Here is a 114,217-nt window from a genome sequence, read left to right on the forward strand (position 1 = left end):
TGGTCGTCGATGCCGACACCGGCGAGCGCGTCCGCGTCGATGCCGTCCGTCCCGGCATGCGGCTGCTTTCGCTGGATGACACTTACCGGCTCGTTCCCGTACCCGTGGCCAAGCGGTTCGACAACGGGGTGCAACCGGTCCTGCGGGTTCGCACCCGCAGCGGCCGCTGCCTGCACCTGACCGCCGAGCACCCGCTCCTGACGGTTCGCGGCTGGCGGCACCTCGCCGATCTCGCTGTCGGAGACGCCATTGCCGTCCCCGCTCGTCTTCCGGTCTCCGGCACGCTCGCCCCGTCTCCCGAGCGCATCAAGGTGCTGGCCTATCTCATCGGAGACGGATGCACCCGCCAGTCCAACGGCCTTCCACAGGCCTACTTTTACAATTCGGACCCCGAACTCCTCAACGACTTCTCGGAGGCCGTGCATGCGCTCGGCAGTAGCACGAAGCGCTACGTGCACACCACCACCGGCGTCGTAACGATTTGTTGCAAAGGCAAGAAAGGTTACAACCCCGTGGTGGACCTTGTCCGTGCCACCGGGCTGGCCCACCGGGCCGAGCACAAGCGCATCCCGGAGGAAGTCTTCGGCTATACGAACGACGCGCTACGGCTCTTCCTGGGCTGTCTGTGGAGCACGGACGGCTCCGTCGAAAGGAAGCGGCTGTCTTACAGCTCGTCCAGCCTCGCGCTGATCGACGATCTGGCGCACCTCCTGCTCCGGCTGGGCATCGTCACGATGCGCCGCAGCCGAACGACGTCCCACCGGCCCAACCATGAGTTGCTCATCACGGATCAGCGGGATGTACGGCGGTTCGCCGAGATGCTGGGGCCGTTCCTGTGCACGTCGAAGCGCCGGCGTCTCGAAGGGCTCCTGGCACGGGTGCATACCCGCTCCCGCAACCAGTCGATCTACAACGTCCCGGCCGAGGTGGGCTTTCTCGTCAGGACCGCCAAGCAAGCCAGCGGCTTGAGCTGGCGCGAGGCGGGCGAGGCCGTCGGCGTCGAGGGCCATGACCTGTCGGGCGGCCTCAACCTCCGCACCCCTCGGCGGGCCCTGAGCCGCCACCGCGTACGAACGCTCGGGGAAGCGTTCGAATCCCCCGCCCTGCGCCATCTGGCCGACAACGACGTGCTGTGGGACCCCATCGTCGAGATCACCCCGGTGGGTGAACGACGGGTCTACGACCTGGCCGTCCCGCCCTTCGCCAACTTCGTGGCCGCCGACGTGGTGATCCACAACTCGATGGGCAAGAAGAAGAAGGAGGAGATGGACAAGCAGCGCGTCATCTTCGTCAACGGCGCAAAGGAGCGGGGGGTGGACGAGCAGACGGCGAACGAGGTCTTCGACATGATGGCCAAGTTCGCGGGTTATGGTTTCAACCGCTCACATGCGGCCGCCTATTCCATCGTCGCCTACCAGACGGCCTATCTGAAGGCGCACTACCCGGCCGAGTTCATGGCGGCGGCGATGACGAACGAGATGGGGGACACGAAGAAGCTGGCGGTGGTGCTGGAGGAGGCCCGGCACCTGGGGCTGGAGATGCTGCCCCCCTCGATCAACCACAGCGAAGCCCACTTCACGGTCGAGCAGGGCAAGATCCGCTTCGGGCTGGGGGCCATCAAAGGCGTGGGGCTGGGCGCCATCGAAGCCATCCTGAAGGTCCGCCGGAAATACGGTCCCTTCACGACGATCTTCGGCCTGGTCAAGCACCTGGACCTGCGGGCCGTGAACAAGAAGGCGCTCGAGAGCCTGGCCCGCGCCGGCGCGCTGGACGACCTCGAAGGGCACCGCGCCCAGCTCGTCGAAGCGGTGGATGCGGCCGTGCAGTATGCGCAGAAGGTGCAGGCGGACCGGGCCGCCGGGCAGAGCTCCCTCTTCGGCGCCACCACCGGGGACGGCCTGGCGCTCGAACCCAACCTGCCCGTCGTCGAGCCCTGGCCCCGGGCGCGCCTGCTGAAGGAAGAGCGCGAGCTCATCGGCTTCTACGTCTCGGGCCACCCGCTCGAAGCCTACGCCGCCGAGGCCCGTGCCTTCGCCACCGCCGAGATCGGTCGTCTGGAGACCCCCGCCGAGGGTGACGCCGAATCCGAGCCGGCCGGGACACCCGGCCGCAACGGCTATGACGCACGCCCCCGCCACAGCTTCTGCGGCATCATCACCGACGTGCAGCAGCGCACCACCAAAAACGGCAAACCCATCGTCTTCGCCCAGTTCGAGGACTTCACCGGGCAGGCCGAGCTGCTCTGCTTCGCGTCCCAGTTCGACCGCCTCCGGCACTACCTGAAGGTCGACGAGGTGGTGCTCGTGCGTGGCAGCGTCGAGACCCGCGGCGGCAGCGTCAAGATCATCCTCGACGACGTCTGGCCCATGTGGAAGGTGCGCGAGCAGCTCGTCAGGGCCATCGTCCTGCGCGTGCACCTGGACCGAACCGCCCCCGCCACCATGCAGCAACTGCAGGCGCTCTGCGAAACGTACCGTGGCGGTACCTGCAAGCTCTACTTCGAAGTCGAGGCCGACGACCTGCCCCGGCCCCAGCGCATCCACAGCCGCAAGTACGTCCTGGATCCGGCTCCCGAGCTCATGCAGGGCATCAACCGCCTCTTCGGCGCCCAGAACATCGTCCTCGAGGGCGAAACGTGACCCGCTTTCACCAGCCCCCGCCATCCCCATGGCCGTTCGCGAAATCCTACGCCTGGGCAACCCGCGCCTGTACGAGCCCTGCGCCCCTGTGACCTCCGGCGAGCGTGAAGCGCTGCGCGCCGTGGTGGCCGACCTGCACGACACCCTGATGGACTTCCGCGCCCGGTACGGCGCCGGGCGGGCCATCGCCGCTCCGCAGATCGGCGTCATGAAACGCCTCGTCTATATGCACATCGACGCACCGGTGGTCTTCGTCAACCCCGTCCTGGACCGGCTCAGCGACGAGACCTTCGAGCTGTGGGACGACTGCATGAGCTTCCCCGAGTTGCTCGTGCGGGTGCGCCGCCACCGCCGCTGCCGCGTCACCTTCCTCGACCTGGAAGGGCGCGAGCACGCCTGGGACCTCGAAGACGATCTCGCCGAACTCCTCCAGCACGAGTGTGACCACCTCGACGGCGTCCTGGCCGTGGCGCGGGCCGTCGACGCGCAGGCGTTCGCCCTGCGAACCGAGTGGCGCTTTCTCACGCTTCCCGAACGGCTCCGTCCCTGAGAGGGCCCCTCAGGCTACCCCTCGATCTCCCGCAGTTCGTCCGGGTCGCGGGTCAGCAGGCCCTGCTTTTTGAAATAGATCATGGTCGTTTCCAGGGTGCCGTGGCGCATGCGGCGGCGCACCTCTTCGAGGCTCATACCGTCGTTGAGCCAGATGAGGGCAGCCGTGTGGGTGAGGCTGTGCGGTGTGACGCCGCGCCGCTTGACGCCCGCCGTCTTCAGGTAGCCGTTGATGCGGCTGCGGACGGAGCGGGTGTTCAGGCGCTGTCCCTCGGACCGGCGCCCGTGTGAGACGAAGAGCGGGTCCTCGGGCCGGATGCGCCCCCGTGCATCCAGGTAGAGCCGGATGGCGTCCATCACCGGCGGATCGATGGGTACCTGCTGGTCCTTGATGGTGTGTCCCTTGCCCTGCACCCGGAGAAACCATCCCAGTAGCGTTTGCTCCAGGTCCTGTACGTCCGCCCGCACGATCTCGATCTCGCTCAGCCCGGCGAAGAGCATCATGTAGATGATGGCCCGGTCGCGTTTGCCGAGCCGGGTCGTCGTGTCGACGGCTTCGAGCAGGGCGTCGATCTCCGTCTTCGTCAGCACGGAGCGGGAATGGGTCGTCGGGCGCCGGTTGCCTTTGACGGAACGTGCCGGGTTCTCGGCCAGCAGGCCAATGTCCACCAGGTACTGGCAGAACCGCCGGAGAGCCGTCAGGTACGTCGAGACCGACACCTGATGCAGGCCCCGGGTCTGCATCAGATACTTCTTGTAAGCTTTCACCCCGTCGACGGTGAAGCGAAAGCCCCCGTGCCGCTTCTGCAGGGCAAACCACCGCTCGAACTCGTGCAACGAACGGCGGTAGGTGCCCACCGTCTCGGGACTCTTGTTCTTCAGGTATTCGCGCAGGAAATCCTGGATGCGGCGCTGCAACTCGGTGAGGCTCAGCTCCAGGAGCGGCTGGTCGGAGGGGGGAGGCGGCATGGGGCCGGGCGGCAGGTTCGTGCTGACGGCAAAGGGACGACGCGGTCGGGGCGCCGTGTGCCTTTAATCAAGGGCCTGGGCCGGACTTTGTCAATAACGGCCTTCAAAAGCCCGGCCGGTGCCGGCCGGTGTAGCGGAGGTCCTGTTATTGAGGTCATGACAGCCCTTAGCGAACCGGACCCACCGCGTAGCCGCGGATCTGGACGCGTTGCGCGTCCCGCCGGCCCGGACTCTCCGGTGGGCCAGGGGGCGCACCCGTGAAGGGTGCGGCTACATCGCGCTGCACAAGGACGCCTTCAATAGCATGGACCAACGCTATATGCCGTCAGAGCTCCATGTTCGGGTCGAACGATTCGAGGACCGAGACGACCTTTTGCAGGAAGGAAGCCCCCATCGCGCCGTCGATGATGCGGTGGTCGTAGGAGAGCGACAGGTACATCATGTGACGCACGGCGATGATGTCCCCCAGGTCCGGGTCTTCGATGACGACCGGGCGCTTCTTGATGGCGCCCGTCGCCAGGATGGCCACCTGCGGCTGGTTGATGATGGGCGTGCCCATGATGGAGCCGAGCGAGCCGATGTTGGTGACGGTGAACGTTCCACCCTGCAGCTCGTCCGGCTGGAGCTGCTTGTTCCGGGCGCGCTCGGCCAGGTCGGCGGCGGCGCGGGCCAGCCCGGCGATATTCAGGTGGCCGGCGTTGCGGATGACCGGCGCCAGCAACCCGGTCTTGCCGATGGCCACGGCGATGCCGATGTGGTAGTCGTACTTGACGAGGATGCGTTTCTCCTCGACCGAGGCGTTGAGCAGCGGGTGCTCGCGCAGGGCTTCCACGGCGGCCTTCACGAAGAAAGGGGTGAAGGTGAGCTTGACGCCCTCACGCCGCTCGAAAGCCTCTTTCTGCCGCTCGCGCAGCCGGACCAGGTTGGTCACGTCGGCCTCGGCGAAGGAGGTGACGTGGGCCGAGGTCGCCTTCGAGCGGACCATGTGCTCGGCGATGATCTGCCGCATGCGGTCCATCTCGATGATCTCGACCCGTCCCGATGCCTCGCCCGCGGCGACGGGAGCCGGGCGCTTCGGGGGTGCAGGCGGGCGTTCCGGGGCCTCGGCCGGGCGTTCCGGGGCCTCGGCCGGGCGCTGTTTCCGCTGCTCCAGGTAGGCCAGCACGTCTTGCTTCGTCACCCGTCCCTCGCGGCCGGAGCCGGGGATGGAGGCCAGTTCCTGCATCGTGAGGCCTTCCTTCTCGGCGATGGAGCGCACGAGCGGCGAGAAGAAGCGTCCGCCGGCCTCGCGCGGGATCGGCTTGCCGGCTTCCACGGGAGCCTGTGCGGCGCCGTCGCCCGAGGCCGCGACGTCGTGCGCCGGGGCCGGCTCGGACGGTGCGGCCTTCGAGGTTGCCTCCGGGGCCGGCGGCCGCCCGGGGGACGGTGCGGTGGCCGCCTCCGTGGCGATGACGGCCAGCTTCGTGCCCACCTCCACCGTTTCACCCTCGCCGACGAGGATTTCTTTGAGCACGCCCGAGGCGGGGCTGGGGACCTCGGTGTCCACCTTGTCGGTGCCGATCTCGAGCAGGGGTTCGTCGGCTTCCACCCGGTCTCCGGGCCGTTTGTGCCATTCGAGCACCGTTCCCTCGGTGATGCTCTCGCCCATCTTGGGCATGACCACCTCCACCTCGTCGCCGCCCGGCGGGGCGGGGGCTGCGGCCCGTTCCGGTGGGGCGGCTGCCGCCTCCGCCTCCGGCTCCGGTTCCGGTGCTGCCTCGGGCTCCGGCGCCGTGGGCGCGGCTTCCTCCTCACCGCCGGCCTCCACGTCGGTCTCGAGGAGGGCGATGACCGTGCCCACCTCCACCGTTTCGCCCTCGCCGACGAGGATTTCTTTGAGCACGCCCGAGGCGGGGCTGGGGACCTCGGTGTCCACCTTGTCGGTGCCGATCTCGAGCAGGGGTTCGTCGGCTTCCACCCGGTCTCCGGGCCGTTTGTGCCATTCGAGCACCGTTCCCTCGGTGATGCTCTCGCCCATCTTGGGCATCGTGACCTCGACCTTCGCCATGCTATGCTTCACGGTAAATCGTTTGCGCAGTTCGGGTCCCGGCCGCAGACGGTTTCGTTCGGGGAGCGCCGCCGTTTCGAGGTCTCGCCCGGCCCGGTGAGGCGCCGGTGTCCGCGAAACCGGTCAGGCACGGGGCTTCAAATATACGGAAACGGCCGGCCATCATGCAGCGGGCCCGAAGCGCTTCCGGCGGATTCTCCGGCGCCACGGCGCAATTCAACAAAAGTTGAGACGGACCGCCGGGCCGGAGGGTGAGGCCGCGCCGGGGCGCAACGTTCGGCGACCGCCCCGGACGGGCGCTCAGGCGGCCAGCACCTGGAGGATGGTTTCTTCCAGGACGCGCTTGTTGAAGGGTTTGCTCAGGTAGCCGTCGAAGCCGGAGCGGAGGAAGTGTTCGCGGTCGCCGGGGAGGGCATAGGCCGTCACGGCGATGACGGGCACGTCGGTGTAGCCCGGCACCCGGCGCAACTCCTGCAGCACCTCGACGCCCGTGCGGGCACGCCCCAGGTTGATGTCCATCAGCACGATGTCGAAGACGCGCTCGCGGGCGCGGGCCAGCGCGCGCTCCTCGTCTTCGGCGGTGACCACGTCATACTGCGGCCCCAGGAAGCGCCGGATGAGCACGTGCATGTCCGGGTTGTCTTCGATGGCGAGCACGCTCGCCTGCCGGTCCGGGGCCGGTTCGGGCGGGACGGCCTCGCCGGGCTGCGGGGCAGGGGTGGCGGTCGGGAACGAGACGACGAAGGTGCTGCCCTTGCCTTTGGTGCTTTCCACGCGGATTTCGCCCTGCAGCAGGGTCACCAGTTTCTGGGTGATGGCCAGGCCCAGGCCCGTACCCTCGAAAGGCCGGTCGATACCCATGTTTTCCTGTTTGAAGGCTTCGAAGAGATGGGGGATGAAGGAGGGATGGATGCCGATGCCGGTGTCCTGGATGCGGATCTCCAGCCGGCCCTCGCGGGCGTCGAGGCCGACGATCACTTCGCCCTGCTCGGTGAATTTGACGGCGTTGTCGATCAGGTTGTTCAGGATGCGACCGAGGCAGGCCCGGTCGAGTTCGGCGATGAGTTCGCCGGTATCGGCCTGGAGGGTGAGGCGGAGACCTTTGCGGCGGGCGGCGGGTTCGTGGGCCGTGAGGACCTCCGCCACCTCTTCGATCACGTTGAGGGGGCGCAGGTCGAGCTTGAGGGTGCCCGATTCCAGCATGGCCAGGTCGAGCACGGCGTTGAGCGTGTGGAGCAGACGCTGGCCGCTCTGTTCGATCAGGTGCACGAACTCCTGGTGGGCCTCGTCCACTTCGGCGGCCAGGATGGAGGAGAAGCCGATGATGGCGGTGAGCGGCGTCCGGATCTCATGGCTCATGTTGGTCAGGAAGGCCGTCTTGAGCCGGTTCATCTCCTCGGCTTTCTCCTTGGCGGCAATCAGTTCCGCCTCGAACCGTTTCCGGTCGCTGACGTCGCGGGCGATGCCGAAAGAGCCCACGAGGCGACCGTTCTGCAGGTCGGGCTGGGTGGTCAGTTCGGCCACCAGATAGCTGCCGGATCGCGTTCGGATGCGCAGTTCGTACGGGGCCGGTCGTTCGCCGTGCAGGATGCGTTCGAAGGCCTCACGGGCCAGGGGGAGGTCGTCGGGGTGGACGAGCTCGAAGAACAGCCGGTCGATCCAGGCTTCGACCGGGAAGCCGGTGTAGGTTTCGAAGGCCGGGTTGAGGGAGGTGATGCGGCCCTCCTTCGAGACGGTGTAGATGACGTCGCGGGCGCTTTCGACCAGGGTGCGGTAGCGCTCCTCGCTCGTGCGGAGGCGTTCCTCGGCCCGTTTCCGGTCGATGGCCGTCGTCAGCACGTTGGCGACGGCCTGGAGGAAGTGGAGGTCGTCCCGGCTGAAGGAACCCGGTTCCCGGCTGTAGACGCCCAGGATGCCATACGGCTCGGTTGCGGCCGGGATCAGCACGTTCATGCCGCTGACGACGTCGTGCTGTCGAAGCAGGGGCGGGATGCCGGAAGCGGGTAGGGAAGGCAGGTGCTCGATGAAGACCGGCTCGGTCGAAGCCAGGGGGAAGCAGGCCTCGGCCCCGGCCGAGAGGCGCACGGTCGTATGCCCGACCAGCCCGGGCGCCCAGCCCACCCCGGCCCGCAGGAACAGAGCCTTGCCGCCGTGCCGGAATTCGAGGACGTGGCACAGCTCGAGGCCGAGGGTCTGAGCCACCAGCACCGTGGTTTCCTGCAGCAGGGTATCCAGGGCGGTGCCGGCCAGGGCCCGCTGCCCGAGCTCGACGACGACGGCCTGCTGCCGGATGCGCGCTTTCAGCCGGGCTTCGGCCTGTTCGCGCTCGCGGTGCAGCCTTTGCCGCTCCATGATCGCCCGGATGGTGTACGGGAGCCGCTGCAGGTGCTGCGGTGTCTTGAGCACGTAGTCGGTCCCTCCGCGTTTCATCGCCTCGGCGGCTATGTCTTCGGAATCCGCCTCCGTCACGAGCACGACCGGCAGCTCGGGATCGCAGGACCGCACCGCGTCCAGCACCTGCAACCCCGCGCGCTTCAGGAGGTTGAGGTCCGTGAGGACCAGGTCGTAGGCCTGCTCCTTCAGGCGCTGCTCGAGTTCCGCCACGGCCGTCGCCTCGGTGACGCGGAACCCGCCGTGTTCGACTTCCAGAAGGTGGCGAATCCGCTCCCGGTCGCACTTCGAGTCGGCGACGTAGAGGACGTGCCGGAGGCCGGCTGTCGGTACGGCGGAGGGGGAGGGAACGCTATGCGATTCGACGGAGGGCATACTGCGCGTCAGGGACGGGCCGGAATATTCTGTGAAAGGTATCTCGAAACGAGAAACCCCGGACGGGGAAAACTTCCCCTTTTTCCGTGGGATTTTTTCCCATTCAGACGGGCGGCCTCCCGGGCTTTGCGGGGGCTGAAGCCAACAAAGGCGTGGGGGTGCGTGCAGGGGGGTGCACCTTCGGAGACAGCTTGCTATCTTTCGGGAACAGGCTCCACGGATGCCTTTGCTATCGTCTGTTCTCGAGTGTGTTTAAGCCACCGATGTTCGATTTCCCCGGCGGTGCTCGCCCTGTTGCCGGTTTCGTGGTGCTGCTGAGCCTGCTGCCGCCTTTCTGCCTTCCGTCGCTCATGTCCTTGATCTCGCCGGTTGCGTCGCCTGCCTTCGATGTACAGGGGCACCGGGGGGCGCGTGGGTTGATGCCGGAGAATACGATCCCGGCCTTTCTCAAGGCCCTCGAGCTGGGCGTGACGACGCTGGAGATGGATGTGGTCATCTCGGCGGATTCGCAGGTGGTCGTCTCGCACGAGCCCTGGTTTTCCGGCCTCATCTGCTCGCTGCCCTCGGGCGAGCCGGTGCCGCTGTCCGGGGAACGCTCCTACCGCATCTATGCGATGCCGTATGCGGAGGTCGCCCGCTTCGATTGCGGCAGCCGCGGCCACCCGAACTTTCCGGAGCAACGGCGGATGAAGGCGGCCAAGCCGTTGCTGCGGGAGGTGATCGCCGCGGCCGAAGCCTACACGCAGGCACATGGTCTGCCGCCGGTACAGTACAACATCGAGACGAAGTCGACGCCGGAGGGCGACGGCCACTTCCATCCGCCGCCGGACGTCTTCACCCGTTTGCTGTACGAGGTGGTGAAGGAGGCCGGCATCGCGGACCGCACCATCCTGCAATCGTTCGACGTGCGGACGCTCCAGTATGCCCGGGCGGCGGGTTTGCCGCTGCGCCTGGCTCTGCTCGTGGAAGCCCGGGGTGATCCGGGGCTGGCGGCCAACCTGGCACGCCTCGGCTTCACACCGGACATTTACAGCCCCGACTTCCGCCTGGTCGACGAGGCCCTGGTCGAGGCCGTCCATGCCCGCGGCATGCAACTCATCCCGTGGACGGTCAACGACGTCGAGGCCATGCGCCGCCTCAAAGCCCTCGGCGTCGACGGCCTCATCACCGACTACCCGGACCGCGCCCGCTTCCTGCTCGAGGCAGACCGGTAGCCGCCCGTGTTACTTTGCGCCGGGTGAAGGCGTCTGTTAAGCCGGACGGTTTTGCCGGGGCAAGGCGCCGTCCCCGTGCAACCTGGTACGCGGAGGTGCGTGTCAGGCAGGCAGGTTTCGAAGGCGGGTTATCGGGAGCACCATGTACACGAGGATCGGGGGCTTGCTCTGTTTGTTGCTCTGCGGCGTGACGGCACGGGCGCAGGAGGCTTCCCTGAACGGTTTCGTCAAGGACGCCGCGACCGAGGAGACGTTGATCCTGGCCAACGTCGTGCTGGCGGGCACGCCGTACGGGGCGGCCACCAACAACGCCGGCTACTACACGCTGCCGAACCTGCCGCCCGGCACCTATACGGTCGTGGCGTCCTACATCGGCTACGAGACGTACCGGGCCGAGATCACGCTCGCGCCGGGCGAGGTGCGCCGGCTGGACATCGCGCTGCTGCCGGACGGGGTCCGTTTCTCGGAGATCGAGGTGACGGCCGAGCGCCTCGACGAGGAGGAGGTCCGGCGTGTCGGGGCGGCCCGGCTCAAAACCGACGTCATCAAGCAACTCCCGGCCGTGCTCGAGCCGGACGTCTTCCGCTCGCTCCAGCTCCTGCCCGGGGTCAAGGCGGCCTCGGACTATTCGAGCGGCCTCTACATCCGCGGCGGCAGCCCGGACCAGACGCTCATCCTCCTCGACCGCACTACAGTCTACAACCCCACGCACTTCTTCGGCTTTTTTTCCACCTTCAACCCGGATGCCATCAAGGACGTGCGCCTCTACAAGGGCGGCTACCCGGCCGAGTACGGCGGCCGCCTCGGCTCGGTGGTGGACATCTACAACAAGGACGGCAACCGCCGTGAGACGCGCGGCAGCGCCAGCCTGGGCCTGCTGGCCTCGCGGGCGCTCGTCGAAGGGCCCTACCGGCGGGGCTCGTGGATGCTGGCCGTGCGCCGCTCCACGCTCGAACCCCTGCTGGCCGTCCTCCGCGAGCAGGAGGTCGAGGGGATTCCCGAGGCGTTCTACTTCATCGACGTCAACGGCAAGCTCAACTTCGACGCCGGCCCGAACGACCGGCTCTCGCTGGCCTTCTACGCCGGGCAGGATGCGCTCCGCCTGCCCTTCCTCGATGACGCCCGGATCCGCCTCCTCTATGGCAACCGCACCGCCAGCGCCAACTGGACGCACCTCTTCTCGCCGCGCCTCTTCTCCAACTTCACCTTCACCGCTTCCCGGTACTTCAGCGAGCCGACGTTCGACATCGCCGGCACGCCCATCGAGCGGGTGAACACGGTGCACGACGTCTCGGCCAAAGGGGACCTCGAGTACGTCCCGAACGAACGCCATGCGCTGGAGGGAGGCTTCTGGACCGGGCTGCTCACCTTCCGCCTCCGGAACGCGTTCGACGGCGAGGTGACCCTCAACGAGCGCACGCGCACGCTCTACGGAGCCTTTTACCTGCAGGAGACCTACCGTCCCTCGCCCGCGTGGACGTTGCAGGGGGGGCTGCGGGCCAGCTACTTCGGCGAAGGGGCGTATCTCCGGCTGGAGCCGCGCTTCTCCATAGAGCACCGCCCGGTCGAGACCGTGCGCCTGCAGGCCGGCTACGGGCGCTACTACCAGTTCCTCACCCTCATCACGAGCCAGCTCTTCACCGGCTTCGACACCTGGCTGACGACGGGCGAGGGCGTGCCGCCCGCCTGGGGAGACCAGTTCGTCGCCGGGGTGAAGACGCGCCTCTCCGGCGGGGTCAACCTCGACGTCGAACTCTACTACCGCAACATGGAGGCCCTCTTCGAACTGGATCCGTTCCTGCCCGACCCCTCCGGCCTCGACTATGCCGACCTGTTTCAATTCGGCGACGGCTTTGCCTATGGCGCCGAGCTCTTTCTGGAGAAGCCGGAAGGACGCCTCAACGGATTCCTCGGCTACACCTACGGCGTCACGCGCCGGCGCTTCCCCAACCTGAACGGGGCCTCGTTCTTCCCGCCGAAGTACGACCGCACGCACGAGCTCAACGTGGTGCTGAACTTCGACCTGACGCGCTCGTGGCGCCTGACGGGGGTCTTCAACTACGCCACGGGCCAGGCCTATACCGAGCCCGGGGCCTGGTATCAACTCAACTCCAACGTCTTCGGCTCGCAGGTGCGGAACGTGTTCGTGAGCGAGTTCAACCAGGCCCGCCTGCCGGCCTACCACCGGCTCGACGTCGGAGCCAGCAAGCGCGGGCGCTTCTTCGGCTTTGCGGACTACGAATTGCAACTCCAGCTCCTCAACGCCTACAACCGCCGGAACGTCTGGTTCTATTTTTTCGAGGTGGAGGACGACACCATCGAGCGGGAAGAGGTGCCCCAGATTCCGGTGCCGTTGCCCAACCTCTCGTTCACGTTGCGGTTTTGAACGATCGACTTGCCATGACGCGGAAAGCAAGCACGATGCTGATGGCCGGCCTGTTGCCGGTACTGCTCGGGGCGTGTGATACGATGGAGGCACCGGTGTACCGGCCCGAAGTGGTCGTCGAGTCATACCAGGTGGCGGGGCAGGCCCTGCAACCCGTGCTGGTGAGCCGGACGGCCCCCCTCAACACGCCGTACGACTTCGCCGCGCAGGCCGTGGCCGGGGCGACGGTGAACGTGCACCTGCTGGATGAGGCCGGAAACGTGGAACACACGTTCCCCTACCGCGACCTTCCGGGCGAGGCGGGCGTTTACGTGCCCGAGGAGACGCACTTCGTCCGGCCGCTGCGGCGGTACCGGCTGGAGGTCGTCGTCCCGGAGACGGGCGACCGGGTGACGGCCGAGACGCTGGTGCCGGGCGACTTCGAGGTGGCCGCCGCGGGCCGGGACACGGTGGTCTATCAGGGCACCGAGCGGTTCGAGGTGGCCGTGACGCCGAGTCGTTATCCGGGGCGGCAGAGCTACTACGTCCTCTCCGTCGAGGCCCTCGATCCCCGCGTCGAACAACTCACTCCGCTCTACCGGGACTTCGTCGATCCGGACAACCTGGACCCGGATGAGCTGGAAAAGGAACTCCGGGACGTTACCGTCGTCGAGTCGCCGATCATTAACGAGAGCAGCTTCGACGTCAATCCGGACGGGACCGTGATGATACGCCTGCCCTGGCTGGCGGTGGCCTTCTACGGCCCGAACCGCATCCGGGCCAGCGCCCTCGACGACAACCTGTACGACTTTCTCCGCTCGCAGGGTGTGCAGCAGGGGGGCTCGACGCTCGCCCCGGGGGAGATCCCGAACGTGATCGAACACGTGGAGGGGGGGCGTGGCATCTTCGGCAGCTTTGCCCGCGTCACGTTCGACCTGTTCATTGCCCGCCCCGGCTCGTAGGGGCCCGGGCGGGATCCGGCAGGGGGGCGAACAGGGCCAGCAGTTCGGCGAGCATCATGGCCGTGGCGCCCCACACCTCGTAGCCGTTCACCGCGAAGAAAGGTACCTCCACGGCCTGCCCGTGCAGGAGCCGGGGGGCCCGCCGGCGTGTGGCGGGGTCGAGCAGGTGGGCCAGGGGCACGGCGAGCACGTCGGCCACCTCGGCGTCGTGCGGGCGCAGGGCGGGCCGGTGGCGGGTGATACCCACGAACGGATGGACGCAGAAACGGGAGGGGGGAATGTAGAGCGGGGTAAGGGGGCCGAGCACGTCGACGGCGTCCGGGGGCAGGCCCACCTCTTCGTGGGTTTCGCGGAGGGCGGTCTCACGCAGCGTCTCGCCGGGTTCGCGGCGCCCCCCGGGGAAGGAGACCTGGCCGGCGTGGTGGTTGAGGTGGCTACGGCGCACGGTCAGCAACACGGCCGGCGTGTCACGTCCGGTGCCGGGTACCTCGAGCGGGAAAAGGAGGACCAGCACGCCGGCCTCGCGGCAGCGTTTGCCCCGGACGTCGGCCAGCCGGGGATCCTGGCGATGGCGGGGAGCCATCGTGAGCTGCGCCGCCGTGCCGGGCAGCGGGCCGGCGAGGCGGGCACGCAATCGGGCGATATGTTCGTCGAAGGCGACAGACTGCATCCAGCCGCTTAAGCGCCCGATCGCGGCTCGGGTTCCGTCACCGCCCGGCGAGGTGAAAGTCGCTGTAGCGGGCTTCGAGCATGACGACGTCGGTGAAAAGGCGGCCGCGGCGAAAGTGCTGCCGGGTGCCTTCGAAGCGGCGCCATACGGGCAGGTCGAGTCCCTGAAAGCGTTCGTAGTGGTGCACGGCTTCCAGGGTGAGCCGCAGCGGCCGGTCGTTGCGTTGCTCGTAGTGCTGCAACAGCAGCCGGGTTCTGGCCAGCCGGTTCTCGGCCCGGGTGAACCAGAAGGTGACGCGGCGGACGGGATCTGCGGAACGGGCCGGCACCGCGTCGAAACGCCAGCAGGCGAGGCCGTCGATGGTGTCCGGGGTGGCTTCGCCGGTCACATCGAGCCGGTCGAGCAGCGAGGCCGGCAGGGTGAGCAGCCCGGTCAGATGGGCGATCTCCGGGTGGCCGGGCAGGTCCCAGGCGAGGCCGGTACTGTCGGCCGGCCACGCCGGTCTGCGCGGGCTCTCAGACTGCACGGAGAGGATCTCCCGCGTCCAGGTTTCCGTATCGGGTGTCCCGTGCACCACCGCTTCGACGGTCAGTTGCTGCATGCCCGCCGGGCTGCTGCTGCGACGTATGGCATGTTCCCGGAAGATGAGGCCGGGCATGTGCAGCGCCCGTTGCTGCTGCCCGGTCCGCCAAGATCGAAGCAATTCGACGGCCAGGGGCGGGGGCTGCGCCCGGAGGGAAAGAATCCGAGAGGAAACGGCGTTTAAGGCCAGCACCAGGACCAGGGTATGAAGGAGGGACCGAACCATTCGGGCATACGACAAGGGACCGAACAAAGCATTTTAGGCGGGAGCACGGCGGGGGTTGTTACGGAAATGTAGGCAATATGTACCGTTTTGCGAGGGGGGGCGGGTTTTTGCGCAGGCCGGGTACGCCCTCGTCGTGCCCCGGAATTATATTGATATACCGATCAAGTCAAAGCCGGGCCGGCCTCCGGCCCGGGAGGGTTCAACCATCCCGGCGTGTAGGCGCCGGAAAAGAGATGATGGGAATTATGGCGACACCGCAGATTCTGTTCGTAGAGGATGACGTCGAGTTGAGGGAACTGGTAGCCGGTCGTTTGCGCGAGACGGGTTACGAGGTCGTCACGGCGGCCACGGGCCCGGCGGCGCTGGCCTGCGTGGAAGAGCAGGTACCGGATCTGGTCCTGCTGGACATCATGCTACCCGAGCTCGACGGGCTGGAGGTCTGCCGCCGTCTGCGGGCGGCGCACCCGCTGCTCTACATCATCATGCTGACGGCCCGGAGTGATGAACTGGACCGGGTGGTCGGGCTTGAGGTGGGGGCGGACGATTACGTGACGAAACCGTTCAGCCTCCAGGAGCTCGTGGCCCGGGTGCGTGCGGCCCTGCGCCGCATCCGCCTGACCGAGGAGCACACGGCCCCGATGGAGGTCCAGGACGAGGAAGCCCCCCTGACCTTCGACGAACTGCACATCGACCCGGTACGTCGTGAGGTGCGGGTCGATGGGGAGCCGGTACACCTGACCGTGCGGGAGTTTGACCTCCTATTGTTCCTGGCACGTCACCCCGATCGCCCCTTTACCCGGATGCAACTGCTCGACAAGGTCTGGGACATCCAGTACGAGGGGTACGACCGCACGGTCGACTCCCATGTGCAGCGGCTGCGGGCCAAGATCGAACGCGACCCGAGCAACCCGCGCTTCGTGCGTACGGTCTGGGGCGTCGGGTACAAGTTTCAGTCGGAGCAGGAAGAAGAATGAGCAGGCGGCGGCAACTACGGCGGCCCGGTCGCCCCCCGCCGCGCTTCGGGTTCGGGCGGTCGGTGTTCTGGAAGGTGGCCGGTGTGCTGGTGGGGGTGCAGGTGGCAACCGGCCTGATGGCGGTGGCGCTGAGTGCCTACTTTGCCTACGACCGCAGTCTCGACCTGGCCGAGAACAGCCTGCGCTTGCGGCTCGACCATCTGGCCGAGGAGGTGGAGCGCCGGGCCTATCCGCTGGACGACGGCGTGCGCAATCTGCCGTTCGTGCTCCGGCAGGATCTCCACTACCGTTTCCCCGACCCCATCTTCCTGCTCGATCAGGAGGGCCGGCCGCTGCTGGCATTCCTTCCGGGGATCGACTCGCTGGCCCGCCTCGGCGGCACCGCGCCGCCGGCCGTGTCGCTGCCGGACGGCCTGGCCGACAGCCTGCAGGCCGGCAACGTGATGGTGCAGATGGAGGCGGACGAGTCCGGCGGCACGTGGGCGCTGACCCCGGTGTTCAACGCCGACGGGTATCTGGCGGGCGGGCTGCTCGTGTACCCGCTCACCCGCTCCATCGACCGCGAGCTCGCCGACACGCGGGCGGCCTTCGAACGGGCTCTGCGGGTCGTGTCGGCCCTGGCGGGGCTGATCGCTCTCATTCTGGGGGCCTTCTTCACCTGGCGGCTCGTGCGTCCCCTGCGCCACATGACCCGCCGCGTCGAACGGATCGGGGCGGGAGACTATGCGGCCCGGCTCGAGGTCCGGAGCGAGGATGAGTTTGGCCGGCTGGCGGCGGCCATCAACCACATGGCGGCCCAGGTGCAGGCCAGCATCGAACGCCTGCGGGCTACCGACCGGCTCCGGCGCGAGCTCATCGCCAACGTCGGGCATGACCTGCGCACGCCGCTGGCCGCCATGCTCGGCTACGTCGAGGAGGCGAAGCGTCACGTGGAGACCGGGCACCGGGACGCCGCCCGGGAGACGCTCGAGACGGCCGAGCGCCAGGGCCGCTACCTTGCCCGGCTCGTGGCCGATCTGTTCGAACTGAGTCTGCTCGACAGCGCCGTGCCGCCGTTGCGACGCGAGCCCATTCCCCTGGGCGAGCTCATCCATGATGCCGCCCGCAGTCACCGCGTCGCCTTCGCCCGGGAAGGCATCGCCTTCGAGCTGGTCGTGCCCGAGGCGCTGCCCGTGCTCGAAGGCGACGGAGTGCGCCTGCTCCGCCTGCTGGACAACCTCCTCTCCAACGCCCGTCGGCATACCCCACCCGGCGGCACGGTCTGGCTCCACGTCACCCTGGAGGACGGAGCCGTCTGTATCGAGGTGCGCGATACCGGTAGCGGCATGGCGCCCGAGGTGCTCGCCAACATCTTCGAACGCTATTACCGTGGCACCGACGCCCGCACCCGTGGAGACGGCACCGGGCTGGGCCTGCCCATTGCACGGGCCATCGCGCGCGCCCATGGAGGCGACCTTTCCGCGACCAGCACGCCCGGCGTCGGCAGCGTCTTCACGCTTCGCCTCCCCCTGCAGAAAGCCCGGGAAAAGGAGCGCGGAGGGCTTCGCCGGCACGAACCGAACCCCATCTGAACGCCCCGGCGCACGGGGCCGGCGGATCGGCCGGCGGCAAAGAAAAAACCCGGCCCGCCGGAGCGAGCCGGGAAGAGACGGCTTTCCGTTCCGAGGCCTCACCGGCCCTCACTTCACCTCGATGCGGCGCGGCTTGACTTCCTCGGCCTTGGGCACGCGGATCTCCAGCACGCCGTCCTTGTACGTGGCGCCGATTTTGCCTTCGTCTACGGCCTTCGGCAGGGTGAAGGAACGGTAGAAGTGGCCGAATTGCCGTTCGACACGCACGTAGTTCCGGTCTTTCTCCTGCGTTTCGAACTTGCGTTCTCCGCTCACGGTCAGCGTGCCGTCATGGAAGTTGATGTTCAGGTCTTCCTTCGACATGCCCGGCAGGTCCATATGGATCAGGTAGGCATCGTCCGTCTCCACCAGGTCGACGCGGGGCGTCCAGAGGGCCGCTTCCCGGGCGTCGGTGTCTTCGGAGCGGGCCGGGCTCAGGAAGGAGTCGAACAGGCGATCGAACTCACGCTGCAACAGACGCAGGTCTCGTGCGGGTGAGAAACGGGTCAGGTTCGTCATGGTGTGCCACCTCCTTGGTCGTTTGCAGTATTTCACATGTGTTCGAAGTGGTGTGCTTCGACCGTTTTCACCCGAAGAAGGCATCAAGCCGTATGCCGCCGTGCCGTTTCGGACACAACGTCAAGGTTTTTCCGGGTTTCCTTAGAAATTCTGTCGAGGTCTCGGCAATAGTGGCAAGGCCTGCCGGGGCAAGCTGGCAGGCACGGGGGGCGGAAGGCAGCGGGGGCTGACGGTGCGTCAGGTGGTGCAGGGAGCCGGCCCGATGCGGGCGGCCGCTTCGCCGAAGCCGATCCGGTAGCCGTCGCCCTGGGCCCATCCGGTCAGGATGACACGGTCGCCGTCGGCCAGGAAGGTGCGTGTTTCGCCGCCGGGCAGGTGGATCGGGCGGGTTCCGCCCCGGGTCAGTTCCAGCAGGCTGCCGTAGCTGTCTTCCGCCGGGCCGCTGATGGTACCCGAGGCCAGCAGGTCGCCGGGGCGGAGGTTGCACCCGTTCACGGTGTGGTGAGCCAGTTGCTGGCAGACGTTCCAGTACAGGTAGCGGAAGTTGGTGCGGCAGACCGTGTAGGGAGACGCCATGGTTGCGGTCTGCAGGGCCACTTCGAGGTGGATGTCGTAGGCCCGGTCTTCGTCCGAGCGGAGGTAGGGCAGGGGGAGGGGATCCTGCGGCGGCCCGGCGCAGCGGAACGGCTCCAGGGCGGCGGCGGGTACCACCCAGGGCGAGATCGTCGTGGCGAAGTTTTTGCCGAGGAACGGTCCCAGCGGTACGTATTCCCACTTCTGCAGGTCGCGGGCGCTCCAGTCGTTGACGAGGACGAAGCCAAAGAGATGGTCGGCGGCCTGCCGGATGGGGATGGGTTCGCCGAGCCGGTTGCCGGGTCCGACGAAGAACCCGACTTCGAGTTCGAAGTCGAGTTGCCGGGTGGGGCCGAAGCGGGGCGGGCCGTCGTCGGGCTTGCTTTGCCCGCAAGGGCGGCGCACCTCCACCCCGCTGACGACGATGGAACTGGCCCGCCCGTGGTAGGCGACCGGCAGGTGGTGCCAGTTCGGCATCAGGGCGTTCTCCCTGCCACGAAACAGCGTGCCGACGTTGGTGGCGTGCTCCCGGGAGGCGTAGAAGTCCGTGTAGTCTCCGATCTCGGCGGGCAGGAGAAGTTCGACCTCGCGGAGCGGAAAGAGGGCCTGCTCGCACAGGGCGGCATCGTCGCGGAGGGTGGCGGTGCCGGCCTGGAGGAGGTGGCTGATGCGGCGGCGGGCGGCCTCCCACACGGCCGGCCCCAGGGCCATAAACGCGTTCAGCGAACCGCTCGAGAACGGCCGCTGCGCACGGATCGCCGGATGGTCGAAGAGCCCTTTTTCTTCGAGGACCGACAGGTCGAGCACGTAGTCGCCGATGGCCACACCGGCACGGGGCACCGCCCGGGGGCGGGGTTTGAAGATGCCGTAAGGCAGGTTCTGAATGGGAAAAGGCGCGTCCGGCGCAACGTCGATGAAGGAGCGCAGCGCGGGATCGGTGGTGGCGTCGAACATGCCGGGGGAGGGCACGAGGTGGCAGCGTCAGGGCGTTGCAGCGACAGCAACCGGGCCGGGCGAAAAGGGCCGGCTACCGGTGTGAATCCGGTTCAGATCGAAGAACCAAAGCGCTTTTCGAATTGTAAGAACTCTTGATTAACACCTTGTATGAACTCACCATTAATATTACTTTGTCGAACCCCACCGTGGCCGGCCGCGTCATGCGGCCGAAGCGCTACCACACCAGAACACCTCTTCGTCCCACATACAGGAAGGCATACCATCATGAAACGGTTTTCTGTCTTTTTGGCCCTTCTGATCGGCGGGTGGCTGCTCATGGGCGCCAACGGGTGCTCGAGCGATCCCAACGTGGAAGGGGCCAAGCTCGACCTCCGCAACAAGGACTATGACCGGGCCCTGGAGAACCTGGCGATCGCGCTGGAGAAGAACCCGCAGAACGCCGAGGCGCTCTACCTAAAGGGTCAGGTGTTGCAGGAGCAGGCTTTTGCGACGCCGGACGCCGAACAGCACGCGCAGCTGATGGCCGACGCCGTCGCCGCCTATAACCAGGCGCTCGCGATCGATCCGAAGCTGGAGAGCGACATCCGGCGCAACCTCACGATCGCCTACGTGAACGAGTTCCAGAAGGGCGTGCAGGCTTTCAACCGGGGCCGCGAGGACTCGTCGGCCTTCGACGATGCGGTCCTGTACTTCAAGACGGTCTCGCTCATTGCGCCGGACTCGACCGGTCCCTACGTGAACCAGGCCTTCGCCCTGATGAACGCCGGGCGCGATGCCGAGGCGATCGCGCCGTTCGAGATGGCCATCGAGAAAGGCGAAGACGAGCCGGATACCTACTCGTTCCTGGCAAGCCTCTACCTGTCGAACGATCGTGCCGAAGACGCGGTGAGGTTGCTCGAGAAGGCCACGCAGGAGCATCCGAACAATGTGGACCTGCAGGCCCAGTTGCTCAATGCCTATACGCTCGCCGGGCAGCTCGACCGGGCCCTGGAAAAATACCGCGAGGCCGTCGTGGCCGATCCCACTAACAAGGTGTATCATTACAACCTCGGCTCGCTTCTGCTCGAACGGGAGCAGTATGACGAGGCCATCGAGCACCTGAAGAAGGCCGTCGAACTGGATCCCGCCTATGCCAATGCGCAGTACAACCTGGGCGCCGCCTATGTGAACAAGGCCGTCGACGTCAACGAGCGAATCAGCGAACTCGACGACGAGATCCGGGCGAACCCGAACATGCCGGAGGCCGAGCGGCAGGCCAAAGAGGCCGAGATCGAGCGGCTCACCGAAGAGCGCCGAGAACTCTTCAGCATGGCCGTCGCACCGCTCGAACAGGCCAAGCAGCTGTTCGAAGAGGCCGGTGAGAACCCCATGGAGATCTGCCGCGTGCTGTTCCAGTCCTACGTCCAGACGAATCAGACGGACAAGGCCGAAGGGGTGCAGGAGTGTGCCGGCTACGGCGACCTCAACTGAGCCGCCTTGCAAGACCATCCGGAGGAACCCGGGCTTCGCCGGCGAGGCCCGGGTTCTTTTTTTTGCCTGTCCGGCGGGATCCCGGAAAACCGGGGCGGCAGGGGTTGTCTTTCATGTAACGAACCTGTATCGTAGCCATAGCCACGCTGCGGCGGTCGCCGGTACGCCAAGGGCCGTGTGCGGCTCGCCGGGTCGTTGCGGGCACGTGATGCGGATACGTCACGTTCGAGCTTAACCTGATTTCTCCATCAACGAGGCCGAGGAGGACACGATGGGCTTTAACAATGCAGGGCTCGGGCCTGCCGATCTGGCAATCGTCCGGCAGCTTCAGCCCGTGATCATCGACACGCTGCGAAAGGCGGCCCGGACGATCGAGCAGGGAGGCGGCAGGGCCGAAAGCAGAAAGTGGTTCGGAGACGACAGCCCGGCCTGGATGAACGAACTGCGCCGCCGCCTCAATATGCTCGCCAGCATGATCAATACGAAACCGATCGACGTTTCTTTCTCAAACCTCAACCGGCGCTGTTCCGGGGAATTTGCGGCGGCACCTCCCCCCACCGGTGGCTGGCGCGACTTCGTAGGCGGGCAGAACCCGATGACGACCGCACAGAACCGCAATTTCAGGATCTGGCTCAACCTGGACTGGAACACCGCGCCCCTCTACCGGCCGTTCAAGCGACCCGCCGACAGCAAGTTTCAAACGCTGGTGCACGAGTGCACCCATCTCTTTCTGGACACCGACGACGATGCCTACGGGGTGCCGCAGTGTGAGGTGACCGCGGCAACCAATCCGGCCGTCGCCAAGAAGACGGCCGACTGCTGGGGCTACTTCGTGGAAGAGTTTCGCACCGGGGGGTGACCGGAGCCGTCCGGAACGCGAGGGGCCGGCCCGGATGGGAGAACAGGTCCGCGGGTTCGTTCGTTGGACGTTGCGGCCTTGCGTCTCCGGTTGAAAGCCGGTGTGCAGCGGCCGGCCTCGGACCGTTCCTGAACCTTGTGGAAGAGTTTCGCACCGGGGGGTGACCGGAGCCGTCCAGAACGCGAGGGGCCGGCCCGGATGGGAGAACAGGTCCGCAGGTTCGTTCGTTGGACGTTGCGGCCTTGCGTCTCCGGTTGAAAGCGGTGCGCAGCGGCCGGCCTTGGACCGTTCCTGAACCCTTTTCCATGCAAGCATCCAGACCTCGATACGGATTCGGCACCCAAGCCGTCCATGCCGGCCAGACGCCGGACCCGGCCACCGGCGCCATCATGCCGCCCATCTACCAGACCTCGACCTACGTGCAGCGGGCGCCGGGGGATCACCAGGGCTACGAATATGCCCGGGTCAGCAATCCGACGCGCACCGCGCTCGAGGGCAACCTGGCCGCCCTCGAAGGCGCCCGCCACGGCATCGCCTTCGCTTCGGGGGTGGCCGCGACCGACGCTGTCGTGCGTTGCCTTCGGCCCGGAGACCACCTCGTCGCGTCCGAAGACCTCTACGGGGGCACCTACCGCCTCTTCCGGCAGGTGTTCGAGCCCTTCGGCATCCACGCCACCTTCGTCGACATGACGGACCTGGACGCCGTCGAACAGGCCCTGACGCCGGCGACGAAGCTGCTCTGGATCGAGACGCCGACGAACCCGCTGCTGCGCATCCTCGACATCCGCGCCCTGAGCGAACTGGCCCACGCGCACGGCATCGATGTGGCCGTCGACAACACGTTCGCCACCCCCTACCTGCAGCAGCCCCTCTCTCTCGGGGCCGACCTGGTCGTGCATTCCACGACCAAATACCTCGGCGGCCATTCGGACCTCATCGGCGGCGCCGTCTGTACCAGCCGGGACGACTGGGCCGAACGCCTGCGTTTTCTGGTCAAGACGGTCGGCGCGGTGCCGGGGCCGATGGATTGCTTTCTCACGCTGCGCGGGACGAAGACCCTCCACCTGCGTATGGAGCGCCATGCGGAGAATGCACGGCGGGTGGCCGAATTTCTCGCCGGGCATCCCAAGGTAGGGCGGGTGTATTATCCCGGGCTGCCCGGCGACCCGGGCCATGCGCTCGCGCGGCGCCAGATGCGTGCCTTCGGGGGGATGGTTTCCTTTGTCCTCAAAGACGAATCCCTGGAGAAGGCCGTACGGGTGCTCTCGGGTACGCACGTCTTTGCCCTGGCCGAGAGCCTCGGGGGGGTCGAGAGCCTGATCAACCACCCGGCGACGATGACGCATGCCTCCATCCCTCGCGAGGACCGGCTCCGGGCCGGTCTCAGCGATGCCCTGATCCGGTTGTCGGTCGGCATCGAGGAGGTGGACGACCTTCTGGCCGACCTCGATCAGGCCCTGGCGGCGGTGTGAGGCCGCGCTACTTGAGCAGCGCCATCGTGCGGGTCCGGGTGCGGCCGCCGGCTTCGAGCCGGTAGAGGTACAGCCCGGCAGGCCACCCGTCCGCCACGAAGTCGACCGTATGGGTTCCCGCCGCGCGGAAACCGTCGACCAGTGTGGCGATCTCATGCCCGAGCAGGTCGTAGACCCGCAGGCGTACGGGGCCGCCGGCCGGCAACGCGAACGTGATGGTCGTGGCCCGGTGGAACGGGTTCGGGAAGTTCTGCTCCAGGCGGAAATCGGCCGGGACGGTTTCCGCTTCCGTCGCCGTGGCCGTTGAAAAGGTGATCGTCAGGGTCGGGGGGGTCGTGCTTTCGCGGCTGTCGAAGCGCCGGGCCGAGCCGTTGTTGAGCTCGTCGCCGATCAGGATCCAGCCGAAGTTTTCGTCGGGTCGTTCGAGCCAGTCCTGCACGTCGCCGGCCATGCGCTCGGAGGTCCAGGTATAGGTGCCCGGATTGTCGACGGAGGTGGTGGCGCTGGGGGTGTCGTCGAAGTCGCCGCCCGGATTGGTCCACCGGTCGGTGTTGAAGAAGCGGTAGAGCCAGGTCGCATCCCCCGCGGCGGCGAACGTGCCGGTTCCGCCCGGGCTGCCGGCGTTGGAAGAGCCCTCGCCCCAGTCGGCTTCGACACGGTGCAGCGAGACGGCGCTGGGTCCGGCACCGGGCGGTTCGTTCGAGAGCTGGAGCACCAGCGTGACGCTCTGGATCCGGGCTTCGGCCGGCAGGTTGCCCGCGACGTCGAAAGCCAGGAGCGCCCGGCGCCGGTCTCCCCGGTTCGTGCGCCCCACGTAGAAATGCGGGCCACTACCGTTGCTGATGTCGCCCGAGGTGGATTCGTACAGGGTGTTGTCTTTGACCGGCGTCAACTCGATCTGGTTCTGGCCGAAGGCGAAAGGCGACAGGGCGGCCAGCAGGGCGGCCAGGCACAGGAAAGCGTATCGGTGTTTCATGAGCGCAATCAACGAGATGGAGACGAGAGGACGCGCAGGGCCGGCCGGGTGACGGATCCCCGTACCTCCTCGACCCGAAAGCGATATCGACGCCGAAGGTAGGCGGCTCCGGTGCCGAAAGCAAGCCGCCGGAGCGCACGGCTGCGGCGGCGGTGGCCGGGCAGGTCGTGGGAACGGGCCGGAACCGTATTAAGGTGCATGCCTGCGTGCGGTGCCGGTTGGCATTCCTACAGTACCTGACCGGTGCCGGATGACCACGGGGCAGGAGATCCGGCGAGGCCGGGATGGATCAGATGCGGTATTCGAGGCCGAAGAACCAGTCGGTCGAACGGATGGTGTTGCGCCCGAAGGGGGTGCGGAAGACCTGCGCGCTGAGGCCGAGGCGGGGCAGCGGGTAGAGCGTGAGGCCGGCGCCGGTCTTTACGTACCGGGTGCGGGTGGGGATCGGGTTGGCCGGGTTGAACCCCGTCTCCGGCGGCTGGTTCGACCAGGTGCCGTGCACCAGCGCCTGCAGCAGCGCCCATCGTCCGAGGGTCAGCCCCGCTTCGGCGGAGAAGAGCCACTCGTCGGCATAGTCGGGGCGGTCATCTTCGAGGCATGAGGCCGGTGGCGGGCCGGGGGCGCACACCCGGGCCCGCGAGAGCCCGTAGAAATCCGAGCGGAGCCGGTAACCGAGCCCGGCCTGCAGGTAGGCGGGGAGGGGATACAGGCTCAGGCCATAACCGAAGACGGCCTGCAAATCGACCTGACCCGGGCCGAGCGACGGGGTGAAGTTGCGCGTGTAGCCCAGGGGCAACGTCGTCGTCACCGTAAGGGCGGCGGCAGCCCGCTTCAGGGGTACGCCGAAGAGCGAGGCCAGCCCCACCCGGAGCCCGAGCATCATCGATCCGAAGCCTTCCGTGGTGTAGGCGAAGCGGGTGTCGTGTACGGTGACGCGTTTGAAGGGTATCAGCATCACCAGCGTCAACCGGTCGGTCAGTCCATACACGCCATACACGTAGAGGCTCCGGTCGAAGAACGCCTCGCCGTCCACGCCCGGCGCGTAGGGCTTCTCGGTGCCGTCGAAGTCCCACTGCATGGCCGCGGTGACGTGCGCCCGGGTCAGCTTGACTTGAGCCTCCCCCGCTTGAAAGCGGGAGATTCCTGCTTCATCGACCGATGCCATGCAACTGAATAGCTGCGCTGGTCTTACTCAGATCTCCACAGGCTGCCACGGTCGCTCCGACCGCCAGAATGTTCTTCGCCGCGTTTACGTCGCGGTCGTGTTCGGTACTGCATTCCTCGCAGGTCCAGCGGCGCACACTGAGAGGCATCTTCTCGCGGATATGACCGCACGCGCTACACCGCTTCGAAGAGGGGAACCATCGATCCACCTTGATGAGCGTACGCCCGTACCACTCGCACTTGTATTCGAGTTGGCGGACGATCTCGCCCCAACTCGCCCCCGAGATGGAGCGGGCGAGATGGCGGTTCTTCAGCATATTCTTCACCGCAAGGCTCTCGACAGCGATCACGTCGTGGTTCTTGACAAGATCGGTCGTGAGCTTGTGGATGAAGTCGCTACGCCGGTCAGCAATGCGGGCGTGGAGCTTCGCCACTTTTCGGCGCTGCTTCTCCCAGTTGTTGCTTCCTTTCTGCTTCCGGCTGAGAGCTTTCTGCGCCCGACGCAGACGGCGATACGCTCTGCGGAGGTGCCTGGGGTTGCCGCTGCGGAAACCGTCAGAGGTCACAACCACGTCATTGAGCCCGAGATCGACGCCGACGCTCTTGCCTGTCTTTCCGCCCGGATCGGCGGGCGGCAGCGGCTCTACCTTGCACCGGCAGTGCAGGCAGACGTGGTAGCGCCCCGAGGGGTCGAGCGTCACCGTCACCTTGACGACCTCGCCCTCCGGCTTCCGGCTCCACCGGATCTTGAGCGGTGCCTTCTGCTTCGCCAGCGTGAGTGTCATTGCTTCGGGATCAAAGCGGAAGGCGCTGCTGGCGTACGTTGCACTCTGCTTTCCACGCTTGCGCTTGAAGGAGGGGTAGCCGCTCCGACCCTCGAAGAAGTTCGTGAAGGCACGTTCGAGGTTGCGAAGCGATTGCTGAAGTACGACGCTGGATACCTCCCCGAGCCACCGCGTCTCCTCCCGTTTCTTGATCTGCGTGAGTTCGACGGCGAGGCTGTTGTAGGTGAGGCTTTTGCCCTCGCCGTGGTAAGCGTTGGTTCTACGCTCCAGCCCCCAGTTGTACACCCAGCGGGCACAGCCGAACGTGCGAGCAAGGTTCTGCCTCTGCTCGGCGTTCGGGTAGGCGCGGTAGCGATATGTTCGCATCACCTCGGGCATAGTTACACGCACCCCTATTATGTGCGTAAGGTTCCCGCTCAGTCGTGCCGCCGTCTAGATTGGCCGTGTTACACGGCCAGACGGCGGAGAACTCCCTCACGGGAAGCGGAGGGGCTTGGTATGGACGCGTGACGCGTCCAATCATCCCCGGCTTGAAAGCGCGGGGTTTTGTCCACCCCTCCACACCTCCCCAATCTCTATAAAGGCCGCCCGCCGGCTGCGTCCACGCCTGCGCCGCGGCCGGCACGGGAGCCAGCAACACGCCGGCGAGGAGGAGGGGCCACGGCGAACGGGGCATGGCGGGCTGCGGATGGGGATTCCCTGGGGGGCTTCGTGACAAGAAACACCGCTGGATGTTCGTATCCCGATCCGCTCGTGGAGTTACGGGGGCGGCGAAAAGAGAAACGCCCCGCACGCCGGTACGGAGCGTTTCGAGGCCGGAGGTCCGTTGTCTCAGAAAGCGAGCACGTCGCGGGCGGCCGACAGGATGTCCTCGTCGCCGGGCAAGACGGCTTTTTCCAGGGGATCGGCGAACGGGATCGGGGTGAAGGCGCCCGCCACCCGGCGCACCGGGGCGTCGAGGGCCGTAAAGGCGAGGTCGGCGATCTGGGCGCAGATCTCGGCGCCGAAGCCGGCGAATTCGTGATCCTCGTAGACGACGAGCACCCGATTGGTCTTGCGGACCGAGTGCAGGAGGGTTTCGCTGTCGAGCGGGAGGATCGTACGCAGGTCGATGATCTCAACGGATACGCCTTCCTTCTCCAGTTGCCGGGCCACGTTGACCGACTTGTGCACCATCATGCCGTAGGTGACGATTGTCAGGTCGGTGCCTTCGCGGACGATCCGGGCCTTGCCGAAGGGCAGGAGGTAGTCGGCGTCGGGTTCGGGTGTGCGGGCGGCGGCGGCGCGGTAGAGCGCCTTGTGTTCGAGGAACAGGACGGGATCCTGCAGGCGGATGGCCGTTTTGAGCAGGCCCTTGGCATCGGCGGCCGTCGAGGGCAGGGCGATCTTGAAGCCGGGTATGTGGCCGAAGATGGCCTCGATGTTCTGGGAGTGGCAGAGGCCGCCGTGGATGTAGCCGCCCACCGGCACCCGGATGACCATCGGGCATCCCCAGGCACCGTTGGAGCGGTAGCGGAAGGTGGCTACCTGGTTGCGGAGCATCTGCATGCCCGGCCAGATGTAGTCGCCGAACTGGATCTCGACGACGGGTTTGTAGCCGAAGGCGCTGAAGCCGATGGCGGTGCCGATGATGGAGGCTTCGGCCAGCGGTGAGTTGAAGCAGCGATGCTTCCCGAAGCGGTCCGTCAGGCCTCGTGTGGCGGTGAAGACGCCGCCCTTGCCGCCGGCGACGTCCTCCCCGTAGACGATGACGCGCTCGTCGCGCGCCATCTCTTCGTGCAGGGCATGGTTGATGGCGTCGACCATCACGACCGGCGGTCCCGACGGCTCGGTCTGCTCATACGCCAGGTCGAGGGACCCCTCGAAGTAGACGTGTTTCGTGGCGGTGGCCGGGTCCGGGTCGGGCTGCTTGTCGGCCCAGGCGGCGGCCGCGTCGATGGCCCGGCCGACCTCCTTGCGGATGCGTGTGATGGCGTCGGCGTCGAGCAGCCCGGCCTCGCGCAGCTGAACCTCCAGGCGCACGATGGGGTCCACCTTCCGATCGGCTTCGAGCTCTTCGGTGGAGCGGTACTTTTTGTGGTCGTCGGAGGAGGAGTGGGGCAGCAGGCGCACTACGTCGGTGACGAGGCAGACCGGCCCGCCGCCGCTGCGGATGTGCTCGAGCGCCGTCCGGGCCACGGCATAGGTCTGGAAGAAGTCTGTGCCGTCGACGCGAGCGCGTTTGAGCCCTTCATAGCCGCGGGCGAGCTTGTAGGCGGTGCCACCGGCCGTCTGTTCGGAGACGGGGACGGAGATGGCGTATTTGTTGTCCTGCACGACGAAGAGCACCGGCGCCCCGGCACGGGCCGACCAGTTGAGGGCTTCGTGAAAGTCGCCCTGGGAGGTGGCGCCGTCTCCGCACGAACAGTAGACGTAGGCGTCGTTGTCGGGTTGGCGGAGCAGGCTCAGGCCCACGCCGACGGCCGGCAGGAACTGGGCTCCGACGGACGAGGAGATGGGCAGGATGTGCCGCTCACGGTTGCTGTAGTGCTCGGACATCTGCCGCCCGCCGCTGTTGGGGTCGTCGGCCTTGGCCAGGTGGGCCAGCAGCACCTCCTCGGGCGTGCCGCCCAGGCTCAGGTACATCGTCAGGTCCCGGTAGTAGAAGCTGAACCAGTCGTAGCCCGGGCGGGAGAGCAGCCCGATGGCGGCCTGGGCGGCCTCGTGCCCGGCACAGCCGATGTGAAAGAACCCTTTGCCCTGCTTGAGCAGGCGCAGCATCTTCTCGTCGAGCAGGCGCGAGGTGAGCATCCGGCGGTAGACCGTCAACAGGGTCTCGGCCTCGAAGTCGTGCGGGGTCACCGGCTCGATCTCGAAGTCGCCTTCGTAGGTGGAGGCCGGCGCGGCCGTACCGATGCCGTTGGGCTCGAGGGCCGCTTCGGCGACCTTGCCCGCCGGAAGCGCTTCCTGTCCGTTCCCCTTCTTTGTCGTGCGTTTCCCTTTTGCCATACGTATCTACAGCGTTTGACCAACCCGGAGGCGGTTCCCGTGAACGATCTACGACGCCCCGGCGAAATCCGCAAGGGGCGGGGGGCGTTGAGATGCGGAGCCGCACCGCCTCTTTCATATGCCGTCTTTCACCGGTGCGTTCCGGACGACAACGGCGCCCCGCATGAAAACGGAGGAAATAAGCGACACCGGCCCGTATCCCGAAACGACGGCCTCGCGCTCAGCTTGCGGCGGAACGGACAGGTTCGGCGGTGGCGGCGTAGGGAAGGTCGAACCAGAAGCGGGTGCCGCGGCCGAGCGTGCTCTCGACGTGGATGGTCTCGCCGTGTGCGTGCAGGATCTGTTTGACGATGCTCAGGCCCAGCCCGGTGCCGCCGCTCTTGCGCGAGCGGTCCGGATCCACCCGGTAGAACCGTTCGAAGATGTGCTCGAGGTGCTCCTCGCCGATGCCGCGCCCGGTGTCGATCACCTCAACGCGGACCTTGTCGAGGCGACGGCGGAGACGGCAGCGTACCACCCCCTCGTCCGAATACGCGATGGCGTTGTCGATCAGATTGGTGAGCACCTGCCGGATGCGGCTCCGATCCGCATAGACCATCACCGGCGGGTTTTCGATCTCGAGGCGCAGCCCTTTCTCCTCGGCTTTCGGTTGCAGGATCTCGGCGACCTCTTCGAGCAGGTCCTGCAGGTCGAAGGTGCCCGGCTTGATCAGGTCCTCCCGGTATTCGAGGCGGGCGATCTCGATCAGGTCGTTGAACAGGTTGTTCAGGCGCTGGAGGTTGGCCAGGCCCTTCTCGGCGTAGAACTGCCGCTGCTCGGGCGTCAGGTTCGGCGAGGCCAGCGCCTCCAGGTACCCGCCGACGGCGAAGATCGGGTTGCGCACCTCGTGCGAGACGTTGCCGATGAACTCGTTCTGCAGGCGGGTCAGGCGTTGCAGTTCCTCGATCTTTTCGCGGAAGCTGTCGGACATGCGGTTCAGGCTCTTGGCCAGGTCCTGAAACTCGGCCGCGCGAGAGTCCACCTGGATCTTTTCGTCGAACTTGCCTTCGCTGATGCTGCGGGCGCTGTTGCGGATGGCGATGAGCGGGCGGGTCACCTGGCGGGCGGCGATCCAGCTCCCGATGATGGAAAGCAGCAGGGCCAGCCCCATGGCGACGAAGAGGATGACCTGCATCCGCTCGATCAGGGCGAAGAGCAAGGGCTCCGGCTGTCCGACGCGCACGACCAGCGACGAGTTCGGGCGCCGGACGGCCACGTAATGAATGCGGCGGCCGTCGGGACCGGGGCGCACGCCATAGCGTGGCTGCCCGTCGTCGAAGACGGCCAGCTCGGGGCGGGAGCGGAGGGCCTCGTCGCGCAGCGGTTGTGCTTCGAAGACGTCGAGCAGGAGGGAGTCCCCTTCGAAGAGGGTCAGGTGCAGGTCCGAGAGCCGGGCCAGCTCCCGCGTGACGCGGATGCGTTCCGCCCGGGAGTCGGCTTGCTCGATCAGGCCGGCGAGGCGGGTGGCCTGCCGGGTGAGCGTCTGCCGCATCGTCACGTCGATCTCGCCCCGCATGACGAACGTCATGTAGAGCGCCACCGCCACCATGGCAATGCCGATGAACAGCACAAAGGTCAGGATCATCCAGGTCTGCGTGGCGGCACGGGCCGGGAAGATCCGGGACCAGAGGGGTTTCAACAGGCGAGCGAACCAGTGCATGGCGGTTGCAGGGGGTGTGCGACGCCCCCACGCCGTTCGGTGCGCCTGCAAAACGGAGACGGACACCCCGGCGGGAGGGCCGGGGTGCCGTCTCCGGGGAAAGCGCACCGGGTCGGGAAGGGCGAGCGCCCGCTATTCCTGCGCCGAATCCTCCTCGACGAAGCGGTAGCCGACGCCGCGCACGGTCTGGATGTGCCGGGCAAAATCGCCCAGCTTTTCCCGGAGGTTCTTGATGTGGGCGTCCACGGTGCGCTCGGTGACCATCATGGCATCCTTCCAGATGGTCTCGAGCAACTGCTGGCGCGTGAACGCCTTGCGCGGATGCCGGACGAGGTAGCGCAGCAACTCGAACTCGGTCAACGTCAGGCCCAGGTCCTTGCCTTCGAGCGAGGCCCGGTACTCGTCTTCATAGATCGTCAGGTTCTGGACCTGAAGCGTGCGGCTCTCCTCGATGCCGGCCCGCCGAAGCACCGCCTTGACGTGTGCCACGATCACCTGCGGGGAGACCGGCTTCGTCAGGTAGGCGTCTCCACCCGCCATCAGCCCCCGGACCTGGTCCTCCTCTTCCGTCTTGGCACTGAGGAAGATGATCGGAATGGTCTCCGTCTCGACGCGGGAGCGCAGGCGACGGCACACCTCGTACCCGTCGAGGCCCGGCAACATGATGTCGAGCACGATCAGGTCGATGTCGGGGTTGGCCTTGCTCAGCGCTTCTTCGCCGTCATGTGCCTTGTGAACCGTGAAGCCCTCCTGCTTCAAAAAGTGGCTGACGATCTCGGCAACGTCTTCCTCATCGTCGACGACGAGGATGTTGATGTCGGCAGGGTCGTAGGTGCTGGCCATCAGAACGTGGTTTTGGTTCAGGAAGGGAAGGTGCCGCATCGCAGGCCACACCGGGGAGGCACGGCCCCCGGGGCACGAACCCGGTCTGCAGCGGGGGAATATACAATCGAATATAAGGTTTGTGAAGTAATGTGCCGGGACAAAGGCCCGGCCTCAGACACTTTCTTCGGGGAAAAGCGGTGGGGACGAGGGGGCGTCGTGGTACCGGCGCGGCACACGCGGGGCGATGCCGCAGCAGATCTCGTACGTGATGGTGCCGGCCCGGCGGGCCACCTCGGCCGTGGAGGGACCGCCTTCGCCGAAGAGGACGACGGTGTCTCCGATCCCGGCGGAGACGGTCCCGGGCGGGCCGAGGTCCACCATCATCATGTCCATACAGATAACGCCGACAACGGGAAAACGTTGCCCGTGCAGGCCCACCTCGCCCCGGTTCGAGAGGGCGCGCGGGTAGCCGTCCGCATAGCCCGCCCCGAGGGTGGCGATACGGGTGCGGCGGGGGGCCCGCCACGTGCGGTCGTAGGACACCGATGTGCCGGCCGGGACGGTCTTCAGATGGGTGATCCGTGAGCGGAGCGTCATGACCGGGCGCAGCGCCGGCGCCTCATCGTCCGGCGGCTCGTAGATCCCGTAGAGGGCCACCCCCATACGCACGAGCGCGGCCCCCTCCAGCGGGAAATGGGTCGGTGGGGAGAGGAGCGTGCCGCTGCTGGCGGCGTGGAACGCCGGCACCTCGCCCCCGAGTTCGGCTACCACGGCGGCAAACCGCTCGGCCTGTTCGACGACGAAGGCGTCCCGAATCGTGGCGAAGTGGGTATAAAGCCCGGCGACGGTCACGCCCGGGGCGCGCTCGAGGCGCCGTACGACGGCCGTAGCCCCGGTCGGCGACACGCCGGTTCGTCCCATGCCGGTATCCACCTCGACGTGGACGCGGAGGGGGCCCACCGTGCGGGCCGTTCGGATTACGGCTTCGGCCGTGGCGGGGGAATCTACCGTCACGTCCAGGTTGTGACGGACGCAGGCAGGCAGGTATTCGGGCAGGGGAGCTCCGAAGACGAGGATCGGTTCCGTCAGGCCCGCCCGGCGCAGGTGCACTCCTTCCGGTACGGTGGCCACGGCAAAGTGGCGGACGCCTTCTTCCCGGAGCACCCGCGCCACGGGCACGGCCCCGTGCCCGTAGGCATCGGCCTTCACGACGCCCATCACCGCCGCGGTGCCGGCCCGGCGCTGAAGCAGGCGCACGTTGTGGCGCAGGTGCGCCAGGTTGATCTCGGCCACTGTCGGGGCGAGCGCGTGGTCGATGTCGAGGTCCTCGGTGATCAACTCAGAAGACGATCTGGGCCTGGAGGATGACGAGATGTTCGGTGGGGGCGAGGTCGGACGCCGGCAGCAGGGCGGTGTAGGCGAGGGTCAGGCGCTCCCGGTGGTACGGGCCACCCCGGAGGGCACTCAGGCTCAGGCTTGCTCCGCCTGTCAGGTAGGTGTCCTGGTCGAGGTCGTTGTTGAGGTCAGGGTCGAACACTTCGGCGCGGGCGAAGAGTTCGGCGGCCGGATGGAGGCGGACGGCGCCGAGCAGCGAGGCCCCGAAGGTGTGTTGCCGGTCGTCGAAGCGCGAGCGGGCCTGGTAGAGGATGCCCAGCACGTCGGCCTTGAGCCGGAAGGCACGGCTTCCGGGCGTGGCCCCCCAGTAGGCGTGCGCGCCGTAGGTGACGTAGTTGCGGCCGCGCTCCTCGTCCAGAAAGCGGGTGTTCGGGTTGCGGCTGCCGTTGAGCCCGGCGAAGCCGCCCAGTTCCAGGCCGTCCGGCCCGCCGGGGCGCAGGGCGCCGGCCACCGTCAGGGCCAGCCCCTCGGTGTCGAGGCCGCGTGTGGCGTCGTTCTCGCTGGGACCCTGGCGGAAGTTGCCCCGCAGGCGGTCCCAGTCGCCGTCGCCGTTGTGGAGCAGGAGGAGCAGTTCGGCCCGTGGGGTGGCGTACTGGAGCTCGAGGCCGAAGTCGCGCCCGTCGCCGCCGATGGTCTGCCGTGCCCAGCGCTCGGCAATGGCCGCCCGGTCGACGGCGTCGATACGCGTCGAGGGGGTCAGGATCAGGCTGCGCGGCTGGGCCCCGGCAAAGCGGCCGAGCCGCAGGCGCACCCGGTCGCTGAGGCGGTAACTGGCGAAGAAATCGAGCACGCTGAGGGTGCCGCCGGCACCGTCGAGCTGCATGAAGGCGCCGGCCCGTCCGAGCCCGGCCAGGACGCGAAAGCGGGCCCGGCGGATGCCGAAGCCGGTCCGGTCGAGCCGCCGCTCACCGCTGTCTTTGGCCGGATCGCGGAGACCATAGCTCACCCGCGTCTGCAGGAAGCCGTCGAGCGTGAGGTGAACGTCCTGGCCCGAGGTGCGGGCCGGGGGCGAGGCGTCCTGCGCCCGGCCCGTGGCCGGAAAGAGCAGGCCACAGAAGAACAACAGAGGCAGGAGCGAAAGGCGGCGTCTTGGCAGGACCATGAGTGCCCTCTGCGTTGAGTGAAACATGGCAGGCCCGAAGGCATGGTCTCTGAAAGTCCCAAGCGGGAGGCGTTGTTTCGCAAACATGTCGAGAAACCGGCCGGGGAACCGCTTCCGGTAGCCCGGGTAGGGAAGGGGGCGTTTGGGTGCGTTGCACGTTTGGATCGTTCTGGCTGATGGCTCGTGGCTGGTAGCCGGTAACGCTTTCGGATTTAGCATTTCCGAACAAACGTTCATCGCACACCCCCACACCTTTCCACCCATACTCCTCTCACAACCGGTCATCCAGCTTGAGCACGATGCGCGCACGTTTACTCCTCTGGTTTCTCCTGGCGGTGGTGCTGGCAGGACCCCGGGCGGTGCAGGCCCGGCAGGTCGAACCGCCCCGGCTGACGCTCGAAGACATCCATGCCTCCGGCAAGTTCTCCGGCGAATCCTTTCGAGGCGGGCGCTGGGCCGACGCCGGCCCCGTCATCACCTTCATCGAGAACGACCGGGAGCACAGTGCCACCCACCTGGTCAGCTATAACCTGGAGACCGGCCGCCAGGCCCGCCTCATCGACGGCACGAAGCTCACGGCCGCCGACGTCGGGCGGCGCATCCGCATCGAAGACTACCAGTACAGCGCCGATGGCAAAAAGGTGCTGCTCTATACCGATTCGGAACGCGTCTGGCGACAAAATACGAAAGGCTACTATTACGTCTTCGACCTCGAAACGGAAACCCTCACCCCCGTCTCGGACCGGGCGAAAGGCTTCCAGATGTTTGCCAAGTTCGATCCGGCCGGCGAGCGCGTCGCCTTCGTACGCGACCGCAACCTGTTCGTCGTCGACCTGGACACGATGGAAGAGACGCAGCTCACCTTCGACGGCAGCGAAGGCGCCATCATCAACGGCACGTTCGACTGGGTCTACGAGGAAGAGTTCGGCCTGCGCGACGGCTGGTCCTGGAGCCCCGACGGCCGCTACATCGCCTTCTTCAAGCTCGACGAGTCGAACACGCGCGACTTCTTCATGGCCGACCTGCGCGAGCTGTATCCGAAGGCCATCCACTTCCGCTATCCCAAAGCCGGCGAGGCCAACAGCGAGATCCAGGTCGGCGTCATCGACATGGCTTCGCGGCGGATCGACTACTTCGACACGGACACCTGGAACGAGGGCGGCGACCGGTACGAGTACATCGCCCGCATGGGCTGGACGCCGCCCCTCGACGGCGAGCACAAGGTCTGGATGTTCCGCCTCAACCGGGACCAGAACCACCTCGACCTGCTCTATGCCGACCCGGACGACCACACCGTGACGACGGTGCTCGAAGAGCAGGAACCGACCTGGATCGACGTGGAGACGAACAAGCTCACCTTCCTCGCCGACGGCCAGCACTTCGTCTGGCGCAGCGAGGTCGACGGCTACGACCACCTCTATCTCTACCGGCTCGACGGCACCCCGGTGACGCCCATCACCTCCGGGCCGTGGGACGTGACCGACTTCCACGGCATCGACGAGGCCACCGGCACGGCCTTCTTCACGGCGACGATCGACAGCCCGCTCGAACGCCACCTCTACCGGGTCCATGTCGCCGCCAGCAGCAACGGCACCCCGACCGAGCCCGAGCGCATCACCCGACGACCCGGCTGGCACGGCATCAACATGTCGTCCGACCTGGCCTATTACATCGACACGTATTCGAACGCCACCACGCCGCCGGTGACGACGCTCCACCGCGCCGACGGCACGCGGGTCAAGATGCTCGAAGGCAACGAGGCGCTGATCGAGACGCTCTCGGCCTACGACCTCCCCGCGCCGGAGTTCATGACGGTGCCGGGCGCCGACGGCACGCCGCTCAACGCCTACCTCATCAAGCCCCGCGACTTCGACCCGAACCGGACGTACCCGCTGCTGATGTACGTCTACGGCGGGCCGGGCTCGCAGACGGTGACGAACGCCTGGGGCGGCTCGCGCTACCTCTGGCACGCCTACCTGGCTGAGGAACTCGGCGTGCTCGTGGCCAGCGTGGACAATCGGGGCACGGGCGCACGCGGCAAAGCCTTCAAGAGCATCACGTACAAACGGCTCGGGCAGATCGAAGCCGCCGACCAGCAGGCCGCCGCGCAGCACTTCGCCGCCCTGCCCTACGTGGACGCCGCCCGCCTCGGCATCTGGGGCTGGAGCTACGGCGGCTACATGACGCTCATGGCGATGCTCACGGGCGACGGCCCGCAAACCTTCAAGCTCGGCATCTCGGTCGCCCCCGTGACCGACTGGCGGCTCTACGATACCATCTACACCGAACGCTACATGACGACGCCGCAGCGAAACCCCGACGGCTACGAACAGGGCGCGCCGCTGCACTACGCCGACCGCCTGGCCGACACGCAGAAGCTGCTCATCGTCCACGGCGACCTCGACGACAACGTCCACTTCCAGAATGCCGTCCAGATGGCCGACCGCCTGCAGGCCGCCGGAAAACAGTTCCGCTTCATGGTCTATCCGGGCCGTAACCACGGCATCTTCGGCGGGAAAACGCGCCTGCATCTGTTCCGCATGGCCACGGACTTCATCCGGGAGAACCTCTGACGCCACCCTTGCGGCAGGCCGTACGGCCGGTGCCTTTCAACCCCGGTGTGCCCCGGCGCACCGGGGTTCTTTTGTGGGCGGAGCCGCTCCGAAAGAGCATACGGCGAGCGAGGTATAGCGGAGGTCATGGTTCATGAGGGCATGGCGTCCCTTCGCCCGTCGAACCAACCGCGTAGCCGCGGATCTGGACGTGTTGCGCGTCCCGGCAGCCCGGGCGCGCCGACGGGCAGAGGGGCGCACCCGTGAAGGGTGCGGCTACATCACGCCTTGCAACGACGCCTTAAAGGGCTATGAACCCTGCTATAAGCAGCCATCCGTCCGGAAGCAGGGCCGCCGGGTCAGCCTGTGGCTCGACGCGACACGGGCCCAGGTGAACCGTGCCCGATGTGCCCGGAAGAAGAAAAGCGTGGCGTTGGCCTGCCAACCGGCTCGACGCCACGCTTTCTCTCTCGGGCCACGATGGGCTTACTTGAACTGCGGGTCTACCTCCGTGTGGGCGATGTGGTTGACGTAGTTGCTGATGGTCTTGATGCCGATCAGGGCCACGATCTCGTAGACCTGCCCGCGGGAGATCCCCCGCGAGGCCAGCGCTTCGAGGTCCTCGTCGCTGAGCCAGCCCCGTTTGTCGAGGGTGAGGCGGGTGGCGTGGACGAGGCTGCGCAGGCGTTCGTCGCGGGGCAGGTCGCCGCCCAGGATGGCATCGATCTCGTCTTCGGGAAGCCCCACCATCTTCCCGACGGTGCGGTGTGCCTTCGTGCAGTAATGGCAGTCGTTGTAGGCCGAGACGGCCAGGATGACGGCCTGCGTTTCCTGGGGCGTCAGCGAGATCCCGTCCGCGGCCTCGTTGGCCTGCAGGTATACCTCGGCGACGGCGGGGCTGTGCGCCGCCATCTCCCGGTAGAGGTTCGGGACAAACCCGTATTTCTGCTGGACCGTGTCGAGGATGTGCTGGGCTTGCTGCGTCGTGGTTTCCATGGTTCCTTCCTGGTTTGGTGTTGGGGGGTGGGTTCGCAGTTCTTCCATACCGTGCTGTGATTCGATCAGCAGCAGGCGGCCGTCTCTTCAAGTGCCGGGTAGTCGGTGTAGCCCTGTTCGTCGCCGCCATAGAAGGTGGCGGGGTCGGGCTCGTTGAGCGGGGCGCCCTCGGCGATACGGCGGGGGAGGTCCGGGTTGGCGATGAAGAGCCGGCCGAAGGCGATCAGGTCGGCATGGCCGTCGCGGAGGACCTGCTCGGCGGTTTCCGGGGTATAGCCGCCGGCGGCGATCAGGGGGCCGTCGAAGTGGGGACGCAGGAGCTCGGGCGCGTGCAGGCGGCGTCCCTCGCGGAACGCCAGCACCACGTCTTCGGGCTCGCGGATGACGTGCAGGTAGGCCAGCCCGTAGGCATTCAGGCGCCGGGCCACATACGTGAACGTGGCGGCGGGGTCGTCGTCGTGCATGTCGTTGAACCGGCCGCCGGGGGAGAGGCGCACGCCGACCCGGCCGGTGCCCCATACGTCGCTGACGGCCTCCACCACCTCCAGCAGCAGCCGCGCCCGGTTCTCGACGGAGCCGCCATAGCGGTCCGTGCGCCGGTTCGTCCCGGACTGCAAGAACTGATCGAGCAGGTAGCCGTTGGCGCCGTGGATCTCCACGCCGTCGAAGCCGGCGGCTTTCGCCAGCTCGGCCCCGCGCCGGAACCGGGCCACGATGCCGGGAAGCTCGTCGGTCGCCAGGGCGCGCGGCGTCACGAACGGCTTCGGTCCTTCGTACGTGAAGGCCTTCCCGGCGGGGCGGATGGCCGAGGGAGCCACGGGCAGCTTGCCGCCGTGGAACGACGGGTGGGAGATGCGGCCGACATGCCAGAGCTGGAGAAAGATACGGCCGCCGGCTTCGTGGACGGCGCCGGTCACCCGGCGCCAGCCCTCCACCTGGGCCTCGCTGTGGATGCCGGGCGTCTCGGGATAGCCCTGCCCCAGCGGGTCCACCTGCGAGGCCTCGGTGATGATGAGTCCTGCCGTGGCGCGCTGGCGATAGTACAGTGCGTTGAGCGGGCCCGGTACGGTGCCTCTGGCCCGGTTTCGGGTCATCGGGGCCATCACGATACGGTTGGGCAGGGTGAGTGGGCCGAGCGGATAGGGTTCGAGCAGTTTCATGCGGGTTCTCCGGTGAAGTGGCTGGAAAATGTTATAGTTGATCGATCATCTATATCGATGATCGAAGAGAAAAAAGGTTACAGGGGATGGTTCAGGGGAAGGCGGGCACCGGTGCTCCGATGAGCCGGAAGGCATCCGGAGCCAGCAGCCGGATCCACTCCGGGTCGTTGTGGGTGTGGGCCAACATCTGCATACCTTGCAAGAAGGCAAAGAGGGCCCGGGCACGCACAGGCCCATCGTCGAGGGAGACCTGGCCGGCTGCCTGTGCATCGGTAAGCAATTGCTCGTAGAAGGTGTAGTGCCTTTCGAAGATTTCGAGGAGCTTCTCCCGGATCGCCGGGTCGAGCGCCATGAGTTCACCGCTCAGGTTGCCGAACGGGCAGCCGCCCGCCCGGCCGCAGGATTGCCGGGTGGTCACATGGTGCTCGTACGTCTTCTGCAGGACGAAGCGGAGCCGCTCGAGGGCGTCCGGGATCTGACGGGCCGGGGCCAGCACCTGCCCTTCATGTGCCTGCCAGTGCGCTTCCAGTGTCTCGACGGTCAGGTCGGCCTTCGAAGGGAAGAAGTAGTAGAAACTGCCCGGACGTACGCCGGCACGCTGGCATAACTCCTGCACGCCCACGTCGGCGTAGCCGCGCTCCCACATGAGCTCGCGGGCGGCCTCGATCAGCTTTTCCCGGGCGTCGCTGGTACGTCCCATGTGGCAGTTTCTTGAGTGATCGTCTAGTCCTCCAACGGGCGGGGCGGGGACGGGTTCCGGGGCGGGGTGACAGCCGGTGTAGCGGGCTTCGTTTTCAATAGATCCGGAAGCCCGGCGAGACGAAGTTGGGCGGCAGGTAGCTGGCGAAGAAGGGGCCGTAGGCGATGAGGATGAGGAGGATCGCCACGATCACCCAGAAACCGATCCGGTCCAGCCGGGCGGTCCAGCCGTCTCGGGCCGGCTCGATGAGGGTTTCGGACCACGGGATGTCTGTGGGGGCCTCGCCGGCCCGGCCTTTCCAGATCGTCATCGCGACCACCACGAAAAAGAGGGCGATACCCGCGAACATGAGCGTGCCGCCTATGCCGGTGAGGATGCCGCCGACCAGCCAGTCGGGATCGTTGTAGGCCGACTGTGCCAGGAAGGTTCGGCGGGGCATGCCTTCCAGACCGGCCGAGCTCATTCCCCGGGCGAAGATGAGCACCCCGATCGTGTAGATCCAGTTCGAAGCCAGCGCCGTTTTGCGTCCCCAGAGCCGCTTTCCCGTCAGATAGGGGACCATCCAGTAGGCCACGCCCATGAAGGTCAGGGCCACGGCGCTGCCGACGGTCATGTGGAAATGCCCCGGCACCCAGGTGGTGTTGTGGATGACCTGGTTCATGGTGAAGGAGGCATTGATCAGGCCGGTGATGCCGCCGAAGACGAACGTGATCATGGCCAGGAGCTGCGCCGAGAGCGAGGGATCGCCCCAGGGGAGCTTCGGGATCCAGCCGAGCAGGCCGCGCCCGCCGTGCGCCCGGCCGCCCATCTCCAGCGAGGCCATCACGCTGAAGGCCGTGATCAGGCTCGGGAAGAAGACGCCGAAGGTCAGGATGGCGTGGACGAACTTGAACCCCTCATGGATGCCGGGATCGGTGTACTGGTGATGGAAGCCCGTCGGGATCGAGAGCAGCAGGAAGAGGATGAACACCAGGCGCGTGAGCGAGTCGCTGATGATCTTACCGCCCGCCTGGCGCGGCACGAGGGCATACCACGATACGTAGGCCGGCAACAGCCAGGCATAGACGATGGCATGGCCCGTGAACCAGAAGAGGGTGCGCGTCAGCAGCGGGTCGGTCCGTTCCACCCACCCCAACGACCAGGGGATCAGGAAGAACAGAAACTCGACGGCAATCGGGAGCGAGGCCAGGAACCACATCACGTAGGAGACGATCGAGATGTGGGCCAGCAGCGGCATGCGCACATCCGGATGCTCCCGCTTCCAGCCCCGCCAGGCCAGCAGCATGTTCAGCAGGGCCAGCCACGTGCTGATCACGACCAGGACGAGGCCCACGTAGTAGGTCCAGTGCGCCTGCAACGGCGCATACGAGGTGTAGAGCACGCTGGCCTGGTTCGTGACGACGGCATAGATCACGAGCAGGTTACCCAGGATCAGCGTGCCGAAGCCGGCCCAGAGCAGCCGGTCGTCCAGGCGGCGCGAGAGCGCCCGTGCCACCATGAGCGGCAGGAAGGCGTTGGCGAAGGAGAACGTGAAGATGATGGCGTTGGCCACACCGTGGGCCGTCAGGCCCTGGTAGTAGCTGCGCAGCGCCGGGAAGTAGGCCAGGATGTCGATGCCCGCATAGGAGAGGGCCTGCGCCAGCCCGTGAAAGATGCCGGCCGTCAGGGCCGCGTAGCCCACGTAGAGCGTCCAGCGAAGCGCCCGGCGCTGGGTTTCCGGAAACACCGGCGGCGCCGGGTCGGCCACGATCGGCGTCGAGGCAGCAACGTGTTCTGCCATGGCTTATTCGACGATGATTTTTCCGTACATGTTGTGATGCCCCGCCCCGCAGTACTCGTGGCAGATGATCAGGTATTCGCCCGGCTCCCGGAAGCGGTACGTCTGGCGCGAGACCTGGCCAGGGATGAGCATCACGTTCACGCGTGTCCCCTCGATGTGAAAGCCGTGGATCACGTCGAAGGTCGTTCCGATGAAGTGCAACTCGGCGCCGGCCGGCACCCGGATCTCCTCCGGATGGAAACGCCAGGCCTGTCCGATGATCACCACGTCGTACCGGTCGGGGCCGGTCTGGTGCACGCCGGGGTTGTCGAACGGCGGTGTGGAGAAAACCTGGAGCGGATCGATTTCACCGGATCGTCCGGGCAGGTGAATGCCCATGGCCACGGTGGCGTACACCAGGGCGGCCATGCAGAGGACCAGCAGCACGCCCCCGAGCGTCAGAAAGGCGCGTTCGTAGGTGTGAACGTTCATCGCCTCAGCGGTTTAACAGCATGTAGTATAAAAGAGCCCAAAATCCGAAAATCATCGCCAGGAAGACGAGCGTCAGAAAGAGTGTGCCCCGCACGTCCGGTTCCCGGGAGGGAGTGGGCTCGCGTGCCGTGGTGTTTTCTTCGGCCATGGTCATGCTGCAATCAGGGTGTAACTTCGGGTGCTGTTCCCTCACCCAGCCATTGCCGTACGCGTCGCGATACCCACCGCAGCCAGACAATGAGCGCGACGAGGACCGGCAGCGAGATCAGCAGGCGGGTGGTGTTCACGTGCAGCGAGAGCAGCTGGTGGAGCGTCTCCCACAGATAGGCCACCAGCGGAATGCCCGGCACCACCACCAGACCCATCCGTACCACCAGCCCCCCGATCGACGTGTGCGCTGAAAGGGTCATACGCAAGACGTTTTGGTTTGTCCGGAATAAAAGGGCTTCATGTCTTAAAATGCAAGGGGCACGCTGATTAAAAATAGCTTATGCCGCCCGGATTCTCTCCGTCCCGGCGACGTCTTCCGGGAAGAGGAGGGGTGGGGTGCCGGCCGTCACTCCGGGCACGACAGGGGGGCGTGGGGCCGGACAGGGAGCGCGTAACGCAGCTCCCGGTTGTCTCTCCCGGGACGGGCCGGACGGCTGCTTCTACTTCTGTTCCTCAACACTCAAAAAGACACATGGAAACGTTCGATCACATCATCCTGGGTACCGGGCAGGCCACCGGTACGTTGCTGGGCCGTCTCATCCCGACGGGCGAGCGCATTGTCGTCATAGAGGGGGCGCACGTCGGGGGGAGCTGCGTCAACTATGGCTGCACGCCCACGAAGACGCTCGTGGCGAGTGCACGGGCGGCGCACGTGGCCCGGCGCGGCCCGTTCTATGGCGTCGAGACCGGCCCGGTCCGCATCGACTATGCCCGTGTGCGGGCTCGCATGAACGAGGTCCGGCACGGCTCGCGCGACGGCCTCACCCGCTGGATGGAGGAGACGCCCAACGTGACGCTGATTCGGGGCTGGGGCCGGTTCGAGGAGCCGCGCACGCTCCGCGTGGGCGAGCGGCGGCTGCGCGGCGGGCAGATCTACATCAACGTGGGGATGCGTCCCGCCGTGCCCCCCATCGACGGGCTTGACGCCGTCCCCTGGCTCGACAGCGCGCGCCTGCTCGACCTGGAGACGCGGCCCGACCACCTCGTCATCGTCGGCGGCGGCTACATCGGGATGGAGTTCGCCCAGATCTATCGGCGCTTCGGGGCAGAGGTCACCGTCGTGCAGCGCGCGCCGCAGGTGATGCCGCGCGAGGACGCGGACGTCGCCGCCGAGATCCGGCGCATCCTCGAAGGCGAGGGCGTTCGCATCCTGTGCGACGCCACGGCCGAGCGAGTGGACGGTCAGCAGGGGGCGATCCGGGTGACGGTCCGGCATGGCGAGGGCACCGAGACGCTCGTGGGGACGCACCTGCTCGTGGCCGCCGGGCGCTGCCCCAACAGCGACCGGCTGAACCTGGAGGCTGCCGGCATCGAGACGGACGACCGGGGGTTCATCCGGGTGGACGACGTCTGCCGCACGAACGTCGAGGGCGTCTTTGCGCTGGGCGACGTGAACGGCCACGGGGCCTTCACCCACACCGCGGTCAACGACGCCGAGATCGTGCTCGACCATCTCTTCGGCGGGACGCGGCGGCTCTCGCAGCGCATCCCCATCTACGCGCTGTTCACCGACCCGCCGCTGGGGCGCGTGGGGATGAGCGAGCGGGAGGCCCTCGCCTCGGGTAAGCGCGTCCTCAAGGCCACCCGCCCCATGAGCCGCATCAGCCGCGCCAAAGAGATGGGCGAGACGCAGGGCTTCGCCAAGCTGCTCGTCGACGCCGACACGGACCGGATCCTGGGCGCCGCCATCCTGGGACCGAACGGCGACGAGATCGTCAACATGTTCGCCGCCATCATGCACAGCGACATCCCGTGCCGGCGCTACCGCGAGGTCGTCCTGGTCCATCCCACCGTGTCGGAACTGATGCCGTGGATCCTCGACGACCTCGAGGAAGTGGAGCCCGCGGAGGCCTGACCGGGAGGCCACGGCTTTTTTGCAGAAGGAAAGCGCCGCATGGTGTACCTTGGGGCCGGTTTGTCCCACCGACACCCTTCCATGCTCGCTGCTGTCATGACCCCGGACCTTCTCCTCAAGGGCGGCCTGCTCCTCGACCCCGAGACGGGCGCCACCCGCCGCGCCGACGTGCTCATCCGCGACGGCCGCATCGCGCGCATCGCGCCGGACCTCGACGCCGCCGGCGTGCCGGTCTACGACGCCTCGGGCAAGATGCTCTCGCCGGGGTGGATGGACATGCACGTGCACCTCCGCGAGCCGGGCTTCGAGCACAAGGAGACCATCGAGACGGGGTGCCGGGCGGCGGCCTTCGGCGGCTTCACGGCCGTGGCCTGCATGCCCAACACGAACCCGCCCATCGACACGCCGGAGGTCGTCGCCTTCATCCGCGAGCGGGCCGAGGCCACGCCGGTGGACGTCTACCCCATCGCGTGCGTCTCGGTGGGGCGCAACGGGGCGGCGCTCACCGGGGCGGTGCTGGCCGGCCTCGACGCGCTGGCCGGGGCCGGCGCCGTGGCCTTCAGCGACGACGGCTCGCCGGTGCAGTCGAGCGCCCTCATGCGGCAGGCCCTCGAAGCCGCCGCCCGCCTCGACCGGCCCATCATCAACCACATGGAGGACATGACGGCCGGCCCGAAGGGGCACATGAACGAGGGCGCGGTCTCACGGCGGCTGGGCATCCGGCCCGTGCCCGCACTCTCCGAGGAGATGATGATCGCCCGCGACCTGTTGCTGTGCGAGCTGACCGGCGGGCCGCTCCACGTGGCGCACCTCTCCACGGCGAAGGGTGCGGCGCTCGTCCGCCTGGCGAAGGCCCGCGGCCTCCCCGTGACGGCGGAGGTCTGCACGCACCACGTCACGCTCACCGACGAGGCCGTGGCGGCGAGCGGGTGCGACCCGAACACGAAGATGCACCCCCCGCTGCGCACGGCGGCTGACGTGGCGGCGCTGAAGGAGGCCCTCCGCGACGGCACCCTCGACGCCCTCTGCACCGACCACGCACCGCACGCGCCGGAGGAGAAGGCCGCGCCGTTCGAGGAGGCCCCCTTCGGCATCCTGGGGCTGGAGACGGCCTGGGGCCTGACGGGCCGCGAGCTGATCGCGCCGGGGGTGCTCTCGGTGGCCGAGGCCGTGTACAAGCTCACCGTGGCGCCCCGCCGCATCCTGCGCCTGCCCGTGCCGCGCCTGGCCGAGGGCGAAGCCGCCAACCTGACCGTCTTCGACGCCACCACACGCTGGACCTTCGAGGAACGCCACATCCGCTCGAAGAGCCGGAACACGCCGTTCGTCGGATGGGAGATGATCGGGCGCGCCTGGGCGATCTACAACAAGGGGCAACTCGTGACAAACGAAGGTTGAAGCGGGAACGCCGGGAAAACCTTCCTTCAACGAGCGGGACAGGCCATGTCGTGGTGGGAGTTGCTTGTCGATTTTTTCCTCGTCTGGCCCGGGGACGACCTGGATTCGCACGACAAGAGGCGGGTGGCGCTCGGATGTGTGCTGGTGCTCGTGCTGCTGGCCCTGATCGTCGGGGGAGTGGTATATGTGCCCGCCCGGGCGGAGGGCGGGCGATGCCTGCACGACGCCTTTCACCGGGTCGGGGTGTTCAGGAGCCGTTCATACAGGGCGACGAGGCGCCCGGCCATCCGGTCCCACAGGTAGTGCCGGGCCGCTTCGGCGGCGGCCGCCGAGAGGCGGGCATACGTTTCCGGCTCGTCGAACCAGGTGCGGAGGATCCGCACGGCGGCGGCCGCGTCGCGCGGATCGACGACCGCCCCGCAGCCATGGGCCTCGATGAACGCCCGCCACCGGGGGAAATCGGAGCACAGGATGGGCAGGCCGTAATAGAGGTATTCGTAGAACTTCGTCGGGAGCGTTTCGACGTAGTTCGGCTCCGGTTGCAGGAGTGCCAGGCCGGCGTGGGCTTCGTGATAATACGGTTCCATCTCGTTCCACGGCAGATAGCTTTCCCATCCGGCAAGGCGTATGATCCCGGCCAGTCGTTCCGAACGGATGCGTGCTTCGGCGGCGGCGCGGTCCCTCGAGACGCGGCAGACGCCCGCGAGCGTGAGGCGCCAGGACGTGCCTTCGTCTCGGGTGATTTTCGCTATGTCGAGCAGGACGTCGAGGCCCCGCGCCCGGCCCTGCGTGCCCGCGTAAAGCAACTCGAAGGACTTTTTCGGGGGCGGCTTCGGAAGCGGCGGCCGTGTTGCGGGCGGGCGGAAGTAGTTGAGGATGAGGGTGTGCGGGACCTGTGCGTCTGCCACGACCGGCAGCAGGCTGTCGGAAGCAAGCACCACGTGATCGACCCAGTGAAAACACCAGCGTTCGAGTGCCCGGAGGGTCCGTCCCTCGAGCCCGCCGCGCCCGCCATAGTCTTCGTGCATGTCGTAGACGATGCGGGCACCGGTGGCTTGCTTGAGGGCACGGGCGATGGGGATCAGTTCCGGGTCATGGAAATGATAGAGATCGGCCTGGAGGGCCCGGGCTGCGCGAAAGGCACGGCCGAGCACGCCCAGCCGCCGGTTCCGGCCGCGGGCCACGGGTAACGCCGTCACCGGCATGCCCTCGACCACCTCCGGCCGCGTGTGCGGGGCCACCACGCGCACGTCGAAGCCCGCCTCTTTCAGGGTGCGGGCCTCCCGGTCGAAGATGCGAGGATCCCGAAGCGGGTGTACCGTCGTCAGGTGGACGACGCGTGGAGGAGTATGCCCGGGGAGATGCATCACAGCCTTATTTTTGACCTGGATACGTCAAAGCCTGACCGAGGTCATGACCTTACCCAACTTTGTCATCGCCGGTGCAGCCAAGTGCGGCACCACGTCGCTCTATCACTACCTGAAGCAGCACCCGGATATCTACATGAGCCCGGTCAAAGAGCCGCATTTTTTTACGTTTGAAGAGGGTGTTCCTGATTTTCATGGTCCCGGGGACGAGTGGCTTGCCCGCACGGCGGTGACGGATCCGAATGCCTACCGGGCGTTATTCGAGGCGGCCTCGCACGAGCAGGCGCGCGGTGAGGCGTCGCCGCTCTATCTCTACGACGAGCATACGGCGGCGCATATCCAGCGTTATGTGCCTGAAATGAAGATCATCGTGCTCCTGCGCAACCCGGTCGACCGCGCCTATTCGCATTTCTGGTTCATGGTAGCCGGGCGACGTGAACCCCTGCACGACTTTGCCGCCGCGCTTGCGGAGGAGGAAAACCGGCGGCAGGCCGGCTGGGAATGGTTCTGGCGATATACCGATCTGGGTTTCTACCATAAACAGCTCCGGCGCTATTACGAGGTTTTCCCGGCCCATCAGATCCGGGTCTATCGGTATGAGGAACTGGCCTCACGCCCACGCGCCCTGTTGCGCTCCGTTTTTGAGTTTCTGGAGGTGGATCCGGCGTTCGTGCCGGCGTCGTTGCCCCGGTACAACGTCTCCGGACTTCCACGGCATGTGCTGTTGCATCGCCTGGTGACGGGCGACCATATGCTCCGGCGCACCTTCCGCCGGTTATTGCCGCTGAACCTGAAACGCCAGTTTCTCATCCGGTTCAAGAGCTACAATCTTCGCAAGCCGCCGATGGATCCGGATTTACGGGTCCGGCTGGTGCGTCTGTATCGCGAAGATATTTTACGGCTGCAAGATCTTCTGCGGCAGGACTTCTCCGACTGGCTGCGTGTTTGAAAAGGCTCAACGGTCCGTTTCAAAGAAGGCGTGGACGGCGTTCACGACCCGTTCGGCGTCGTGCTCCGTCATGGCCGGGTGCAGGGGCAGGCTGAGGGCCTGCGTGTAGTAGCGGGCCGTTTCCGGGCAGTGTGCTATCGAACAGCCCAGGCGCCGGTAATAGGGGTGCATGGGCACGGGGATGTAGTGCACCTGGACGCCGAAGCCGGCGGTGCGGAGGTGGGCGAAGAGGGCGTCCCGGTGTCGCGGCGGGGGCGCGGTCACGCGTACCACGTAGAGGTGCCAGGCGTGCGTGCCCTCCGGTGGTTCGGCGGGCAGGTGCAGCGGCAGCCCGGCGAGGGCCTGCGTGTAGTAGCGGGCCAGGTGCCGCCGGTGCGCGTTGTAGGCGGGCAGGTGGTGCAGCTGGCTCAGGCCGAGGGCGGCGTGCAGCTCACTCAGCTTGTAGTTGAAGCCCAGGACCTGTTGCTCGTAGTACCAGGGGCCCGGAGCCGGATACTCGAGCGCGGCCGGGTCGCGGGTCATGCCGTGGGTCCGGAACAGCCGGAGCCGCGCCGCGTGCCGCGCATCGTCGGTTGTCACCATGCCTCCCTCGGCAGCCGTCATGTTTTTGACCGGGTTGAAGCTGAAGGCCGTCAGGTCGGCCAGTGCCGAGCCGACGGGGCGCCCCCGGTAGGCGGCACCCGGTGCGTGGGCGGCGTCGGCCAGCAGGAGGCAACCAGCCTCGTCGGCGACGGCCCGGAGCCGGTCATAGTCGCTCGGATGCCCGGCGAAGTCGACGGTGAGGAGGGCACGGGTGCGGGGGGTAACCGCTGCCCGGGCCGCTTCCGGGTCGAGGCAGAGCGTCTGCGGGTCGATGTCGGCGAAGACGGGGATGCCACCCAGGTAGCGCACGGCATTGGCGGTGCCGGCGAACGTCAGGGCCGGCACGATCACCTCGTCCCCCGGCCCGATGCCAGCGGCAAAGCAGAGGCCGTGCAGGGCCGCCGTCCCGCTCGAGAACCCGACAGCGTGCCGGGCTCCCACGGCTGTCGCGAACGCTGCTTCGAACGAAGCCAGCCGGTTTCCCTGCGAGAGGATCGGATCGCGCAGTGCCGCCGTCACGGCCGCGATATCCTCCTCCGTCACCAGCGGGCGGCTGTAGGGCAGAAAAGGCGGGGCAGGATCGTGGTGCATGGGTCGTTCGTGCCGGATGCGTCAGCCGTGGGAAGCATGTCGTCGCAAAACCGCCCGGCCTGCCCGGCGTGCGGCCATCGCGAGCCGGTTCCAGAGGCGCTCGGCCCGCACGACCACCATCGACTCGGCGTCGCCGGGCGGCAGGGTGACGGCGAACCGCTCGCCGAGCGCCCGGCGCGGCACCCGCAGGCAGTTCACGATGCGGTTGTACAGGTTCTGCCCGTGCACCACCTGGAGCCACATCGGGGCGGTGGTAACTTCCCACACCGGCCCGACCTCGGCCAGGCGACGGTGCGGGCGGCACCAGACCGTCCGCATGTTCTCGACCGGTTCCATCATCGTGATGAACGGGTTCGACGTGCGCCGTGCCGCGTACAGCTTGTCCCGGCCGAACACATATCCACACGTGAAGTTGAGGAACGCACCCGTGTGGGGACGAAAACGCTGATGTACGTTTTCGACGAAGTCCCTCGCCAGGGCATCGTCGCTGTCGAGGCGGGTGGTGAGGACGTAGGTGGCCTCTGAAGGGATCCGTTCCCGGACGAAGGCACACATCCTTTCCGGCGACAGCGCTTCCACGAAAAGCGGAACGAAGGAGTCCCACCGGGCATACGCCTTTACCTTTTCCCGAAAAGAGGCCGGCAGGCGGGTGTCAAAGAAGACGAGCCAGGTGAAGCGCCGTTCCGTCTGGGAACGCACCGAGGACAGGCAGAACCGCTCGAAGAGGTCGAACCGGTGCCGGAGCCAGGTCGGGTCGTCGACCAAGTGGTCGGCCACGCCCATGCGGACGTTGAAGGCCGTCAGGATGAAGTGAGTGAAGGGATGCATCGGTCAGGCTTCTCGTCCACGCGGGAGGCGGGTCTGGACGGATCGCGCCGGGTGGGCGGCGATGATCCGGCGGAGGACGGCTTCCAGGTCGCGTTCGATGGTGAAGCCGGTCCAGGCTTCGAGCTTGGTGGTGTCCGGGATGCGCAGGTGCACGTCTTCGAAGTGGGTGCCGTAGGCCGATTCGTAGGGGACGAAGGTGATCGGGGAGGAGCTCCCGGTCAGGCGGACGATCATCTCGGCGAGTTCGCGGATGGTCACGGGGGCGCACCCGCCGACGTTGAACACTTCACCGGCCGTGTCGTCGCGCTCCATGAGCAGCAGCATGGCGGCGACGGCGTCCTCGACGTCGGTGAAGCACCGGCGCTGGCTCCCGTCGCCGTGGACGGTGAGCGGCTCGCCCGAGAGGGCCTGCGCGACGAAGCGCGGCACCACCGGGCCGTGGCGGCCCACCTGGCGCGGTCCGATCACGTTGAAGAGCCGGACGATGACCGTGTGCAGCCCTTCCTCCCGGTGTTTTGCCAGCGTCAGGAACTCCTCGACGGCCTTGATGCCGGCATACGACCAGCGATGCACCTCGGTGGCGCCATAGACGCGGTCGGCGTCTTCGCGGAGGGGGGCCTCCGGCAGCACGTCGAGTGCCTTGCCGTAGACCTCGGAGGTGGACGTGAGCAGGAGCCGGGGGCGGTAGTGCGTGACCAGGTCGAGGATGGTGTCGATGGCACGCAGGTTGTTCAGGATCGTCTGGCTCGGCGTCCACGTGGCGAGCCGGACGCCGACGTACGAGGCCAGGTGGTAGAGGTCGTCGCAGGCGGCCACGAGCGGCGCCATGAGCTGCCGGTCCGTCACGTCGGCCTCGACGAAGCGGAAGCGCGGGTGAGCCATCGCACCGGCGAGGTTGTGCAGGGTGCCCGTGGCCAGGTTGTCCACCGCCGTCACATGGTGACCCCGCGCCAGCAGCGCATCGACCAGGTGCGAGCCGATGAAGCCGGCGCCACCGGTCACCAGGCAGCGGCGTGGCGTCTCGGCGTGGTTTGTCGGCATGGAATGCGCCATGAGGGAGGTACCGGGCAAGCAGGGTTTTTCGGGGTTTGGGGTGCGCGGCGCGGGCTCAATATATCGCACGGACGAGCATAAACGCTTCTGCTGCCGCCCGCCCACAGACGCTGCCCCATCGCCGGGCTATAGCCCGTAGTGCCTCCGGAGAGCGCGGGTGAGGATACGGCCGCGCCTCGCTCTCGTAGCAGGCCATCGCGGCCAGCTTGCGCTCGAGTGTGGCCGTGATGTCGACGAAGACGGTGGGCCGGAAGGCGGGGGCGAACTGCCCGAAGGCGTACTCGGTGGAGGACGGGATCTCGTAGGCGAGCACACGCTGCACCGGCGTGCCGACCATCGGGCGGGTGGCCGTCAGCGTGGCGCGGTAGACGCGGGCGTGGTCGATGTTGAGGTCGCCGCCATGCTGGGTGAAGACCACCTCGGGCCGGACCGCGTCGATGAGTCCTTCGATGCACTTGACGAGATCGAGGAGGGGGACGGTGTCGAAGCGGTTGTCGGGCAGGTCGAAGAACTGCGGCTCAGGCACGCCGAGCGCGCGGGCGGCGGCGCGGCTGTGCGCACGGAGTGCGGCGACGGCGGCCGGGTCGGCGTCTTCGCGGCGGCTGTGGCGCGAGGTGATCCCTTCGCCGAGGATGGCGACGTGGACCGTATGCCCTTCGTCGGCCAGCCGGGCCAGCGTGCCGCCGCAGCCGAGCACTTCATCATCGGGGTGGGCGGCAATCACGAGAACGCGGCTCACTTCGTTTGCGTCGTTGGTCACAGGTTCTCATCCTTGGAGGCGTGGCGCTCGTCCGATGACGGAGTCCCACGTACGACCCCTCACACGTCGCCCGAGACGATGCGGACGTGCTTGACGTTGACGAACGGCTCGCCGCGCGCATACCCGGGTGCCAGCTCGTCGCGGACGGCGGCAATCATGGCCTCTGGCGCGTGCGTCCGGGCCGTCATGCGGAAGAGCGTCGTGGTGGTGTAGTAGGCGAGGAAGGCATCGAGCGTCGGGTAGGTGATGCGGTTCTCATGCGTCTCGGCCGTGAAGGCGAGACCCCGGCGTTCGAGCTCGGGCTCGACGGCGCGCTCAAGGAAGCCGAGCGCGTGCCGGTCGATCTCCGAGATCTCGCCGAAGAGGCGGCGGTGGAGCGCGTAAAACGGCCCGTTGTTGCCCGTGCCCGGCCCGCTCAGGACGAAGCGCCCGCCGGTGCGCAGCACGCGCAGCATCTCGTCGAGTGCCTTCGGCCAGGCGTCTACGTAGTAGAGCGCGTAGTTGCACATCACCCGGTCGAAGCGGCCGTCGGGATAGGGCAGGGCCTCGGCCGAAGCCCGGCGTACGGCGAGGCGACGGTGGCGGGGTGCCTCTTCGAGGTAGGGATCGACGCCGTGGGCATCGAGGTCGTAGTGTTCGAGGAAGTCGGCCAGGTGGTGGCCGGGGCCGCAGCCGACGTCGAGCACGGCCAGGCCGTCGGTCAGGGCCATGCAGTCGCGGAGGCAGGCCGTGAAGTCGAACGTACCCATCGCCGTGTTCGAGGTCAGGCGGTGGGATACGTCGGCCGTGCCCTGCGGTTCGTCTTCATACAGGATGCGTGCCGCGTTCCCCATGGCAGAGGGCGGAGGACGGGGGGCAGATTGATCTTCGGGCATCGGGCGCAGCTAGCTTCTACCGTTCATCGTGGCGGGGCGATCGCATCGCCGATCTCCCCATCGTCATTCCCGCAAAGGCGTGCGGCGTGCAGACGCCGCCATCCAGCCCGAAGGTCTCCTGCCTGCGCAGGGGCAGAGTCTGGATCCCCGATCGGGGTCGGGGAGGACCTCCGCGGTTCAAGGCGGAGCTACCCGGGCGCGGCGTTTCTCGGAAAACGTGCTCTCTGGGTTTCATGGGGCGGCAGGATCAGGTTCGGCAGCCGGCGTACGTGCCACCCGGACGACATGTTCGGCCACCATGCGGGCGGTTGCCTCCACCGATGCATGTTCGGCCACCCACTGCCGGTTGACGGGGGCGATGCGGGCCTTCAGCGCGGGCAGGCGATCCACGACCCCGGTGAGCACGTGGGCCAGCGAGGCTTCAGGGGCGACGAAGACGGCGGTCTCGGGGGTGAGGAAGGAGCGATTGCTGGCGATGTCGCTCACCACGGGGATCACGCCCGCATACATGCCCTCGAGGATGCCGACGGAGATGCCGTCGCGGGGCGGTACCGAGACGAGCACGTCGGCGGCGGCCCAGATAGCGTTCATCTCCTCACGGCTGAGGAAGCGGTCGAGCACGCGGGCGCGGGGGTGCGCGGCGAGGGCATCGAGGTGAGCCTGCACGGCCGGCGTGCGCTCGTGGCCGAGTGTGAGGACGACGACGTGCGCCCCGGGCCGGGCCGCGAGGAGGTGGCCGAAGGCCGTGAGGATGCGCTCGGGGTCGTACCAGTCCCGCAGGCCGCGGGCGCTCACCACCACCGGCACACCGGGGGGCAGGCCCCACCGGGCGCGGGCCTCGGCCGGGTCGGGGAAGACGTAGTCGGCCAGGTGGAGGCCCCAGAAGGCCGGGATCACCCGCTCCGGCGGCACCGGATAATGCGTGCGGACAAAGTCGGCCAGCCCCGCCCCATCGGTGAAGATGAGCTGCGCCCGGCCGAGCACCCACCGAACGAGCGGGCGGAAGATCCACTGCTTCCAGCCCTCGAACGGGTAACCGGCCACGTCGTACGTCCACGTGTTGAGCAGCAGGGGGCGGAAGCCGGTGCGGGCGCCCATCCAGCCGTAGCTGGTGGCATAGGAGGGCATGAACACGTCTACGCCCAGGGCCGCTAGCAGCCGCCGCAACGGCCGTACCGGCCCGCAGAAGTCGATCCACGACATCGTCTTCGCCGAAGCGTGAAAGGGCGGGCGAAGATACCGCACCGCGACGCCATCCAGCGGGGCCGGCGGCGGGTGGAACGTCAGCAGGGTCACCCGCAGCCCCTGCCGGGCCAGCGCCGGCAACCACTTCTGCACGTGGTAATTGTCGCCGCTGCCGAAATAGGCAAGGTGAACCGGCGTCGTCATCGCCTGCATGCTCCGGAAGGACGTGTAAAACTTCGGTTCAAAATACATATCCACCCGGTTTTTATCTTGCGTGCGCATCGCCCGGCTTCGATTTTGGGCCGGGGCTTTCGCGCTTGAAGTCTGTTCCCTGGTACAACATTACAGCCTATGTCCACCTATGCGATCATCATGGCCGGCGGCATCGGCAGCCGGTTCTGGCCCAAGAGCCGCCTCGATCATCCCAAGCAGTTTCTCAGGGTGTTCGGCGACAGCACGCTGATCCAGAACACCGTGGCCCGGCTGCAGGGGCTGATCCCGCCGGAGCGATGCTACGTCGTCACCCACGAGCGGTACGTCGAGCGCACGAAGGCCCAGCTTCCGGCCGTGCCGGCGGAAAACATCCTGGCCGAGCCGATCAGCCGGAACACCGCACCGTGCATCGCCTATGCGGCCGTGCGGCTGCTGGCCCGGGACCCGGACGCCACGATGGTGGTGCTTCCGGCCGATCACGTCATCACCGACGTGCGGAAATTTCACACCGTGCTGCGGACGGCCATCGAGACGGCGCAGGAGCCGGGCGCCCTCGTCACCATCGGCATCACGCCGACCTACCCGGCCACCGGCTATGGCTACATCCAGTTCGAGGGCAGCCTCGACCAGCTCGACGAACAACCCCGGGCGCTGCGCGTTCGTACCTTTGCCGAGAAGCCGGACACCGAGACGGCCGAGCGCTTCATCGACTCGGGCGATTTCCTCTGGAACAGCGGCATCTTTGTCTGGCGTGCCGACGCCATCCGCGATCAGATGGCCACCCACCTGCCGAAGGTGTTTCAGGCCTTTGAGCCCGTGGCCGAAGCCGTCGGGACGGAGCGGGAGCGGGAGGTCGTCGCGGCGGCCTTTCAGAACAGCCCCCGCATCTCCATCGACTACGGGGTGATGGAACGCGCCGGCAAGGTGTACGTCGTGCCCGCCTCTTTCGGCTGGAGCGATGTGGGCGACTGGCGGGCCGTCTATGAACTGAGTGAGAAAGACGAGCACGGCAACGCCCTGCAGGGTAACGTCATCGTGCACGACGCGAGCCGGTGCCTCGTCCAGAGCGACGACCGCCTCGTCGTCCTCATCGGCCTTCACGACACCGTCGTCATCGACACCGAAGATGCCGTTCTCGTCTGTCACCGGGAGAGTGCCCAGCAGGTCAAGAACGTCGTCGATTACCTCTACGCCCACCAGCTCACGCGGTACATCTGAGCCCGGACCGGCCGCGGGCGTTGCCTTTTCCCGTCCGTGCCCGGATATTGCCCGGGGCAGGGCCTGCCCCCGGTTTCCGTGTGTACCCGGTGTTCCGTCTCCGATGCGTTCATTCGATCCCTTCGTCTCATGAACCCGCCGCGTCGCTTTTGCCTCTTTCTGATCACCAGCTGCCTGCTCGTCATGCCCGACCAGATCGTCCATGCCCAGTCCGGCTGGAAACAGCACGACATGGATCGCCCGCGCCCGCCGGTGGTGACGCCGGCTCCGGCGGCGGCCCCCGTCCCGCCTCCCTCGGACGCCATCGTCCTTTTCGACGGCACCGACCTCTCGGCCTGGGAGGCCCACGTCGGCGGTCCGGGTGTCTGGACGCTGGCGGGCGACTACATGGAGGTCAATCGCCGCAGCGGGCGGCCCGCCCCCTGGAAGGTCGGCGACGGCTACTTCGAGGTCGTGCCCGGCTCCGGCGACATCCGCACCCGGCAGGCCTTCGGCGACATCCAGCTGCACCTGGAATGGGCCGCGCCCGAGGTCGTCGAAGGCGACGGGCAGGGACGCGGCAACAGCGGCGTCTTCCTGATGGGGCTCTACGAGGTGCAGATCCTCGACTCGTACGAGAACCCGACGTACGCCGACGGGCAGGCCGCCGCCGTGTACGGGCAATACCCGCCGCTGGCCAACGCCATGCGCCCGCCGGGCCAGTGGCAGGCGTACGACATCGTGTTCCGCCGCCCCCGTTTCGGCGAGGCCGGGCAGCTCCTCGAACCGGCCCGGATCACGGTCTTCCACAACGGCGTCCTGGTGCAGGACGCGGTGCCCCTCTTCGGGGTGACGATGTGGCTCCAGCACCTGCCCTACCGCCCCCACGCCGACCGCCTGCCCCTCGTGCTGCAGGACCACGGCAACCCGGTGCGCTTTCGCAACATCTGGGTGCGCGAGCTGCCGGAGACGACGCCCGGCGCCCCCGCCGTCGCCTATCCCGCGGGCATCACGCTGCCGGCCGACGTGCTCGACCGCTACGTGGGGCGTTACGGCTCCTGGGAAGTGCGCCGCGACGGCGAGGTGCTGCGCATGCATTTCTTCGGTCCGCTCTGGCTCGAGCTCGTCCCCCTCTCGACGACGCGCTTCACGCTCAAGCACACCGCCGGCCTGCTCGACTTCGACCTCGACGCCGGCGGTGTGCCCCGCCGCGTGACGTTCACCCTGGGCGGTGTGCCCATGCCGGCCGAGCGCACCGAATGAGGCATACCACCCGTCGGGAACGGATCGCGCTCAGAGCCGCCCTTCGGCCAGCCCGATGAAGAAGGCGTACTCGGTAGCGATCTCGCGATAGCGCTGGAAACGCCCGGAGGCGCCCCCGTGCCCCGCGGCCATGTTGGTCTTGAGCAGCAGCAGGTTGTCGTCCGTCTTCAGGTCGCGCAGCCGGGCTACCCACTTCGCCGGCTCCCAGTACTGCACCTGCGAGTCGTGCAACCCGGCCGTGACGAGCATCGCCGGGTAGGCACGGGCCTGCACGTTGCCGGTTGTCGGGTAGAGGGTTTCGGGGAGAAGTTGACCCGTTTCGAGGTTCTTGACGTAGACGGTGTAGAGGCGGCGTCCCAGCGTGTCGGCTGCAAAGGCGAGCAGACGGCCGTCGTCGCTCACGGCCGTGCCGCCGAGCTGGTAGAAGGTGTGGTCTTTGGCCAGTTCGTTCACGTCGAGCAGGATCTCTTCCGGCGCGTCGAGGGTACCGCGTCGGCGCGCCAGGATGGGATAGTCCTTGCCCGGCTCGTAGCGGGTGTAGTAGAAAAGGTCCGTTCGACCGGGTGGCGGGGGGCGTCGGGTGGGGTGAGGCGCTCCGTTGCCGCATGGGGTTGCGGTATGGGAGTCTGTGCCAGCACGGGCAGGGCCAGCATCAGCCCGAGCACGCCAAACGACACCGTTTTCGGTTGCATGGCTTTTTCTGTAATGTACAGGGGTACAGGATGCCCGTCGCCGCCCGGCAGGGCCCCTGAGGGTTTGACTTGAAACGCCCTCCGGAGGGGCGATACCCCGGCGCCGGTAACGGCTAGGAGGCGAAGCGCGCGGGAGGCACTACGCGATGCGGAAGCAAACTCATTCGTACGTTTCCGCCAGCGCTTCGCGCACGCGCACGAGGAGCGCCTTCGTGGCCCGGATGCCGTCTTCCTCGCTCAGGCCGTCGCCTTCGTACTCGATGCCCACGTAGCCCCGGTACCCGGCGTCGAGGACGATGCGCATCATGCGGAAGTAGTCCGTGTGGATCTCATTGCCCTCCTTGTCGAAGTCGTGGGACTTGGCGCTGACGGCTTTGGCATAGGGCATCAGCTCGGCCACGCCCTGGTAGCGGTCGTACCAGTTGTCATCCGCGATGCGGAAGTTGCCGAAGTCGGGCAGGGTGCCGCAGCGGGGATGGTCGACCAGCTTCATGACGCCGGCGAGCCAGGCGCCGTTGCTGGAGAGGCCGCCGTGGTTCTCGACGATGACGTTGAGGCCGTACGTGTCGCCGAGTTCGGCCAGGCGGCGGAGCCCGTCGGCGGCCAGGCGCATCTGCTCGTCGTAGGAGCCGGCACTCTGGGCGTTGACGCGGATGGAATGACAGCCCAGAAACTGTGCGGCCTCCAGCCATTTGCGGTGGTTTTCGACGGCCTGCAGGCGTTTTGCCTCGTCCGGGTCGCCCAGGTGGCCTTCGCCGTCGCACATGATGAGCAGGCTACGGACGCCTTCGCCCTCGCACCGCTTCTTGAGCTCGGCGAAGTAGGCCCGGTCGGTGGCGTGCTCCCGGTAGAACGTGTTGACGTATTCGACGGCGTCGAGGCCGAACGTCTGGCGCGTGACCTTCGGGAAGTCGAGCGGGTCGAGTTCCTTCGCGAAGAGGGCGCGGTGGAGCGACCACTGGGCCAGGGAGATCTCGTAGAGGTTCTTGCGGGGCCGGGTGAAGGCGCTCCGCGGCCAGACGGCCAGGCCGCCCGCAGCCAGGGCGGCGTGCTTGAGGAAATCGCGACGGTGCATCATGGTGATGTGGGGGTTGGTTCGGGGGGTGAACGTGGTGGGTTCCCCTGCGTTCGGGGTGGGGGATAGGGGTCAGGGTTGCCATGCGCCGCGGGCCACGGCGGGGACGAACGTGTCGAGGCCTTCGGGTTTCCAGGGGAGGGTGCGTTCCTGCTCGGCACTCATGTAGGCCGTCATCAGCAGTTCCACCACCTCGAGGCCCGCGCGGAAGTCGAGTTCGGGTTGCCGGCCTTCGAGGAAGCAGCGCACGAAGTGGCGGTTTTCATCTTCGTAGCCGTACTCCGAGGCCTCGTTGCCGACGACGGGCATGAGCCCCTGCTCGGCGTTTTGCTTCTCGACCAGGTCTTCACCGGCTTCGCCGTGGACGTTGCGGCTGAAGAAGACGCGCACGCCGCTGTCGAGCGAGCTGTGGGACATCGAATACTCGGGACCGAGGAGTTCAGCGCTGAGCCGGAGGCCCGCGCCGACGTAGCTCCAGGAGGTTGTCGTCTCGGCCACCAGCGTGTGGCCTTCTTCGTCTTCATAGAAGATGGTGGCGCGGGCGAAGTCCTCCGACGGGCGGTTGCGGTAGTCGATGTCGGCCCCCATGTGCTGGCGGAGCCAGTCCGCGTATTCGGGCCGGGACCATTTGAGGCTGGCAATCTGGGCGGAGACTTTGACGGGGCGGATGCTGTGGCGGGGGGCACCCGGCTTGGTGAGCAGGAAGCGGGCCACCTCGACGCTGTGGCACATCATGTCGTTGAGCACGCCGCCGCCCTGGAGGGGGCCCTGCCAGAACCAGGGACCGTGCGGGCCGCTGTGTTCCTCGGCGGCGCGGGCCAGGTAGGGACGCCCAGTCAGGGCCGCCCCGCGCGTCCAGACGATCTCGCGCCCCCGGGCCAGCCCCGGCGAGAAAAGCTGGTCTTCGAGGTAGCCGTGGAGCACGCCCGCTTCTTCGACCAGGGCCAGCACCCGCTTTGCCTCGGCCACGTTGCGGGCCAGCGGCTTCTCGCAGGCGATGCCGACGAGCTCGCCGCGCCCGGACTTCAGCGTGTGGACGATCTCCTCCATGTTCTCGATCCGCCGGTGGTTGGGGCCACAGATCCAGATCGCATCGATGTCCGGATCGGCAACCATGTCGGCAACCGAGGCATAGGCTTTCGCCTCGCCGACGTGGAGCAGGCGGGCCAGCGCCGCCGCCTCCTCGGCATGGGCCCGGGTCGGGCTCCAGATGCCCAGGATGTCGGCGTCACGGACGGCCTGCCACGAGCGAATGTGAAACCGGGTGATGAAACCGCTGCCGATGAATCCGATGCCGAGTCGTTTTCCTGCCATCACGTCGTGTTTTTGGGTTGTACGTGCCGGGGCCTGAGGGGGGGAAACCTCCCGGCCGGTAGCCGGGTAGCCGGTCGCAGGGTGCCCGGGACCAGATCGTGCGAACCGGCTCTGAAGTATACGTCAACGGGAGGAAAGGGGAAACCGGCGTTTTTCAAAGGGCGTCCCAGGTGATCCGGTCCGCTCTGGTGCATCCGGTTTTTTGCAAACGGAAGGTATTCGCTATGTCGCAGTGCTGGCACACCGGCTTCGTGCTTCTGCTGGCGGTGACGGCCTGCGGGCAGCAGCCCCGGCCGGAGGAGCTGGAGATGAACTGGGAGCCGGTGGAGGACCTCAACGCCGATCTGCCGCCGGGGGTGCGGGTCTATGCGGGGCGAAACGACCGGTTGCCGTTGCGGGCCTGGTACGTCCGGATCGACGAGGCGGACCCGGCCATCACGACGCGGGTGGTGGTCTCGGACGAGCCGGACCGGCGCGAGACCGTCGAGAGCTTTGCGCGCGATCTGGGGGCCTGTGTGGTGGTCAACGGCGGGTATTTCGTCATGAGCCAGAATCCGGCACGGCACGCCGGCCTGCTGCTCATCGACAGCATCCTGATCGAGCCGGCGACGCGTTCGGTGGTGCGGGACACGGTGCGCTACGAGGCGGCCCGGGCTGCGCTGGGCCTCGTCGGGGACAGTGTGGCCTTTGCCTGGGTGACGACCCGCCGGGATACGGTCTATGCCTGGGCCGAACCGCCGGCCCACCGGCCCGGTCATCCGGCGCCGCCGCTGCGGTATGAGGCGGCACGGCCCTGGCCGGTGCGCGACGCCCTCAGTGCCGGCCCGGCGCTCGTCGTCGGCGGGCAGGTGCGTGTGACGACGAACGAGGAGGTGTTTTTCGGCTCGGCGATTCCGGACGTGCACCCCCGTACGGCGGTAGGACGCACGGCCGACGGTGCCCTGCTCGTGCTGGTCGTCGACGGGCGGCAGCTCGAGAGCCGGGGGGTCAACCTGGAAGAGCTAGCGTGGCTGATGCGCGGCATCGGCGCCGTCGATGCGATCAACCTGGACGGGGGCGGGTCGGTTTCACTCGTCGTGGGCGGGCGGCTCGTCAACCGGCCCGTCGGGGGCACCGCCCTGCGCGAGGTCATGTCCGCCCTGGCGACGTTCTGCGAATGAGTTATTGCATCCACGGGGCCAGCAGCGGGTGGGTCGCCAGCGGGTGCAGGACGGCGTCCTCGCGGATGTGCTTCGGATCGAGCAGGTCCCTGCGGAACCCCTGGGCCAGCACGGTGGCGGCGTCGCCGGGCCGGTGCTGCAGGGCAAAGACCCGGGCCAGCTGGTAGTAGGCGGCCGGCTTGTGGGGGGCCTGCACGAGAGCGATGCGGGCAAAGGCCTCTGCGTGGTCGAGGCGTTCGAGCTCGACGGCGTTCCATGACAGGCGCAGGTGGAGGTCGGCGTCGTCGAAGACGTGACGGGCGGCGGCATCGAGGGCCTGCTCGGCGCGTGCGAGGTTGCCGCTGCGGCGGGCGGCCTCACACAGGAGGGTGTAGGCCTCGCCGTCGTCGGGGTCGAGCCGGACGGCGTGCTCGGCGTCCCGGAGGGCATCGGCCGGGCGGTCGAGTGCCAGCAGCACCCGTGCCCGCAGCTTGCGAGCGGGCTGGTCGTCGGGGAGGGCCTCCAGCACGCGGTCCAGGCGCGTTTTGGCTTCGAGCAGGCTGGCACCGCTCTTCCAGGCCGCCTCGGCACGGTGATACTGCGCGTCGAGCTGCGGCGTGCGCACCATGCCGTGCGCCGGCGGGACGGGGGGGCGGCGTACCGGTTGCGTCGCGGCAGCCGGTACCAGCGTGAGGGCCAGCAGCCCTCCAACCATCAGCTTGATTGTCCACTGCTTCATGGCACGCTTGCTTTCCCTTGCGGCTGTCTTATCTTGGCAGCCTTCGCACCGGCTCCGTGTCAAGAATCATTCCACCCGAACACCTGGCACGAGCCGGGGGCTGCCGTCGCCGGTGCGTCCTTTTTTCCACACAACCGCGCCCTGCCGATGAAACACCCGGGCTCTGACCTGGCGCTGGTGGAGGCCGTCGTGCCGTTGCTGCGTACCTGCTGTTTCGGGCGCGCGCTGCGCGGGTACGAGACGGTCGGCTCGACGAACACGGTGGCTGCCGCCTGGGCGGCCGAGGGGGCGCCGGAGGGGGCCGTGGTGGTGGCCGAATACCAGACGGCCGGGCGCGGCCGGCGCGGGCGGGCCTGGGAAGCCTCCGCCGGGCGGAACCTGACCTTCTCGGTGGTACTCCGGCCCACGCTGGCCCCCGAGCGCCTGGGGCTGATCACGCTGGCGGCGAGTGTGGCCGTGGCCGAGGCCGTCTCTGCCTTCACCGCACCCCTCGAAGCCACCATCAAATGGCCCAACGACGTGCTGCTGGAGGGGAAAAAGTGCTGTGGGATGTTGCTCGAGTCGTCGCTGTACGCGCATCACGGCGGTGCGGCGGCCGTGATCCTGGGCATCGGGCTGAACGTCAATCAGGATACTTTCCCCCCGTCGCTGGCGGAGCGGGCCACGTCGCTGCTGCTGGCTGCGGGACGTCTCGTGCCGCGCCCGCCGTTGCTCGCCTGCCTGCTCGAACGGCTCGAGGCCCGCTACGAGACCCTGACCACGGACGGCGGCGCGGCGGTGCGGAAGGCCTACGAGGCCCGTCTGGCCGGCCTCCACCGCCCCGTCACCTTCTACCTGGACGACGGCACGCGACTCCGCGGCATCCTGGCCGGTCTCACGGATACCGGTGCGGTGTGTATCGAGACGGCCGGGGGCCCGCGGGTGTTTCATGCCGGAGAGGTCTCCACCGCACCCCCGGCCTGAGCAGCGCGCCATGTGGCTGGCACTCGACATCGGCAACAGTTCGGTCAAGGGCGGCCTGTTCGAAGGCTCCGGCCTGGTGCACACCTTCCGGCTCGATCTGACCCGGCGCGATCCGCCGGAAGCCTGGGACGCGGCGCTGCGGGCGGCCCTGGCGGGGCAGCGGGTCGAGCGGGCCGGCGTCGCCTCGGTCGTTCCACCCGTGGTGGAGGGCGTGCGGGCGGTGCTTTCCCGGCTCACGGGCGCGGCGCCCGTGGTGGTGCACCCGGGGCTCCGGCTGCCGCTCCGGCTGGCCTACGAGACGCCCCACACCCTGGGCGCCGACCGCCTCGCCGCGGCCGTGGCGGCCTGGACGCGGTACGGTCATGCGCCGGAGACCCCCCGGGACGTCGTGGCCCTGGATGCCGGCACCGCCGTGACCTACGACGTGGTCGACCGCACCGGCACGTTCCTCGGCGGCCCGATCGGTGCGGGGCCGGTCCTCGTCCGGCAGGGGCTGGCGACCGGCACGGCCCAGCTTCCCGAAGTGCCCCTCGAACGCCCGGTCGAGGTCATCGGCCGCTCGACGCGCGAAGCGCTGCAATCCGGCATCCTGTATGGCTTCATCGACAGCGTCGCCGGGATGCTGGCCCGCCTGGCCGCCCGGCTCGGCCGCCGGCCGTACGTGGTCGCCACGGGCGGCTGGGCGCCGTTCCTGGCTGATCACCTCGACGCCATCGACCACGTGGAGCCCCACCTCGTGCTGCAGGGGATCTACGACCTGATGGTGCTCAACGGCGGTTCGGCGTGATCACGGGTGCGTACCGGCGGCCGTGCTATGGCGCTGCGGCCGGGGCGGCCTGCTGCAGCAGCATCTCGATCCGGGCCAGCACCATCTCGATGGCGACCTCGTTCTGCCCGCCCCGGGGGATGATCACGTCCGCTTCCCGCTTCGAGGGTTCGACGAACTCGAGGTGCATCGGGCGGACGGTTTGCTCGTACTGCGCCAGCACCGACTCGATGGTCCGCCCGCGCTCGTGCAGGTCCCGCCGGATGCGCCGCATGAGCCGGACGTCGTCGTCTGCGTCGACGAAGAGCTTGATGTCCATGCGCTCGCGCAAGAGGGGTTCGGCCAGCACGAGGATCCCTTCGACGATGATCACGGGCCGGGGCCAGACGGTCTGCGTCGTGGCCTCCCGGGTATGCGTGGTGAAGTTGTAGACCGGCTTCTCGATGGGCTGCCCGGCCAGCAGGGCATCCAGGTGGGCCCGCATGAGGCGGGTTTCCAGGGCGTCCGGATGGTCGAAGTTGAAGCGGGTCCGGGCTTCGAAAGGGAGGTGACTCAGGTCGACGTAGTAGGCGTCGTGGTCCAGGACGGCAATGCGTTCCGGCCCGAAGGCGTCCAGGATGCGGCGCAGGACGGTGGTTTTGCCGGAGCCGGATCCCCCGGCAATGCCGATGACGACCGGGCGCAGCATGGGCCTATCCGTTCTCCGCTTTCACCATCACGAGCGTGCGCGTGCGGGTGGCCTCGTCGTACGTGGAGGCGGCTTCGTCGAGGCGGTAGCCGTCGGGGTGTTCCCAGTTCCGCAGGGGTTCGTAGTCTTCGAGGGTTTCCCGGACGATGAAGTTGACCAGCCGCCCCCGCAGCGGTTTGACACCGTGCGAGACGGGCTTGCGTTCGCCGTCGCGTTCGATGAAGAACTTGACGACGACCATTTCCGCATAGGTGTGGGTGTCGTCCCAGGCTTCCTGGTGGGCGCCGGGCAGCAGGTTCCACACGTAGGCGCCTTCGAGCCGCCGGTTGAGCAGTTTGCTCACGTGGGGACGCCAGTACTGCGACACCTTGCCGATCTCGGGCAGGACGGCATCCATGCGGAGGCGGTAGTTGGGGATGAGGTCGTCCGGGCGCAACAGGCCGAAGAGGCCGGAGAAGATGATACCCTGTTCGAGGAGGCGACGCTGTGCGCCGGTGGGCAGCCCGGCGAAGTCCATGGCCTTGAACATCACGCCGGGGCTGTAGCGGTCGAGCGCCGACATGAGGGGGGCTTCATAGAGGGCGAGGTTGGTGCGGATGGTTTCTTCGAGCGTCTCGCCCTTGACGCCGAAGATTTTCTCCAGGGTGGCCGTATCGCTTTCCCGGATGGTTTTTTGCAGCGCGTCGATGAGGGCGCGGCGTTCCGGGTTCAGCTCATTGAAGTAGTTGAAGGTGTTCGAGGAGCGGTAGTCGAACATGTCCGGCGCGAAGGGGTTGCCTCCGTCGCGCTTGCCTTCGGCCGGGGGCAGGAGGATGGCGAAGTTGGGCATGGGCGTCAGCGAGGTGTGCAGCGGGGCGGCCCGGTTTCCGGGCGGATGCGCACCCGGACCGGTTTATTCGGCGGTCGAGGAACGTGGCCGTGCCGGGCGCTGCTGGCGCATTTCGCCGAGGAGTTCGTCGATGTCTTCGCGGATCTGGCGGGCCCGGGCCCGTGCGTCGGCCACGAGGGCATCGCCTTCGCGCCGGGCTTCTCCGGCGGTCTCCGGGTGCAGGAGTTGATCCATCACCTCACCCACCTGGCCGGCCAGGTTCTCCAGCTGGTAGGCCAGGCGACGCCGCAGTTTGCGCCCCTCCTCCGGCGCCAGCAGCATGCCCAGGGCAAAGCCTGCCGCCCCCCCGAGCAACACCCCCCAGGCACCTGCCCGCAAAACCCGGCTCCATCCTGTCTCTTTCATCGGCATTCGTCGTGGCGCGTTGGCGCCGTCTTCCCTTGGTCGATCGCGAACGGTTCGGGCCTTTAACCGGACGTGTGGAGCCCCTGTTTCATCGGTCGTGCCTAAATCCGCACGCGCCGCCGTTTCTGCAGGCCGCCGGCAGGGTCAAAGCAAAAAAGCCACCGCCGGAAGGCCGATCGTAGCTTTTCGCACGCGGGGCTCGAAGAGGCCGTGTTACACGGCCGGGAGACGCCTAGCGATTCTTTTTCTTGTGACGGTTCTTGCGAAGCCGTTTTTTGCGCTTGTGCGTTGCGATCTTATGACGTTTGCGTTTACGGCCACAGGGCATAACGAACTCCTCCAGTCGTCTGACTTCAGGAAAGTGCGAGCCTACGAAGATACCAAGCGTAGAGGCTGTCGTGCAACGTCTGGCACGGGTGGGGGTTTCTTGCTTTTCTTGAAGATCCGGTTGAGGCATGCCGGTTTGAAGCCCTCCGCCTGAACTCCGGCCGGGGACGGGGCGTTTTGCTGCCTGTGCCGGGATCGCTTTTCGATCCGGGACCGTCTTATCTTTCCGGTGCCCGGGATCGACGTACCAGATGAACCGTCGTAGTCGCTCATGCCTTGTTCGCCCTATTTGCTTCATGAGGAGAAGGGATTTCGTTTTCTTGACGAGGGCCCGGTCACGAAGGCGCCGCCCGTCGTCCTGTTGCACGGCATGCTGGGCGACCTGAGCAACTGGTCCGGCACGGTGGCGGCCCTGTCGGCCCGGCAATACCGGGTGCTGGCGCCGGTGCTGCCCGTTTACGAGCTGCCGCTGCCGCAGGCCAACGTGCGAGGGCTGGTGGCCTATCTCCACGACTTTCTCACGACGATCTGTGACGGTCCGGTGGTGCTGGCCGGCAACTCGCTGGGCGGGCACGTGGCGTTGCTCTACGTCCTCGAACACCCCGGCCGGGTCGTCGCGCTCGTGCTCTCCGGCGCCTCGGGTATCTACGAGGTTGAGATCGGCTCGTCCACGATGCGGCGCAGAGACCGGTCGTTCATTCGGGAACGGGCCGCACGCACCTTCTACAGCCCCGAGCACGTCACCGACGAGCTGGTGGAAGAGGTCTACGAGGTGGTCAATGATCGGGGGCGTGTCCTGCGGCTGATCCGCATGGCGCGCTCCGTTCAGGCCGAGACCGTCACGGATCGCCTGGGCGAGATCCAGGCGCCCACCCTGCTCGTCTGGGGGCGCAACGATACCATCACCCCACCGGAGGTGGCCGAAACCTTTGCCCACCTGCTGCCGGATGCCGAACTGCACTTCATCAACCGGTGCGGGCACGCCCCCATGATCGAACACCCGGCCGCCTTCAACGCGATCCTGCTCGACTTCATGCGCCGGAAGCTGGGGGTTCCCCTCCGGGTGGCCGTCTCCTCCTGAGGGGACCGTGCGGCCGGTGGGGCAAATCTTGATCCCCGCACGTTGGAACCCGCGGGCGGCCAAACCGAATGCCTTCTGCCGCGTTAGCATTTCGTCCGGCTTGAGTCGAATATCTTTCCCGCAGGTGCACGCCGAAATGCTTGCTTCGATGCTGCACACCGGCGCGATGCCGCTTCGCCGGTTGGCGAGGCGTTTGGTCCCGGTTGCGTTGCTGTTGCTGGTGGTCGGAGGAGCGGGTTGTTCGCCCTCCCTCTCCCCGCTTTACCGGGATTATGAGGTGGCCGGGGCGGGAGCGGCTACCGACCTGCGGGGGCGTATCGAGGTGGCCCTGCGCCAGGCCGGCTGGCACCTGGTGGAGGCCGATGCCCCCAACGTGGTCGCGACCGAGGCACGGACGATCACGAACTGGGGCCTCTACAAGGTGCAGGCGTCCCTGGAAGTGGCCCCGCTGGGAGAACGCCATGTCCGCGTCTTCATCCATCCCTACCGGAAATTTTTCACCGGCGGGCGGAGCAAGATCCCCTACCTGCGGGGGAGCCTCCGGCGGGCCATCCTGCCGGCCCTGACGCGGGCTTTTGAGGCGCAGGGGCTCCGGATGATCGGCTCGGCCGTCGAACGCGACGAGGAAGTGGGCGGTCGCTAGGCGATGGACCGTCGCCGGCCCCGGGCCGGGAAACCCGGTGGCCGGCCGGGCGGTATAAGTCCTGTCACGCCGCCGCAGGCGTGTACCGTTCTTTGCCAGACTGGGGATGACATGGATTCGACGGGCGGAGACGTGGAGCAGACTGCGTGCCGAGCTGCCTGGTATGCTCGTAAATCTCGCCAGGAAACGGTAAATGCGAACGATTACGCATACGCGATGGCGGCCTAATCAGGCCTGACCATCTGTCTCCGGCATGGCTCGTCCACCGGCCTGCCTGGAGGCATCGACCTCAGGTGGACTGGTCGTGAGGGCGCCGGCTGAGCCCGAGCGACGAGAACCAACCAGCCTCGGCCTGCATCTGGCCTCGCCGGCCGGCAGACGATGCAGGCGACACCGCAATAGGCCGGCTACGCACGTAGACGTCTGTGTCTGCGACCGTCCGGACCCGGGTTCGATTCCCGGCATCTCCACCATGTGACAGCCGCAAGTGCCTGTAGAAAAGGTGCTTGCGGCTGTTTTTGTTTTGCGGGGGGTAGTGCCGGGTTTTCCTCACGGCCGTGTGTTGTGCCGTTTGTCCGAAGCATCAGGGAGCCTTATCTCCCCTCAGGTCAGGATTGGTGGATCGCCGGCTGTTTCAGGCTGTCGGGTCCTGGTTCAGTGCCACCATCGAAGCCCGAAAACCAGTCCAACGGTTCGGGTATCCTCTCCTTCGGCCCGGGCCAGATCGCCCGTGCGGCCGAAGAGGCGGCTCCAGCTCACCCCCAGGTACGGGGCGAATTCCCGCGCGAGCTCGTACCGGAGCCGGAGGCTCAGTCCTACGCTGTTGAGGCCTTTTCCTACCCCCCAGGTTTCCACCTCCTGCACCGCAGCCACGGCATCCAGACGGGGTTGAAGGATCAAGCGCTGGGTGACGAACAGATCGTAGCTGCCGGTCAGGCCGGCGGATACGTCCCCGTCCTGGCTGATAAACAGGGCAGGTTCCAGCTCGAACCAGTAGGGCGCCAGCCCTTCGAGGCCTACCACCAGGTGTCCCCGCCGCCGGGTTTGTTCGCTGCTATAGGCCACGTCGAAGCGGGCGCCGGCCTGCAGCTCCCAGTAGGGGGCGATGAGGCGGCTGTAGAGGGCCTGAAACTCCATCTCGCCCCCGCGCTGCGAGGTCGAAAGGTCGCCGTCACTCTTGATCCAGAACCGGTCATATTCCTTCCCGATGGAGGCAAACATGTCCCAGGCCAGGGGGCTGCCTTCCAGGCCCGGCGCCGCTTCGAAGACATCGAAAAGGACGAAGCCATAGATGTTCTCATTTTCGAACCGGGGCCGGGGCAGGTTCTGAGCCTCCACGGGCCGGAAGGGCCCTGCGGCGAGGAGCAACACCCCGGTCAGGGCCAGCAGGCGTATCGTGTTCAACATAGCAGACAGGAGACGATGCGTGACGAAACGTGCGGGTGCGCTCACTGGCTAACCTCCGCCGTCGCGGGTTCAGTGACTTCCACAACGCGAAACATGCCCATATCCATGTGATAGAGGATGTGGCAGTGAAACACCCAGGGGCCGGTCTCATCGGGGACTACGAGTACCGAGAGCCGTTCGGCGGGCTTGACAATCAGGGTATGCTTGCGGGGCAGGTGCGGGAAGTGGCCGTTCTCCAGCATCATCCACATGCCGTGCAGGTGCATGGGATGCTCCATCATGGTGTCGTTGACGAAGGTGATCCGCACCCGCTCGCCTTTTTCGATACGGATGGGCTCAGGGGCCTCCGAGTAGGCTTTGCCGTCGATCGACCACATGTAACGCTCCATGTTACCGGTCAGGTGGAGCTCGATCTCACGGGTCGGGGGAGGCATGTCGATCGTCGGCTCCATGCTCTTCAGGTCGGTATAGACCAGCACCCGGCGCCCGTCGTTGCCCAGGCCGATGCCGGGTTCGTGGAGGCGGCTACGGGTCATCATGGGTACGGCGGCATTGCCCGGCCCGTGGGTGTCTTCTCCGTGGGGCACGGCCGGAGGGAGGGTGCCCGGAGGGGCCAGCCCCGCCATGGCCCCCATCTGCATCCCGTGCCCTTCGTGGTCCATGCCTGGCATGTTGCCGTGGTCCATGCCTGGCATGTTGCCGTGGTCCATGCCTGGCATGTTGCCGTGGTCCATGCCTGGCATGTTGCCGTGGTCCATGCCTGGCATGTTGCCGTGGTCCATGCCCTGCATGTTGCCGTGGTCCATGCCCATATCGGCCATGGAGCGGGCAGGGCGGCGGCGCTGTTCGGGGACCGGAGCCTGCAGGCCTTCGCGGGGGGCGAGTGTGCCGCGGGCATAGCCGCTGCGATCCATCGACTCGGCGAAGATGGTATACGCCCGGTCTTCCCGGGGCTCGACGATCACGTCGTAGGTCTCCGCGATGCCGATGCGGAACTCGTCCACCGTCACCGGCTGGACGTTCTGCCCGTCGGCCTGTACGATGGTCAGGGGCAGGCCCGGGATCCGTACATCGAAGAACGACCCGGCCCCGGCATTGATGAAGCGCAGGCGGACCCGCTCGCCCGGGCGGAACAGGGCGGTCCAGTTGTCCTCCGGCGCCAGCCCATTCATCAGATAGGTGTAGGTCGCCCCGGTGACGTCGGCCAGGTCGGTGGCGTCCATCCGCATGCGGCCCCATCTGAGGCGATCGCGCAGGCTCAGGTCTTCTCCCCGGAGCAACCCGAGGAGGGTCTGTCGCTGGAAGTTGTAGTATCCGGGCATTTTGCGGAGCTTGCGCAGCACCCGGTGCGGATCCTCGAAGGTCCAGTCACTGAGTACGACCACGTGTTCGCGGTCGTAGGCCACCGGGTCGTCACCGGCAGGATCGACGATGATGGGGCCATACACGCCCGTTTGTTCTTGCAGGCCGCTGTGGCTGTGGTACCAGTAGGTTCCGGATTGCCGGAGGGCGAAGCGATAGGTGAACGTCTCGCCGGGCCGGATGCCGGGGAAGCTGACGCCGGGCACGCCATCCATATTGAAAGGAACCAGCAGGCCGTGCCAGTGGATCGAGGTATCCTCCTTCAGCCGGTTGGTGACCTTGAGGACCACCTCTTCCCCTTCGCGAAAGCGTAGCAGGGGGCCGGGCACGGTTCCATTGATGGTGGTAGCCCGAGCATGGCGCCCACCGAAACGGAGCCCGGTCTCGGCGATGGTCAGCTCATAGACCGTAGGGGGGCGTGAACCCGCGACGGGCGGGGTCAGGCCTCCAGTCAACGGGCGGGCATAGGCCGGGAGCAGGTGCTTGATTCCGGCCAGCAGCCCGAACGCTGCGGCCTGGTGTAAAAAAGTGCGCCGGGAAAGGGGCGCGGTCTCCAGCGTCAACTTTTTTTTCATCGCGGTGTGGGCCGTGGAGTCTCTGAGCAGGCTAACGGCAGGCGGGGCCGGACCAGCCGGCCCCGACAGACGGCTCCAATAAAGGGTACGGTGCCTTAAGCCATCCTGAAAGAAACCTTAAGGATATTTAAGGTGGGGTGGGGCGCCCCGGGGGCCCCGGTTGTCGGCCGGTGCCCCCGGTCTACTATAGAGAGGAGGGTTCAGCTTGGCTCTGATTTCGCCCAGCGTCGATACAGGGCATTGTAGATGAGTGAAAAGACCAGCCCGATATAGACGCCCCAGAGGAAACTCTCGAAAAGCCCCAGGATGAAGCTTCCGAAGGTGAGCCAGGTAAAGGCCGGCAGAACGGTTTCCAGGAACGTGTGCATATGCACACTATCTGGGGTGATCAGGCCGTACAGGACGCAGAGGAGGTAGCTGAGGCTGGTAAAGAGGGCCAGCGCCCAGGTAACGAGTCGGGTGTTCAACATGGCATCCTCACGGGTTTGGTTCAGGAGACAACGAAAGTATGCGATGCAACGGGGGAGGGCAGCGTGCGGCCGGAGGCACCCGAGCCGGGCGCCCGAGCGCTACCCTTCCCGGTGCCTGCCGTGCCCGCCATGGCCGTGACCGTGCCCGAACAGGTGGAGGGCGATAAAGGCCAGCAACAGCAGGACGAAAAACCAGTTTTCAGCGAGCCAGTCCATCATGTGTTTCGACCAGGATGATGGGTTCAGGGGGGTAGCAAAGGGGCTGTCAGTGGGCGGCGACGGAGGGGGGGGAGGGGGTTGTCCCCGGCCGGGGAGGAGGGCCATGGGGGGCCTGTAGTAACCGGGCCAAGACCTGCCGGTGTTGCCGCACCACACGCCACCCGGCAGCCACACATTCGCGCCTGGCCTCGAAGTCGAAGGTGTCGATGGTGTGGCGGAAAGGAGGGCGCAACACGAGGTCGGCCAGGCCCAGGCGCGCGTCAGCATGACGCAGGTGGCAGATCTCCATGGCCCGCAGCAGGGCCTGGTATCCGTTGTGGACCTCGGCCGGGGTCAGGGCCTGGCCGGGATCCACCGCGATGACCACGGGGTTGCCGAAGCCCCTCGCCACATCCACGGGGGCGATGTCGGCATAGGCTCCGTCGGCCAGCAGCCGGTTCCCGCGTCGCAACGGGGGGAGCACGCCGGCGAGGGCGCTGCTGGCGTAGAGGGCCTCCTCGGCCCGCCCGGAGTATATCACATACCGCTGGCCCGAACGCAGGTCGGTGGTCGATACGGCCACGGGCAGGCGGGTCTCTTCCAGGAGCCGCCCCTGCGTCAGCTCATGCAACAGATGGCGACCGGCCGAAAGGGCATACCGGCCGGGGCCCCAGTCCCGCACCATGTCATACACCACCTGGGCCCGGGCGAACCACGCCCGTAGCTTGCGCCCGGTGGCCGCCGTATCAGCCGCGGGGAGCGGTTTGGGGAAGGTGCTGGTGTCCATGCTCAGAAGGGCCTGGTACCAGTCGGGGCGCAGGGCATAGGTAACCCCGACGACCGCCCCCATCGAAACGCCCACGAGGGCCGCGGGGCGATACCCCAGGGCCTCGAGGGCCCGCAAGACCCCGATGTGGGCGAACCCGCGGGCTCCCCCCCCGGCCAGGACCAGGGTGAAGGGGCGCAGGCGTTCTGAAGTTGAGGAGGAGGACATCGCCGGGAACCGGTTTGTGCGTGCAGCGCGTGGTCGCTGGGTCAGGTGTACGGGCAGTGAATCCCCAGGGAGGCGTAAAGGGCATGGGGTACGGGCAGCAGGATCAACAGCAACAGGACGAAGGCCGCAGCTCCCAGCACCATGCGCCCGTGGGGCACGCGGGTGAGGTCGTTGCGGGCCGGGGCATCTTCGGTGCCAGCCAGGAAAAAGATCAACAGGGCCCAGAACAGCAGGCCACTCCAGACAAACAGGCCCAACAGGACGAGGGCGACGAGCGAGACGACGCCAACCGTCCGGGCCGTCCGGTGCCCGAGCAGGGCATGGACCATATGGCCGCCGTCGAGCTGGCCCACCGGGATCAGGTTGAGCGCCGTGACGAGCAGGCCCAGCCAGCCCGCAAAAGCCACGGGGTGCAAGATCAAGCGGTGCCCTTCGAGGACGGCCTCACCCAGGGCGGCCTTTGCCAGGAAGGCCAGCAAGATCGAGGAGCCTACGTCGGCCCCGCCCATGAACATCGACGGGCCCGCCCCGTCGGGCACCAGGGTTGAATACCGGAGGCCGATGAGCAAGGCGGGGAGGGCGATGACCAGCCCTGCCAGCGGTCCGGCCACGGCTACATCGAACAGCGCACGACGGTGCGGTGCCAGCGACTTCATCTGGATAAAGGCGCCGAAGGTACCCAGGCCAAAGGGTACGGGGATGAAGTAGGGCAACGAAACGTGCATTCCGTAACGGCGGGCCGTGAGGTAATGCCCCATTTCGTGGGCCCCCAGGATGAACAGCAGGGCCAGGGCATAGGGGAGGCCGGCGCCCAGTTGCCCGGGATCCCTTATCAGGTTGATGCCTTGATGCGCTGCTCCGGCCCAGGTGGTGGTGGCCAGTGTGGCGAGGAACAGCAACCCGTTCAGCCAGGCGTGCTGCCTGCGTGGCGCCGGGGCCGGGAGGGCTTCGGAGGGAGCCAGCACCAGCACCGGCTGGCCGTTCTCGCTTTCCTGTAGCAATGGGACCAGCGTACTGTCGGCGAAACGCCGCTGGAGCGCCTCATAAGCAGCCTCCGGCTTCAACGACAGGGGGCCCTCGAAAAAGTAGAAGCCGCCCTTCTGATAGCTCTTGCTGGGGTACAGGATGTCGATGACCTGGAGCATCAGCGCTTCCGGAACGTCCGCGGGGGGCTGCTCCGCCGGAGGAGCAGCCACGTCTTCCGCTACCCCTGGCTGGCGTGCCAGGACGTAATACATCCCGGCGAAGCACAGCAACAGGAGCAGCAACAGCAGCCACGGAGAAAGCACGAGGTGCCCGGTCAGGACGACCACCAGTAGCAGGATCGGCAGCAGGCAAAGGACGATGACCAGCAGCGTCTGCCTGAAGGTGTGGGTAGTAGGGGCGGACATCGTTCTCAAGAGGATGGGGGGCAAGGCAAGCCGAAACCACGTTGGTCAGGCACGGGCCTCCTCACGTACGATGGTGACCGGGCAAGGCGCCGTCCGTGCCAGCTGTTGGGAAAGACTGCGCCCCAGGAGGCGCCTCAGCGCGGAGTGATTACGGCTTCCCGTGACGATCAGGTCGACCTGTTGGTCGGTGGCGTAGCGGAGGAGCGCCTGCACGGGGGACACCCCGCGCGAGACGGCAAATTGAATCTCCAGTTCCTCGGTGGAGACCGGGGTGCTGGCTCGCAGGGTCTCCAGGAACACCTCGTCTGGGAGCTCGGCTTCCGGGGGGACGTTATCCGGGTCACCCGGCTGAAGGGCCCCGTAGACGATGTGGATGCGGGCACCGTGCTGCCGGGCACAGGCGAGGGCGAAAGAGAGGGGGGCATCGGATGCGTCGGCGAGATCCCGCGCGACGAGGATGTTGCGGACCGGTACCATGGCAGGGCCTCCAGGATTACGTGAAGAAAACTGCTATCGGTTGCCAACCTAGGGCTGGCTTCCTGAAAAGACCCTTAAAGCCCCCTTAAAACCTGTTAAGGCGGTATCGGCCGGGGGCTTATCGGGCCCCCTGGATCTCTGCAAACCCGATCCCTTCGCGTGGCGCGTCGGAGCAGGCAGGCAAAAAGGAGCACTTCCGCGGGTACTTTCAGGGGGGAATGCAGGCCGGTGGTGAGGGGATCGCGGCGATCAACGAACCGGGTGCGGGGCAAGCCGGATTGCAGGATGGGGGAGGGATGTGCACGGCGCTACGATGGCACGCCAGGGGGCTTGCACACGAGAGGCCTCACAGATGTGGCTTCTTGCCGCCAGGGAAGGCGGTACGGGGAGGTTTCACGAGGACCAACCGCCGGCACTCCCGGGGCTAAAGGCGGGTAAAGCAGCCTCTCCTTGGTCGATGGTTAGGTTGCCGGGAGGAGCTGATGGGGGTATGCTCAGGAGGCGCCCTTCGAGTGCCTTTCTACGCAGCGTTCCATACCGCGGGTGTCGACCTGCCTGCCGTGGGTACACCACAGGCAGGCACAGGCCTCCTCCTGGCAGGCCTCTTCGCGCAGGCGAGGATGAATGTGTCGCCGGGCGAGGTCGTAGAGCCTGTGCTTGAGGGGAGAGGGCTGGTAATGCTCGTGCAATTTGGTAATCACATCCAGCCCCGTCAGACGCCGGAGGACCCACTCGTAGCCGTAATTGCCGAGCTGGTTATACAGCATGCGGTTGACGAGCGAAGTTTCGAGCCGGGGGAGCAGGTGCGTACGGCACAGGTCATTGTAATCCAGCTCCTGCACGATAGCACGGGCAGCCAGGGTGCCGGAGAGCAGAGCATAGCGTAGCCCGAAGCCCCAGAGGGCATCCTGGAAGCCGGCCCGCTCGCCTACCAGGTACATGCGGTGGTTCCGAACCCAGGGGGGGCTTATCCTGAAGTTGACATAACCGCCGAATGGTCGGGGATTTTTTACGTCGAGATCGACCACGTCCAGGATCGTTTGGAGGGTTTGGTCGAAGTAATGCGTGGCCTGCTCGAAGTGGTCGAAGAGACAGGTGGCCAGGGTAGCCCGGCCTGCATGGATGAGCAGGTAGGCGTATCCGCGCGGCGCCAGGTGGTCTCCCAGAAAACCAAAGCAGGCATCAGGATGTGAGGTTTCGAAGAGCAGGCCCCGGGCAATCGCATCCGGCGCACGGGGGCCGGTAGCCACGATGACCTTGGCCGCGCGGGCCGTGTCAACCTTTTCTCCGAACCGGATCTCGGCGCCGGCCTGAAGGGCTTGCTCCTTGAGCCCCTGATCGAGCGATGCCGGTGCAGGACCCCGCTGCACGAGATAGAAGAGGGGGCGCCGCGTCCGTAGGGGATAAGCCTGGCCCGAGGGGGCGTAGAAAGTACCCGACGAAAAGGGGACACACCTGAAGGTGGTTTCGATCCCCAGGGCCGCCAGGACGTCCCGCACATCCTCTTCCGTAGACCAGTTCTCTAGCCCCTGGAAGTCTCCGTGAAACCGAGACCCGACCTCTTGTGCCTGCTCGAAGACGACGGGGTGCCATCCTGCACGCGCCAGGTACAGCGCCGCTGCCAGCCCGGCGGGTCCTGCGCCGATGATATGAACCTCTTTCATGCGCTTGGGGCTTGCTCAACGGCTGGCAGCGCAGGGGGGTGCGGGGGAGGTTGCTCGAGCCTCTCGGGAAAAGGGTCCCGAAGGCGCTCTACCTGCCGGATGATCGAAAGGAGTTGTTCTTGCAGGCCGTCGAGGCGTGCGTACACGTGCAGGAGCGTTCGCCAGGTGTCCTTCGGGGCGCCCTCCTGCCCGATCAGGGAGCGGCCCCGCCGGGCGACCTGCCGGGTGTGGTGATACAGCAGGAGGAGGTCGCGGTGCAGGGTGGCGTAGGGCCCGTTCACGCACTTCGGGGCGATGGCCTCCGCAAAAGCAGGCGCATGATCCCGTGGAGGAACGGGGGGGGCGGGATCCAGCCGGGGCGTTCCCCGGGCTCCGAGGAGGGAGTCGGACACGCACCAGGGGGCGTGGGCGGTACGATTCATGGCCGATACCTCAACAGGGAAAGGAGAGACTCAGCGTTCGATCTTCAGGAACCGGGCATTGATCGAGACGATCACGGTGCTGGCCGACATGAAGACGGCGGCGACGGCCGGGCCCAGCAGCAGGCCGAGCTGGTACAGCACCCCGGCGGCCAGCGGGATGGCCACGATGTTGTAACCGGCCGCCCACCACAGATTCTGGATCATCTTCCGGTAGGTGGCACGCGAGAGCCTTAACACCGCCAGCACATCCTTCGGATTGCTGCGAACCAGGATGATGTCGGCGGTCTCGATGGCCACGTCCGTACCGGCCCCCACGGCGATGCCCACGTCGGCCTGGGCCAGTGCGGGCGCATCGTTGACCCCGTCCCCGGTCATGGCGACGGTCAACCCACGGGCCTGCACTTCCTTGACCTTCTCGGCTTTCTGGTGGGGAAGCACCTCGGCGAAGTACTCATCCAGCCCGATCTGTTGGCTGACCCAGGCGGCCACCTTGCGGTTGTCGCCGGTGAGCATCATCGTCCGGATCCCCATGCGCTTGAGGGCGGCGATGGCCTCGCGAGACTCGGGGCGGATGACGTCGGCCAGCGCGAGGGCGCCGACCAGCCGCCCGTCGATCAGGACGAAGACGACGGTCTTGCCCTGCTCCGAGAGTTCCTCATACCGCGGGTCGTCGAACGCGATGCCGTGTTCTTTCAGGTAGCCGGGGCTGACGATCTTGACCTCCCGCCCCTCGACGGTGCCTTCGGCTCCCTTGCCGGGGATGGCGTTGAAGTTTTCGACGGCCGGCGGGCGCTCGACCGCCGCCGCGATGGCCTGGGCGATGGGGTGCTCCGAATGGGCCTCTACCGCGGCGGCGTACCGGAGCAGTTCGTCTTCCGTCAGCGCCTGGTCGAAGAGGAGGGTGTCGGTGATGCCGAACCGGCCCTCGGTGAGTGTGCCGGTTTTGTCGAAGATGATCGCCTGCAGGTTCCGCGCTGCCTCGAAGGCGGAACGGTCGCGGATGAGGAGCCCGTTCTGTGCCGAGAGCGCCGTCGAGACGGCCACCACCAGCGGCACGGCCAGCCCGAGGGCGTGCGGACAGGCGATCACCATCACCGTCACCATGCGTTCGAGGGCGAAGTCGAAGGGCTGGTCCATCAGGACGATCCAGACGAAGAGCGTGAGGGCCCCGCCCCCGAGCGCGACGAACGTCAACCACCGGGCGGCTCGGTTGGCCAGGTCCTGCGTCTTCGACTTCGACTCCTGGGCCTGCCGTACCAGGTCGATCACCTGGGCGAGGAAGCTCTCCGACCCGGTCTTCTGTACCTCCAGGATAAGGGACCCTTCCCCGTTGATGGCCCCGCCGATCACCACGTCGCCTTCCTTTTTGTTCACCGGCACCGATTCGCCCGTGAGCATGGCCTCATTCACGGCGCTCTGCCCCTGGACCACCACCCCGTCGGCCGGGATCTTTTCGCCGGGCCGGACGAGGACCCGGTCCCCCGCCTGGAGCTGATCGAGGGGCACGTCCACCACGCTGCCGTCGGGTTGCACCCGGTGGGCCTCGCTGGGCATGAGGCGGGCCAGTTCATCCAGCGCCCGGGAAGCGCCCAGCACCGACTTCATCTCGATCCAGTGCCCCAGCAGCATCACGTCGATCAGCGTGGCCAGCTCCCAGAAGAAGATCTTGCCGGCCAGCCCGAAGACCACGGCGCTGCTGTAGACGTAGGCCGTGGTGATGGCGACAGAGATGAGGGTCATCATCCCCGGCTGGCGTTTTCGGAGTTCGGAGAAGAGCCCATTCAGGAACGGCCAGCCGCCGTAGAAGAAGACCACCGAGGAAAGCGCCCAGAGCACATAGCGGTCGCCCGGAAAGCGCAGCGCCTCTTCGATGCCCAGGAAACCCTGGATCATGGGCGAAAGGGCCAGGATGGGGAGCGTAAGCAGGAGCGAGATCCAGAACCGCTTACGGAAGTCTTCCACCATCATGGCGTGATGGTCGTGTCCATGGGCACCGTGCCCGTGGGCGCCATCGTCGTGTCCATGGTCGCCGTGCCCGTGGGCGCCGTGGTTGTGTCTATGGGCGCCGTGTCCATGGTCGCCGTGCCCGTGGGCGCCGTGGTCGTGTTCGGGGGCCTTCGCAGGGGCATCATGGTCCCCGTCGTGGGAAGCGTGGGTAGGGTTCATGGCTGGTTCTCGTGTGCGTTCGAGGCGTTGGTGTTTTCGGTCGGGGTCTGAGGGTGGCGCAGGGCTTTCTGTAAGGTAACCAGGAAGCCGAACGCCGGGTCTTTGAACTGTGCGTGATGGAGCACGTCCCAGTATTGGTCGAGGTAGGCTTGCAGGAAATGGATGACGTGGCCCAGAGGGAGGACCCGTACCCCGGCCTGGGGGACGGCCTCGGGGCGGGAGGCAAAGACCAGGAGCCGCACCCGGTGTCCGTGTGGACCGGTAGCCGTGCCGTCTCGACGTACCCGGCGCACCAGCGCGGGGGCTTCTTCGGGGGCACAACACCCGAAGCGCACCAGCGCCGTCTCCAGGACGGCCGGGTCGGTCGTGGCTTCATTGAGCCGGGCGCGTCCCTCCTTCACTTCGCCGATCAGCATGTCGGGCACGTCTGCCGGCACGTCGAGCCGTGGGTCCGGCTGGAAAGAGGCGGGAGCCGTCTCCGGGAGCCCGGCCACCAGGCGACCGGCGTTGGGGAACCGGAAGGCCAGGACGTCGAGGTCGGTCACGGCTCGGTACCCCCCATGCCGTGAGGCTTCCAGCACCGGGTACTCGCATACGGTGAAGTAGCCGTTGACATGTAGATAGGCACGGACCAGCGCAACGGCGTTATCCATGGCTCACCTCACGGGGTTCAAGTCGGTGCTGGAAAGTACGGGTTCTGCTGTGGTCTCGCCCGGGTTCTCATAACGCACGCCGCGGCGCGGGATGAAGCGGGGGATCTGGGCGGCGTAGGCGTCGTAGGCCGCCCCGAAGCGCGCGCGTACCTCGTGCTCCTCGATCCGTGCCAGGCGGGCATACATCCACACCAGTACGGGAAACATGGCCAGCGTCAGGAGGGTGGGCCACTGCACCAGGAAGCCCAGCAGCACCGCCACGAACCCGACGTACTGGGGGTGGCGCACGTGGGCATAGGGGCCGGTCGTGGCCAGGCGCTGCTCGCGGTGGGCCCGGTAGAGCACGCGCCAGGCGCTCATGATGAGGATGACTCCACCGGCGATGAGCAGGTTGCTCAGCACGTGTAACGCGTTGAAATGCGCCGCCAGCGAGTTGCCCTCCCCGATCCCGAAGAGGGTCTGCCAGAGGTGGCCGGTATCGTGGGCAAAGAGGTTCAGGTTCGGATACCGGCTGGTGAGCCACCCCGAGAGCAGGTAGATGGTCAGCGGGAAGCCGTACATCTCCGTGAAGAGCGCCACGATAAAGGCCGCAAAGGCCCCGAAGGTGCGCCAGTCCCGCCAGTGCTTCGGGCGCGTAAAGCTGAAGGCGAAGACGATGAAGACCAGCGACATCACGATCGCCATCGTCCAGTAGCCGTAGTCATAGGGACCGTTCATGGTTCCGTTTGCCGGATCGGGGATTCAGGGCGTGGTACGGGGCCTTGGCAGCCCCTTGCGTATGGGGTACAAGATGCGGGGAGCAACCTGAAACGAGCCTTAAGAGGGGCTTAACTCCTTTTAAGGTTTTCGCGATGCGTCGTGAAGCGGATCCTGACTCCCCGGCAGGGCACAACGCCGAACCAGAACACAGACGGCCCTGCCGAGAAACAGGGCCGTCTGGCGTACGCACCTGGTGGGGGAGGTAGAAACCCGGTGCGTCTTACGATGAGTGGGGGGGGCAACTCCTACGCAACCCACTCACGTATCAGTATACCTGAAGCGGAGGAGAATCACACCTTAAATTGTTTTCAGGATCAGGGCTACCTCCTGGGGCCGGTGGCCAAAGAGGTTATCTGCACCGGCGGCTGAGGTGAGAGTGGACGATCTTCCAGCCTCCCTCTTCGCGGGCCAGCACCGTCGTGAAGACCCCCTGGCTTTCTACCGGGCGGTCTTCATGGCGAGCCTTCAGGACATATCGGCCCGTGGCGACGGCCAGGTCTTGGCCCGCACGGATCCGAACGTCTTCGTGACGGAAGTCGAGATCGTCGAGGGCTTCGAGCTCGGGGCCCAGATGATGATCCCGGTAGGCGGCCCAGGAGCTATCCACCCCGCCCTGTTCGAAGATATACACGGCTTCGCCGGAGGACCAGAGGGCGTCGAGGGTGGCCAGGTCGCCTTCACGGATGGCCTGTGCCTGTTGTTCGAGGAGGGCTTCGAGTTCGGCCGGGGAGGGGGCTTCCTGTGCCGGAGGTTCAGGCTGTGCGCAGGCCGACAACAACAGGAGAACCAGCACAGCGAGGGGAGCGCGTAAACGGAGTCGGGTCATGATCGGATCGGGTTGGTGGGTGGGTAAAAGGGACTGGGAGCGTCAATGGGTCTGGGGGCGCAGGGCCTGCACGCCGAGACGGTGCAGCACCAGGGGGCCGGTGCCTTCGACGAAGAGCCCTACCGGCCCCGGGGCCGGCGTCGAGCCGTGTCCGTGGGTGGCCATCTCGTCCCGTGCGTAGCCCCGGAAGTGGGTGCCGTCGCTGACGACTTTCAGGACGAGTGGCCCGTCCGCCGGGGCCGGAGCAGCGTCGAACGTTTCGGCGGTCCCTTCCTGCATGCGTCCCTGGAGGAGGCGGCCGTCGGCGACCTCGAGGAAGTCGTAGTTGCGGGCATCCTGCAGGTGATGTACCAGGCGGAAACGGCCCTTGAAGGCGCGGAGGTCCAGCGAGGCTTCGGCCTGGAGGCTCCCCAGGGGGCGGTCCAGGACGAAGAGGACGGGACGGCCCGTGCCCTGCAGGACCAGGCCGCTGTCTGACACCACAGGGACGAGGTTGGCAGGGGATCCCAGCAGGAAGCGAAACGTCTCGGTGAGGACGCGGGGAGCCCCCGGGCCGGGTTGCCAGGTCCAGGAGCCGTCGGGCTGCACCTCCACACGGGCCACGGTGTCGGCGGGAGCAGCCGGAGCCGGTTCTTCTATGTTCTCCTCCGCCTGCTCCACGTCCGGTTGCACCCCGACGCCATAGGCATAAACGAGCCGGGCTCCATGATCACCGGTCTCCACCACCAGGTAATACCCGGCGGTGCCCGCCAGAAAGAGCAGGAGGGGGATCCAGCGGGGTACCCGGTACTTTCCTTTGACCTCGAACCACAGGGCGAGCAGGCGTACCCCTGCGTACAGGCCGAAGAACCACAGCGTACGCTCGGCCCAGTCGGCGTGGTCGGTGACGTGCGGGATGATCTGGGCGGGCAGATCCAGCCCATCGGCGGCTGCCCTGCCGGTGTAAAAGGCCACGGCCAGGGCCAGCGCACCCAGGGTGTAGAGGCTAACAGCGACCTTGCGAACGCCGGGACGCCCGGGAGGGACGAGCGAGAGCAGGTCGAAGAGGGCAGCCGTAGCCAACAGGGCTATAGGGAAATGGACGATGAGCGGGTGCACATTGGGCGCCCATTCGGGAAGAGAGAACATCGTACGTTGCGGTGGTCTGGGGGAAAAATAGAGGAGGGTGCCCTTTACGGCGTGGCATAGACGTACCGGGTACCGCGCCGGTCGAAGGCGAGCACCTGGTAGGGCTGCGGGGGCCGGCCCGGCGTCTCCATGCCGGGGGAGCCGATGGGCATACCGGGCACAGCCAGGCCGGTGATGTCGGGTTGCTCGGCCAGCATCCGTTGCACCAGGCCGGCGGGTACATGGCCCTCCACCACGTATCCGTTCACCACGGCGGTGTGGCAGGAAGCCAGCGTGGCCGGCACACCGAGGCGTCTTTTCATGCCCGAGACGTCGGGCATGTCGGTGGTTCGCACCCGGAAACCACGGGCTTCGAGGTGACGGACCCAGGCCGTGCAACACCCGCACGTGGGGCTCTTATACACCGTGACGGTCGGGGTATCGCTCGGCTGGCATCCGGCCAGCAGCACGACAGCCAGTACGAGGAGCACGGCGGGGAAAAAGCGTAAACGAGAGGACATGGGGTTGTTCATGGCGTTAGGGTACCGTGCCGCCTTCAGGAGAGGTCCCGTTCGAGGTGGGCTTTCCGCTCCGCATAGTCCTCGGAGCTGATTTCTCCGGTAGCATACCGGCGCCTGAGAATCTCCATCGGCGACGTCTCGCGTCGGCCCCGGGCCTCAGGGGAGGACCAGCGTGAGAAGAGATAGACCAGGATCAGGGTGCAGGCGATCAGGAATACCCACCACCCCCAGTGCATCCCGCCGATCCATTCGTGTGTGTCGTACATGGCCGGTACCCGGTACGTGGTTTAGGGAACGAAAAGGAGACTCAAGGCTGCTTCAACTGTGCTTTGCGCTGTTCGTACTCCCGCGTGGAAATCTCACCGCGCGCATAGCGCCGTTGTAGTTCCTCCAGCGCCGACGGGCTCCGGGACCGGGTGGGAGGCTCCGGCCAGAGGCGGAGCAAGACCACCACGATAACGATCAGTAAGAGCGCCCAGAAAAGCATCATGCCACCCCACATGCCAGATTCCTCCGAGGACAGGGGCCCGCCCGCAACCCGGGTCGGCCCCCTCCTCCTTCATCGATGAGAATAAGCCCGCAGGTTCGCATGCGGTGCGAAGCTACGGCCGCTGGTTCTTTGGATGCTTGCCGCCCTGCATCATGCCGCCTTGCATCATGCCGCCCTGCATCATGCCGCCTTGCATCATGCCGCCCTGCATCATGCCGCCTTGCATCATGCCACCGTGCATCATGCCACCGTGCATCATCTGCATCATCTGCATCATGGTGATATTTTCCATCATGTAACGATGCCACTGCATGGGGGAGATGGCGGCCAGTTTGGAACGCTGCTCATCCGTGAGCACTTTTTTCATCTGGAGGGCGGTTTCATACGCGAGGGCCTGTAGCCGGGCATGGTGCCGGGCGATGGCCTCCAGGCGGGCCTGCACCTGGTCCGGTGCGGCCTCTCCTTCCGAGATGACTTTCTGAAGTTGCTCTTGCGCCGCCTTCATCTGTTGCATGAGTTCCTGGCGTTTGGCCTGAAAGGCCTGGGCGTGTTGTTTAAGCTCCGCAACCTGGGCGTCGGTAAGGGCCAGCGGCTCCTGCAGGGTGGGCAGCAGATGTACCAGCAGGGCGGCACGTTGCAAGGGGTTGCTCATCATCTGCTGCATCCGCTGATGCATCATCTGCATCATACCGTTCTGCATCATACCGTTCTGCATCATGCCGCCCTGCATCATGCCACGGGTCGTATCGGTCTGGGCAGCCTGCCCATGTTGATGTTGGTGCTGGGCGATTGCCGGCAGCGCCGGGGCGAAGAGCATCAGGGTAACGCCGAGCATCAGGCTCATGGTGAGGCCTGCAAGGGTTGTTTTGATCGTGTTCATCATATCACCTCAAAAGATTGATTACGGACTACGAAAGGGATTGCTCGTGCGCGCCCCGGGACCTCATCCGCCGGCGGTATTCACGCGCCGGTGGCTCCAGGTGCCGGTCCAGCAGAACCCAGCAGACCAGGAGGAACAGGACCCAGAAGGTCATCACGAGCAAGAACCAGGACATTGCGAGAGAAAGCGTATAGGGGGGTCTGGCCCGGCAACGGGCACGATCTAGCTTGCCGTTTGCTGGTCACCAAGGTCGGGTGGGTTACCTTAAGACAGGCTGAAGGCGAGCTTAAACTTCTTTAAGGTCCGAAACTTTGTTCGTTTACGGGGTTGACCTGTTCGGGAGTTGACGCATGAACCCACCTCGAAGCCCATGTGGATCTTGTTAGTAGAAGATGAAACCCGCCTGGCCCACTCGCTGAAGACAGGGTTGGAAGAGGAAGGATACCACGTAGACCTGGCCGAAGACGGAATGGAAGGAGAAACCCTGGCGCTGGCCAACGCTTATGACCTGCTCATTGTGGACTGGCGCCTGCCCCGGCAGGATGGCAAGACGCTCGTGGAGCGGGTTCGAGCGGCCGGGCGTACGATGCCCATCCTGATGTTGACGGCCCTGGGGGACGTCGAACACCGGGTGGCCGGGCTGGATGCGGGGGCCGATGATTATCTGCCCAAACCCTTCAAGTTCGAAGAATTGCTGGCCCGGCTGCGGGCCTTGCTCCGGCGCCCACCCCTGGCCACCCAGGAGCACGTGCTGCGCCGGGGGCCGCTGGAAGTAGACACCCGGCGCCGGCAGGCCACGTTTCAGGGGACCCTCTTGAACCTCCGCCCCAAGGAATATGCGTTGCTGGAAGACTTCATGCGTCATCCCGACGAGGTGATCTCACGGACCGTCATGGCCGAGCGCGTCTGGGGAGATGCCTTTTATGTGACCGACAATGTGATCGACGTGACCATCTCCGGGTTACGACAGAAGCTGGCCGAAGCCCAGCCGGACCTCCCCGAGACCCAGGCTGTCCGAATCGAGACCGTGCGCGGCGTCGGGTATCGCCTGGTGGTCGGCTGATTGCACGGCCGGCGCGCGGAGGCCCCTCGGGGTCTTTCGCTCCGGCGGCGATCCCCTTTCAGAACCTGACGGTTGCCAACATGCTTGCCGGGCTGAACCTGCGTATCTCCACCCGCCTGACGCTGTGGTACGGGGTGACGATGCTCATCCTGCTGAGCCTCTTTGCGTTTTTCTGTTACCTCTACTTCCACAACTCGCTGCACCGCGACTTCGACCGTCACCTCGACCACGAGAAGCGTGAGCTGTTGCCGTTCCTCCGGCTCGACGGGGAGCTTCCGGCTTTTGCCGCGCTGGACGAGCTTCGTTCGGTGGCCTACGAGACCGACGGGATCTACGGGACCTACGTGCGCCTCCTGGATCCGGCGGGGGAAGTGCTCTACCAGAGCCCAAATTTCGAGGGGCACAGCCCCCTGCCGGTGCAACTTCCGGCACGCCGGGAGGCGGATCCGTTGAGCCGGGTGTGGGCCGGCCGGCCGGCCCGGTCCTGTTATACGCCGCTCTTCGGAGACGACGGTCGGCTGAAAGGGTGGCTGGAGGTGACCGGGTTCGAATGGTCGTTGCACCAGGAGCTCTATCGCCTGCGTCTGGCCATGCTCATCGGGATTGTGCTGAGCGTGCTGCTGGCCATCGGAGGCGGTTACCTCCTCGCACGGCGTGCCCTCCGGCCGGTGGCCGCCCTGACCGAGGCCGCCAACGAGATCCGGGCCACGGACCTGAGTGCCCGTCTCCCCACCAGCTTTGGGGTGCGGGATGAGCTGACCGACCTGGCCGAGACGTTCAACCAGATGATCGAACGCCTGCAGGCCTCCTTCGATCGGGAGCGACGCTTCACCGATAACGCCGCACACGAACTGCTGACGCCCCTGACCACGACCCACAACAGCATTGAAATCACGCTTCGAAGGTCACGGGAGCCTGCTGCCTACGAGGAGACGCTCCGCCGCCTGCTGCTCGATGTGGAAGAGATGACCGAGACAGTGCAGGGACTGCTGCAACTGGCGCGTATCGACCGGCTACAAGAGCTGCCCCGCGAACCCGTTGTGTTGAGTGACGTGGTCCGGGAGCACGTGCGCCGCTTTACTGCCCGCGCCGAAGGGGCCGGCCTGTGCCTGTACCAGCGGATCACCCCGGGCCTCACGGTGCGGGCAGAGAAGCACCGGCTGGGAGAAGTGGTAGACAACCTGCTCGACAATGCGATCAAATACACGCCGGCCGGTGGGGAAATAACCGTGACGCTGGACGCCCGGGACGAGGAGGTGCTCCTGGCGGTGGAAGATACCGGCATCGGCTTCGAGGCCGGGCAGGAGCCGCACCTGTTCGACCGGTTCTACCGGGCTGATATTCCGGAGGTGCAGGCCCGACATGGCAGCGGGCTGGGCCTGTCGATCGTCCGGGCCATCGTGACGCTCTACGGGGGGACGGTGACGGCCTGGAGTGCCGGGCCGGGGCGGGGGAGCCGCTTCGAGGTGCGCCTGCCTCGCCATCTCGACGCCGCGTCACGGGGCCGAAGAGCCTCCGCGGCCGGATAGGCCGGGTCAAGGCCGTTCGAGGGAAGCGGGCTTTCGGGCGATGAGGTGGCGCACCAGCCCTCCCGGGGCGAGGTCGGTGACGCGCTCCAGCTCCCAGCCGGCCTGCCGCACATTCTCGACGGTACGGCGGGCGATGTGCACCCCGGTGAGGCGGTGAAGGGGGGGATCGAGCCGATCCATCCACCGGCCGACCCGGTCGGAGCGTACCCGCATATGTTCGAGCAGGTGGAGCCGCCCCCCGGCCGGCTCACGCGGAGGGCCTCACGAAGCCCCTGGACCGGGTCGGGTACGGAGCAGAAAACGAAGGTGGCCACCACCTCGTCGAACGTATGGTCGGGAAAAGCCAGCGCCTGGGCATCCATTTCCATAAGGACGATGGGACGATCCGGGTAGCGTGCGGCACGGCGCCGTGCGCGTTCCAGCATCCGGGGGGAAAGGTCGATGGCCGTGACCGTGATGCCCGGGGGGTAGTAGGGAATGTTTTTACCGGTGCCCACCCCCGGTTCGAGCACGTTGGGGCCCCGGACGTTGGCCCAGAGCCGGCGTCGCCATCGACGGAAGACCAGCTGCTCCAGGGGCAGTTCCAGCAGGTCGTAGCATCGCGCCACACGATCGTAAGCCCGTCGCGTGTGTGTCGTGGCTGTGTCCGTCAGGCTTGTCATGGCCCCGTACCGCTCGTTTTACAGCTATGGGCCCGGGAGGAGGTCGGAGCGCTCGCGCCCTCAAAGATTGGGCTTCTTCCGGGGCACCTCTGGCCGGCCATTCTTGCCGTCGGTAGGTAAGACGACGGGGCGTGTGCTGGCGGGCCGTTTCCCCGAAGGAAAGGGGGGGCGCGGGCGTCTGCGCAACCAGGGCGAGGTGACCGCCCAGAGCCAGAAGCCGCTCAGCACCGTAATCACCCCCAGCACGGACAGGGCCCGTAGCCCCCTTCGGGCAGGGCACGGCCTCCTAACGCCCCGGAGCCCGGACGGGTTCGTCCGGCCCGGTGATGGACGGTGCTATGCGTGCCCTGGCAAGGGGATCCGGAGAAAAGCGTTCCGTGCAGGTGTGCGACGCTGCGAAGACATGCCGCGTGCTTGTTTTGGCCGCCGTCCTATCCTGGCTGTTTCTCCCCGCTGCCGGCTTTTTTGCTCCGGGTCTTTGGGGCGGCCTGTCCGGGCCGGGTGGTGCGGCGGGGCCGGTGCCAGGAGCCGTCCAGGCCGGCCTGCAGCCGGTAGCGGTGGATCATCGCATGCAGGTAGCGCTGCGAATAGTCGTAGCCGCGCAGGGCCACCGTGGTCGCGTAGTGCAGCACCCGGGCGATCCACAGCTTGAAGAGCAACTCTTCCCAGTCGTCGTCGCCGAAGACGAAGTGGTCCAGCAGCACCGCATAGGTGTCCATCCAGGTTGTCTCGTCCATGAAGGCGAAGCGCGGGTATTGCCGGTTCTTCACCATCTCCTGGCGTACGGGCCGGGGGAAGCGTTCCAGGAGCTCCTCCTGGCGGGGCGTCCAGTGTTCGCCGAGCAGGCCCAGCGTGCCCTCCAGGTCGAAGCCGAGCTTTTCGGTGATGCCGTTCGGGACGACGTCGGGGTGTTCGACCCGGTGCAGGGCTTCTTTCGTGATGGCCTCGCCCCGGAGGTTTTGCAGGGCGGCAAAGCATTCCACCAGCATCGTGCGCAGGTCGGTCAGCTTGCCGTAGAGCTTGTGTGCCTTGCCCTGCGGCATGTACGTTTCGTAGGTCCGGAAGCCGTGCTGGACGCACGAGAAGGTGTAGAGGGTGTCGATGCCCCAGTCGCTCTGGGCCTGGACGCGCTCGTCCTGTACGAGGGCCTCGGCCACTTCCCGCGTGAAGAGCAACTCGCCGCCGAGGGGCTGTTCGATCCAGGAGAGCCCGGTGTGAGGCCACAGCAGCGCAAAGCCGGTGCGGGTGATCATCCACGTGATCATGGCATCGGTGCGGGCGCGGGGGAAGTAGTGGCGCACCACGGAGAAGCCGAAGTCGGCTGCCTCTTCGGCCTTGGTGATCCAGTCCGCCCCGAAGCTGGTGATGTCGGCATCGTAGAAATGGATGCGCTCGTCCTCACACGCTTCGAGGAAGTAGCGCAGGGCGGTGTTCATCCCGTCGCCCTTGCCCGAACGCCTGTTGCCGATGCGGTCCTGCAAAAGCAGCTCGACGCGCGTGCCGGTCTTCATGTGGACCTCCGGGGCCGCCGCCGCGACCGCCCGGTAGGTCGCCTCCTTCTCCACGCCGACGCACAGCACCTGCCGCACGCGGGGATGGGCCGCGGCCGTGTAGATGTTCCGGATGAGCACCTCGGGGTTTTCGACTTTGAAGGGGAAGCAAACCAGACTCATATCGGCTTCTCGTCTTGAGACTCACGACTTCGTGACGGAACGGGCTCCCGTGTTGCGATAAGTGTTTTCTGCACAATCGCTTGGGAAAAGGCCTCGTTTGCGGCCTCGCGCAAGAAGCATGCCGCCGGGGGCAACGTCTTTCAACGAATCACGACGACCTTTTCGACCCGGGCGGCTTCGTTGAGCAGGTCGCCGCCGTCGCGGGTGCGGGCGAAGACGCGGTAGAGGTAGACGCCGGTCGCCACGGGGTCGCCGTCGGCGTCGGTGCCGTCCCACCGCACCTTGTTCCACCCGATGCGCAGGCTGCCGCCCTCGAGCAGGGCCGGGTTCTCGATCAGGTCGAACTCGCGGAGGAGCCGGCCGGTGATCGTGTAGAGGCGGAGGCGGAAGTCTTCGATGCGTGCGGCATCGGGCCCGATGAGGCGAAAAGCGAAGACGGTGAAGTTGTTCATCGGGTTGGGGTACGGGTATACCGGTTCGATGCGCAGGTCGGTCGCCGTGCGGAAGTGCACCTGGTAGGGGCTGCCTTCGGCCTCGTTGCCCGAGCCGTCGCGGACGTGGACGACGAGCGTGTGGGTGGAGTCGCTGCCGCTGAAGTCGGGCTGGAAACGCAGGCGCAGCTCGTTGTCGTTGCGTTTGCCGGCGAGCCGGTCGAACGGGATGCGGCGGTCGTCGAGCGTCACGGTGACGACGGTGGTGTCGCCCTGAAGGGGGATGAACGGGTTGTCGTCGCGGACGGTGATCTCGATGGTCGGGCGGGCGGGCACGAACGGGAGGGCCGGATCCTGCAGGTTGACGACGGGGTCGGGATCGTGGGGGTAGGCGATGCCGTCGATGAGCACGTCGAACGAGGGGGGGGTGGCGTCCCGGCGGACGACGAAGGGGGTGCGCAGGAGGTTGTTGAAGACGGCCTGTTCGGGGCGTTCGGGCTGCCGGAGTACGAGCTGGAGCCGGTGGGTTCCGACCCGGCCGCGTGTCGGCAGGGTGAAGGTGGAGGAGGCGGCCTCGACCAGGTTGCGCAGGGTGTCGGTATGGACGCGGGTGGTCTCGTTGGCAGGGTCGATGACGAGGTAGTCGAGCAGGGCCGTTTCGGCGGGGGTTGCGCTCAGGTTGCGGGCCGTCACGCCGATCTCCAGGGGGGCGCCTTCGAGCAGGGTGTCGGCCGAGAGGGTGAGCGTGGCCGGGTCGAGGGCGAGCTCGGGCACGGCGTCGTAGCCGACGTACCAGCGGGTGAGCTGGGGGGTGGTCCGGGCGGTGGTGTCGGCCAGCGTGGCGCGCAGGCGGATGAAGGGATGGCGGCGGGCATCGAGGGCCGAAAGGTCCACCGTACCGGGGATCATCCGGTCGTCGATCAACACCTCGGCGCCGTCGGCCGAGAGCACGGCCACGCGGACCGTACCGCTCGTTCCGGTGTCGGCCGCCCAGCCGAGCGTGTGCCATGCCTGGGCCGGGCCGATGGGCGGGGAGAGGGTCGTACCCTCGCCGAACCGGAACGTGAGCTCGACGGCCTGCATGATCTCGTGCCGGCCGTCGTCCGGCGGGGCCACCCATTCGAGCGTGAAGGCCGGATCATCGACCCGGGAGATCATGATCCAGAGGTGCCGGTACGTGAGTGTGTCGATGGCCGTGCTGCCCAGGGCCCGGAAGACGGCTTTGACGCTGTCCGGGATGACGGTGACGCCGTCCCGGTTGCCCTTGTGTCGGGTGCGGGCGAGCACGTAGTCCCCCGGCCGGGCCAGGGCGGCCACGGCCTGGAGCTCGGCGAAGGCGGCGGCCGGGTCCTCGAAGTTGTTCGGATAGGTGGGCATCGAGCCGTGGCCCCGGACGGCGCCGGTGCCCCCGTCGAGCACGAGCAGGCCGAAGCCCAGCTGGTTGCGTTCGTAGAGCTCGCTGTTGACCACGAACTGCCCGTTGTACACCTCGGGGCCGCCGTCCCGGGAGCTGGCGGCGCTGACCTCCATCGCGTAGGTTTTGAACCGCCAGGCCGTGCCGGTGTGTTCGAGGAAGGGGCTCTGGGTGTTTTCCCGGAAGAGGGGGCCTTGCTGGAGCCATCCCGTCTGGCCCAGCGCGGTGTCCACGGTGAGGATCCCCGTCTTCCAGTTTTCGGCCTGATCGGGCTGGTCGATGCGGGCTCGCCAGTAATAGGTGGTGCCGTCGGTGAGGCCGTCCGGCTGCCAGGTGGCCGCCAGGCGGGCCGGCGGGGTACGATGTACGCGCAGGGCGGGCGTGTCGAACGTGGGGGCGACGTCGAGCTGGAAGAGGACGGGTTGCGGCATCGGGTCGGCCAGGCTCACGCGCAGCGTCGGGGAGGGGGTGGGCACCAGCCCGAAGGCACCCGGCTCGACGAGCGAGAGGCCGGTCGAGAACACCACCTGGGTGCGTTCGGCGACGTTGTTGGTTTCGTCTTCCTCGGCGTAGGCGTCCGGCGGGTCCAGCGTCGCGCGGAGGCGGTGCTCGCCGGGGCTGTCGGCATCGAGGGGGATCGTGAAGGCGGCGACGTGTTCGAGGCCGAAGGGGGGCAGCCGCTGCACGTGCCGGGTCGTGGCGCCGCCGGGCGCGGTGTGCAGCAGTTCGAGGTCCACGCTGTCGGCCGGGAGGAGGCCGTAGTTGCGGGCACGGACGGTGACGGTCAGCGCCGAGTCGGCCGGGATGGGAGCCTCGGGCGTGACGAGCAGGGCGGCCGGGGTGAGGGTGAAGTCGGGGCGGGTGGGCAGGGACAGGCGCGTGGCCGGGTCGCCGATGAGGCCGTACTGCAGCACATGCTTGACGGCGAGCGGGTCCCGGCGGGTGAGGCTGTACCGGCGCTTGGCTTCCTGGAGGGCGAGGCCGAGCGTGCGGAGCGTGTCCACGAAGACGCTGCGGTGGATCTCGTCGCTGAGCTGGGCCGAGGCCAGGATGGTGCCGCTGGAGGAGGCGCCCCAGTGGGCGATGCTGCCGTTGCGCGTCTCGAGGACGAGTTGCTCGCTGAAGCTGAGCAGGTCGCTACCGGCACCGGTGCCGGTGGCGAAGTCACCGGTGAAGCATCCGAGCGAGAGGACCACCGGGAGGCGGTCGGCATTGTCGAAGGTGCGGGGCGGGGCGGTGACGATCTCCCAGGTCTGCGCCGCCGAGTGACCGAAGTACGTCACCCAGGAGGCGCCGTTGCGGAAGGCCACCTGGAGCGAGTCCCGGAACGTGGGGTCGAGCGGCTCGCTTGCGTTCTTGAAGAAGTGGAGCGTGTCCAGGGCGGCGGGGGTGTGGTGGACCGTCCGGCTCCATTCGAGGGCGAAACTCTGGAGGGTGCTCTGTTCGAGGGCGCTGGTGCCGCCGACGAGGAACAGGGCCCGTTTTTGCCAGGCCGCCAGGGGCCGGCTCTCGTAGTGGGCGAGCTTTTCGACGAACAGGAAGCCGGTGTCGTTGTCGCGCAGGGGCAGGCGGCCGACGGCCAGCCGTTCGGTGTAGTCGTCGAGGCCGTCCTGCTGCATGGCGAACCAGCCGTCCGAGGCGGCGTGGCCGAAGGAGGGCACTTCCCAGCCCGGTCGGGGGCGGGTGCGGTTCGGGTAAAGGGCGTCCCCCCAGAGGACGAGGAAGCGGGGGGGCGTGGCCCACGCCTGTGTGGTGCGGACGAAACGGCGCAGGGCCAGGGGAGTCGGCCGGCCGTAGTCGAACTGGTCGAAGACGTCCTGCACATCGACGATCACGACGGTGTGGTTGCCGCCCTCCGGCCCGCTGCGGTAGGCGGCCAGGGCTTCCGCCGAGGCCCACAGGACCGGGGTCGTGACGATCACGTAGTCGGCTTCGCTGGCGGGGTTGGCCCAGTCGCTGGGCGTGTCCGGGTGCAGCCGGGCCGGGGTTCGGAAGCCCGTCGCTCCCACGGCCCAGTAGCGGGCCGCCCCCGGCGGGGCATCCTCCACCGTGACGCTCCCCCCGGCCGCCGTGCGTGCGAAGGCGGCACCGTGCGCGGGGGCGAACACCCATACGGGCCCGTCCGAGAACCCCGACAGCGTGAAACGGTAAGTCCCCCCTTCCGGCACGGCAAACGACAGGCGGTTCGCCGAAGCCGTCAGCGAGCGGGTGTAGACAACCTCGATCCAGTCCAGCAGCACCCGGTTGACGGGGGTGTTGTCGAAGTCGTTGGTGGAGGTGAGCCGGACGGCGAGGTTGCCGTCGGCGGGGAGGCGGTCCTGCGGGACGGACGCCGTGAGCGTGGCGAAGGCCGTTCCGCTCCAGGAGGCCGTGTCGACGGGGACGAACGTGGTCGTCGAGCCCTCACGCAGGCGCAGGCTGAGGATCACGCGGTGCGGTGTGCTGGTCTCGGCGTTGAGTTGCACGCGCACCCGGAGGGTGTCGGGGGTGCCGGGGGCGGGGGCGGTCAGGATGGCGTCGTACGTGCGGGTGATCGGGTTGCCCGAGGTGTGCGCGAACCGATCCCAGTAGTAGCCCTCGCCGCGGGTGTAGAGCGGGTTGCCCGTGGCAAAGGGGTCGCCGAAGAAGTAGAGCGCGTCTTCTTCGAGGTGCAGGGTGTCCCGGGCGGTGGTGCGTGCGAGCCCGCCCGTCGCCCCGGGTGTGGCGTAGCGCAGGCCGGGCGGTCCGTTCCAGGTCAGCCAGTAGTAGGTCGTGTCCGTGTAGAGGCTGAAGAAGGTGCTGCTCTGGAACGTGTCCTCGTAGTTGTAGGCCCATGCCTCGTCGTCGCCCCGGTTGCGGCGGCCCACGAAGGCCAGGAAGTCGCCGGGCTGCATGGTTCCGGCGGTGCCTTCGTAGTGGAGCGGCACCTCCCGGCCGTTCTCAAAGAGCCGAAACGTCGCCGGGTCGATGCCGGCCAGGGAAAGGCCTGCCGCTGCGAGGTCCTGTCCCGTCAACCGGTAGACCCCGTCTTCCACGACACCGACCTTGAGGTAGGGCCGGTCGGGATGGTACCAGGCGGGGTCGAAGGCGTCGGTCTGCGCCCGGGCGGCCGGGCCGGCGGCTGCCGCCAGCAACCAGAGCCCCGCATACCACAGGCCGCGTAGCACCGCACGGTGTGCGGTGCGGGCGGGTTCCCGATGGGCTGCGGGCCGGGGGAAGCGGCGGGCGCCCGCCGCGGGAGCATCCGGTGCGGGAGGCAGGATCATGGCGCGGTGGTGAAAGCGACCGGGGTGCCCGGTGATGCAGAGGGTATCGTCCCCGGCGGGTGCCGGTCAACTCCCGAACGTATTTTTGCCCCTGTGGGTTCAGCGAAGCGGCTCGTCGTGGGCGACGGGTTGCAGCGAATCCTGAAAGAGGGCCTTGCGCAGGACCTCGGTCTGGTTCTCTTCGGCCAGGTGCTGGAGATAGGCGAAGTAGGTGTCGAGTTCCGGGCGGCTGAACGGGGCCGGGCTGCGCAGGCCGATGATGCGGGGGTGCGGCGTCGGGACGGGGACCTCGTCGTCGGCGAAGAGCTGCTCGTGAAGCTTTTCGCCGGGGCGGATCCCCGTGAAGACGATGTCGATGGGACGGCCGGGGTTCGGGTTGAGCTGCCGGATCATGCGGCGGGCCAGGTCGACGATGCGGATCGGCTCGCCCATCTGCAGGGCAAAGACGGGGGCCTCGTCGAGCAGGAGGGTTTGCAGGATCAGGCAGGCCGCCTCCCGGGCCGTCATGAAGTAGCGGTCCATGTCCGGGTGGGTGACGGTCACCGGCCCCCCGGCGGCGATCTGTTCGGCGAAGCGGGGGGCGACGCTGCCCTGGCTGCCGAGCACGTTGCCGAAACGCACCGTCTTGCAGGTCATCGGCTTCCGGACGGTGCGCACGTACCATTCGGCCAGGCGTTTCGTGGCCCCCAGCACGCTGGACGGGGCAACGGCCTTGTCGGTCGAGATGAAGACGAACTGTTCCGTGCGGTAGGTCTCGCACAGCTGCACCAGGGCCAGCGTGGCCAGGGTGTTGTTGCGAAAGGCCTCGACGGGATGGCGTTCCATGAGGGGCACGTGCTTGTAGGCGGCGGCATGGAAGACGACGTCCGGGCGGAGCGAGGCGAAGAGGGTGCGCATCATCGGTTCGTCCCGCACGTCGGCGATGCGGAAGAGCAGGTCGCCCTCGAAAGGCTGCCCGCGCAGCGCGTTCTCGAGCTGGAAGAGGTTGTACTCGCTCACGTCGACGAGAACCAGCCGGAAGGGGCGCAGGGTGATCAGCTGGCGTACCAGTTCCGAGCCCACCGAGCCGCCGGCCCCGGTCACGAGCACGGTGCGGCCGGCGAGGTAGTCGCTCAGCGCCGTGCGGTCGATCTCGATTGACGGGCGGTCCAGCAGGGTCTCGTAGATCCGGGGGGGCGGGGCGGCCGGGTGGGGGGGGCGGGGGCGGTGGCCGCGCTCGGCGACGTAGCGCAGCACCGCCCGCAGGCCGAGCACGCCGATGATGGCGAACATGCAGTGGGCGGCCGTCACGCTGCGCGGCGGTATCTGGTCCGGATCGACGAGGTAGATCAGCGTCAGCGATGCCGCCCAGCCGATGAACAGGCCCGCGGCGGTCTTCAGAAAGGTATCCAGGTGCATCGCCCGCAGGGGGACGCGGTACAGCCCGCTCAACCCGAGGGCCGTCAGGTAGACGGGCAGGGTCAGCAGCAGCGTGGTCCGCCACGGCGGGGCGAGGGGGAAAAGATACCAGTCGTTCAGCCGTAGCTTGAGTGCGCCCACGAAGGCCAGGTAAAGCAGGGCCGCATCGGCCAGGAGGAACGCCAGGATGCCGGCGAGGCGACGGGAAGACGAGAAGGCCATAGACCGATGGCGCGGTTTCGGGTTTCGACGGTTCCGGCGACCGGCGCTTTGCGGGACACCGGGGACACCGGCAAGGTACGCCTTTGCGCTCAACCGATCCGTGCGCACGTTGTACGTGGAGTCATGGTCCGTGTTCGGGCGATTCCGGCGCGCGGTACGGGGAAGTCTGGACGGTGTGCGCGAGGAGGGTTTCGAACTGCCGGGCGAGCGCCGTGCGGTCGAACAGGTTGCGGGCGACCGTGCGGCCCCGGCGGCCCGCCTCGGCCAGGGCGGCGGGGTCGGCCAGGGCCGTCTCGATCGTTCGGGCGAGCGCGGCGGGGTCCGAGGGCGGGGCGTACCACCCGCACCCGTGTTCCTCGACGAGGCGCTTCGTCCAGCCCGGGTTGGTGACGATGACCGGTGTGGCGGCGCCCAGGCTGTCGCAGAGCTTGGCCGGAGCGTTGGCCGCGAGCACGGGCCGGTCCAGGAAAGATACGACGGAGAGGTCGGCCAGTCGAAACCAGCCGAGCATGCGGTGGCGGGGCTGGGGCGGCAGGTGGAGCAGGTGCCCGTGGCGCCGGGCGGCGGCCGCCACGTCGTCCGCGTGATAGCCGTGCCCGGTGAAGACGAAGCGCAGGTCGTCCCGGGGGGCGAGGCGGGCGGCGGCCTCCAGGAGTGCCGGCAGGTCGTTGGCCCGCCCGAAGGACCCGGCATAGAGGACCACGCGTCGTCCTTCGAGGCCGTGCGCGCGACGCAGCGCGGCAAGGTCTTCGTCCGTCCAGGCGTCGAGCAGGTCGAAGTCGGTGCCCTGGTGGATCGTGGTCACCCGGCCGGGCGGCACCCCGCAGGCGCGGACGTGCCCGGCCATGTCCGGGGAGAGGGTGACGACGTGGGCCGCCGCGTCGTACAGGCGGCGCTCCATCGCGTAGAGGCGTTGCCGCAGCCGGGGCGAGCGGATGGCCCCCATCTGCACGGGAAAGTCCGGCCAGAGGTCGCGTACCTCGAAGACCCAGGGGATGCCGCGCAGGCGGGCGACGGTAGCCGCCGCCCAGGCCGCCGTCAGCGGGGTCGAGGATCCCAGGATGACGTCGGGGCGCGGGATCGAGAGGCCCCGGACCACCGCCTTCGCCGCATACCGGGCGAAGGCGAGGGTGCGGCGCCCGGCCTCCATCGTGTTGTCGTAGGGCACGTCGAGCGCGTGCAGCACGACGCCCTCCGGCACCCAGTCGAACCGGTGGGAGAGGCGCCGGTCCTGCCACAGGCGTGTGGTGATGAGGGTGATCGTATGCCGCTGCGCCCATTCCCGGATGAAGGCGTAGTGCCGCCCGCCGAGCGGGCAGTCCGGGTTGTGGTAATACTGGAAGAAGACGGCGAGGTGCATGGGTGGCAGGCGCAGGTCAATGGGAGATCGGACGGGCCGGGACGCCGACGGCCGTGATGTTTTCCGGCAGGTCGCGCACGACCACGGCACCGGCGCCAACGCGCGTCTCGTCGCCGACGTGCACACCCGGCAACAGGACACATCCCGTGCCGAGTTCGACGGCCGCACCCGTCCGCGCATGCCCGGAAACGTGGACGCCGGGGTGGACCGTGGTGTAGTCTCCCAGGATCGCATCATGCCCGACGGTGCTGTGCAGGTTGAGGAGGACGTGCGTGCCGATGCGTGCGTCGACCGTCACGGTCACGCCCCGGCAGATGATGCTGCCTGCTCCCAGGGACGAGGAAGGATGCACCGAAGCCTCCGGGTGGACCAGCCGGGCTGGCGAGAGGGGGGCTCCGGCCAGTCGTCGGGCGAGGCGGCGGCGGATCTGCGGGTTGCCGACGGCCAGCACGTAGTGCAGGCCTTCCTGGCGGAGCAGCCAGTCCACGTCGCCGAGGAGGGGGTAGCCGAGGCGGGACTGGCCGGCCAGCGCCGGGTCGTCGTCCACGAACCCCTGTAAGGTCCAGGCTGGTGTGTGCCGGTTGATGGCTTCCACGAGCGCGGCGGTCTCGCGCCCGAAACCGCCGGCTCCGACAATGACCAGAGGTTCCATCACAGCCGGTTCGGCGCTGTGGCGATGCCAGGGGCACCCGGAGGGGGCATGGCTTCGCAGGTAGAAGGAGGAAAATCCTCGTTCCGGCCGGCCGGTCCGTAGACGCCCCGGCCGGAGAGCAGGAGGCCGGGGGTGCGCAGGAGAATGCGCAGGTCGAGCCCGAGGTTCTGGTGGGTGACGTACCAGACGTCCAGGCGGATGCGCTCGGGCCAGGGCAGGGCGTTGCGCCCGTGGATCTGGGCCCAGCCGGTCAGGCCGGGGCGAACGGCCAGGCGCTGCCGCTCGAAGGGGCCGTAGCGGGCCACCTGCTCGGGCAGGGCCGGGCGGGGACCGACGAGGCTCATCTCGCCCCGGAGCACGTTCCAGAGCTGTGGAAGCTCGTCCACACCCCAGCGCCGGAGAAAACGCCCTACGTGCGTGACCACTTCGGCGGGACGGGTCGGGTCGTGCCGCTTCCGGCGCAGCGTGCGGAACTTGAGCAGCCGGAAAGGACGGCCGTGCCGCCCGATCCGCCGCTGCCGGAAAAGGACGGGGGAACCGTCTTCCAGAAAAATCAGCCACGCCACCACCACCAGTACCGGGGCGAGCAGCAGCAGCAGGAGCGCCGCGCCGAGCACGTCCAGCAGGCGCTTGACGAGCGTGTACGCGCGTGGAGGGCGGGCGGTGTTCATGAGGCGGGCAGGTTCGGGTGGACGGATACCCGCCCGCGGGGCAGGCCGGACAGGCAGGCTTCGAGGGCGCCGGCCACGCGGGCGGGGGCCTCGTCCGGCAGGCGGGTGAAGAAAGGGAGGGCCAGGGTGCGGGCCGAGGCGGCCTCGCAGGCCGGAAAGGTGCCGGGACGGAAGCCGAAGCGCTCGCGGTAGTAGGGTTGCAGGTGGATGGCCGGAAAATACGGGGCGCATGCGATGCCGCGGGCCCGCAGCCGTGCCATGAGCAGATCCCGGGCCTCCGGGGCGAAGTGGTCGCGCAGGCGGACGACGTAGACGAACCAGCTCCGCACCGTGCCGGGCGGGTCGGCGGGCAGGATCAGGTCGTCGGTGAGGGGTGCCAGCGCCTCGGCATAGCACCGAGCCAGCGCGGCGCGACGTGCGAGCAGATCCGGCAGGCGTTCGAGCTGGGCGCATCCGAGCGCGGCCGCCAGCTCGCTCATCCGGTAGTTGTAGCCGAGGCGCACGTGCGCCATCACCGCGTCGTCGTCTCGCCCGTGGTTGCGCATCGAGCGGCATCGGGCAGCCAGGACGTCGTCATCCGTGGTGATGCATCCGCCTTCTCCCGTCGTGATCTGTTTGTTTGGATAGAAACCGAACGCGGCGGCCGCGCCCCAGCTCCCTACCGGGCGGCCGCCCACCGAGGCGCCGAGGGCCTCACAGGCATCGTCGATCAGAAGCAGGTCGTGCCGCCCGGCCAGCCCGGTGAGGGCGGGCCAGTCCACCGGCAGGCCGAAGACGTCGACGGCCAGGATGGCCCGCGTGCGCGGGGTGATCGCGTCTTCGACGCGGCCCACGTCCAGGTTGAACGTCGCCGGGTCGATGTCGACGAAGACCGGCCGGATACCCTCGTAGAGCAGGGCGTTCGAGGAGGCGACGAAGCTGAAAGGGGTCGTAACGACCTCGTCGCCCGGTCCTAGACCCAGGCCCCGGACGATCAGGTGCAGCGCCGCCGTTCCGCTGCTGACGGCGACGGCGTGCCGCACGCCACACAGCCGGGCCATGCGCTCCTCGAACTCGCGCAGGCACGGGCCCAGCGACAGCCGGCCGGAGGCCAGCACCGCCAGGAGACGCCGCCGCTCCTGCGGGCCAAGGTCGGGACGCGATAGCGGGAGACGACGCAAGGCAAAAAGTCGGAAAGGTGGACCGGAGGGTGAAACAAAAACTCGCGGGACCCTGTTCGGTTGTCCGTGAAACGGAATATAGGATTCCGGACGGTGTCTTTCTTTCAGGGCCAGGGGGCAGCTTGTGCCGCCGGGCGGCAAACTGTGCCGGTTGTGTGGGGCGAATCCGTTTTTTCCGTGACGGATGCCGGGTTCACGGGCCGGTGACGTATCTTTCCCCTGCTCGCCGCTACAGAAAGCGCCGCGTGTTTTCCGGGAAGGAATTTCATATTTTGCGCGGTGAATGTAGGGCGCGTGTCGTTTGCCTTTCGCCTGTATGAGCCACCGGCACGGTTTTTAAAAGGGCCTGTAGTGCTATCGTAGGATCGAGGCCGTGACGTAAAAGGACATGCTGGAGCACAGCGGTTATAGAGGGCATCGAGGCACCGGAGCCGTGCGCAACGGAACCAACGGCGCCCTCGCCCACCCGCGCCCCGAGGCGTTCGAGGACGACGAGATCTCCCTGCAGGAGGTTTTCGAGATCCTCCTCAAGGGCAAGTGGATCATCCTGGCCTGCTTCCTTCTTTTCCTGACGCTTTCCGCCCTCTATACCTTTCTGACGCCGCGCGAGTATGAGGCGTCCAGCACCCTGTTCGTGAACACGCAGGGGTCGAACTCCCAGCTGAACGAGTTGCTGGGGCTGAGCCTCGTCAACCGGAATATTCTCAACGAGATCGAGATCATCAAGTCCCGCATGATCGCCACGCGGGTGGCGGAGCATCTGATGCGGCAGCGGGTCAATCCGGAGACGGGGACCCTGTTGAGCATCCTCGAGGTGGATGAGGAGGAAGAGCCGCTGACGTTGCTGGAGGTGAGCCAGCGCCTGCGGGAGGATTACCTCTCCGTGAAGCCGGCCACGGACGAGGTGGATCTGGTCGTCATCACGGCCCGGAGTACGCAGCCCGAGGAGGCCGTGCTGATCGCCAACCTGTATGCGGACGAGTACGTCGCCTACAACCAGACCTCCAGCCGGGCGCGGATGCGGGCCTCGGCGGACTTCCTGGCCGCGCAGGCCGCCCGCTTCGACAGCCTGCTGGGCAGGGCCGAGCAGAACATCCTGCAGTACATCGAAGAGACGGGTGTCGTCGATCCGAGCATCGAGGGTGAGCAATTGCTTGAGCAGATCATGCTCTGGAGTGCCGAGCGGGATCGCACGCGCTTTACCCTGCAGACGGCCCAGGCCGAACTGGAGGCCCTCGAGAACGAACTCAGCCGCATCAACCCCGAACTGACGCGGCGCCTGGCCTCGAACGACGATGCCGCCATTGCCGCGCTGCAGCAGCGCATCACCGACCTCGAGATCCGGCTGGAAGAGAAGTATTCGAAGAACCCCCAGCTGCGCCGGGATCCCGCGGGTGACCCGGAGGTGCAGCTGTGGCTGACGCAGCTCGCGGACTGGAGGCAGAAGCTGTCCGAGCGGGTGGCGCGTTTCACCTCGGATGCCCTCGCCGGCACGTCCCTGCTCGGGGGCGGGGCGGAAGGCGTGTTCAAACAGGTCACCGAGTTGCAGCAGCAGATCCTGGAAAAGCGGGTCACCCTCACCGGTGCCCGGGCCCGCCTGTCCGTGCTGGAGCAGGTGCTCGCCGGCTACGAACGCCGGTTCAACGAGATTCCCAACAAGGCCCTCGTCCTTTCGCGGTTGCAGCGGGAGATGCAGAGCAGCATGCAGCTGGCAACCCACATCTTTGAAAAGCTCCAGGAGGCCAAGATCGCCGAGCAGTCCGAACTGGGCTACGTGGAGGTGATCGACCACGCCGTGCCGCCGGAAGAGCCGGTAAGCCCGCGGGTGCCCCTGAACCTCATGCTGGGTGCGCTGCTGGGCCTGTTCGTGGGGGTCGGCGTGGCGTTCCTGCGCACCGCGCTCGACAACAAGGTGCGCAAGCCGGAAGACCTGCGCAAGCGCGGGCTCAGCGTCGTCGGCGTCGTGCCGGACCTGTCGCGCCTGATCAAGACGGATTTCAACGGGCGGGAGCGGATCACGGTCGAGGGGCGCACCTACAGCACCAGCCTGATCACGCTGCTGAACCCGCTCTCGCCGGCCTCGGAGGGCTACCGGCGCCTGCGCACCAACATCCAGTTCAGCCAGCCCGATGCCACGGTGCAGGTCGTCATGGTCACCAGTTCCGGCCCCGGCGACGGCAAGACCGTCACCTCGGTCAACCTGGCCGTCACCATGGCGCAGGCCGGGCGGCGCACCCTCTACCTGGACGCGGACATGCGCCGGCCTACCGGCCACAAGGTGCTCGGCCTCGCCCGCGAACCCGGCCTCGTGGACCTGCTCTTCGAGCCGGCCGCCGCCGGGCTGGAACGCTTCGCCACCGGCGTCGACGACCTCTATGCGATTCCCACGGGGCGTCCCGTGCCCAACCCCGCCGAAGTGCTCGGCTCCAAGAAGATGCGCGACCTCCTGGCCCGCCTCCGGCAGGAGTTCGACATGATCATCATCGACACGCCGCCGGTGCTGGCGGTGACCGACGCGCTGCTGCTCTCCAACCAGTGCGACGCCACGGTGGTGGTCGTCTCGGCCAACGAGACGCCCTGGCACGCCCTCGAACACAGCCTCGAGGCCCTGCAGGGGGTCGGGGCCCGGGTCACGGGCGTGGTGCTGAACCGGTTCGATGCCCGCGCCGCCTACGGATACGGCTATGGATACGGCTACGGCTACGGGTATCATTACGGCGAGACCGAACAGGCCGCCGCCCGCCTCTGACCCCTGCAGATTGGTTGCCCTTTTCTCCCTCCCTCCTTACCGCATGCCCTATGACACGTTTCGTCCTGTTTGCGCTCCTGCTGGCCTCCGGCAGCCTGTGGCCGGTGCAGGCCCAGCAGCTGACCGAGTTTGAACGCTCCCGCTTTTCTCCCGCAGCCTACTACAACTACGCCGAGCCGGGCGACGTGACCATGCTCGTCAACGTCTGGGGGTCCGTGCGCAATCCCGGCCTCTACGAGGTCCCCCGGAACACGCGGCTCAGTACCCTGATCTCGCTTGCCGGCGGGCCGGACCTCGCCACGAACGCCAGCCTGCAGGCCAACCGCACCATCACCATCCGGCTCATCCGCGACGCGGGGGGGACACGCAGCACCGTCTTTTCGACCTCGATGCGCAACGAAGTGCTGATCTTCGACGAGAACCCCGTCCTGCAGGAAGGGGACGTGCTGGTGATGGAGACCATCCTGAAACCGAAGATCATCTGGAAGGACGTCTTCCCCATCGTCGCCGCTCTTGGAACGGTGGCACTGGCGATCGAGCGGATTTCCCGCTAGGGCCGGCACGACGGCGGGCAGGGCCCGGCGCCGGTGGTTCGCTGAAGGCCGCCGGCCCGCCCCGGATCGCAGGCCGGGCAAACCGGGCATGGAGTTGGCAAGCGCCTGCCTGGCTGTCCGGTAACCCGGAAAATGGAACCCCGGGCGTTCCGCTTCTTTAACGGGATCACTTTACTTTACCAACTGAGATTCAGATTGAGATGAAAATTGCCATCATTGGAACCGGCTACGTGGGCCTGGTGACGGGTACGTGCTTCGCCGAAATGGGGAACGAAGTGGTCTGTGTCGACATCGACGCGGCGAAGATCGAGCGCCTGCGCTCCGGCAAGCTGACCATCTTCGAGCCGGGCCTCGAACTCTTCTTCGAGCGAGGCCTGCGCGAGCGGCGCCTGCGTTTCACCACCGACCTGGCTGAGGCCGTCGCCACGAGCGAGGTGATCTTTCTGGCGCTGCCGACGCCGCCGGGCGAGGACGGGTCGGCGGACCTGTCCTACGTGCTCGGCGTGGCGGAGGACATCGGCCGGTTGCTGGCCGCCGAGGAGGCTTCCCGCTACCGCATCCTCGTCAACAAGAGCACGGTGCCGGTGGGCACGGCCGAGCGGGTGCGCGCCGTCCTGGAAGCGGCCGGCCTGAAAGCCGGGCAGCACTTCGACGTCGTCTCCAACCCCGAATTCCTGCGCGAGGGGGTGGCCGTCGAGGACTTCATGAAGCCCGAACGGGTCATCATCGGCACCGGCAGCCGCCGTGCCGCCGAGATCATGACGCAGCTCTACGAGCCGTTCGTCCGGCAGGGCAACCCGATCCTGGTCATGGACGAGCGCTCGGCGGAGATGACCAAGTACGCCGCCAACGCCTTCCTGGCCACCAAGATCACGTTCATGAACGAGGTGGCCAACGTGTGCGACCGCGTCGGGGCCAACGTGGACAAGATCCGCATCGGCATCGGGCTCGACAGCCGCATCGGCAAGCACTTCCTCTACGCCGGCATCGGCTTCGGCGGCAGCTGTTTCCCCAAGGACGTGCAGGCCCTGGCCCGCACGGCCCAGGCATACGGCTACGATTTCGAGATCCTCGAGGCCGTCCTCCGCGTCAACGACCGGCAGCGCCGCCTGCTCGTCGACCGCGTCGTGGACTACTTCGGGGGCGACCTGACGGGCCGCCGGATCGCCGTCTGGGGGCTGGCCTTCAAGCCGAACACGGACGACGTGCGCGAGGCGCCCTCGCACGTGGTCATCCGCGGCCTGCTCGAACACGGGGCCGAGGTCGTCGCCTTCGACCCCGAAGCCATCGAGACGACCCGCGCCGTGCTGGGCGACGTCGTCTCCTACGCCGAGGACGACTACGCCGCGCTGCAGGGCGCCGATGCCCTCGTCATCTGTACCGAATGGAACGAGTTCCGCCGTCCCGATTTCGACCGGATGCGCCTTCTGCTCAAGCAACCGGTCATCTTCGACGGGCGGAACCTCTATGACCCCGTGCGCATGGCCGAGGGCGGTTTCGACTACTACAGCATCGGCCGGCCCCACTACGCGCCGGTCGCCAACCCGGTCTCCATCAACGGAAAAGCCTGAACCCCGTGCCGCGTACCCTCATCACCGGCGGAGCCGGCTTCATCGGATCCCATCTCTGTGATCGGTTCCTGGCAGAAGGCCACGAGGTCATCTGCATGGACAACTTCATCACCGGCTCGCCGGACAACATCGCCCACCTGATCGGCCACGAGCGGTTCCGCTTCGTGCAGCACGACGTGACGAACTACATCTACGTCGAGGGACCGCTCGACTACGTGCTGCACTTTGCCAGCCCGGCTTCCCCCATCGACTACCTGAAGTACCCGATCCAGACGCTCAAGGTGGGGGCGCTCGGCACGCACAAGGCCCTCGGGCTCTCGAAGGCAAAGGGGGCGCGCTTCCTGCTGGCCTCCACGAGCGAGGTCTACGGCGACCCCCTCATCCATCCCCAGCCCGAAACCTACTGGGGCAACGTCAACCCGGTCGGCCTCCGGGGCGTCTACGACGAGGCCAAACGCTTCGCCGAGGCCATGACGATGGCCTACCACCGCTACCACGGCGTCGAGACGCGCATCGTGCGCATTTTTAACAGCATCATGGCCGACGAGACGGTGGTGCTTTTCAACGATGAGGCGATGCACGTCGAAGCGGTGGAAGACTATGCAAAATCGGTTGAGCAGGAGCGTCTGGTTGTGCCACGTCGCATTTATGTCCCGGCTTTCAATCCACGCACCTATCGCATGGAGCTTCGGTTGGCCCGGGCTTTCATCAAGCACCCGTCGTGGAACAAGGATGCTTACTGCATCCGAACCCGATACGGACGGGCCATTCGCGTAACGGGCGACCACAGCGTATTCCGACGTGGCGCCGATGGCTTGCCCGAAGCCGTGCCCGTACGTGAGCTAAAGGTTGGAGATGATATTGCCATTCCGGCCAGGCTACCCGTCGTGGAACAGGACCGGACTGCGATCAATCTGGCCGAATATCTGATTCGTACGCGAGCGGCATCGGAACGCTGGCGCTATGCCCTTCAGGCGCCCTCGCTGCGGACGGTGATTGCCCGTGAGCGTTCGTTTATTCTGGACGTGTTGCTGCGCAGCGGCCACTTTCAGGGTAGCCGCTCCGCCCGGAATACAGCCGGCTGTGCCTATCGTAGGTACCTGAAAGGTGCCTATCTGCCGCTCTATGTGGCGGCTGCGCTCCGGCATGCCGGAAAACTGACGTGGCCGGAAGATGGCCGTATCCGTCTGTATACGGCGGGGCGTAGTACCGCGCTTCCCATCCACATCCCGATTACGGACGATTTGCTCTGGCTGCTGGGATTGTTTGTAGCGGAAGGGCATGCGTTTGCCCGGAAGGGCACCTATCGGATTATGATCAGCTCGGAGGAACGGCTGCTGGATCGGGCCGCGCACATTCTGGAGACGCACCTGGGGATTCGTCCGCGTCGGATTGCAGCGCAATCGGGGCGGTCGCCTGCGCTGTACGCCGATGGGCGGCTGCTCTATGAGCTGTTCCACGAAGTTTTTCAGGTAGCAGCTCCTTCCAGAAGCCTGCGCCTGCCCGCCTGGATTCTTCAGCTTCCACTGAAACGGGTCAAGTACTTTCTGGAGGGCTATCGGGAAGGTGACGGAACCCACAGCCGTTATCCTGAAGTGCGGGAGCTGGCCTTCAATACGGCCAGTGAAGGGCTTGCAACCGATCTGACTTACCTGCTCCTGCGTTTTGGCATTGTAGCCTCGGTCGGGCAGTACGAAAGCACAATCAAGAAACGACCGGGGCGACGGTATCCATTCTGGCGTGTTACGGTCTGTGAGCTTTCCAATTTCAACATCCTGGAGTGGGATCGAGGTGTTACGCAACGCCTGAACGCGACGCGTCTGGGAGATCTGGTCTGGGCCAGGGTGCTTTCCATTGAGCCCATCGAAGCAACGCCGTACGTATACGATTTCAGTGTAGAAGGCTATGAAAACTTTGTAGCCGGCAACGGGGTCTGTGCGCATAACACGTACGGCCCCCGCATGCGCCTCGACGACGGCCGCGCCCTGCCCACGTTCATGGCGCAGGCCCTGCGCGGCGAGCCGATCACCGTCTTCGGCGACGGCAGCCAGACCCGCTCCTTCCAGTACATCGACGACCTCGTCGAGGGCATCTACCGCCTGCTGATGAGCGACTGCGTCGAGCCGGTCAACATCGGCAACCCGGACGAGATCTCGATCCTCGACTTCGCCCGGGAGGTCGTCCGCCTGACCGGCAGCCGGAGCGAGATCGTCTTCAAACCGCTGCCCCAGGACGACCCCAAGGTGCGCCAGCCGGACATCAGCCGGGCGCGCGAGGTGCTCGGCTGGATGCCCCGCGTGGATCGCGCCGAGGGCCTGCGTCGCACGCTCCAGTACTTCCAGGAACGCATCGCGGCCACGTCGAACGTTTAACGTTCAACGTTCAACGTTCAACCACCGTACGCCGCTGCCGGAGGGACGGGTAACCGGGTACGACGTTTAACGTTCAACGCGCAACGTGCAACGGTAAGGAAATGGAAGCCCTTGGCTGGGAGGCCTGGTTCACGGTCGGCGTGCTGGTGGGCATGATGGGGCTGCTCGTCCGCGAGGTGGCGCGGCCGGACATCGTCCTGCTGGGCAGCCTGGGGCTGTTGTTGCTCGCGGGCATCCTCACGCCCGAGCAGGCCTTTGCCGGCTTCGCGAACCCGGCCGTGCTGACCGTGGCGGCGCTGTTCGTGGTGGCCGCCGGCGTGCAGGAGGCGAATGCCCTCGGTTTCATGGACCGGCTCGTCTTCTCGCCCCGGGGGCGGCTCCTCGGGGCGCTCGTCCGGCTGATGCTCTCCACCTCCTTCCTTTCGGCTTTTCTGAACAACACGCCCATCGTGGCCATGTTTGCGCCCCGGGTGAAGCAGTGGGCCCGGGAGGTGGGGCTGGCGCCCTCGAAGCTGCTCATCCCGCTCTCGTTCGCCGCCATCGCCGGGGGGATGGTGACCCTCATCGGGACCTCGACCAACATCGTCGTCTCGGGGCTGATGGAGGCCGAAGGGTATCCGGGCCTGCGCATGTTCGACCTGACCTGGGTGGGGGTGCCCGTCGTCTTCGCCCTGCTCGTCTATTTCCTTCTGGTCGGTCACCGGCTCTTGCCCGAGCGGAAGGCCGAGGGGCCGGCCTACGGCAACGGGCTGGAGGACTGCCTGTTCGAGTTCCGCGTGGCGCCGCGCTCCTACATGATCGGCCAGACGGTGGAGGCGGCGGGGCTGCGGGCGCTCGGCGCGGCCTACCTGGCCCACATCCACCGGGGGGAACACCTGATCCCGGCCACCCCGGACGAGATCCTGCAGGCCGGCGACGTGCTCACCTTCGTGGGCAACGCCACCGCCCTCGACGGGTTGCTCGACCGGCCCGGCCTGGAGCGCGTCGTCTCGCCCATCGAGGCCCGTGAGGACCGGGCGCTGCCGCTCTACGAAGCCGTCGTCGCCGCCACTTCCTCGCTCGTCGACAGGACGCTCCGGGAGGCCAACTTCCGGGAGGAATACGGCGGGGTGGTGCTGGCCATCCAGCGCAAGGACGAGCAGCTGGCCGGCCCGCTCGGGCGCATCCCCCTGAAGGCGGGCGACCTGCTCATCATCGAGGCGAAACAGGGGTTCGACCAGCGCTGGAACGCCCGCCGCGACGAGTTCTACCTGGTGGCGCCCCGCCGGCCGGAGCTCAAGAAGCCCCAGCCCGGCAAGGCGCCCGTGGCCGTGGTGCTGCTGCTGGGCATGGTGGCCGCCAGCGCGGCCGGCTGGCTGCCCCTGGTGACGGCCGCCTTTGCCGCCGCCCTGGCCATGATCGTCACGCGGTGCCTCTCGCTGGCCGAGGCCCGCCGTTCGGTGGACGTCTCCGTGCTGATCGTCATCGCCGCGGCGCTCGGGCTGGGCAAGGCGGTGGAACTCACCGGCCTGGCCGGGGCCATGGGGCATACCCTGGTGCAGGCCACCGCCGGCCTGGGGCCCGTGGGCGTGCTCGTGGCCCTCTACGTGACGACCAACATCCTCACCGAGCTGATCACCCACAAGGCCGCCGCCGTGCTCATGCTGCCGGTGGCCCTGGCCGCCGGCGCCGAGGTGGGCGGCGACCCCACCGGCCTCGCCGTCGTCATCGCCGTCAGCGCCGCCGGCAGCTTCATGACCCCCATCGGCTACCAGACCAACCTCATGGTCATGGCCGCCGGCGGCTATCGCTACCGCGACTACCTCCGCGTCGGCCTGCCCGCGACGCTCCTCGTCATGGCCATCACCGTCTTCGTCGTACATCGAATATGGTTTTAATTCTTGGAAACTTAATGGCTTCCGCCGGTGCCTGCACCCCGGCCTTCCGTCCCGGATCGTAACTTCGCTGCGCGGTGTGGCGGCAGGTCCCGGCGCGCACCTTATCAGCAACCCGTAACCAGCAAACCATAGCATGAAAACCGTTTCCCTCATCGAGCCGCACGGCGGCGAACTCTGCGAACTGCTCCTGACCGGCGAAGCCCTCGACGCCGCCCGCGAAGCCGCACTGCATTATCCCTCGATCACCCTCACGCCCCGCCAGATCTGCGACATCGAGCTGCTGCTCAACGGCGGCTTCTCCCCGCTGCGGGGCTTCCTGAACCGGGCCGACTACGACGGCGTCGTCGAGAACATGCGCCTGGCCGACGGCACCCTCTGGCCCATCCCCGTCACGCTCGACGTCCCCGAGGAGACCGCGAAAAAACTCGGCGAAGGCGACCGGGTGGCCCTGCGCGACCAGACCGGCCTGCTCCTGGCCGTCCTCACCGTCGGCGACGTCTGGCGGCCCGACAAGCAGCGTGAGGCCGAAAAGGTCTTCGGCACCACGAGCACCGGCCACCCCGCCGTCGCCTACCTCTTCGACGAGGCCGGCGACTACTACGTCGGCGGCACGCTCGAGGGGATCCAGCTGCCCCGCCACTACGACTTCCACGACCTGCGCCGCACGCCCCGCCAGATGCGGGCCCTCTTCGAGGAAAAGGGCTGGGACAGGGTCGTCGCCTTCCAGACGCGCAACCCGATGCACCGGGCGCACAAGGAGCTGACCGACCGCGCCGCCGAGGAGATCGGCGGGCACCTGCTCATCCATCCCGTGGTGGGCATGACCAAGCCCGGCGACATCGACTACTACACGCGGGTGCGCTGCTACAGGGAACTGCTCAAGTACTACCCCGAGGGCCGCGCCACGATCAGCCTCCTGCCGCTGGCCATGCGCATGGGCGGGCCGCGCGAGGCCGTCTGGCACGCCATCATCCGGAAGAACTACGGCTGCACCCACCTGATCGTCGGGCGCGACCACGCCGGCCCCGGCAAGGACCGCGACGGCACCCCCTTCTACGGCCCCTACGACGCGCAGGAGCTGATCCTGAAGCACAGCGAGGAGCTGGGTATCGGCGTGGTGGACTTCAAGCTGATGGTCTACGTCCCCTCGAAGGACACCTACATGCCCATCGACGAGGCCAAGGCGCAGGGGCTTGCGTTCGAGATGATCTCGGGCACGCAACTCCGCCGGATGCTCGCCGACGGCGACGAGATCCCCGCCTGGTTCTCCTACCCCGAGGTGGTGGCCGAGCTGCGCAAGACGCACCCGCCCAAGCACCGGCAGGGCTTCACGGTCTTCTTCACGGGGCTCTCGGGTTCGGGCAAGTCGACCATCGCCAACGCCCTGATGGTGAAGCTGCTCGAGCGCGGCGGCCGCCCGGTGACCCTGCTCGACGGCGACGTGGTCCGTACCCACCTCTCGAAGGGCCTCGGCTTCTCGAAGGAGGACCGGTCGACGAACGTGCAGCGCATCGGCTTCGTGGCCAGCGAGATCACCAAGCACCGGGGCATCGCCCTCTGCGCGCCGATCGCACCGTACGAAGCCGACCGCCGCGCCAACCGGAACCTGATCGAGCAGTACGGCGGTTACATCGAGGTGTTCGTGGACACGCCGCTGGAGGAGTGCGAGAAGCGGGACGTGAAGGGCCTCTACGCCAAGGCCCGGGCCGGCATCATCAAGGGCTTCACCGGCATCGACGATCCCTACGAGGCCCCCACCGACGCCGAGATCGTGCTGGACACGGTGAACAACGACGCCGAAGCCTGCGCCGACCAGGTGCTGCACTACCTGATCGAAGCCGGCTACCTGAAGGACGGGGAGGCATAACCCTGACGCCGGGTGCGTCTCCCCCGGTCGTTTCCGACAGAGGTAAGCGGTGGGAGACGGCGAAGTTGGTGGGGCTGTCCTTCCAACCGACCGTGTATCGAAGTGAACCGGCAGGTAGAAACGGACACGGGGCACGGCGAAGGAGGAGGTCCGGTGGATCGTTCTGCGCGGGCTCGAAGGCGAGTCGGCGCGGGTGTACCTGTTCGACTCGTCCGCAACGAGGCGTTCGAAGAGGGCACCGTGCCGTATGTGGTGGATCTTGCCGCCATCTCGTCGGCGTTCCGTAAACCGATTGTGGGGGGAGCGTGCCGTGACGCGATTGAGGCAACAGGTCAGGGTGGCACGGCAGGCGCTACGCTGCACGAACTGCCGCTGGCAGTGGTCCCATTGGTGGAGCGTGATGCACCATCCCAAGCGAATCTGGGTGTGTTCGTCGCACGTGTTGCGTTTCCTGTGTCTTGCTGGGTAGGTGAGGTGTACAACGTGTCTTTACATAGCGGAGGTCCTTATTTGGTTGGCCTAGCGGTCATTGGTAAGATGGGTAGCGATCCATACCAACCACGTAGCCGCGGGCTTCAGCCCGGGCCCTCCGGCGGCCGGTGGGGCGAACCCCTGAAGGATGCGGCTACTATCATGTTTCGGCTACTGTGCCTGGAAATGCTTTCTTTGGAGGGTGTGAAGTCAACTCCGCTGCGGTGTACATCTTGTGGAAGAAAGTAAAAAAATGGATGCCTGACCTGACTGCGAGTGCTCTTGATCAGGGCTTGTTGTCAGGTGCGAACCTTGCCTACAATATCCTGTTGGCTCGCTGGTTTGCTGCTTCCGCAGAAGGGGTGGGAGAATACGGTGCCTTTTCAATTGTCTACTCTATTTATTTATTTGCCTATGGTCTGCATGCTGCTCTTATTTTAGAACCGATGGCCGTTTTTGGAGCGGGGAAGTATCATGCACGCTATCAACAGTACTTGGAATCACTAATGACAGTGCAGGTTGCTTTCCTTGTTATTCCTTTTCTGGCAATTGGGGGTGTAATTTTTTTTAGTAAAAGTAATTTGAGTTTAAATACAATAGCTGGTGCCTGTTTGGTTGCACCTTTAATGATGATTTTTGGATTCGTAAGAAGGGCATGTTATACCTTGACTCGACCTGATTGGGCAGTAAGAGGAAGTCTTGTCCATGCAGTGGCTTTAGGTATGGGAGCTTTGATTATGGTGAGGTTCGATCTTATCAGTGGTTTTTTTGCATTTCTAACGCTCGGAGTGGCCTCGATAGCTGGGATACTTGTTGTTGCACCTGTCGTTGGTATTCGATCCCGCTTACGATTAACTAGATGGGATGGACTCATTCTGTGGAGACACTGGCGATTCGGGAAATGGTTGCTTGCCTCTTCCATTTTGTATTGGGCTAGCGATTCAATCTATCTTCCGCTTATCGGATACTGGGCTGGACTGGAAGAGGCCGGTATTTTTAAGGCACTACGGAATATCATTTTCCCATTGAATCAGGTGGTTTCAGCGTTTTCCTTATTATTTCTTCCTATTGCAGCTGGTATCTGGCATCAAGATGGTATAATAGCACTGACGAAATGGATAAAGAGGATAATTTCCATGTTTGTTTTTATGACAATTATATATATTTTATTTGTTTTATTTTATGGAGATTTTTTGATTACTATTTTATATTCTAATGATGTTTATAAAAATTATGATTGGATCTTGGTTTTTTTGGGTGCTGCCGCCATTTTAGAATCTTTGAAACAGGGAACGAGTATATCCCTGACGGCTATGGAGCAGACACGACTAATCTTTAGGACGCGCATTGCAGGTGTCATCGTGACCCTCGTTATAGGAATAGCTTTGCTGTATTGGATGGGACTGCGTGGCGCGGTGTGGGGATATGTTGTTAGCGTTTTTACTGTAACGTTAATGTCTGTTCTTTATGCAAAACGAACGATGAATAATGTGGCACCTTGAATGGGAACAAGGGTTAATCCGGTCAATAAAGTACCGGAATCATCTCGTGGGGACACGATGGGGGGTAGAAACGGCCGATCGCGGCTCTTTTTTTTCGCTGGATGGAGGACATGGCTGGGTTGCTAAGAGGCGTATAGATCATACATCGTCTGGAATTTATCGTCATGAGTTAGAAGTTCGAATGGCAGAAGGCCATTGGGTGCTTCATACCGAGGTTTATCCTGAAGGCGATGTGTTGGTCCGGCATCAACGGCTTGTTTGCTTAAGTAGGACCTGGTTCCAGGATTTTGTGTGTCGGTTCCGTTTCTGTAAATCCCTTTTTCAGACCGCTCAGATTGCTGGCAGACATTTTGCTCATCGAGGAACTAATCGGTGGTATCAGTATCCTGTTCGGATTGCTACATTGCACGGAGAGAGGCTATCGCTGAAGGTAAAGGTGAGCGACTGGTACGGAGCTGGTAAGTTCAATCAGGAGATGTATGTGCGAGACGAACCGGGGGATGCATGGATCGTTCATGCCCGGCTGATGCCTAGCATGCATGATGCCTACTGGATTCGCTGGGATACACGTTTGGGACGTATATTAAATGTTCCTGACAGGGTGGCCCGACCGCTACTGAAGGTGCCGATCATTAAGAAAAACCTCTGGTATCGGGCGGAACGGACGGGAGGAAGGCCGAATCTACAAGGACAGTCGCTGGTTTGTCTGGAACAGGGAGACGAACTGGTGATGGAGTGCAGGGTTTATGTCAGCCAAGACTGAAGGAGATACCGTCCCGACATGTACGGTGGTTGAGTTGCTACACGAAACATCTGCCGGTGTGGCAACTTACCTTGCCAAAGTATTTGATCCTGCACGGAAAGGTTTTCCGGGGAGGGAGTTCTATGGCCTCGCATTTGCAATTTGGTTGTGGAGTTACTGGCCGGCGCAGTATCGCAAGGAGATAGATGCAGCTGCCAATCTGCTTGAACCGCAACGCCTTCAGGATGAAGCAACTAAGTACCACTGGGAATTTGTTCGCTTTGCGCTAAGCTACGCATTTAGGAATGTGTCGCTTATTGGCGAGAAGTCACGAGTTCGCGATCTGCTTGGAGATGAGCGGTTTGCTTATACTCGGGTTGCGAACTGGACTTTATTGCGCAGTACAGTTAGGACATTGACGTTGTCTAAATTTCAAAAGTTTATATCATTCTTTGAGTGTATTTTTTGTCTTATTTATTATCAAAAAAGATGTGGATTTATAGAAGATGAGAAGGGCAAACCAAGTCTGCAATATCATGCTTTTTCCACGGCTCTGCTTGGTCTTCAGATTGTAGATGGAAAAGTGAAAGATGCTTTTATTAGGCGTCGTTTTAGACGAGCATTAGAAGTATTAAATATATTGTGTTTACCAGGTGGAGAAGTAAATTATATAGGGCGAGGTCAGTATCAAAGCTTTGGATATGCGTCGGCTATTCTGGCATTCTCGGTGGGGGCTTATATATTTAATGATCATGTATATGTTCAAAAGGCTAGGGATGTTTTGGCTCGTCTTGCAAATTTTCGGCGTTCAGATGGATCTTTGCCTCTCGTACTTGGATCCTGTGAGATGGAAAATCCAATATTGCCAGATCTTCTTGATCCAATATATGTTGGATGGTATTCTTATAATAATTATTATGATTACCTGCCATTTACAGGCGCGTTATTGAGAAAGGCGGCTGACATCTTGGGCCAGTATGCAAGGACTAAGCAGTCAAATGTTGAAGATAGCTCCACCCGCTCTGAGTTAATTGTATGTGGGGGATTTAGGGTGATAACCAAGCCAAAGTATGTGGCAGTACTGCAGGCACCAGCTCGAGCCTGGGCTTCCTGGCAGCCACTGCCATACTTATGGGTAAGCGGAGAGTATCCTTTGCCGTGCTATGGTGGTGAGCAAGACGCTCCTTCTCTGTATTCGCCCGAAGGAATACCGCTTCCCGTGTTAATCGATGAAGCGGGAAGGAAAATCAGTCTCGTTAAAGGCGCCTCATTCCACTGGACCTCCCCTTTTACTCTGGTTGGCAAGCAAGCGGGCGTGAGCTTCCATCGGACTTTCTCTTTTGAAACGAGGCGGATAAGCGTGATTGATCGTATCGCTCTGTTTGGTAAGATGCGTTTCTGGACTCTGCATAGTCCTCGCCTGTTATTAGCCTCAGAAAATGTAACTCAGGTTACCCCCTGTTTGATAAGGGTTGGTCGGCATCGCGTGCGTTCATCAGTGTCCCTTTATTGTGAGGATAGACCATATTTCAATGCTTCGGGGGTTCTGCAGGGTTACTATGGCATACCGAAGGCATGTGTTGTGCGTGACAGTGGACGTGTTGAATATGAAACACGGCTTACCTTTGAGCTAGACCTGTGAGTACAATGAAGCACCATACGGACCT

95 protein-coding genes, 1 other RNA gene and 4 pseudogenes (2 of these 100 only partly in view) are annotated in these 114,217 nt (G+C 66.4%); 35 read left to right on the top strand and 65 right to left on the bottom strand.

The window, feature by feature from the left end; translation table 11 throughout:
• Together dnaE and GQ464_RS12520 are read left to right on the top strand one after the other, a co-directional pair.
• On the top strand, positions 1–2,639 hold the 3' portion of the coding sequence (gene dnaE, locus GQ464_RS12515) for a DNA polymerase III subunit alpha (RefSeq protein WP_166977309.1). The gene continues 2,128 nt to the left of window position 1, outside the view; 2,639 of the gene's 4,767 nt are visible here — the last part of the coding sequence; the start codon falls outside the window, past its left edge; it ends in the stop codon at positions 2,637–2,639.
• Positions 2,640–2,667: 28 nt separating this feature from the next.
• Positions 2,668–3,189 (top strand): peptide deformylase, encoded by a 522-nt coding sequence (locus GQ464_RS12520; protein WP_166977307.1) that lies wholly within the window; start codon positions 2,668–2,670, stop codon positions 3,187–3,189.
• A 14-nt stretch (positions 3,190–3,203) separates the two neighbouring features.
• Here the strand turns inward: GQ464_RS12520 and GQ464_RS12525 are convergent, their stop codons facing one another.
• From GQ464_RS12525 to GQ464_RS12535, 3 genes are all read right to left on the bottom strand, one after another.
• The gene (locus GQ464_RS12525; RefSeq protein ID WP_166977305.1) at positions 3,204–4,157 is read right to left on the bottom strand and encodes a tyrosine-type recombinase/integrase; all 954 of its coding nucleotides are present in this window, start codon (positions 4,155–4,157) and stop codon (positions 3,204–3,206) included.
• A 325-nt stretch (positions 4,158–4,482) separates the two neighbouring features.
• Entirely contained in the window at positions 4,483–6,204 is a 1,722-nt protein-coding gene (gene sucB, locus GQ464_RS12530; RefSeq protein WP_166977303.1) for a 2-oxoglutarate dehydrogenase, E2 component, dihydrolipoamide succinyltransferase, read from the bottom strand.
• A 300-nt stretch (positions 6,205–6,504) separates the two neighbouring features.
• Positions 6,505–8,970 (bottom strand): response regulator, encoded by a 2,466-nt coding sequence (locus GQ464_RS12535; protein ID WP_166977301.1) that lies wholly within the window; start codon positions 8,968–8,970, stop codon positions 6,505–6,507.
• 350 nt (positions 8,971–9,320) lie between these two features.
• Between GQ464_RS12535 and GQ464_RS12540 the strand changes: the two genes are divergently transcribed.
• The 3 genes from GQ464_RS12540 (at position 9,321) to GQ464_RS12550 (ending at position 13,511) form a co-directional block, all read left to right on the top strand.
• A complete protein-coding gene (locus tag GQ464_RS12540; protein ID WP_166977299.1) occupies positions 9,321–10,184 on the top strand; it encodes a glycerophosphodiester phosphodiesterase in 864 nt (287 codons plus the stop codon).
• Between the two features lie 142 nt (positions 10,185–10,326).
• On the top strand, positions 10,327–12,570 hold the full coding sequence (locus GQ464_RS12545; RefSeq protein WP_166977297.1) for a TonB-dependent receptor: 2,244 nt from the start codon (positions 10,327–10,329) through the stop codon (positions 12,568–12,570).
• A gap of 14 nt (positions 12,571–12,584) precedes the next feature.
• Positions 12,585–13,511, top strand: a complete 927-nt coding sequence (locus tag GQ464_RS12550; protein WP_166977295.1) for a DUF4249 family protein — start codon at positions 12,585–12,587, stop codon at positions 13,509–13,511.
• Here the strand turns inward: GQ464_RS12550 and GQ464_RS12555 are convergent.
• Both GQ464_RS12555 and GQ464_RS12560 read right to left on the bottom strand, forming a co-directional pair.
• Positions 13,489–14,181 carry an NUDIX hydrolase gene (locus GQ464_RS12555; protein ID WP_166977293.1) on the bottom strand — a complete coding sequence of 231 codons (693 nt, stop codon included), beginning with the start codon at positions 14,179–14,181 and terminating at the stop codon, positions 13,489–13,491. The genes GQ464_RS12550 and GQ464_RS12555 overlap by 23 nt on opposite strands.
• Positions 14,182–14,218: 37 nt before the next feature.
• Positions 14,219–14,989 carry a hypothetical protein gene (locus GQ464_RS12560; RefSeq protein WP_228350259.1) on the bottom strand — a complete coding sequence of 257 codons (771 nt, stop codon included), beginning with the start codon at positions 14,987–14,989 and terminating at the stop codon, positions 14,219–14,221.
• 245 nt (positions 14,990–15,234) lie between these two features.
• On the opposite strand from GQ464_RS12560, the gene GQ464_RS12565 reads away from it, so the two are divergent.
• The gene (locus GQ464_RS12565) at positions 15,235–15,963 is read left to right on the top strand and encodes a response regulator transcription factor (protein ID WP_166977289.1); all 729 of its coding nucleotides are present in this window, start codon (positions 15,235–15,237) and stop codon (positions 15,961–15,963) included.
• Positions 15,960–17,534, top strand: a complete 1,575-nt coding sequence (locus GQ464_RS12570) for a sensor histidine kinase (protein ID WP_166977287.1) — start codon at positions 15,960–15,962, stop codon at positions 17,532–17,534. The genes GQ464_RS12565 and GQ464_RS12570 overlap by 4 nt, the downstream gene beginning before the upstream one ends.
• A gap of 108 nt (positions 17,535–17,642) precedes the next feature.
• Here GQ464_RS12570 and GQ464_RS12575 read toward each other — a convergent pair whose 3' ends face one another.
• Complete coding sequence (locus tag GQ464_RS12575; protein ID WP_166977285.1) at positions 17,643–18,092, bottom strand: Hsp20/alpha crystallin family protein; 450 nt, start codon at positions 18,090–18,092, stop codon at positions 17,643–17,645.
• A gap of 237 nt (positions 18,093–18,329) precedes the next feature.
• On the bottom strand, positions 18,330–19,619 hold the full coding sequence (gene fahA, locus GQ464_RS12580) for a fumarylacetoacetase (protein WP_166977283.1): 1,290 nt from the start codon (positions 19,617–19,619) through the stop codon (positions 18,330–18,332).
• A 267-nt stretch (positions 19,620–19,886) separates the two neighbouring features.
• Between fahA and GQ464_RS12585 the strand changes: the two genes are divergently transcribed.
• From GQ464_RS12585 to GQ464_RS12595, 3 genes are all read left to right on the top strand, one after another.
• Positions 19,887–21,092: a tetratricopeptide repeat protein gene (locus GQ464_RS12585; protein ID WP_166977281.1), complete on the top strand. Its 1,206-nt coding sequence runs from the start codon at positions 19,887–19,889 to the stop codon at positions 21,090–21,092.
• A 334-nt stretch (positions 21,093–21,426) separates the two neighbouring features.
• Entirely contained in the window at positions 21,427–21,951 is a 525-nt protein-coding gene (locus GQ464_RS12590) for a M35 family metallo-endopeptidase (RefSeq protein ID WP_166977279.1), read from the top strand.
• Positions 21,952–22,256: 305 nt separating this feature from the next.
• Positions 22,257–23,423: a cystathionine gamma-synthase gene (locus tag GQ464_RS12595; RefSeq protein WP_166977277.1), complete on the top strand. Its 1,167-nt coding sequence runs from the start codon at positions 22,257–22,259 to the stop codon at positions 23,421–23,423.
• Between the two features lie 7 nt (positions 23,424–23,430).
• Here the strand turns inward: GQ464_RS12595 and GQ464_RS12600 are convergent, their stop codons facing one another.
• The 8 genes from GQ464_RS12600 to GQ464_RS12635 all read right to left on the bottom strand — a co-directional run bounded on the left by GQ464_RS12600 (position 23,431) and on the right by GQ464_RS12635 (position 34,357).
• Entirely contained in the window at positions 23,431–24,399 is a 969-nt protein-coding gene (locus GQ464_RS12600; protein ID WP_166977275.1) for a DNRLRE domain-containing protein, read from the bottom strand.
• A gap of 289 nt (positions 24,400–24,688) precedes the next feature.
• On the bottom strand, positions 24,689–25,564 hold the full coding sequence (locus GQ464_RS12605; RefSeq protein WP_166977273.1) for a hypothetical protein: 876 nt from the start codon (positions 25,562–25,564) through the stop codon (positions 24,689–24,691).
• Positions 25,548–26,726, bottom strand: coding sequence for an RNA-guided endonuclease InsQ/TnpB family protein (locus tag GQ464_RS12610; RefSeq protein WP_228350262.1), 1,179 nt, complete (start codon positions 26,724–26,726; stop codon positions 25,548–25,550). Before GQ464_RS12610 ends, GQ464_RS12605 begins: the two co-directional genes overlap by 17 nt.
• A gap of 453 nt (positions 26,727–27,179) precedes the next feature.
• Positions 27,180–29,336, bottom strand: a complete 2,157-nt coding sequence (locus GQ464_RS12615) for an alpha-ketoacid dehydrogenase subunit alpha/beta (RefSeq protein WP_166976028.1) — start codon at positions 29,334–29,336, stop codon at positions 27,180–27,182.
• Positions 29,337–29,556: 220 nt separating this feature from the next.
• Positions 29,557–31,035: a sensor histidine kinase gene (locus GQ464_RS12620; protein WP_228350263.1), complete on the bottom strand. Its 1,479-nt coding sequence runs from the start codon at positions 31,033–31,035 to the stop codon at positions 29,557–29,559.
• Between the two features lie 132 nt (positions 31,036–31,167).
• A complete protein-coding gene (locus tag GQ464_RS12625) occupies positions 31,168–31,878 on the bottom strand; it encodes a response regulator (RefSeq protein ID WP_166976031.1) in 711 nt (236 codons plus the stop codon).
• A gap of 153 nt (positions 31,879–32,031) precedes the next feature.
• Positions 32,032–33,198, bottom strand: coding sequence for an alanine racemase (alr, locus tag GQ464_RS12630; protein ID WP_228350264.1), 1,167 nt, complete (start codon positions 33,196–33,198; stop codon positions 32,032–32,034).
• 1 nt (position 33,199) lies between these two features.
• Entirely contained in the window at positions 33,200–34,357 is a 1,158-nt protein-coding gene (locus GQ464_RS12635) for an OprO/OprP family phosphate-selective porin (protein WP_228350265.1), read from the bottom strand.
• Positions 34,358–34,656: 299 nt separating this feature from the next.
• Between GQ464_RS12635 and GQ464_RS12640 the strand changes: the two genes are divergently transcribed.
• Positions 34,657–36,930, top strand: coding sequence for a S9 family peptidase (locus GQ464_RS12640; RefSeq protein WP_166976034.1), 2,274 nt, complete (start codon positions 34,657–34,659; stop codon positions 36,928–36,930).
• 465 nt (positions 36,931–37,395) lie between these two features.
• Here GQ464_RS12640 and GQ464_RS12645 read toward each other — a convergent pair whose 3' ends face one another.
• The 7 genes from GQ464_RS12645 to GQ464_RS12675 all read right to left on the bottom strand — a co-directional run bounded on the left by GQ464_RS12645 (position 37,396) and on the right by GQ464_RS12675 (position 42,426).
• Positions 37,396–37,905: a carboxymuconolactone decarboxylase family protein gene (locus GQ464_RS12645; RefSeq protein WP_166976037.1), complete on the bottom strand. Its 510-nt coding sequence runs from the start codon at positions 37,903–37,905 to the stop codon at positions 37,396–37,398.
• A 65-nt stretch (positions 37,906–37,970) separates the two neighbouring features.
• Positions 37,971–39,065 carry an alkene reductase gene (locus tag GQ464_RS12650; RefSeq protein WP_166976040.1) on the bottom strand — a complete coding sequence of 365 codons (1,095 nt, stop codon included), beginning with the start codon at positions 39,063–39,065 and terminating at the stop codon, positions 37,971–37,973.
• A gap of 91 nt (positions 39,066–39,156) precedes the next feature.
• Complete coding sequence (locus GQ464_RS12655; protein WP_166976043.1) at positions 39,157–39,765, bottom strand: TetR/AcrR family transcriptional regulator; 609 nt, start codon at positions 39,763–39,765, stop codon at positions 39,157–39,159.
• A 94-nt stretch (positions 39,766–39,859) separates the two neighbouring features.
• Positions 39,860–41,545, bottom strand: a complete 1,686-nt coding sequence (locus tag GQ464_RS12660; RefSeq protein ID WP_166976046.1) for a cbb3-type cytochrome c oxidase subunit I — start codon at positions 41,543–41,545, stop codon at positions 39,860–39,862.
• Positions 41,546–41,548: 3 nt separating this feature from the next.
• Positions 41,549–42,016 (bottom strand): cytochrome c oxidase subunit II, encoded by a 468-nt coding sequence (locus tag GQ464_RS12665; RefSeq protein ID WP_166976048.1) that lies wholly within the window; start codon positions 42,014–42,016, stop codon positions 41,549–41,551.
• Between the two features lie 4 nt (positions 42,017–42,020).
• Positions 42,021–42,164 carry a cytochrome c oxidase subunit 2A gene (locus GQ464_RS12670; RefSeq protein ID WP_166976282.1) on the bottom strand — a complete coding sequence of 48 codons (144 nt, stop codon included), beginning with the start codon at positions 42,162–42,164 and terminating at the stop codon, positions 42,021–42,023.
• A gap of 13 nt (positions 42,165–42,177) precedes the next feature.
• Positions 42,178–42,426, bottom strand: coding sequence for a hypothetical protein (locus GQ464_RS12675; RefSeq protein ID WP_228350266.1), 249 nt, complete (start codon positions 42,424–42,426; stop codon positions 42,178–42,180).
• Positions 42,427–42,698: 272 nt separating this feature from the next.
• On the opposite strand from GQ464_RS12675, the gene GQ464_RS12680 reads away from it, so the two are divergent.
• The gene (locus GQ464_RS12680; RefSeq protein ID WP_166976051.1) at positions 42,699–44,081 is read left to right on the top strand and encodes a mercuric reductase; all 1,383 of its coding nucleotides are present in this window, start codon (positions 42,699–42,701) and stop codon (positions 44,079–44,081) included.
• Positions 44,082–44,177: 96 nt separating this feature from the next.
• Positions 44,178–45,479 carry a dihydroorotase gene (locus GQ464_RS12685; RefSeq protein WP_166976054.1) on the top strand — a complete coding sequence of 434 codons (1,302 nt, stop codon included), beginning with the start codon at positions 44,178–44,180 and terminating at the stop codon, positions 45,477–45,479.
• Between the two features lie 230 nt (positions 45,480–45,709).
• Here the strand turns inward: GQ464_RS12685 and GQ464_RS12690 are convergent, their stop codons facing one another.
• Positions 45,710–46,846: a glycosyltransferase family 4 protein gene (locus tag GQ464_RS12690; protein WP_166976057.1), complete on the bottom strand. Its 1,137-nt coding sequence runs from the start codon at positions 46,844–46,846 to the stop codon at positions 45,710–45,712.
• A gap of 46 nt (positions 46,847–46,892) precedes the next feature.
• Here GQ464_RS12690 and GQ464_RS12695 point away from each other — a divergent pair, with 46 nt between their 5' ends.
• Entirely contained in the window at positions 46,893–47,795 is a 903-nt protein-coding gene (locus GQ464_RS12695; protein ID WP_166976060.1) for a sulfotransferase domain-containing protein, read from the top strand.
• Positions 47,796–47,801: 6 nt separating this feature from the next.
• Here the strand turns inward: GQ464_RS12695 and GQ464_RS12700 are convergent, their stop codons facing one another.
• The 6 genes from GQ464_RS12700 to GQ464_RS12725 form a co-directional block, all read right to left on the bottom strand.
• Complete coding sequence (locus GQ464_RS12700; protein WP_166976063.1) at positions 47,802–48,968, bottom strand: DegT/DnrJ/EryC1/StrS family aminotransferase; 1,167 nt, start codon at positions 48,966–48,968, stop codon at positions 47,802–47,804.
• 21 nt (positions 48,969–48,989) lie between these two features.
• Positions 48,990–49,796, bottom strand: a complete 807-nt coding sequence (locus GQ464_RS12705) for a glycosyltransferase (RefSeq protein ID WP_166976066.1) — start codon at positions 49,794–49,796, stop codon at positions 48,990–48,992.
• A 3-nt stretch (positions 49,797–49,799) separates the two neighbouring features.
• Positions 49,800–50,837: an NAD-dependent epimerase/dehydratase family protein gene (locus GQ464_RS12710; protein ID WP_166976069.1), complete on the bottom strand. Its 1,038-nt coding sequence runs from the start codon at positions 50,835–50,837 to the stop codon at positions 49,800–49,802.
• Between the two features lie 67 nt (positions 50,838–50,904).
• Positions 50,905–51,609 carry a PIG-L deacetylase family protein gene (locus GQ464_RS12715; RefSeq protein ID WP_228350267.1) on the bottom strand — a complete coding sequence of 235 codons (705 nt, stop codon included), beginning with the start codon at positions 51,607–51,609 and terminating at the stop codon, positions 50,905–50,907.
• Between the two features lie 59 nt (positions 51,610–51,668).
• Entirely contained in the window at positions 51,669–52,442 is a 774-nt protein-coding gene (locus GQ464_RS12720) for a class I SAM-dependent methyltransferase (protein WP_166976072.1), read from the bottom strand.
• Positions 52,443–52,715: 273 nt separating this feature from the next.
• Positions 52,716–53,921 carry a glycosyltransferase family 4 protein gene (locus tag GQ464_RS12725; protein WP_166976075.1) on the bottom strand — a complete coding sequence of 402 codons (1,206 nt, stop codon included), beginning with the start codon at positions 53,919–53,921 and terminating at the stop codon, positions 52,716–52,718.
• A gap of 99 nt (positions 53,922–54,020) precedes the next feature.
• Between GQ464_RS12725 and GQ464_RS12730 the strand changes: the two genes are divergently transcribed.
• Complete coding sequence (locus GQ464_RS12730; protein WP_166976078.1) at positions 54,021–55,100, top strand: mannose-1-phosphate guanylyltransferase; 1,080 nt, start codon at positions 54,021–54,023, stop codon at positions 55,098–55,100.
• 129 nt (positions 55,101–55,229) lie between these two features.
• Positions 55,230–56,342, top strand: a complete 1,113-nt coding sequence (locus tag GQ464_RS12735) for a 3-keto-alpha-glucoside-1,2-lyase-like domain-containing protein (RefSeq protein WP_228350268.1) — start codon at positions 55,230–55,232, stop codon at positions 56,340–56,342.
• 30 nt (positions 56,343–56,372) lie between these two features.
• Here the strand turns inward: GQ464_RS12735 and GQ464_RS19230 are convergent.
• The 4 genes and pseudogenes from GQ464_RS19230 to GQ464_RS12750 all read right to left on the bottom strand — a co-directional run.
• A pseudogene (locus GQ464_RS19230) lies at positions 56,373–56,615 on the bottom strand (prolyl oligopeptidase family serine peptidase); the annotation flags it as partial.
• Between the two features lie 21 nt (positions 56,616–56,636).
• Positions 56,637–57,128, bottom strand: a pseudogene (locus GQ464_RS12740) (hypothetical protein); the annotation flags it as partial.
• A 66-nt stretch (positions 57,129–57,194) separates the two neighbouring features.
• The gene (locus GQ464_RS12745; protein ID WP_166976297.1) at positions 57,195–58,109 is read right to left on the bottom strand and encodes a sugar phosphate isomerase/epimerase family protein; all 915 of its coding nucleotides are present in this window, start codon (positions 58,107–58,109) and stop codon (positions 57,195–57,197) included.
• Between the two features lie 72 nt (positions 58,110–58,181).
• A complete protein-coding gene (locus GQ464_RS12750) occupies positions 58,182–59,423 on the bottom strand; it encodes a Gfo/Idh/MocA family protein (protein WP_166976081.1) in 1,242 nt (413 codons plus the stop codon).
• 224 nt (positions 59,424–59,647) lie between these two features.
• Here GQ464_RS12750 and GQ464_RS12755 point away from each other — a divergent pair, with 224 nt between their 5' ends.
• Entirely contained in the window at positions 59,648–60,583 is a 936-nt protein-coding gene (locus GQ464_RS12755; RefSeq protein ID WP_166976084.1) for a phosphodiester glycosidase family protein, read from the top strand.
• Between the two features lies 1 nt (position 60,584).
• On the opposite strand, the gene GQ464_RS12760 is transcribed toward GQ464_RS12755, so the two are convergent.
• On the bottom strand, positions 60,585–61,301 hold the full coding sequence (locus GQ464_RS12760; protein ID WP_166976087.1) for a tetratricopeptide repeat protein: 717 nt from the start codon (positions 61,299–61,301) through the stop codon (positions 60,585–60,587).
• A 147-nt stretch (positions 61,302–61,448) separates the two neighbouring features.
• On the opposite strand from GQ464_RS12760, the gene GQ464_RS12765 reads away from it, so the two are divergent.
• Together GQ464_RS12765 and GQ464_RS12770 are read left to right on the top strand one after the other, a co-directional pair.
• A complete protein-coding gene (locus GQ464_RS12765) occupies positions 61,449–62,264 on the top strand; it encodes a biotin--[acetyl-CoA-carboxylase] ligase (RefSeq protein ID WP_166976090.1) in 816 nt (271 codons plus the stop codon).
• Between the two features lie 10 nt (positions 62,265–62,274).
• On the top strand, positions 62,275–63,051 hold the full coding sequence (locus tag GQ464_RS12770; RefSeq protein ID WP_166976093.1) for a type III pantothenate kinase: 777 nt from the start codon (positions 62,275–62,277) through the stop codon (positions 63,049–63,051).
• A 25-nt stretch (positions 63,052–63,076) separates the two neighbouring features.
• Here the strand turns inward: GQ464_RS12770 and udk are convergent, their stop codons facing one another.
• The 3 genes from udk to GQ464_RS12785 form a co-directional block, all read right to left on the bottom strand.
• Complete coding sequence (gene udk, locus GQ464_RS12775; protein ID WP_166976096.1) at positions 63,077–63,718, bottom strand: uridine kinase; 642 nt, start codon at positions 63,716–63,718, stop codon at positions 63,077–63,079.
• A 4-nt stretch (positions 63,719–63,722) separates the two neighbouring features.
• The gene (locus GQ464_RS12780; RefSeq protein ID WP_166976099.1) at positions 63,723–64,547 is read right to left on the bottom strand and encodes a YaaA family protein; all 825 of its coding nucleotides are present in this window, start codon (positions 64,545–64,547) and stop codon (positions 63,723–63,725) included.
• A 63-nt stretch (positions 64,548–64,610) separates the two neighbouring features.
• Positions 64,611–64,952: a YtxH domain-containing protein gene (locus GQ464_RS12785; protein WP_166976102.1), complete on the bottom strand. Its 342-nt coding sequence runs from the start codon at positions 64,950–64,952 to the stop codon at positions 64,611–64,613.
• Positions 64,953–65,550: 598 nt separating this feature from the next.
• On the opposite strand from GQ464_RS12785, the gene GQ464_RS12790 reads away from it, so the two are divergent.
• The 3 genes from GQ464_RS12790 (at position 65,551) to ssrA (ending at position 67,476) form a co-directional block, all read left to right on the top strand.
• Positions 65,551–66,360 (top strand): alpha/beta fold hydrolase, encoded by an 810-nt coding sequence (locus GQ464_RS12790; protein ID WP_166976106.1) that lies wholly within the window; start codon positions 65,551–65,553, stop codon positions 66,358–66,360.
• 193 nt (positions 66,361–66,553) lie between these two features.
• Positions 66,554–67,003 carry a hypothetical protein gene (locus GQ464_RS12795; protein ID WP_228350270.1) on the top strand — a complete coding sequence of 150 codons (450 nt, stop codon included), beginning with the start codon at positions 66,554–66,556 and terminating at the stop codon, positions 67,001–67,003.
• Positions 67,004–67,105: 102 nt separating this feature from the next.
• Positions 67,106–67,476, top strand: a transfer-messenger RNA (tmRNA) gene (gene ssrA, locus GQ464_RS12800).
• A gap of 181 nt (positions 67,477–67,657) precedes the next feature.
• Here the strand turns inward: ssrA and GQ464_RS12805 are convergent.
• The 19 genes from GQ464_RS12805 to GQ464_RS12895 all read right to left on the bottom strand — a co-directional run bounded on the left by GQ464_RS12805 (position 67,658) and on the right by GQ464_RS12895 (position 83,540).
• Entirely contained in the window at positions 67,658–68,410 is a 753-nt protein-coding gene (locus GQ464_RS12805) for a copper resistance protein B (RefSeq protein ID WP_166976111.1), read from the bottom strand.
• A 41-nt stretch (positions 68,411–68,451) separates the two neighbouring features.
• Complete coding sequence (locus GQ464_RS12810; RefSeq protein WP_262899668.1) at positions 68,452–70,347, bottom strand: copper resistance system multicopper oxidase; 1,896 nt, start codon at positions 70,345–70,347, stop codon at positions 68,452–68,454.
• A gap of 200 nt (positions 70,348–70,547) precedes the next feature.
• Positions 70,548–70,817, bottom strand: a complete 270-nt coding sequence (locus tag GQ464_RS12815) for a DUF5676 family membrane protein (protein ID WP_166976114.1) — start codon at positions 70,815–70,817, stop codon at positions 70,548–70,550.
• A gap of 99 nt (positions 70,818–70,916) precedes the next feature.
• On the bottom strand, positions 70,917–71,036 hold the full coding sequence (locus GQ464_RS12820; RefSeq protein ID WP_228350271.1) for a DUF2933 domain-containing protein: 120 nt from the start codon (positions 71,034–71,036) through the stop codon (positions 70,917–70,919).
• A gap of 46 nt (positions 71,037–71,082) precedes the next feature.
• Positions 71,083–72,009, bottom strand: coding sequence for a patatin-like phospholipase family protein (locus GQ464_RS12825; RefSeq protein ID WP_166976118.1), 927 nt, complete (start codon positions 72,007–72,009; stop codon positions 71,083–71,085).
• A 41-nt stretch (positions 72,010–72,050) separates the two neighbouring features.
• Positions 72,051–73,400: a site-2 protease family protein gene (locus GQ464_RS12830; RefSeq protein ID WP_166976121.1), complete on the bottom strand. Its 1,350-nt coding sequence runs from the start codon at positions 73,398–73,400 to the stop codon at positions 72,051–72,053.
• A gap of 45 nt (positions 73,401–73,445) precedes the next feature.
• Positions 73,446–73,877 carry a universal stress protein gene (locus GQ464_RS12835; protein WP_166976124.1) on the bottom strand — a complete coding sequence of 144 codons (432 nt, stop codon included), beginning with the start codon at positions 73,875–73,877 and terminating at the stop codon, positions 73,446–73,448.
• Positions 73,878–74,371: 494 nt separating this feature from the next.
• Positions 74,372–75,541, bottom strand: a complete 1,170-nt coding sequence (locus GQ464_RS12840; RefSeq protein ID WP_166976127.1) for an NAD(P)/FAD-dependent oxidoreductase — start codon at positions 75,539–75,541, stop codon at positions 74,372–74,374.
• The gene (locus GQ464_RS12845) at positions 75,538–75,963 is read right to left on the bottom strand and encodes a hypothetical protein (RefSeq protein WP_228350272.1); all 426 of its coding nucleotides are present in this window, start codon (positions 75,961–75,963) and stop codon (positions 75,538–75,540) included. Before GQ464_RS12845 ends, GQ464_RS12840 begins: the two co-directional genes overlap by 4 nt.
• 30 nt (positions 75,964–75,993) lie before the next feature.
• Positions 75,994–78,129, bottom strand: coding sequence for a copper-translocating P-type ATPase (locus GQ464_RS12850; RefSeq protein ID WP_423816154.1), 2,136 nt, complete (start codon positions 78,127–78,129; stop codon positions 75,994–75,996).
• Positions 78,126–78,782, bottom strand: coding sequence for a hypothetical protein (locus GQ464_RS12855; protein ID WP_166976133.1), 657 nt, complete (start codon positions 78,780–78,782; stop codon positions 78,126–78,128). Before GQ464_RS12855 ends, GQ464_RS12850 begins: the two co-directional genes overlap by 4 nt.
• 3 nt (positions 78,783–78,785) lie before the next feature.
• Positions 78,786–79,499 carry a methyltransferase family protein gene (locus tag GQ464_RS12860; protein WP_166976136.1) on the bottom strand — a complete coding sequence of 238 codons (714 nt, stop codon included), beginning with the start codon at positions 79,497–79,499 and terminating at the stop codon, positions 78,786–78,788.
• Between the two features lie 391 nt (positions 79,500–79,890).
• A complete protein-coding gene (locus GQ464_RS12865; protein WP_166976139.1) occupies positions 79,891–80,367 on the bottom strand; it encodes a YybH family protein in 477 nt (158 codons plus the stop codon).
• 42 nt (positions 80,368–80,409) lie between these two features.
• Positions 80,410–81,495 (bottom strand): DUF2231 domain-containing protein, encoded by a 1,086-nt coding sequence (locus tag GQ464_RS12870; protein ID WP_166976143.1) that lies wholly within the window; start codon positions 81,493–81,495, stop codon positions 80,410–80,412.
• 44 nt (positions 81,496–81,539) lie between these two features.
• Positions 81,540–81,995 (bottom strand): DUF411 domain-containing protein, encoded by a 456-nt coding sequence (locus tag GQ464_RS12875; RefSeq protein WP_166976146.1) that lies wholly within the window; start codon positions 81,993–81,995, stop codon positions 81,540–81,542.
• Positions 81,996–82,030: 35 nt separating this feature from the next.
• Entirely contained in the window at positions 82,031–82,261 is a 231-nt protein-coding gene (locus tag GQ464_RS12880) for an SHOCT domain-containing protein (RefSeq protein WP_166976149.1), read from the bottom strand.
• A 41-nt stretch (positions 82,262–82,302) separates the two neighbouring features.
• Positions 82,303–82,485, bottom strand: coding sequence for an SHOCT domain-containing protein (locus tag GQ464_RS12885; protein ID WP_228350274.1), 183 nt, complete (start codon positions 82,483–82,485; stop codon positions 82,303–82,305).
• Positions 82,486–82,597: 112 nt separating this feature from the next.
• Complete coding sequence (locus GQ464_RS12890; RefSeq protein ID WP_228350275.1) at positions 82,598–83,368, bottom strand: Spy/CpxP family protein refolding chaperone; 771 nt, start codon at positions 83,366–83,368, stop codon at positions 82,598–82,600.
• Between the two features lie 25 nt (positions 83,369–83,393).
• On the bottom strand, positions 83,394–83,540 hold the full coding sequence (locus GQ464_RS12895; protein ID WP_166976155.1) for a hypothetical protein: 147 nt from the start codon (positions 83,538–83,540) through the stop codon (positions 83,394–83,396).
• Between the two features lie 195 nt (positions 83,541–83,735).
• Between GQ464_RS12895 and GQ464_RS12900 the strand changes: the two genes are divergently transcribed.
• On the top strand, positions 83,736–84,428 hold the full coding sequence (locus GQ464_RS12900) for a response regulator transcription factor (protein WP_166976158.1): 693 nt from the start codon (positions 83,736–83,738) through the stop codon (positions 84,426–84,428).
• An 80-nt stretch (positions 84,429–84,508) separates the two neighbouring features.
• The gene (locus GQ464_RS12905; protein WP_166976161.1) at positions 84,509–85,957 is read left to right on the top strand and encodes a sensor histidine kinase; all 1,449 of its coding nucleotides are present in this window, start codon (positions 84,509–84,511) and stop codon (positions 85,955–85,957) included.
• Positions 85,958–85,963: 6 nt separating this feature from the next.
• On the opposite strand, the gene GQ464_RS19050 is transcribed toward GQ464_RS12905, so the two are convergent.
• The 9 genes and pseudogenes from GQ464_RS19050 to GQ464_RS12950 all read right to left on the bottom strand — a co-directional run bounded on the left by GQ464_RS19050 (position 85,964) and on the right by GQ464_RS12950 (position 98,845).
• Entirely contained in the window at positions 85,964–86,170 is a 207-nt protein-coding gene (locus tag GQ464_RS19050; protein ID WP_228350790.1) for a hypothetical protein, read from the bottom strand.
• 56 nt (positions 86,171–86,226) lie between these two features.
• Positions 86,227–86,619 (bottom strand): annotated as a pseudogene (locus tag GQ464_RS19100) (class I SAM-dependent methyltransferase); the annotation flags it as partial.
• A 431-nt stretch (positions 86,620–87,050) separates the two neighbouring features.
• A complete protein-coding gene (locus GQ464_RS12920; RefSeq protein WP_228350276.1) occupies positions 87,051–88,292 on the bottom strand; it encodes a mannosylglycerate synthase domain-containing protein in 1,242 nt (413 codons plus the stop codon).
• 140 nt (positions 88,293–88,432) lie between these two features.
• Entirely contained in the window at positions 88,433–93,382 is a 4,950-nt protein-coding gene (locus tag GQ464_RS12925) for a C25 family cysteine peptidase (protein WP_166976164.1), read from the bottom strand.
• A gap of 99 nt (positions 93,383–93,481) precedes the next feature.
• On the bottom strand, positions 93,482–95,002 hold the full coding sequence (locus GQ464_RS12930) for a polysaccharide biosynthesis protein (protein ID WP_166976167.1): 1,521 nt from the start codon (positions 95,000–95,002) through the stop codon (positions 93,482–93,484).
• Positions 95,003–95,123: 121 nt separating this feature from the next.
• On the bottom strand, positions 95,124–96,362 hold the full coding sequence (locus tag GQ464_RS12935; RefSeq protein ID WP_166976170.1) for a glycosyltransferase family 4 protein: 1,239 nt from the start codon (positions 96,360–96,362) through the stop codon (positions 95,124–95,126).
• Positions 96,363–96,378: 16 nt separating this feature from the next.
• A complete protein-coding gene (locus tag GQ464_RS12940) occupies positions 96,379–97,014 on the bottom strand; it encodes an acetyltransferase (protein ID WP_166976173.1) in 636 nt (211 codons plus the stop codon).
• Positions 97,014–97,685 carry a sugar transferase gene (locus GQ464_RS12945; protein ID WP_166976176.1) on the bottom strand — a complete coding sequence of 224 codons (672 nt, stop codon included), beginning with the start codon at positions 97,683–97,685 and terminating at the stop codon, positions 97,014–97,016. The genes GQ464_RS12940 and GQ464_RS12945 overlap by 1 nt, the downstream gene beginning before the upstream one ends.
• Positions 97,682–98,845 (bottom strand): DegT/DnrJ/EryC1/StrS family aminotransferase, encoded by a 1,164-nt coding sequence (locus GQ464_RS12950; RefSeq protein WP_166976179.1) that lies wholly within the window; start codon positions 98,843–98,845, stop codon positions 97,682–97,684. The genes GQ464_RS12945 and GQ464_RS12950 overlap by 4 nt, the downstream gene beginning before the upstream one ends.
• Before the next feature lie 433 nt (positions 98,846–99,278).
• Here GQ464_RS12950 and GQ464_RS12955 point away from each other — a divergent pair, with 433 nt between their 5' ends.
• From GQ464_RS12955 to GQ464_RS13000, 11 genes and pseudogenes are all read left to right on the top strand, one after another.
• On the top strand, positions 99,279–101,594 hold the full coding sequence (locus tag GQ464_RS12955) for a GumC family protein (protein WP_228350277.1): 2,316 nt from the start codon (positions 99,279–99,281) through the stop codon (positions 101,592–101,594).
• 50 nt (positions 101,595–101,644) lie between these two features.
• The gene (locus tag GQ464_RS12960) at positions 101,645–102,148 is read left to right on the top strand and encodes an SLBB domain-containing protein (protein WP_166976185.1); all 504 of its coding nucleotides are present in this window, start codon (positions 101,645–101,647) and stop codon (positions 102,146–102,148) included.
• Positions 102,149–102,348: 200 nt separating this feature from the next.
• Entirely contained in the window at positions 102,349–103,719 is a 1,371-nt protein-coding gene (locus GQ464_RS12965; RefSeq protein ID WP_166976188.1) for a UDP-glucose dehydrogenase family protein, read from the top strand.
• Positions 103,716–104,252 (top strand): annotated as a pseudogene (locus GQ464_RS19235) (NAD-dependent epimerase/dehydratase family protein); the annotation flags it as partial. The gene GQ464_RS12965 and the pseudogene GQ464_RS19235, both read left to right, overlap by 4 nt.
• Positions 104,253–104,294: 42 nt before the next feature.
• Positions 104,295–106,091: an LAGLIDADG family homing endonuclease gene (locus GQ464_RS12970; RefSeq protein WP_166976310.1), complete on the top strand. Its 1,797-nt coding sequence runs from the start codon at positions 104,295–104,297 to the stop codon at positions 106,089–106,091.
• A gap of 101 nt (positions 106,092–106,192) precedes the next feature.
• Positions 106,193–107,968 carry an SLC13 family permease gene (locus GQ464_RS12975; protein WP_166976191.1) on the top strand — a complete coding sequence of 592 codons (1,776 nt, stop codon included), beginning with the start codon at positions 106,193–106,195 and terminating at the stop codon, positions 107,966–107,968.
• A 133-nt stretch (positions 107,969–108,101) separates the two neighbouring features.
• Complete coding sequence (locus GQ464_RS12980) at positions 108,102–109,835, top strand: bifunctional sulfate adenylyltransferase/adenylylsulfate kinase (protein ID WP_166976194.1); 1,734 nt, start codon at positions 108,102–108,104, stop codon at positions 109,833–109,835.
• 728 nt (positions 109,836–110,563) lie between these two features.
• On the top strand, positions 110,564–111,808 hold the full coding sequence (locus tag GQ464_RS12985) for a lipopolysaccharide biosynthesis protein (protein WP_166976197.1): 1,245 nt from the start codon (positions 110,564–110,566) through the stop codon (positions 111,806–111,808).
• 436 nt (positions 111,809–112,244) lie between these two features.
• A complete protein-coding gene (locus tag GQ464_RS12990; protein WP_228350279.1) occupies positions 112,245–112,571 on the top strand; it encodes a hypothetical protein in 327 nt (108 codons plus the stop codon).
• Positions 112,572–112,629: 58 nt separating this feature from the next.
• The gene (locus tag GQ464_RS12995) at positions 112,630–114,192 is read left to right on the top strand and encodes a hypothetical protein (protein WP_166976202.1); all 1,563 of its coding nucleotides are present in this window, start codon (positions 112,630–112,632) and stop codon (positions 114,190–114,192) included.
• A gap of 5 nt (positions 114,193–114,197) precedes the next feature.
• Positions 114,198–114,217, top strand: partial view of a glycosyltransferase family 2 protein gene (locus GQ464_RS13000; protein WP_166976205.1) — the 5' end (the start) only. 811 nt of this gene lie beyond the right edge of the window; the window shows 20 of its 831 coding nt (coding positions 1–20); the start codon lies at positions 114,198–114,200; the stop codon falls past the right edge of the window.

Source organism: Rhodocaloribacter litoris (assembly GCF_011682235.2).
GTDB lineage: Bacteria > Bacteroidota > Rhodothermia > Rhodothermales > ISCAR-4553 > Rhodocaloribacter > Rhodocaloribacter litoris.

Coding starts and splice junctions, on each gene's coding strand:
- GQ464_RS12520 (WP_166977307.1), top strand. CDS start 2,668: ATGGCCGTTCGCGAAATCCTACGCCTGGGCAACCCGCGCCTGTACGAG.
- GQ464_RS12525 (WP_166977305.1), bottom strand. CDS start 4,157: ATGCCGCCTCCCCCCTCCGACCAGCCGCTCCTGGAGCTGAGCCTCACC.
- sucB (WP_166977303.1), bottom strand. CDS start 6,204: ATGGCGAAGGTCGAGGTCACGATGCCCAAGATGGGCGAGAGCATCACC.
- GQ464_RS12535 (WP_166977301.1), bottom strand. CDS start 8,970: ATGCCCTCCGTCGAATCGCATAGCGTTCCCTCCCCCTCCGCCGTACCG.
- GQ464_RS12540 (WP_166977299.1), top strand. CDS start 9,321: ATGTCCTTGATCTCGCCGGTTGCGTCGCCTGCCTTCGATGTACAGGGG.
- GQ464_RS12545 (WP_166977297.1), top strand. CDS start 10,327: ATGTACACGAGGATCGGGGGCTTGCTCTGTTTGTTGCTCTGCGGCGTG.
- GQ464_RS12550 (WP_166977295.1), top strand. CDS start 12,585: ATGACGCGGAAAGCAAGCACGATGCTGATGGCCGGCCTGTTGCCGGTA.
- GQ464_RS12555 (WP_166977293.1), bottom strand. CDS start 14,181: ATGCAGTCTGTCGCCTTCGACGAACATATCGCCCGATTGCGTGCCCGC.
- GQ464_RS12560 (WP_228350259.1), bottom strand. CDS start 14,989: ATGGTTCGGTCCCTCCTTCATACCCTGGTCCTGGTGCTGGCCTTAAAC.
- GQ464_RS12565 (WP_166977289.1), top strand. CDS start 15,235: ATGGCGACACCGCAGATTCTGTTCGTAGAGGATGACGTCGAGTTGAGG.
- GQ464_RS12570 (WP_166977287.1), top strand. CDS start 15,960: ATGAGCAGGCGGCGGCAACTACGGCGGCCCGGTCGCCCCCCGCCGCGC.
- GQ464_RS12575 (WP_166977285.1), bottom strand. CDS start 18,092: ATGACGAACCTGACCCGTTTCTCACCCGCACGAGACCTGCGTCTGTTG.
- fahA (WP_166977283.1), bottom strand. CDS start 19,619: ATGTTCGACGCCACCACCGATCCCGCGCTGCGCTCCTTCATCGACGTT.
- GQ464_RS12585 (WP_166977281.1), top strand. CDS start 19,887: ATGAAACGGTTTTCTGTCTTTTTGGCCCTTCTGATCGGCGGGTGGCTG.
- GQ464_RS12595 (WP_166977277.1), top strand. CDS start 22,257: ATGCAAGCATCCAGACCTCGATACGGATTCGGCACCCAAGCCGTCCAT.
- GQ464_RS12600 (WP_166977275.1), bottom strand. CDS start 24,399: ATGAAACACCGATACGCTTTCCTGTGCCTGGCCGCCCTGCTGGCCGCC.
- GQ464_RS12605 (WP_166977273.1), bottom strand. CDS start 25,564: ATGGCATCGGTCGATGAAGCAGGAATCTCCCGCTTTCAAGCGGGGGAG.
- GQ464_RS12610 (WP_228350262.1), bottom strand. CDS start 26,726: ATGCCCGAGGTGATGCGAACATATCGCTACCGCGCCTACCCGAACGCC.
- GQ464_RS12615 (WP_166976028.1), bottom strand. CDS start 29,336: ATGGCAAAAGGGAAACGCACGACAAAGAAGGGGAACGGACAGGAAGCG.
- GQ464_RS12620 (WP_228350263.1), bottom strand. CDS start 31,035: ATGCACTGGTTCGCTCGCCTGTTGAAACCCCTCTGGTCCCGGATCTTC.
- GQ464_RS12625 (WP_166976031.1), bottom strand. CDS start 31,878: ATGGCCAGCACCTACGACCCTGCCGACATCAACATCCTCGTCGTCGAC.
- GQ464_RS12635 (WP_228350265.1), bottom strand. CDS start 34,357: ATGGTCCTGCCAAGACGCCGCCTTTCGCTCCTGCCTCTGTTGTTCTTC.
- GQ464_RS12640 (WP_166976034.1), top strand. CDS start 34,657: ATGCGCGCACGTTTACTCCTCTGGTTTCTCCTGGCGGTGGTGCTGGCA.
- GQ464_RS12645 (WP_166976037.1), bottom strand. CDS start 37,905: ATGGAAACCACGACGCAGCAAGCCCAGCACATCCTCGACACGGTCCAG.
- GQ464_RS12650 (WP_166976040.1), bottom strand. CDS start 39,065: ATGAAACTGCTCGAACCCTATCCGCTCGGCCCACTCACCCTGCCCAAC.
- GQ464_RS12655 (WP_166976043.1), bottom strand. CDS start 39,765: ATGGGACGTACCAGCGACGCCCGGGAAAAGCTGATCGAGGCCGCCCGC.
- GQ464_RS12660 (WP_166976046.1), bottom strand. CDS start 41,545: ATGGCAGAACACGTTGCTGCCTCGACGCCGATCGTGGCCGACCCGGCG.
- GQ464_RS12665 (WP_166976048.1), bottom strand. CDS start 42,016: ATGAACGTTCACACCTACGAACGCGCCTTTCTGACGCTCGGGGGCGTG.
- GQ464_RS12670 (WP_166976282.1), bottom strand. CDS start 42,164: ATGGCCGAAGAAAACACCACGGCACGCGAGCCCACTCCCTCCCGGGAA.
- GQ464_RS12675 (WP_228350266.1), bottom strand. CDS start 42,426: ATGACCCTTTCAGCGCACACGTCGATCGGGGGGCTGGTGGTACGGATG.
- GQ464_RS12680 (WP_166976051.1), top strand. CDS start 42,699: ATGGAAACGTTCGATCACATCATCCTGGGTACCGGGCAGGCCACCGGT.
- GQ464_RS12685 (WP_166976054.1), top strand. CDS start 44,178: ATGACCCCGGACCTTCTCCTCAAGGGCGGCCTGCTCCTCGACCCCGAG.
- GQ464_RS12690 (WP_166976057.1), bottom strand. CDS start 46,846: ATGCATCTCCCCGGGCATACTCCTCCACGCGTCGTCCACCTGACGACG.
- GQ464_RS12695 (WP_166976060.1), top strand. CDS start 46,893: ATGACCTTACCCAACTTTGTCATCGCCGGTGCAGCCAAGTGCGGCACC.
- GQ464_RS12700 (WP_166976063.1), bottom strand. CDS start 48,968: ATGCACCACGATCCTGCCCCGCCTTTTCTGCCCTACAGCCGCCCGCTG.
- GQ464_RS12705 (WP_166976066.1), bottom strand. CDS start 49,796: ATGCATCCCTTCACTCACTTCATCCTGACGGCCTTCAACGTCCGCATG.
- GQ464_RS12710 (WP_166976069.1), bottom strand. CDS start 50,837: ATGCCGACAAACCACGCCGAGACGCCACGCCGCTGCCTGGTGACCGGT.
- GQ464_RS12720 (WP_166976072.1), bottom strand. CDS start 52,442: ATGGGGAACGCGGCACGCATCCTGTATGAAGACGAACCGCAGGGCACG.
- GQ464_RS12725 (WP_166976075.1), bottom strand. CDS start 53,921: ATGTATTTTGAACCGAAGTTTTACACGTCCTTCCGGAGCATGCAGGCG.
- GQ464_RS12730 (WP_166976078.1), top strand. CDS start 54,021: ATGTCCACCTATGCGATCATCATGGCCGGCGGCATCGGCAGCCGGTTC.
- GQ464_RS12735 (WP_228350268.1), top strand. CDS start 55,230: ATGAACCCGCCGCGTCGCTTTTGCCTCTTTCTGATCACCAGCTGCCTG.
- GQ464_RS12745 (WP_166976297.1), bottom strand. CDS start 58,109: ATGCACCGTCGCGATTTCCTCAAGCACGCCGCCCTGGCTGCGGGCGGC.
- GQ464_RS12750 (WP_166976081.1), bottom strand. CDS start 59,423: ATGGCAGGAAAACGACTCGGCATCGGATTCATCGGCAGCGGTTTCATC.
- GQ464_RS12755 (WP_166976084.1), top strand. CDS start 59,648: ATGTCGCAGTGCTGGCACACCGGCTTCGTGCTTCTGCTGGCGGTGACG.
- GQ464_RS12760 (WP_166976087.1), bottom strand. CDS start 61,301: ATGAAGCAGTGGACAATCAAGCTGATGGTTGGAGGGCTGCTGGCCCTC.
- GQ464_RS12765 (WP_166976090.1), top strand. CDS start 61,449: ATGAAACACCCGGGCTCTGACCTGGCGCTGGTGGAGGCCGTCGTGCCG.
- GQ464_RS12770 (WP_166976093.1), top strand. CDS start 62,275: ATGTGGCTGGCACTCGACATCGGCAACAGTTCGGTCAAGGGCGGCCTG.
- udk (WP_166976096.1), bottom strand. CDS start 63,718: ATGCTGCGCCCGGTCGTCATCGGCATTGCCGGGGGATCCGGCTCCGGC.
- GQ464_RS12780 (WP_166976099.1), bottom strand. CDS start 64,547: ATGCCCAACTTCGCCATCCTCCTGCCCCCGGCCGAAGGCAAGCGCGAC.
- GQ464_RS12785 (WP_166976102.1), bottom strand. CDS start 64,952: ATGAAAGAGACAGGATGGAGCCGGGTTTTGCGGGCAGGTGCCTGGGGG.
- GQ464_RS12790 (WP_166976106.1), top strand. CDS start 65,551: ATGCCTTGTTCGCCCTATTTGCTTCATGAGGAGAAGGGATTTCGTTTT.
- GQ464_RS12805 (WP_166976111.1), bottom strand. CDS start 68,410: ATGTTGAACACGATACGCCTGCTGGCCCTGACCGGGGTGTTGCTCCTC.
- GQ464_RS12810 (WP_262899668.1), bottom strand. CDS start 70,347: ATGAAAAAAAAGTTGACGCTGGAGACCGCGCCCCTTTCCCGGCGCACT.
- GQ464_RS12815 (WP_166976114.1), bottom strand. CDS start 70,817: ATGTTGAACACCCGACTCGTTACCTGGGCGCTGGCCCTCTTTACCAGC.
- GQ464_RS12820 (WP_228350271.1), bottom strand. CDS start 71,036: ATGATGGACTGGCTCGCTGAAAACTGGTTTTTCGTCCTGCTGTTGCTG.
- GQ464_RS12825 (WP_166976118.1), bottom strand. CDS start 72,009: ATGTCCTCCTCCTCAACTTCAGAACGCCTGCGCCCCTTCACCCTGGTC.
- GQ464_RS12830 (WP_166976121.1), bottom strand. CDS start 73,400: ATGTCCGCCCCTACTACCCACACCTTCAGGCAGACGCTGCTGGTCATC.
- GQ464_RS12835 (WP_166976124.1), bottom strand. CDS start 73,877: ATGGTACCGGTCCGCAACATCCTCGTCGCGCGGGATCTCGCCGACGCA.
- GQ464_RS12840 (WP_166976127.1), bottom strand. CDS start 75,541: ATGAAAGAGGTTCATATCATCGGCGCAGGACCCGCCGGGCTGGCAGCG.
- GQ464_RS12845 (WP_228350272.1), bottom strand. CDS start 75,963: ATGAATCGTACCGCCCACGCCCCCTGGTGCGTGTCCGACTCCCTCCTC.
- GQ464_RS12850 (WP_423816154.1), bottom strand. CDS start 78,129: ATGAACCCTACCCACGCTTCCCACGACGGGGACCATGATGCCCCTGCG.
- GQ464_RS12855 (WP_166976133.1), bottom strand. CDS start 78,782: ATGGATAACGCCGTTGCGCTGGTCCGTGCCTATCTACATGTCAACGGC.
- GQ464_RS12860 (WP_166976136.1), bottom strand. CDS start 79,499: ATGAACGGTCCCTATGACTACGGCTACTGGACGATGGCGATCGTGATG.
- GQ464_RS12865 (WP_166976139.1), bottom strand. CDS start 80,367: ATGACCCGACTCCGTTTACGCGCTCCCCTCGCTGTGCTGGTTCTCCTG.
- GQ464_RS12870 (WP_166976143.1), bottom strand. CDS start 81,495: ATGTTCTCTCTTCCCGAATGGGCGCCCAATGTGCACCCGCTCATCGTC.
- GQ464_RS12875 (WP_166976146.1), bottom strand. CDS start 81,995: ATGTCCTCTCGTTTACGCTTTTTCCCCGCCGTGCTCCTCGTACTGGCT.
- GQ464_RS12880 (WP_166976149.1), bottom strand. CDS start 82,261: ATGTACGACACACACGAATGGATCGGCGGGATGCACTGGGGGTGGTGG.
- GQ464_RS12885 (WP_228350274.1), bottom strand. CDS start 82,485: ATGATGCTTTTCTGGGCGCTCTTACTGATCGTTATCGTGGTGGTCTTG.
- GQ464_RS12890 (WP_228350275.1), bottom strand. CDS start 83,368: ATGATGAACACGATCAAAACAACCCTTGCAGGCCTCACCATGAGCCTG.
- GQ464_RS12895 (WP_166976155.1), bottom strand. CDS start 83,540: ATGTCCTGGTTCTTGCTCGTGATGACCTTCTGGGTCCTGTTCCTCCTG.
- GQ464_RS12900 (WP_166976158.1), top strand. CDS start 83,736: ATGTGGATCTTGTTAGTAGAAGATGAAACCCGCCTGGCCCACTCGCTG.
- GQ464_RS12905 (WP_166976161.1), top strand. CDS start 84,509: ATGCTTGCCGGGCTGAACCTGCGTATCTCCACCCGCCTGACGCTGTGG.
- GQ464_RS19050 (WP_228350790.1), bottom strand. CDS start 86,170: ATGCGGGTACGCTCCGACCGGGTCGGCCGGTGGATGGATCGGCTCGAT.
- GQ464_RS12920 (WP_228350276.1), bottom strand. CDS start 88,292: ATGAGTCTGGTTTGCTTCCCCTTCAAAGTCGAAAACCCCGAGGTGCTC.
- GQ464_RS12925 (WP_166976164.1), bottom strand. CDS start 93,382: ATGATCCTGCCTCCCGCACCGGATGCTCCCGCGGCGGGCGCCCGCCGC.
- GQ464_RS12930 (WP_166976167.1), bottom strand. CDS start 95,002: ATGGCCTTCTCGTCTTCCCGTCGCCTCGCCGGCATCCTGGCGTTCCTC.
- GQ464_RS12935 (WP_166976170.1), bottom strand. CDS start 96,362: ATGCACCTCGCCGTCTTCTTCCAGTATTACCACAACCCGGACTGCCCG.
- GQ464_RS12940 (WP_166976173.1), bottom strand. CDS start 97,014: ATGGAACCTCTGGTCATTGTCGGAGCCGGCGGTTTCGGGCGCGAGACC.
- GQ464_RS12945 (WP_166976176.1), bottom strand. CDS start 97,685: ATGAACACCGCCCGCCCTCCACGCGCGTACACGCTCGTCAAGCGCCTG.
- GQ464_RS12960 (WP_166976185.1), top strand. CDS start 101,645: ATGACACGTTTCGTCCTGTTTGCGCTCCTGCTGGCCTCCGGCAGCCTG.
- GQ464_RS12965 (WP_166976188.1), top strand. CDS start 102,349: ATGAAAATTGCCATCATTGGAACCGGCTACGTGGGCCTGGTGACGGGT.
- GQ464_RS12970 (WP_166976310.1), top strand. CDS start 104,295: ATGCACGTCGAAGCGGTGGAAGACTATGCAAAATCGGTTGAGCAGGAG.
- GQ464_RS12975 (WP_166976191.1), top strand. CDS start 106,193: ATGGAAGCCCTTGGCTGGGAGGCCTGGTTCACGGTCGGCGTGCTGGTG.
- GQ464_RS12980 (WP_166976194.1), top strand. CDS start 108,102: ATGAAAACCGTTTCCCTCATCGAGCCGCACGGCGGCGAACTCTGCGAA.
- GQ464_RS12985 (WP_166976197.1), top strand. CDS start 110,564: ATGCCTGACCTGACTGCGAGTGCTCTTGATCAGGGCTTGTTGTCAGGT.